Source organism: Nocardioides pakistanensis (assembly GCF_054781215.1).
This window is the reverse complement of the sequence record NZ_BAAGUV010000060.1, coordinates 56,883-169,690: the sequence shown is the minus strand read 5'-3', so window position 1 is coordinate 169,690 and position 112,808 is coordinate 56,883. Positions and strand designations below refer to the sequence as shown.

Sequence of the window (112,808 nt, the reverse complement as noted above, 5' to 3'; positions counted from 1 at the left end):
GATCAGGTACGCGACCTCGACCGAGGGGAAGAACACCGTGCGCAGGAACAGCGTGTACTTCTCCGCGGCGTAGGAGCCGGCGATGTCGTCGTCGATCCGCCGGAGCCGCTGCCGGCCCAGCCCCAGCGCCTCGACGGTGCGCGCACCCTCGACGGTCTCGGTCAGCGAGGCGTTGATCGCGGCGTACGACGCGTTCTCGCGCAGGTAACCGTCCTTGGCCCGGCGCAGGTACCACCGCAGGCCGACGACCAGCGGCGGGATGCCCAGTGCACACGGGATCGCCACCCACCAGCCGACCGCGAGCGCCCCGCCGAACGTCATCACCGCGGTGAGCACGGCGATGCTCCACTCCGGCAGCGCCCAGCGCACCGACCAGCCGAGCTGCTCCACGTCGCGCGAGGTGCGGGTGAGCAGGTCGCCGCTGCCGGCGCTCTCCACGACCCCGACCGGCAGGGCGAGGCTGTTCTCGACGAAGTCCTCGCGCAGCTCGGCGAGGATCTTCTCGCCGAGCACGTAGGAGAGGTAGCGGGCATAGCGGGTCAGCACCGTCTGCAGGACCAGGAACCCGGCCAGCAGCAGGACCGTGTCGTCGACGTGCGCGAGCGTGGTGCCCTGCTCGACCGCCTCGACGAGGTTGCCGAGCAGCCGTGGCGCGGCGAGCGCCGCCAGCGCGGCCGCCACGTTGAGGGCCACGGCGCCCGCGACCGGCCGGCGTTGCCGGCGCAGCAGGGCAACGGCGTAGCTGGCCACCTGGCGGGTGGTCGCGACGGGCAGGGTCTGCGTGCTCACCGGTCCACCATCTCGGCGTCGACGCTCTCCTCGTCACGGGTGACGACCGCTCGGTACTCCGGCACGGTGTCGAGCAGCTCCCGGTGCCGGCCCCAGGCCACGACCTTGCCGTTGTGCAGGAACGCCACGTTGTCCACCCGGTCGAGCAGCAGCGGGCTCGACGTGGTCACGACCGTCGTACGCCCCCCGCGGTGGGCGCGGATCCGCTCGGCGACCCGGGCCTCGGTGTGCGCGTCGACCGCCGACGTGGGCTCGACGAGGACCAGGATCTCGGGGTCGGCGGCGAGCGCCCGGGCGAGCACCAGCCGCTGCCGCTGACCACCGGAGAACGAGCGGCCGCGCTCGGTCACGACGGTGTCCAGCCCGTCGGGGAGCGCCTCCAGCACGTCCTCGGCCGAGGCTGTGTGCAGCGCGGCAACCACGTCCGCGCGCCCCGACCCGCGTACGTCGATCTGCTCCTCGAGCCGTCCGGAGAACAGCGTGCTGCCGCTGTCGGAGACGACGATCCTGCGCCGGACCACCTCCCGGGCAACGCCGTCGAGGGGCACGTCGCCCCAGTGCACCTCGCCCTCGGCGTAGCGGCCCAGCCGGTCTGCCAGCGCGGCGGCGTCCTCGGGCGGGTCCGAGACGATCGCGGTGACCTGGTCCGCCGGGACGCGCAGTCCGCTTCCGACGTCGACCAGCTCGGCACCGACGGGCGGCTCGTCGTACCTGCCCTGCCCGGTCGGCACCTCCGGCTCGAGCGCGAGGACGCGGACCACCCGGCGCGCGGCGACGAACGCGCGGATCCACTTGTTGGCCAGCTCGGTCGCAGTGCGCAGCGGGATCATCAGGAACGCCGCGTAGCCGTAGAACGCGACCAGCTCACCGGGGCTGATCCGGCCCTGGACCGCGAACCGTGCGCCGAGCCACACCACGACGACGACGAAGACCCCCGGCAGCAGGATCTGCAGCGCGTCGAGCACCGACTGCAGCCGACCGACCCGGACCCCGGCGGCGCGGACCCGCTGCGACTCCCGCGCATAGCGGTCGTGGAACACCCGCTCCCCGCCGATGCCGCGGAGCACGCGCAGGCCGCTGACGATGTCGGTGGCGAGGTTGGACAGCTGTCCCATCATCTCCCGCTGAGCCAGCGTGCGGCGCTGCAGCGGCTTGAGCAGCGGGCCGACCGCGACCAGCAGCAGCGGCACGCCGAGGAGCACCACGAGCCCCAGCGTGACCGAGGTGCGGAGCAGGATCACGGCGACGACGAGGAAGGACACCAGCGCCCCCGCGGCGCGCGCGGTGATGTCCATCGCGTTGCCCAGGTGGGACAGGTCGCTGGTGCCGATCGCGACCACCTCGCCCGTGGCGACCTTCTTCGGCAGCGTCGCACCCAGGTCCACCGCCTGCCGGGCGACGAGCTGGACGGTGCGGTAGGCCGTGGTCAGCCAGTTGGTGACGGCGAACCGGTGTCGCATGATCCCGGCGGCAGCCTGCACCAGCCCGATACCGAGCATGGTGCCGGTCCACAGCACCAGGGCGCCGGTGTCCTTCGCAGCAATGCCCTCGTCGATCGCCCGGCCGATCACCGCAGGCATCACCGCCTGGGCGACCATCCAGACGATCCCGAAGAACATCGCCAGCAGCATCGTGTGCCACTGGCCGAGCACCAGCCACCACAGGAACCGCAGCGGGCTGCGGTGATCGGCGGTGCCGGGGTGGTCGAGGGGAAGGTGTCGCACCGGACAACGGTACGGATCGGACATCCGTTGCAGCGAATGGTTTTCGCCTGCGCCTGCACGCCGTTCACCTTCTCGTCACCGCGGCGACAGACCCTCCCGGTTTGCTCGGGCCATGACCACTCTCGGGACGTCCCGGCTCTCCAGGGGAGCACTCGCCATGGCCCTCACCACGATCGTGACCTCCACCACCGCCGCTGTGGCACTCGGCGCACCAGCGCCCGAGCGCCCAGAGGAGCGGGGCCACGACCTCGACACTCCGCTGGTGATCGGCCACCGCGGCGCCAGCGGCTACCGGCCCGAGCACACGCTGGCCTCCTACCGCCTTGCGATCGCGATGGGCGCCGACTACATCGAGCCGGACCTGGTGTCGACCAAGGACGGCGTGCTCGTCGCCCGCCACGAGAACGAGATCTCCGGCACCACCGACGTGGCCGACCACCCCGAGTTCGCCGACCGGCGCGCCACCAAGACCGTCGACGGTCGCCGCGTCACGGGCTGGTTCACCGAGGACTTCACCCTCGCCGAGCTCAAGACGCTGCGGGCGGTCGAGCGGCTGCCCGAGACCCGTCCGGCCAACACCCGGTACGACGGCCGCTACGAGATCCCGACCTTCGAGGAGGTGCTCGCGCTGGTGGCGAAGGAGAGCCGGCGTCGTGGCGAGGTGATCGGGGTGTACCCGGAGACCAAGCACCCGACGTACTTCCGCCAGATCGGCCTGGCGCTCGAGGAGCCGCTCGTGCGGGCGCTGAGGGCGCACCACCTCGACCGGCCCAACGCCCAGGTGTTCATCCAGTCCTTCGAGACCGGCAACCTCCGCGAGCTCGCCAGGTCGGTGCGGGTGCCGCTCGTGCAGCTCGTCGACGCGACCGGTGCGCCGTACGACCTCGAGGCCTCCGGCGACGGCCGCACCTACGCCGACCTGGTCACCCCGGCCGGGCTGCGCGAGATCGCGACCTACGCCGACGCCGTGGGTGCCAACAAGGACCTCGTGCTGCCCCGCAACGCCGCGGGTGAGACCACGACGCCGAGCGAGCTCGTGGACGACGCCCACGCCGCCGGGCTCGACGTCCACGTGTGGACCATGCGGGACGAGAACCGGTTCATGGCCACCAACTACTGGAACGGCACCGACCCCGACGCCAAGGGCGACGCGTTGGCGGAGTACGCCGACATGTACGCAGCCGGGGTGGACGGAGTCTTCTCCGACCACCCCGACACCGCTGTCGCTGCCCGCGAGGAGCTGGCTGCTCACTCCTCCGGCATGAGGATCCAGGCGACCAGGTAGGCGATCGCGAAGCTGCCGAACCCGAGCAGCGTGCCCAGCACGACGACCAGCCGGACCAGGTTCGCGTCGACGCCGAGGTAGGCCGCGATGCCGCCGCAGACGCCGGCGATCCACCGGTCGTCGCGGCTGCGGACGAGCCGCTTGGGCCGCGGTGCGGCCGGAGGCGGGGTGGTGTGCTCGCTCATCGCAGTTCTCCTTCGTCGTAGTCGGTCGGTGCGTCGTAGCCGGTCTCGTGGTCGGTGTCCTGGGCCTGCTGTGCGCGGCTGCGGGACAGGCTCTTGGCAGCCATCGCGACCACGCCGACCAGGCCGGCGACGACCAGGGTCAGGGGAAGGAGCCAGCGGACCTCGGCGAGATCCACGACCCCGGCCTCACGGAGGGCCCAGGAGCCGGACAGGCCGAGGAAGACCAGGCCGACCACCAGGTAGCTGACGTTGAGCGGGTGGGTGCCACGCGGGCTGTTGGGAGTGCTCATCACTGCCTCACTTCGATGCTGCCGACCACGAGGTCGAGGTTGAGGTCCATCTCGGGGGCGTCCTCGCCACCGTCGACGCTGCGCTGGACGGAGAACCCGCCGGCGCCTCCGCGCCGCTCGTCGAGGACGGTGATCTCTCCGGCCAGGCCGATGTCGGCGTCGACGTCCACGTCGACGTCCTCGGGGAGGATCACGACCAGCTCGCCGGCGTTCGCCTCGACCTCCACCGAGCGCCCGTCGAGGGCCTCGATGTCCCGGATCCCGGACAGGTCCAGGGTCACGGTGCCGGCGGGGACGAAGTAGCGGTCCTCGAGCTGGGTCGCGCTCGTCGGCGTGTGGACCATCCGGCGGTCCCCGTCGAACCGGGGCTCGGCCGCCGAGGTCGCGAGCAGGGCGAGCAGAGCGACCAGACCGAGCGCGATCAACCCGCCGGGGCGGCCGAACCAGGCACCGACCACGAGCATCAGGCCGATCACCGCGAGCGCGAGTGCCGGGTAGGCGCCGTCGGCGACCCCGCCTTGGGCCACGTCGTAGAGCCCGAGGGTGCCGAGCGTGACCGCCAGCAGCGCAAGGGTGAAGGCGAACAGCTTCGGGCCGCGGTAGGGCTTCGGGGCCGGTGGCGGCTGCGGGGGCAGGTACTGGTAGGCCGGGTAGTCCGGCGGTGGCGGCGTGGTGAACGACGCGGTCTGCTCGGTCCCGGCAGCAGTCGGCGTCGTGAACGTTGCAGTCTGCTCGGCGCCGGCGGGTGGCGGCGGAGGAGGTGCCGTGGGCGGGCCCGCGGGCGTCCCTGGCTGGTTCGGAGTGCTGGTGCTGCTCATGGGCTTGTCTCGATTCATCAGGAAGATGGCCACGACCAGGCCGAGGATCGCCAGCGGCCACGGGAACCCGACCCCTCCGCCCCAGCTGTCCCCGATCAGCAGCAGCGCCGCGATGACCGCAGCGACCGTGAGGATCGCGTTGCGGGTGGTGGCGTTGGTCGCGATCGGCGCCTCGTCGGAGCCCTCCTCAGGCACGAACAGCCACAGCGCGCCGTAGAGGATGAACCCGGCGCCGCCGAAGAAGGCCAGCACGACGAAGGCCACCCGGAGGATCGTGGGGTCGATGTTGAGGTGCCGGCCGAGACCGCCTGCGACACCGGCCACCTTGCGGTCGGAGACGCTGCGGCGCAGCTGGCTGTAGTCACGCAGGTGCTCGGTGTTCACGCGGTCCTGCTGCGGAGTTTCGGTCATGCCTCGATCCTTCTCCCTCCCGGACGCATCCACCATCGGGGGAAGCCCTGATCCTGCTGCGCCGAAGGTCCCGGACGGTCAGGGTCGGCCGAGGGTGCACGCCAGGGTCCGGCCAGGGGTGAAACTCATGGTTCGGCCCCGTCGGCTGTGTGACGATGGGCGGCGATGACCAGCAACGCCGTGCACCGCGAGCCCGTGAGCCCAGCTCGCCGGGCTGCCCGTCGTACCGACGGCCGGGTGCTGGGCGGCGTCGCCGCCGGGCTCGCCGACCACCTCGGCGTCGACGTGACCCTGGTGCGCGTGGCCTTCCTCGCCACCGCCCTGCTCGGCGGCTTCGGGCTGGCGATGTACGCCGGGCTCTGGATGATCCTGCCCAGCGACGCACGCTTCGAGAACGCCGCACCAGGACTGGAGGCGGCCACCCGGCAGGGGAAACGCCCCGGCCGGACCTCGCGGCTCGAGGACGGCGGCTGGCTGGTCGCGCTGAGTGCCGTCGCCCTCGGCGTGGTCGTGCTCGTGCAGACCTTCCTGGGCAACGGCTTGGTGTTCTGGCCGGTGCTGCTCGGCGTGGTCGGTCTGGCCGTGCTCTGGCGGCAGGCCGACGAGGCACAGCGCGAGCGGTGGGTGGACTCCACGGGCCGGATCGACCCGGTCCGCGCGGTCCTCGGCCGGGGCGGTCCGGCGTCCTATGCCCGGCTGCTGGCGGGGGTCTCGCTGCTGGTGGCCGCGCTGATGCTCTTCGCGGCGCAGTCGGGCCAGGCGGCCGTCGCGCGCGACGTGCTGGTCGCAGGGGTGCTCGGCATGCTGGGTCTGGCGCTGACGGTCGGGCCGTGGCTGTTCCGGCTGGCCGGCGACCTCTCGGAGGAGCGTGCGGCGCGGGTACGCTCGCAGGAGCGAGCCGACGTCGCAGCGCACCTGCACGACTCGGTGCTGCAGACCCTCGCGTTGATCCAGAAGCACGCCGAGGACGGCAAGACGGTCTCCCGTCTTGCGCGCGCCCAGGAGCGGGACCTGCGGGCCTGGCTGTACGGCGACGAGGCGGCCGCCGGAACGTCGGTGGCGGGGGCGCTGCGCTCGGCGGCCGCCGAGGTCGAGGACGCCCACGGGGTGCCGGTGGAGGTCGTGACCGTCGGCGACACCGAGCTCGGGCCCGACGTCACCCCGGTGGTGCTCGCCGCGCGGGAGGCGATGGTGAACGCCGCCAAGCACGCCGGGGCTGACAAGATCTACGTCTACGCCGAGTCGGGCGCCGCCCGGGTGGAGGTGTTCGTCCGCGACCGCGGCCGCGGGTTCGACACCGAGCAGGTGCCCGAGGACCGCCTCGGCGTGCGGCGCAGCATCATCGACCGCATGGAGCGTCACGGGGGGACGGCCACGGTCCGCTCGACGCCGGGCGACGGCACCGAGGTACGACTGGCCATGCCGCTGTCGCGGCGCAGCACGGAGGAGGACCGATGAGCAGCAGACGTGTCGTGATCGTCGACGACCACGCGATGTTCCGCACGGGGGTGAGGGCGGAGATCGCCTCCTCCGTCGACGTCGTGGGGGAGGCCGCCGACGTGGACGAGGCGGTCGCCGTGATCGCGGCGTCGCGGCCGGACGTGGTGCTGCTCGACGTACACCTGCCCGGGGGTGGCGGCGTGGAGGTGATGCGCCGGGTCGGCAACCGCGTGCCCGAGACGCGCTTCCTCGCGCTGAGCGTCTCCGACGCTGCCGAGGACGTGATCGGCACGATCCGCGGCGGGGCGCGGGGGTACGTCACCAAGTCGATCACGGGACCGGAGCTCCTCGCCGCGATCGACCGGGTTGCTGACGGCGACGCGGTGTTCTCGCCGCGACTGGCCGGCTTCGTCCTCGACGCGTTCGCCGGGTCGATCGAGGTGGCGCAGGTCGACGAGGACCTCGACCGCCTCACCGAGCGCGAGCGTGAGGTGATGCGGCTGATCGCTCGCGGGTACGCCTACAAGGAGGTCGCCTCCGAGCTGTTCATCTCGGTCAAGACCGTGGAGACGCACGTCTCCAGCGTGCTGCGCAAGCTGCAGCTGTCCTCACGTCATGAGCTCACCCGCTGGGCGAGCGACAGGCGGCTTCTGTGAGGATGTGACGCATGGAGATCCTGCGTGACGTCCTCGTCTTCTTCCACTTCATCGGTCTGGCCGCCCTGTTCGGCGGTCTCTTCGTGCAGATCAAGGCCGACCCGCGGGTGATCAACAACGCGGTTATCCACGGCGCGCTCACCCAGGTCGTCACCGGGCTGCTGCTGGTGGGCGTGCTCGAGGCCGACGATGCCGAGGTCAACAACGCCAAGATCGGCGTCAAGCTCGCCGTGGCCCTCGTGATCACCGTGCTCGCCTTCGCGAACCGCAAGAAGTCCGCGATCCCCGGTGGCCTCTACTTCGGGCTGATGGGTCTCACCGCGCTCAACATCGCGGTCGCCGTCTTCTGGTGACCCGACTCCCACGCAAGGCCTGACCCGGCGGGGTCCGGGAGTGTCGGGGGTCGGACGTAGGCTTGGCAGGACATGAGCGCGCTGTTCCCGATCCCTCAGGCCCCCGCCCCCTCCGGCGTCCGCGACACGTCCCCTGACGGGCGGCGGACGGTCGACGACGCGACCGACGGTCACGGCGCCGGCACGGCACGACGAGGCCGTCGCCTCGACCCCGAGGAGCTGCTCGAGGGGCTCAACGAGCCGCAGCGCCAGGCCGTCGTGCACGCAGGCGCCCCGCTGCTGGTGGTGGCCGGTGCTGGGTCCGGCAAGACCCGGGTGCTGACCCGCCGGATCGCCTGGCTGATCGCCGAGCGCGACGCCCACCCCGGGTCGATCCTGGCGATCACCTTCACCAACAAGGCCGCGGCCGAGATGCGCGAGCGGGTCGAGGAGCTCGTCGGCCGACGGGCCCGGCTGATGTGGGTCTCCACCTTCCACTCCGCCTGCGTGCGCATCCTGCGCAAGGAGATCCAGCGGTTCGGCTACAAGTCGTCGTTCTCCATCTACGACGCCGCGGACTCCAAGCGGCTGATGACCCTGGTGCTGCGCGACCTGGACCTGGACCCGAAGCGCTACCAGCCGCGCGCGGTGCTCAACTGGGTCTCCAACGCCAAGAACGAGCTGCTCGACGAGGAGCAGGCGGCGAAGGATGCCAAGAACCACCTCGAGGAGACCTACGCCGAGGCCTACGCGATCTACCAGCGTCGGCTGCGCGAGGCCAACGCCTTGGACTTCGACGACCTGATCATGACCACGGTGCACCTGTTCCAGGCGTTCCCGGAGGTCCGCGAGACCTACCGCCGCCGGTTCCGGCACGTGCTCGTCGACGAGTACCAGGACACCAACCACGCGCAGTACGCCCTGATCCGCGAGCTGTGCGGGCCGGTGGAGGCCCCCGAGGGCAGCGCCGCGGTCGAGCCGTCGGAGCTGATGGTGGTGGGTGACGCCGACCAGTCGATCTACGCCTTCCGGGGCGCCAACATCCGCAACATCCTGGCCTTCGAGGAGGACTTCCCCGACGCCCGGACGATCCTGCTCGAGCAGAACTACCGGTCGACCCAGACCATCCTCACCGCGGCCAACTCCGTGATCAGCAAGAACGCCGGTCGGAAGCCGAAGAACCTCTGGTCCGACGCGGGCGAGGGTGAACCGATCGTCGGTTACGTCGCCGACGACGAGCACGACGAGGCCCGGTTCGTCGCCGAGGAGGTCGACCGCCTCACCGACTCCGGGGCGGCACGGCCAGGAGACGTCGCGGTGTTCTACCGCACCAACGCCCAGTCGCGTGTGTTCGAGGAGGTGTTCATCCGGGTCGGCCTTCCCTACAAGGTGGTCGGCGGGGTTCGCTTCTACGAGCGCAAGGAGGTCAAGGACGCCCTGGCCTACCTGCGGATGCTGGTCAACCCGGCCGACGAGATCTCGCTGCGCCGGATCCTGAACGTGCCCAAGCGCGGGATCGGGGACCGTGCCGAAGCGTGCGTCGAGGCGCTCGCGCAGCGTGACCGGATCGGCTTCTGGGAGGCGCTGCGCCGGGCTGAGGACGCGCCGGGGATCGCCAGCCGCTCCCTCAACGCGATCCGCGGCTTCGTCGCGATGGTCGAGGAGCTGCAGTCGATGGTCGACGCCGGAGAGCGCGCCGACGTGGTCCTCGAGCAGGTGCTGGCACGCAGCGGCTACCTCAAGGAGCTCGAGGACTCCGACGACCCCCAGGACGAGACCCGGGTGGAGAACCTCGCCGAGCTCGTCGCGGTCGCGCGCGAGTTCGCCGACGCGCCGGACACCGAGGAGGGCGCCGCGACGCTGGGCGACTTCCTCGAGCGCGTGGCGCTGGTCGCCGACTCCGACCAGATCCCCGACCAGCCGCGGGAGGACGACGGCGGCGTGGTGACGCTGATGACCCTGCACACCGCGAAGGGGCTGGAGTTCCCGGTGGTGTTCCTGACCGGGCTCGAGGACGGGGTGTTCCCGCACATGCGCTCCCTCGGCGACCAGACCGAGCTGGAGGAGGAGCGGCGCCTGGCCTACGTCGGGCTGACTCGCGCCCGCGAGCGGCTCTACGTCTCTCGGGCCGTCGTCCGCTCCGCGTGGGGCGCGCCCTCGCACAACCCGGCGTCCCGGTTCGTCGACGAGCTGCCGGTGGACCTCGTGGACTGGCGTCGCACCGAGGCGGCGCAGACCTCGTGGAACCGTCCGGCCGCGCCGTCGCTGTCACAGCGTGCTGCGGGCGCCGTACGCCGGTTCGGCACGGCGGCCATCCGAGCGGACTCCTCGGCCAAGGCCAAGACCAGCCGGGAGATCCCCTCGCTCGCACCGGGTGACCGGGTGGTGCACGACAGCTTCGGCATGGGCACCGTGGTCTCCCTGGAGGGGGCGGGTGAGAGCTCGGTCGCCTCGATCGACTTCGGGTCCGGCGGGGTCAAGCGGCTGCTGCTGCGCTACGCCCCCGTCGAGAAGCTCTGACGCCGGGTCGCTCCTGGGCCTACCCGCCGACGCGGGTGCCGCCGACGCCGGTGCCGTCGGGGACCGGCTCGACGACGGAGCCCTCGTCGGGAAGAGAGGCCTCACGCAGCCGTGGCCCCCGCGCGCCACGGGGCCACTCCCGGAAGCGGTGGAACACCATCGGCACGCCGTCCGCGCCATAGGCGTCGGGACGGTCCATGACCTGCAGGTGCACGTGTGGCTGGGTGGAGTTGCCGGAGTTGCCGCACTCCGCGACCGGCTGGCCGACCACGACCTGCTGGCCGGCGTCGACGCGCAGCGACCCCGCGCGCAGGTGGGCCAGGACCACGAAGCGGGTCTCCCCGGCTGTCGCGATCACGACGTGGTTGCCGGCCATGGCGCCCGCGCCGGCGCGGAACCGGGCGCGCTGCCCGAGTGCGTAGGGCACCAGCGCCGGCTGGGAGCGCCGGCCGGCGTGGTCGACCTCGCCGTCGTGAACGTGCACGACGGTGCCGGTGGCCGGGGCCAGCACGGGGCGGCCGAAGGCGACGAACCGCTCCACCGGCTCCGAGGCGACCAGTGTCCGCCAGTCCCGGACCGTGGCGGTTCGCCGGTGGTCGTCGACCCCGACGAAGTCGATCGCGTAGCGCGCACCGAGCAGGTCGGTGCCGTGGCTGGGGACCCGCCGCGCCGGGCTGTTCTGCACCAGCCACCGGCCCGCGAACGGCAGGTCGAGCAACAACGGGGAGGAGTCATCGCGGGGGAGGGGCTTGCGCGGGACCACGGCCCTGAGCCTATGACCCGGCAGCGGATGCCTGTCGCGGCCGGACGGTCCGCGCCGCGCCCGGAGCGCCGGGGCGGCGGGTCAGAGCGTGAGGCCGTGCGCCAGCAGCGCGGCGTAGGGGTCGACCGCGTCACCCGCGCCGGGCCGGACCTCGAGGTGCAGGTGCGGTCCGGTGGAGTTGCCGGTGGACCCGACGGTGCCGAGCTGCTCGCCGGGGTTCACGGTCTCGCCGGGGCTGACCGTGAACGAGGAGAGGTGGGCGTACCAGATCTCGGTGCCGTCCTCGAGCACGACGATCACGCGGTTGCCGTAGGACCCGGCGTACTCCGTGGAGCGGACGGTGCCCTTGGCCACCGACAGGACCGGGGTGCCGGAGGGGGCGGCGAAGTCGAGCCCGGTGTGGGTGTTGGCCCACAGGCTCGAGGAGTAGCCGAACCGGGCGCTCAGGCTGTAGCTGAGCACCGGCAGGTGCCAGGCGTTGGCGGCGATCTGGCCGGCGTAGCGCTCGGCGCTGGCCGCGAGCTGAGCCAGCGCGGCGTTGCGCTCCTCGGCCTGTGCCTCCACGGCCGCCTGGAGCTCCTCCTCGGAGGCGTCGTCGAGGGCGGCTCGTTCGGAGTCGCGGCTGACCGCCTGCGTCCGGCTGTCCAGCTCGAGGCTGGACGTGGCCTGGGAGGTGCCGGTGAGCGCGCTGGCCGGCACGAAGGGCTTGCTGCTCGCGGCTGCGAGCTCCTCGGACGAGCCGGTGAGGGTGACCGCGCCGGTCGCGGCGATCATGAGTGCCGCGGCGCCCACGGCGGTCGGCGCCGACGGAAGCAGCGGGAAGAGCGCCTTGCGGCTGCCGGTGTGACTATTGGTGGCAGCGGCCGAGACCGAGGGGGTTTGAACCGCGCGGCCCAGGGTACGGCCAGCCCGCGAGGGCTTCACGGCCTTGCGCTTGCCGCCCACCGAGGCGGGCGCAGCGGGGGAGCTCACGCGCTGGAGGGTGCCGTCGGTGGAGCCGGTGGCCGAGGCAGATCGCCTCGGTGCGCGGTGGTTTGCCACGAAACGGTGTCCTTACGTCGATTGAGCAGCGACGCACAACCATAACGGATGTATTACGGCTTTGCGCCGGCAGTCACCTTACTTGTGGACGAGGTCACGTCGGCTCAGGGGTGGCGGCGTGTCCCGTACTGGCTGGTCCAACGGGCCAAGCGTTCCCGGGGTCACGTCTCGTCAACCGCCTGTCTAGTCGGCCCGCGCCGAGCGTCGGATACTCTGCGGCCAACAGGTTTCTCCCGACTTCCCAGAGTCCGGGGGCCGGCCCTTCGGTCCCCCCGGCACGTCCAAGGTGGTGGCAGTTCTGATGGTGGCTCCGATCCGGATCGTGGTGGCCAAGCCCGGGCTCGACGGGCACGACCGCGGCGCGAAGGTGGTCGCGCGGGCACTGCGGGACGCCGGCTACGAGGTGATCTACACCGGCCTGCACCAGACCCCGGAGCAGATCGTGGAGACCGCGATCCAGGAGGACGCCGACGTGATCGGCCTCTCGGTCCTCTCCGGCGCCCACATGACGCTGTTCCAGAAGGTCATCGAGCTGCTCGACGCGCGCGACGCCCGCGACATCGTCGTCTTCGGCGGCGGGATCATCCCCGAGGCCGACATCCCGCTGCTCGAGGAGGCCGGGGTGGCGAAGGTGTTCACGCCCGGCGCGACCACCACCGAGATCGTCGGCTGGGTCCGCGACAACGTCACCGACGCCACCGCAGTCGACGCCTGAGCTGCTGGTCGCACACCCCCGAGGGGTGGTCGAGGCGCTCCCGGGCGCGGTAGAAACGCCGCCATGAGAGTTCTGGTCACCGGTGGCACCGGGTACGTCGGCGCGCGGATCGTCGCCGACCTCGTCGCGGCCGGGCACGCCTTGCGGCTGCTCGTCCGCCGGCCCGAGCAGGTCCCCGTCTCGCTGGCACCCTACGAGGTGGAGCCGGACGAGGTGGTGGTCGGCGACGTGACCGACGAAGCCGCCGTCGCTGCCGCGGTGGACGGCTGCGACGCCGTCGTGCATGCCGCCGCGGTCTTCGCCCTCGACATCTCCCGTGCTGCGGAGATGGAGCGCACCAACGCCCGGGCGGCCGAGCTCGTCCTCGGTCATGCCGTGCGAGCAGGGCTGGACCCGGTCGTGCACATCTCCAGCACGGTGGCGCTGACCCGCGCCGGTGAGTGCGGTCCCGATCTGCCGCTCGGCGACGTGTCCTCGCCGTACAGCCGCTCCAAGATCGCCTCGGAGGTCGTCGCCCGACGGCTGCAGGCCGAGGGTGCGCCGGTGGTGACGGTCTACCCCGGTGGCGTCTACGGGCCGCACGACCCGTACCGCGGGGTGAACAGCGAGCTGCTCCGCTGGATCCTGCTCGGGCTGTTCCCGATGTTCCCCGCGGGCTCGACGCACGCGGTCGACGTACGCACGGTCTCCGAGACCGTGCTGGCTGTGCTCGAGCCCGGCGCCGGACCACGGCGCTTCGTGGTGCCGGGGGTGCGGCTCGACGCGGAGCTGATGTTCTCGACCGTGCGCGCCGTCACCGGCCGCCGGTTGCCGCACGTGGTGGTCCCCAGGTCGCTCGCGGTGCCGCTGGCCCGGGTCACCGCAGCCGTGCAACGTCCGCTGCCGTCGCGGTGGCACTACCCGGCCGACGTCGAGGGCGCCGAGCTCGCCATCCGCGACACCCGGTTCGACGACAGCCCGGCGCGCGTCGAGCTCGGGGTGGTGCCGGTGCCGTTCGAACAGAGCATCCGGGACACCACCCGTTGGCTCGTCGAGTCAGGCCGGCTGCCGCGCCGGTTCGCCGGAAGGGCGCTCGAACCTCAGCGGTGAGCCTCGACGTGCTCGCGGACCAGGTCGGCCATCAGGTCGGGGTGGCTGCGCGGTAGCCAGTGCCCGGTGTCGGGCCGCACCACGGTCACGTCCGAGCACAGGTGGTCGAGGTCCTCGACCGTGACCGAGCGCAGGTAGGGGTCGTGCCTGGGCGCCACCACCAGCACCGGTACGGCGGTGTGCCGCTCGCGGGGCCTCCGCATCCGCCCGATGTTCGCGCGGTAGAGGTTCACGCCGTTGGTGGCGTCACGGGCGACCTCGGGGCCCCAGTGGCTGTGCTCGAGCCCGGGCTCCATGCGTGCGGCGAGGGCCCCGATCGGCCGGTGCGCGGCGCGCCACACCAGCTCGGGCAGGAACGGCAGCTGGAAGAAGTAGACGTACCACGAGCTCCCGGCCTGCTGGAGCAGCCGGAGCCGCCGACCGTGGGTGTGCCGGGCGAGGTAGGCCATGTGATCCAGGGCGGGCCCGCTCGCCGAGACGAAGGACGCGATCCGGCCTCGCAGCCGCGGGTCGTCGGCCGCCGACAGCACCGCCTCCCACAGCTGGACCGAGCCCCAGTCGTGCCCCACCAGGTGCACCGGGTCGCCCTCCGGCACGGTGGCGTCGACGACGGCGACGAGGTCGTCGACGAGCCGGTCGGTGCGGTACCCCGACACGTCCGGCGGAGCGTCGGAGGCGCCGGCGCCTCGGACGTCATAGGTGATCACGTGCATGCCGGCGCCGCGGAGCCGCTCGGCGACCGGTTCCCACATCCGTTGGTTGTCCGGGAAGCCGTGCACCAGCACGACGTGCGGCGCCCCGGGCCGACCGCCCGGGACGTCGTACTCACGGACCGCGAGGCTCAGATCCCCGGAGGCGACGTAGTCCATGTGACGCACCCTACGTGGTGGTGACCTGGCTAACAGGTCTACCCTCGGGCCCTGGACAATCCACCCCTGCGCCCTCCGGCGGGCCGGTCGTGCCGCGGGGGAGACCGTGGTAACCGAACAGGACGGGCCTATAACCGTGGACTTGATGGAGTACCAAGCGAAGGAGCTCTTCGCGAAGCATGACGTGCCGGTGACCCTCGGCAGCGTCGTGGAGAAGGCCGAGGACGCAGCTGCGGCGGCGGAGAAGCTCGGCGGCCGGGTCGTCGTCAAGGCGCAGGTGAAGACCGGCGGCCGCGGCAAGGCCGGCGGCGTGAAGCTGGCGGAGAACCCCGACGAGGCGGTCGCCCGCGCGCGCGACATCCTCGGCATGGACATCAAGGGCCACACGGTCCACCGGGTGCTCGTCGCACCGACCGCCGACATCGCGGAGGAGTACTACTTCTCCTTCCTCGTCGACCGCGCGAACCGCGACTACCTGTGCATCGCGAGCATCGAGGGTGGTGTCGAGATCGAGGAGGTCGCGCGCACCAACCCCGACGCCGTGGCGAAGATCTCGATCGACCCGGGCACCGGTGTCGACGACGCGAAGGCGGCCGAGATCGTGGCCGCGACCCGGTTCCCGGCCGAGGTCGCCGACCAGGCCAAGGACGTCATCAAGAAGCTGTGGGACGTCTTCATCAAGGAGGACGCGACGCTGGTCGAGGTGAACCCGCTGGTCCGTCTCGGCGACGGCAACCTCGAGGCGCTCGACGGCAAGGTCACGCTCGACGAGAACGCCGACTTCCGCCACGAGGACCACGCGCAGTTCGAGGACAAGGCCTCGGCCGACCCGCTCGAGGCGGAGGCCAAGGAGAAGGGCCTGAACTACGTCAAGCTCGACGGCGAGGTCGGGATCATCGGCAACGGTGCCGGCCTGGTCATGTCGACCCTCGACGTGGTCGCCTACGCCGGTGAGAAGCACAAGGGCGTCAAGCCCGCGAACTTCCTCGACATCGGTGGCGGTGCGTCCGCGCAGGTGATGGCCAACGGCCTGCACATCATCCTGGGCGACCCGCAGGTCAAGAGCGTCTTCGTCAACGTCTTCGGCGGCATCACGGCCTGTGACGCGGTCGCCGACGGCATCGTGCACGCGCTGGAGATGCTCGGCGACGAGGCCAACAAGCCGCTCGTCGTCCGGCTCGACGGCAACAACGTCGAGGAGGGCCGGCGGATCCTCAACGAGGCGAACCACCCGCTGGTGACCATGGTCGACACGATGGACGGAGCGGCCGACCGCGCCGCCGAGCTGGCTTCGAAGTAAGGGCTGAGGACATGGCTATTTTTCTGAACGAGAACAGCAAGGTCGTCGTCCAGGGCATGACCGGCTCGGAGGGCCAGAAGCACACCCGCCGGATGATCGCCTCGGGCACCACGATCGTCGGCGGCGTGAACCCCCGCAAGGCAGGGGAGAGCGTCGACTTCGACGGCACCTCGGTCCCGGTGTTCGGCAGCGTCAAGGAGTCCATGGACGCCACCGGCGCCGATGTCTCGGTGGTCTTCGTGCCGCCGGCGTTCACCAAGGCCGCGGTCATCGAGGCCGTCGACGCGGGCATGCCGCTGGTGGTCGTGATCACCGAGGGCGTGCCCGTGCACGACACTGCGGAGTTCTTCGCCTACGCCCAGGCCAAGGGCACCACCCGGATCATCGGCCCCAACTGCCCCGGACTGATCAGCCCCGGCAAGTCCAACGCCGGCATCATCCCCGCCGACATCTCCAAGGGCGGCCGCGTGGGCCTCGTGTCGAAGTCCGGCACGCTGACCTACCAGATGATGTACGAGCTGCGGGACTTCGGCTTCTCCTCCGCGGTCGGCATCGGCGGTGACCCGATCATCGGTACGACGCACATCGACTGTCTCAAGGCCTTCCAGGAGGACCCGGAGACCGACGCGATCGTGATGATCGGCGAGATCGGCGGCGACGCCGAGGAGCGTGCGGCGGCCTACATCAAGGACCACGTGACCAAGCCGGTCGTCGGCTACGTCGCCGGGTTCACTGCGCCCGAGGGCAAGACGATGGGCCACGCCGGCGCGATCGTCTCCGGCTCGTCGGGCACTGCGCAGGCCAAGAAGGAGGCCCTCGAGGCGGTCGGCGTCAAGGTCGGCAAGACCCCGTCGGAGACCGCGCAGCTGATGCGCGAGGTCCTCGAGAAGCTCTGACCACCCCGCTTCACAGCGACGAGGCCGCCGTACCCCTTCGGGTGCGGCGGCCTCCGTCTGTCCGGCAGCGGCGCCCGGCGCAACAAGCGGTCATCTGAACGGTTCTGACGGCAGAAGCCGGGGAGGCGCTGTCACAACCGTTCAGATGAACGACTTGGGCAGCGGCACGGGTGTCCCGCGTGCCGGAGGAGCGCTCAGGTGACCGCGTGTCGCACGGCGTACTCGGGACGCTCGAACTCGCTCTCCGCCATCACCGCGACGAGCTGCTCGACGGCGTCGTACACGTCGGTGTGGGTGACGTGCAGCGGCGCGAAGCCGAACCTGGCCACGTCGGGGGTGCGGAAGTCGCCGACCACCCCGCGCGCGATCAGCGCCTGCACGATGCCGTAGGCGGAGGGGTGCCGGAGCGAGACCTGGCTGCCGCGGCGGTCGTGGTCGCGCGGGGTGAGCAGCTCGAACACCCCGGGCAGGCGTACGTCGACCAGCTCGATGAACCAGTCGGTCAAGGACAGCGACGTGGCGCGCAGGTCGGCAGGATCCACGCCGTCGAACACGTCCAGCGCCGCATCGAGGGCCGACAGCGCGATCACCGGCGGGGTGCCGGACGCCATCGAGGCCACCCCCGGCGCGGGCTCGTAGCCGGGCTCCATCGCGAACGGCCGGGCGTGGCCCATCCAGCCGGTCAGCGGCTGGTCGACCGAGTCCAGGTGCCGCGGCGCGACGTAGGTGAACGCGGGCGCTCCGGGGCCGGCGTTGAGGTACTTGTAGCTGCAGCCGACCGCGAAGTCGGCGTCCGCGGCGACCAGGTCGACCGGCACCGCTCCGGCGGTGTGGCACAGGTCCCAGAGCATCAGCGCGCCGGCGTCGTGCGCGGCCGCGGTGACCGTGGCGGCGTCGAACATCTCGCCGGTGCGGAAGTCGACGTGGGTCAACGCGACCACGGCGACGTCCTCGTCGAACGAGGCGGTAACGGTCGCGGAGTCGGCCCACCGCAGCTCGAGGCCGAGCATCCGGGCGACGCTGGCGGCGATGTAGCCGTCGGTGGGGAAGGTGCCCCTCTCGACCACCAGCACGCGGCGGTCGGGCCGCAGCCGGCAGGCCGCCACCAGGGTCTTGAACAGGCTCACGCTCGTGCTGTCGCCGACCATCACCGTGCCCGCGGGCAGGCCGAGCAGCGCCGCGATCCGGTCACCGACGCGACGCGGGAGGTCGATCCAGCCGGCGGTGTTCCACGAGGCGATCAGGTCCTGTCCCCACTCCTGGCGCACCACGCTCGCGACCCGCTCGGGGACCGTCCTCGGCAGCGCCCCCAGCGAGTTGCCGTCGAGGTAGACGACGCCGTCGGGCAGCGCGAACAGCGAACGTCGGTCGCGCAGCGGGCCGGCCTCGTCACGGGCGAGCGCAGCGGCACGGGAGAGCCGCTCGGGCACGGAGGTCATGGCAGCAGACGATAGTCCGCCGGGCTCACTCGACCTCGCGGAGCCGCTCCCCGGCTCGGATCACCAGGGCGCGGAAGTCGCCTGGCCGCAGGTCGGCCCGCCCGGCCGGCACGAACAGCAGCTGGGCGACGTGCCTGCCGCGGCGGACGAAGCCGACGTCGAAGACCACGTCGCGGTTCTCGGAGACCTCGGTGCGCAGCCGCCACGTCGACCCGTCCAGCAGGCCCTCCCGCAGCGAACGCGGGGCCTCGACCTCGGTGGCCAGGTCGCGCTCCTCGCAGGACGCCATCCGCTCGCGCACGGCGCGCAGGAACGCCTTGGCCGCCTTGGGGTCACGGAACTCACCGGTGGTCTCGGTCAGCCCGAACTGGTCGGGCAGCCGTGCCTCAGGCGGGGCGAAGAACGTGCGGGTCCGGCTGCGGACCGCCCCGGCCCGCCGGAACGCCGCCTTGTCGCAGCGGGTCGCGGCCGGGTTGGTCCGCGTGGACTCGGTCTGCGTGGCGACCCAGGGCAGGCTCACGCCGGCCATCGGTGGCATGTCGAGGGTGGCGAGGATGCCGGGCGCCTGGCCCGACGGGTCCGGAGGCACCGGCCGGACCTCGGGCCTGCCGCCGCAGTCGCTCCGGCCGGCTCGCTCGCAGATCATCCGGCTCGAGGCCGCCAGGGTGCGTGCGGCGAGATGTCGCTTGGGCGGCCGACCGTTGACCGTGTCGACGACGGTGGTGGTGACCACCTGGCCGACCTCGGCCACGCCGACGGTGTACGACGAGCGGGGGGTGTCCCACGACTCGAGCTCGAACAGCATCGCCCGCTCGGCGATCCCGTCCACGGCGTAGGCCTGCTTCAGCTGGAGCTCACCGTCCTCGCACCCGGCGAACCAGGACGCGATGGTGTCGTAGGTGGCCGACGCAGCCGCGGCGGACTCGGAGATCTCCACGACCTGGACCACCGACCGCGTGGCCCCGCGGGAGCTCTCCAGGGTGCGGACCAGGGTGGCGAGCCCTTCGGGGTCGGCGAACCGCTGTTGCTGGCACACGTAGTTGATGCCCTCGCCCGAGGTGTTGTCGTGGGTGGCGGTGACCGACCACTTGCCCTTCGGGGTCAGCCGCTTCGCGTCGTCGACGTCGAGCAGGTCGTCGGCCGACGGGAGGGTGGACTCGGGCGTGGGGGAGGTGGAGGGCCGGTCCGCCGGGCTCCCGTCCGGGGCGGTCGGCGTGATCGCCAGGGTGCCCGCATCCTGGTCGGCCACGGGCTGGTGGGCGAAGGCACCCGAGCCGACGGCCAGGAAGGTCGCCGCCGCCGCGCCGACGAGCGCGTGCGTGCGGCGCCGGCGGCGACCCTCACGGCGCACCGCCGCGGGGCGGGGGAGGACGGCCCGCGAGGCCGCCTCGCCCAGCGCGAGCAGGGGTGCCCGCACCGTGGAGGAGTCCTGGTCGAGCTGGACGGCCATCCCGGCGGTCGCGGACTGCAGTTGCTGCTCGAGAGCGGCCTGGGTGACGTTCAGCTCACGCGCCGCCACGTCGAGCGGCACGCCGGCGAGCTGCACCAGCAGCAGGGCCCGGCGCTCCGCGGACGGGAGCTTGTGCAGGGCGTCGAGGACCGCCCTGTCCTCGGGCGACAGGTCCCGGGTGCGCTGCCACAGGCGGGCGGTGTGGCGGCGCTGCGCCAACGCCCAGGCCCGGGGCCGGACCCAGTCGCGAGGGTCCTCGACGGCCTGAACCTTGCGCCAGTGGTGCCAGGCCAGCACGTAGGCGTCCCGGACCGCTCGCTGGGCAGCCGCGAGGTCCCCGGTCAGCGCGAACGTCTGGTGCACGAGGGCGCGCCGGGTCTTGAGGTAGAAGGAGTCGAACTGCTCCTCCGCGCGCATGTGCTGCACCCCTCCTCGCTGGCCGGCCGGCTTTGAACGGTACCGGGCGGCGTGTCGCGCCGCGAACCAGCGGGGTGTGACGTGTGCTGCGGCGCCGGAGCACCGGCCCGCGGCGTGGGAGCGTGATCCTCCTCGGGCAGTCGAGGAAGATCGACCTGATGTCCGATCTGCAGACCCGCCCCGCCCGTCGTACCTCCGCGACGGCCGAGGCGCGCTCCGCGTCCCGCCCGCTGCTCCCGAGCGCGTTCCTGGCCGGGCTCGTGGCGGCGTCGACGACGCTGGCGCTCAGCGCCGCGGTGGCGCTCGCCGGCTGGTTCGCCGCCGACGCCGGCAGGTGGGGCGACACCCGCGACGCGGTGCGGGTCGGTGCCGACGCGTGGCTGCTCGCGCACGGTGCCGGCCTCCAGCTCGAAGGGGCGACGGTCACCGTCGTCCCGCTGGCGCTGACGTTCTTGTGCGGCTACGTGACGTACCGGGTCGGCCGTCGCGTCGTGCTCGCCACGCGGCTGGCCGGCTCCGTCGCGGACCTGCGTGCCCTGACGACGGCGATCGTCGTCCAGGCGGCCGGCTACGCGGTCACCGCGCTGGTGGTCGCCGTGCTCGCCGGCGGGCCCGCGGCGGAGTCCGACCTGGGTCGGGCGTTGCTCGGCGGCTTCGCCCTCGCGATCGTGGCCGGCGGGGCCGGGTTCGCGGTCGGGTCCGGGCACGGTCCGGAGCTGATGATGCTGCTGCCGGCCGGGGTGCGGTCGGTGCTGCTCGGGGCCACCGCGGTCGTGCTCCTGATGTTCGGGACCGGGAGCATCCTGGTCGGTGCCGCGCTGGCCGCCGACTTCGGTACGGCGGCCACGATGCTGTCCCGGCTCGACGTCGACGCCGCCGGCGGCCTGATGTTCACGCTGGTCAACGTCGCGTTCGCGCCGAACGCCGCCCTGCTCGCAGGGAGCTACCTGCTCGGGCCGGGGTTCGCCGTGGGGGCCGGGACGGTCGTGTCCCCGGCGACGGTGGTGCTCGGGCCACTTCCTGCCTTCCCGTTGCTGGCCGCGCTCCCCGGTGACGGCGCGACCCCGGCGTGGGCACCGTGGCTGGTCGCCGTGCCGGTGCTGGCCGCTGCGGTCGCCGCGGCGCTGACCGCCCGCGTGGTGCCGGCCGAGCGGCTGGACCTGGCCGGTCTGCGTGGGCTCGGCGCCGGCCTCCTCGGTGCGGTCGTCCTGGCTGTGCTCCTGGCCGTTGCCGGAGGCTCGGCCGGTCCCGGCCGGATGGCTGACGTGGGCGCGCCGTTCATGGACACGCTGCAGGCGGCCGCGGTCGCCTGCGGCGGCGGTGGGCTGCTCGGCGGGCTGGTCGGCGGCTGGTGGTCCCGCCGCCGGGTGTCCGGGGCCGGGACCGCGGACGGCTGAGCCCGTCGGGATCGGTAGCCTGATCCCGTGCCCCCCACCTCTGCATCGCACCGACCTGCGCGCCTGCCCGCCCGGGTCGTCGTGTTCGTGTCGGGTGCCGGGACGAACCTGCAGGCGCTGCTCGACGCCAGCGGCGACCCGGCGTACGGCGTCGCGGTGGTCGCGGTGGGCGCGGACCGCGACGGCATCGAAGGGCTCGCCCGCGCCGAGCGTGCCGGGATCCCCACGTTCGTGCGGCGGGTCAAGGACTACGAGACCCGTGCGGACTGGGACCGCGCCCTGACCGAGGCGTGCCGGGAGCACGATCCCGACCTGGTGGTGCTCGCCGGGTTCATGAAGCTGACCGGGCCGGCGTTCCTCGAGGCCTTCGGCGGCAGGTGCGTGAACACCCACCCGGCGCTCTCCCCGTCGTTCCCCGGGATGCACGGTCCGGCCGACGCGCTGGCCTACGGGGTCAAGGTCACCGGGGCCACGTTGTTCGTCGTCGACGCGGGTGTCGACACCGGGCCGATCGTGGACCAGACCGTGGTCCGGGTCCAGGACGACGACGACGTCGAGTCGCTCCACGAGCGCATCAAGGTCGCCGAGCGGGAGATGCTCGTGACCTGCGTGGGCCGGATGGCCCGAGAAGGTTTCACCATCACCGACAGGAAGGTCCGGTTCGGCCAGTGACGACCCAGGGGACTCAGACCACCCAGCAGGCCGGCGACGGCCGGCGGCAGATCAGGCGCGCGCTCGTGTCGGTCTACGACAAGAGCGGGCTGGAGGAGCTCGTGACCGGGCTGCACCGGGCCGGCGTCGCGATCGTCTCCACCGGCTCCACGGCCGCCCGGATCGCCGAGGCCGGGGTCCCGGTCACCAAGGTCGAGGAGCTCACCGGCTTCCCCGAGTGCCTCGACGGCCGGGTCAAGACGTTGCACCCGAAGGTGCACGCGGGGATCCTGGCCGACCTCCGGCTCGAGTCGCACCGGGCCCAGCTCGAGGAGCTCGGCGTGGAGCCCTTCGACCTGGTCGTGTGCAACCTCTACCCGTTCACCCAGACGGTCGCCTCGGGTGCCGCTCCCGACGAGTGCGTCGAGCAGATCGACATCGGCGGGCCGTCGATGGTGCGGGCCGCGGCGAAGAACCACCCGAGCGTCGCGATCGTCACCTCACCGGAGCGGTACGCCGACGTGGTGGGCGCGGTGGAGCGGGGCGGCTTCACGCTGGCCGAACGGCAGTCGCTGGCCGCCGAGGCGTTCGTGCACACGGCGACGTACGACGTCGCGGTCGCCTCGTGGATGGGCAACGTGCTGACCGACACCTCCGACGGCACCGGCTTCCCGGCGTGGATGGGTGCCACCTGGGACAAGAGCGCCGTGCTGCGCTACGGCGAGAACCCGCACCAGCGGGCCGCGCTGTACACCAACGGCTACACCCCCGAGCCGGGGCTGGCCCAGGCCACGCAGCTGCACGGCAAGGAGATGTCCTACAACAACTACGTCGACGCCGACGCGGCCCGCCGCGCCGCCTACGACTTCGACGAGCCGGCGGTGGCGATCATCAAGCACGCCAACCCGTGCGGCATCGCGGTCGGCGGAGACGTCGCCGAAGCCCACCGCAAGGCGCACGCCTGCGACCCGCTCTCGGCGTTCGGCGGCGTGATCGCCACCAACGTGCCGGTGAGCCGGGAGATGGCCGAGCAGGTTGCCGAGATCTTCACCGAGGTCGTCGTCGCGCCCGGCTACGAGGACGGCGCGGTCGAGGTGCTCAGCGCCAAGAAGAACATCCGGCTGCTGGAGTGCGCACCGCTGAGCCGCGGCGGCGTCGAGATGCGGCCGATCTCCGGCGGTCTGCTGCTGCAGGCCCGGGACAACGTCGACGCCTCCGTCGAGGGCGGGGGAGACGACCCGTCGCAGTGGACGCTGGCCGCCGGCGAGCCCGCCACCGAGGCCGACCTCGCCGACCTCGCCTTCGCGTGGAAGGCGTGCCGGGCGGTGAAGTCCAACGCGATCCTGCTCGCCTCGGGCGGCGCCTCGGTCGGCGTCGGCATGGGCCAGGTCAACCGGGTCGACTCGGCGCGGCTGGCGGTCTCGCGGGCGGGCGACCGGGCCGCCGGCTCGGTGGCCGCCTCGGACGCCTTCTTCCCCTTCCCCGACGGGCTGCAGATCCTCATCGACGGTGGCGTGAAGGCCGTCGTCCAGCCCGGCGGCTCGGTGCGGGACGAGGAGGTCATCGAGGCTGCGCGCGCGGCCGGCATCACGATGTACCTCACCGGCACCCGGCACTTCTTCCACTGACCAGCCGGCTGCCGGACGCCCCGGCGGCCAGTGGTCCGGACAGGTGGCAGCGAAAAGCCAGTGACAGGATGGACGGCGTGACGGCACAGACTCTCGACGGCAAGGCGACCGCGGCGGCGATCAAGGCGGAGCTCACCGAGCGCGTGGCGAAGCTGCGCGACCAGGGCGTGGTTCCCGGTCTCGCGACGATCCTGGTCGGTGACGACCCCGGCAGCCGGTGGTACGTCGCCGGCAAGCACCGCGACTGCGCCGAGGTCGGCATCGAGTCGATCCGGGTGGACCTGCCCGAGGACGCCGACCAGTCCGAGGTCGAGGACGCGATCGCGCGGCTCAACGAGGATCCCGCCTGCACCGGCTACATCGTGCAGCTGCCGCTGCCCAAGCACATGGACGAGAACCACATCCTCGGGCTGATCGACCCGGCCAAGGACGCCGACGGCCTGCACCCGACGAACCTCGGCTGGCTGGTGCTGGGCAAGGAGGCGCCGCTGCCGTGCACCCCGGCCGGCATCGTCGAGCTGCTCCGCCGCCACGGCGTGCCGATCGCCGGCGCCGAGGTGTGCATCGTCGGCCGTGGCGTCACCGTCGGCCGGCCGCTCGGCCTGCTGCTCACCCGGCGCAGCGAGAACGCCACGGTCACCCTGTGCCACACCGGCACCCGGGACCTGGCCAAGCACGTGCGCGAGGCCGACATCGTGGTCGCCGCGGCGGGGGTCACCGGCATCATCACCGGCGACATGGTCAAGCCCGGCGCCGCGGTGCTCGACGTCGGCGTCTCCCGCGACGCCGACGGCAAGATCGCCGGCGACGTCGCCCGGGACGTGTACGACGTGGCGGGCTGGGTCTCGCCCAACCCCGGCGGGGTGGGCCCGATGACCCGGGCGATGCTGCTGGCCAACATCGTCCACGCCGCCGAGCAGTCGCTCGGTGCCTGACCTGCGCGCGGCCGCGTGATCCCCGAGCCCCCTCCGGACCTCGGTCCCGACCGCCGACCCCAGACGGTCGGCGGTGCGGTGTACCTGATGGTGCTCGTCGCGGCCCTGGTGGGCGTGGCGATCAGCGTCACCGGCGCCTGGCGGGTCGGCGTCGGCTGGGTCGGGGGCAGCGTGATCGTCGCCGGGCTGGTCCGGCTGGTGCTCCCCGAGCGGAAGGCCGGGATGCTCCGGGTGCGACGCCGGGCCTCCGACGTGGTGATGCTGCTCGGCGCCGGGGCCGCGCTGGTGGTGCTGGCGATCGTCGTACCCAACCAGCCGGGCTGAGGCACCCACGGCCGCCCGAGGGCACACCGCCGCCCGAGGGCACACCGCCGGCCGAGGGCACACCGCGGGTCGCGCCCGGCGAGACCAAGAACGCCGCCGCCCGCCCGGCCGGGCGAGCAGCGGCGTTCGTGAGTGCCGGTTCGAAGGCTCAGATCAGGCCGAGCTCCTTGACCGCGTCGCGCTCCTCGGTGAGCTCGGCGGCGGTCGCGTCCATCATCCGGCGGGAGAAGTCGTCGATCTCCAGGCCCTGGACGATCTCCCAGTCGCCGTTGCGGGTCGTGACGGGGAAGGAGTAGACAAGGCCCTCGGGGACGCCGTACGAGCCGTCGGAGTAGACCGACATCGACGTCCAGTCGCCCTCGGCGGTGCCGTGCAGCCAGTCGCGGGCGCAGTCGATCGTCGCCGAGGCCGCGCTCGCCGCGGAGGAGGAGCCGCGCGCCTCGATGATCGCCGCGCCGCGCTTGGCGACGGTGGGGATGAAGTCGTTCTCCAGCCAGGCCTGGTCGTTGACGAGCTCGGCGGCGTTCTGGCCGTTGACCTCGGCGTGGAACAGGTCGGGGTACTGGGTGGCGGAGTGGTTGCCCCAGATCGACATCTTCTTGATGTCGGTGACCTTCGCGCCGGTCTTGGCCGCGAGCTGCGAGATCGCGCGGTTGTGGTCGAGCCGGGTGAGCGCGGTGATGCGCTCCTTCGGGATGTCGGGGGCGTTGCTCAGCGTGATCAGCGCGTTGGTGTTGGCCGGGTTGCCGGTGACCAGGATCCGGATGTCGTCGGCGGCGTTGTCGTTGAGCGCCTTGCCCTGCGCGGTGAAGATCGCGCCGTTGGCCTCGAGCAGGTCGCCACGCTCCATGCCCTTGGTGCGGGGGCGGGCGCCGACGAGCAGCGCGAGGTTCGCGCCGGAGAAGATCGTGTTCGGGTCGTCGCCGATCTCGACACCCGCCAGCGTCGGGAACGCGCAGTCGTCGAGCTCCATGACCACGCCCTCCAGCGCCTTCAGGGCCGGGGTGATCTCCAGCAGGCGCAGCTCGACGGGGGTGTCAGGGCCGAAGATGGCACCGCTGGCGATACGGAAGAGCAGGCTGTAGCCGATCTGGCCGGCGGCTCCGGTCACGGCGACCTTGACGGGGGTGTTGCTCACGACGACTCCTTGGTGTGGGTCTCGAGGGGCACGGGGTCTCGACAAGCTCGACCGGCGGCCCGGGTGGTCGGGGCGCACTCGTGGCGGTCAGCACACGAAGGACGCGTCCGACGCTAGCAGCGATCGGCCGCGCGGCTCGCCGCGGGTGCGGCCGTGAACGCCTACCCTTCGGTGGCGGCCTCGAGCGGTGCGGCCGGTGCTGCCTTGCCGAGGAGGATGCCGTAGCCGAACCCCGCCACCAGGGCCCCCGCGACCGGCGCCACGACGAAGAGCCAGAGCTGGCCGAGCGCCTCACCGCCGGCGAAGAGGGCGGGGCCGAGTGAGCGGGTGGGGTTCACCGAGGTGTTGGTCACGGGGATGCTCACCAGGTGGATGAGGGTCAGCGCGAGGCCGATGGCCAGCGGCGCGAAGCCCTTGGGCGCCCGGGTGTCGGTGACCCCGAGGATCACCAGCAGGAAGACCGCGGTGAGGACGAGCTCGATGACCAGCGCGGCCAGGAGGCCGTAACCACCGGGGGAGCGGTCGCCGTAGCCGTTCGTGGCGAACCCCGACTCGGAGGCCGAGAACCCGTCGCGGCCGGAGGCCACCACGAACAGCACCCCAGCCGCCGCCGCCGCACCGACGAGCTGGGTCGCGATGTAGCCGACGGTGTCACGCCACGGGAACCGGCCGGCCGCAGCGACCCCGAGCGTGACCGCGGGGTTGAAGTGGCCGCCGGACACGTGGCCCACCGCGTAGGCCATGGTCAGCACGGTCAGGCCGAACGCGAGCGCGACCCCGAGGAAGCCGATCCCGAGCTGCACCCCGTCCTCGACGAGGAACTGGGCGGCCAGGACGGCGGAGCCGCAACCGCCGAGCACGAGGACGAAGGTGCCGAGGAACTCTGCGGCGAGACGTTCGGCTGTGGTCGGCGCGGACTCGGTCACGGCTTGCTCCTTCCGTGGGTCGTCATCCCCGACGCTAGGCCCGGCCGCCGTGCCCCGCTGGGCTTCGGCGCCTTCTCCGGATCTGCCCCGGTCGGCCGACTGCGGGCGGTTCGAAGGCCCTCGCCTCGGTGTGGGGTTGGCGGCAGGATGGGGTACCGCGGTCGTCGTACCCCTGCTCGATGAGATATCTTGACGTCAAGAAATATTCTCGAAGTCGGAACGGAGCCCCCGGTGACGGACTCGAAGATCATCTACACCCACACGGACGAAGCGCCCCTGCTTGCGACGTACTCCTTCCTCCCGGTGGTCCAGGCCTACGCCGGCACCGCCGGTGTGAAGGTGGAGACCCGCGACATCTCCTTGGCCGGCCGCATCATCGCCCAGTTCCCCGAGCGGCTGACCGCCGAGCAGCGGCTCGACGACGCGCTCGCCGAGCTCGGTGCCCTGGCGAAGACGCCCGAGGCCAACATCATCAAGCTGCCGAACATCAGCGCCTCGATCCCGCAGCTGAAGGCCGCGGTCAAGGAGCTGCAGGACCAGGGCTACGACCTCCCCGACTACCCCGACGACCCGAAGACCGACGAGGAGCGCGAGGTCCGCGCGCGCTACGACAAGGTCAAGGGCAGTGCGGTGAACCCCGTGCTGCGCGAGGGCAACTCCGACCGACGCGCTCCTGCGTCGGTGAAGAACTACGCCAAGGCTCACCCGCACCGGATGGGTGCCTGGTCGGCCGACTCCAAGACCAACGTGGCGACGATGGGCCACGACGACTTCTTCTCCAACGAGAAGTCGGTCGTCCTCGAGGCCGACGACACGCTGCGCATCGAGCACGTCGCCGCCGACGGCACGGTCACCGTGCTCCGCGAGTCGGTGCCGGTGCTGGCCGGTGAGGTCGTCGACGGCACGTTCATGAACGTCGCCGCGCTGCGCCGGTTCCTCACCGAGCAGATCGCCCGCGCCAAGGCCGAGGACGTCCTGTTCTCGGTGCACCTGAAGGCGACGATGATGAAGGTCTCGGACCCGATCATCTTCGGCCACGTCGTGCAGTCGTTCTTCCCGAGCCTGTTCGAGCAGTACGGCGAGCAGCTCGCTGCCGCGGGCATCTCGCCCAACGACGGTCTGGGCGCCCTGCTCAACGCGGTGGACAAGCTGACCGACGGCGCGGCGATCAAGGCCGCCGTGGAGGCCGGCCTCGCCGACGGCCCGACGATGGCGATGGTCGACTCCGACCGCGGCATCACCAACCTGCACGTGCCCTCCGACGTGATCATCGACGCCTCGATGCCGGCGATGATCCGCACCTCGGGCCACATGTGGGGACCGGACGGCGAGGAGCACGACACCCTCGCGGTGATCCCTGACTCCAGCTACGCCGGCGTCTACCAGACCGTGATCGACGACTGCCGCGCCAACGGCGCCTTCGACCCGTCGACGATGGGCTCGGTGCCCAACGTCGGCCTGATGGCGCAGGCGGCCGAGGAGTACGGCAGCCACGACAAGACCTTCGAGGTCCCCGCTGCCGGCACCGTCCGGGTCGTGAATGCCGCGGGCGAGGCCCTGATCGAGCACGAGGTCCAGCCCGGCGACATCTGGCGGGCCTGCCAGACCAAGGACGCCCCGATCCGGGACTGGGTGAAGCTCGCGGTCACCCGGGCCCGCGCCACCGGCGTCCCGGCGGTGTTCTGGCTCGACGAGAACCGCGCCCACGACCGCAACCTGATCGCGAAGGTCAAGCAGTACCTCACCGAGCACGACACCGAGGGGCTGACCATCGAGATCATGGCGCCGGCCGAGGCCACGGCGTACTCCCTGGAGCGGATCCGCCGCGGCGAGGACACCATCTCGGTGACCGGCAACGTGCTGCGTGACTACAACACCGACCTGTTCCCGATCCTCGAGCTCGGCACCTCGGCCAAGATGCTCTCGGTCGTGCCGCTGATGAACGGCGGCGGCCTGTTCGAGACCGGGGCCGGTGGCTCGGCGCCCAAGCACGTGCAGCAGCTGGTCAAGGAGAACTACCTGCGCTGGGACAGCCTGGGTGAGTTCTTCGCGCTGGTGCCGTCGCTGGAGCTGTACGCCGAGCAGGCCGGCAAGCCTGGCGCGAAGGTGCTCGCCGGCGCGCTGGACCGGGCGACCGAGACGTTCCTCAACGAGGACAAGTCCCCGACCCGCCGGGTGGGCGGCATCGACAACCGCGGCTCGCACTTCTACCTCGCCCTCTACTGGGCCCAGGAGATGGCCAACCAGACCGAGGACGCGGCGCTCGCCGAGGCCTTCAAGCCGCTCGCGGCCGCGCTGGCCGAGAACGAGCAGAAGATCGTCGAGGAGCTGAACGCGGTCCAGGGCCAGCCGGCCGACATCGGCGGCTACTACCGTCCCGACGACGAGAAGGCGGCCGCGGTGATGCGTCCGTCGAAGACGTTCAACGAGGCGCTGGCCCTGCTCGGCTGAGCGGCAACCGCGCGCGGAGTGGGCACCACACGCAACCCCGCTGTTCGTGCCCACGCTCGCGTCCGCCCGGCAGTCGGAGGCCCGGATCGTGACGAACGCGTCACACCGCGGAATACCTGATCTCTGCAACTACTTGGGGCTGACGTGACCTCGACCCTCCCGGCCCCGGCTGCGGCGCCGCCGCGCACCCGGCACGTGGTGCTCGCCGGGCTGGCCCTGGCCACCGGCGGCTTCGCGATCGGGTTGACGGAGTTCGTCACGATGGGTCTGCTGCCCCAGATCGCCGAGGGCGTGCAGGTCTCGATCCCCCGCGCCGGCCACGTGATCTCGGCGTACGCGCTCGGTGTCGTCGTCGGCGCCCCGCTGATCGCCGTGCTCGGCGCACGGCTGCCGCGGCGGGCCCTGCTGGTCTGGCTGATGGCCGCCTTCGCCGCGGGCAACGCGGCCACGGCACTGGCCACCAGCTACTCGGCGCTCACCGTCGCGCGGTTCGTCTCCGGGCTGCCGCACGGGGCGTTCCTGGGACTGGCCGCGCTGGTCATCGCCTCGGTCGTCGACCCGGCCCGACGCGGTCGGGCGATCGGCCTGGTCATGCTCGGCCTTCCGGTCGCCAACGTGTTCGGCGTCCCGGCCGCGACGTGGATGGGGCAGAACCTCGGCTGGCGCTCGGCGTACTGGACGGTGACCGCGCTCGGCGTGCTCACCTTGATGATGGTCGCGGCGTTCGTGCCCGCGACCCCGGGGGACAGGCACGCGACCGGCCGCCGCGAGCTGAAGGCGTTCGGCAACGCGCAGGTGTGGCTGACGCTGATGGTCGGCGCCGTCGGCTTCGGCGGGATGTTCGCGATGTACTCCTACATCGCTCCCACCGTCACCGAGGTGGCCGGTCTCGACCAGAGCCTGGTGCCGCTCTACCTGCTGGCCTTCGGCGTCGGCGGTGTCACCGGTACGGCGGTCGGCGGCCGGCTGGCCGACTGGTCGGTGTTCCGCTCGATGCTGCTCTCCGCGGCTGCCATGGGTCTCTCCCTGGCGGTGTTCACCGTGGCCGCACGGTCGCTCGTGCCCGGCGTGCTGATGGTGTTCGCCGTCGCGATGGTCGGGTCGGTGCTCGTGGTGAACCTGCAGGTCCGGCTGATGGAGGTCGCCGGGGACGCCCAGACCCTCGGCGCTGCACTCAACCATGCCTCGTTGAACGCCGCGAACGCCCTGGGTGCCTGGCTCGGGGGCGTGGTGATCGGTGCGGGTCTCGGGTACACCGCGCCGAGCTGGGTCGGTGCCGGTCTCTCGCTGGCGGGCCTGCTGGTCCTGCTGGTCTCAGCTGTGCTGCACCGGCGGGACGGCCGGGTCTAACCGCCGGGGGCGGCGTACTCGTTCCGGAGCAGGTCGAAGGTGACGGTGTCGGAGAACGTGCCGTCCCGGTGCGGGTTCTCCTGGCGCAGTATCCCGGTTCGCACGAAGCCGTTGGCCTCCAGCACGTGCTGGGAGGCGGGGTTGTCCGCCGAGGCGATCGCGTGCAGGCGGCGCAGCCCGAGTCCGCCGTCCTCCTCGTCGATGAAGCAGTGCCGCACCACGAGCCGGCAGGCCTCGGTCATCACGCCCTTGCCGCGGGCGGACGGGTGCGTCCAGTAGCCGACCTCCGCGTCTCCGTGCTCGTCGAGGTCGAACACGGAGATCTGGCCCACCAGGTCGTCGGTGTCGGGGTCGGCGACCGCCCAGGAGACACCCTTGCCCGAAGCGCGCTGCTCCCGCCGCGACTCGAGGAACTCGTAGGCGTCGTTCAGCGTGTACGGCGAGGGCAGGTGGGGGAGCCAGTACGACGTCCGCTCGTCCGAGCAGGCCGCCACGATCCGGGCGGCGTCGGCGTCGCGGTACCCCCGCAGGACCACCCGGCTGCCGGTGACCCGTGGCGCGTCGAACCACCGGTTGCGGGGGCGGCGTTCGTCGCCGGAGGTCAGCACCCCGACCCAGCCGTCCTTGAGGTCACCGCGCTGCGGCAGCCACTCCCGGACCGTCCCGTCGAAGGAGAACCCCAGCCGCCAGGCGACCTTGCGCGAGGCCCAGTTGCCCTTGTTGGCCCACCAGATCACGGTCCGGACATCGCGCTCCCGGAAGCCCCAGTCCAGGAGCAGCTCGAGCGCGCGGGCGACGTACCCGCGGCCGCGCGCCCACGGGTGCGCCCCGTAGGCGATCTCGGCGCGCCCGTGCCGCTCGTTGCGCAGCGACACCGTGCCCACGAAGCGCGCGGCGCCGTCCTCGTCGGGGGCTTCCACCGCGAACGCCCACTCACGGTCCTCGCGCCACCCGTCGGGGATGATCTCGCAGGCGAACTCGCGGGCGGTCTCGCGCGTCGAGGGGTCCGGCACGGTCGTCCAGCGCAGCATCACCGCGTCGACCGCCTGCTCGTAGAGCGCCTGGACGTCGGCCTCGGCGTGTGCGCGCAGGGTGACGACGCCGTCGGTGAGCGTGGGCACGTCCTCGGGGAACCTCATGGCCGCACCCTGCCGTCTGCCGCGCCTTCGGGCAAACGCATATCCTTCGCACATGAGCGAAGGTCAAAGACGGTGAGCGGCACGCTCGCCAACATCGGGCTGGTCTTCGTCTTCGTGCTCGTCGGCGGGGTGTTCGCCGCGGCCGAGATCGCGCTCGTCTCACTGCGCGACGGCCAGGTCCGGGCGCTCGCCGGGCAGAGCAAGCGAGGCCGCACGGTCGCCGAGCTCAACGAGGACCCGAACCGCTTCCTGTCGGCCGTGCAGGTCGGCGTCACGCTGATGGGCTTCCTGTCCGCAGCCTTCGGCGGTGCCACGCTGGCCGACGACCTAGCTCCGGTGCTGACCTCGTGGGGTCTGCCCGAGGGCGCCTCGGCCGCCGCAGCCCTGGTGCTCGTGACGGTCGCGATCTCCTACCTCTCCCTGGTCTTCGGCGAGCTGGTGCCCAAGCGGCTCGCGCTCCAGCGCTCGGAGGCGTTCGCGCTCGCGCTGGGCCCGATGATCGACCGGATCAGCCAGATCTCGCGGCCGGTGATCTGGCTGTTGTCGAAGTCGACCAACGCCGTGGTCCGGATGCTCGGCGGTGACCCCACCGCGCAGAAGGAGCAGATGACCGACGAGGAGCTGCGCGACCTCGTCAACCAGCACGAGACGCTGGGGGAGGAGGAGCGCCGGATCGTCGAGGACGTCTTCGAGGCCGGTGACCGGCAGATCCGCGAGGTGATGATCCCGCGCACGGAGGTCGACTTCCTCGACGCCGGCGAACCGGTCTACAAGGCGGCGAAGTACGCCCTGACCCAGCCGCACTCCCGCTACCCGGTCACCCGAGGCTCGGCCGACGACGTGATCGGGTTCGTCCACGTCCGCGACCTGCTCGACCCGGAGATGTCCGGCCGGTCGGTCCGGGTCGGCGAGCTGGTGCGCAACACCCTGGTGCTGCCCTGGACCCGGCCGATCCTGGCCGCCCTGGCCGACATGCGCCGCGAGGGCACCCACCTCGCGATCGTGGCCGACGAGTACGGCGGCACCGCGGGCATCGTCACGATGGAGGACCTCGTCGAGGAGCTCGTCGGTGACATCAGGGACGAGTACGACGTCGTCGAGCCCGAGACGACCCGCCATCGCAGCGGCGACGTCGAGGTCGACGGCCTGCTGAACCTCGACGACTTCGAGGACGAGACGGGCATCGAGCTGCCCGAGGGGCCCTACGAGACCGTTGCGGGGTTCATCGTCGCGCGGATCGGGCGGCTCCCCGAAATCGGCGATGAGGTCGAGGTCGAGCAGACCCGGCTGGTCGTGAAGGACGTCGACGGCCGGCGCGTGTCGCGGGTGCTGGTGACCGTCGTACCCGAGGAGGGCGAGGCTGAGCCGGCGCCGGACGGGGCAGCGGCGACCGGGGCCGGCGGCGACCAGGCGGTCTGAGTCCGCGGGCCCAGGTTGATTTCTTGACCATCTCGCGCGAGTGACACAATGGCCCGCATGTCAGAGGCCGCCACGACCAAGCCGACCGCCCGCCCCCGGGTCCTCTCCGGGATCCAGCCGACCGCGGACTCGTTCCACTTCGGCAACTACCTGGGCGCGCTGCGGCAGTGGGTGACCCTGCAGGACGACTTCGAGCCGTTCTTCTTCATCGCTGACATGCACGCGATCACCGTCGAGCAGGACCCCAAGCAGCTGCGCGAGCGCTCGCTGCGGGCGGCCGCCCAGCTGATCGCCACCGGAGTGGACCCCGAGCGTTCGGCGATCTTCATGCAGTCCCACATCCCCGCGCACGCCCAGCTCGGCTGGGTGCTGCAGTGCCTGACCGGCTTCGGTGAGGCCCGCCGGATGACGCAGTTCAAGGACAAGTCCGCCAAGGGCGGTGAGGGCGCGGCGTCGGTGGGCCTGTTCACCTACCCGATGCTGATGGCTGCCGACATCCTGCTCTACCGGCCGCAGTACGTCCCCGTCGGCGAGGACCAGCGCCAGCACCTCGAGCTGACCCGCGACCTGGCCCAGCGGTTCAACCACCGCTACAAGAAGACCTTCCGCCTCCCCGAGCCGTTCATCCTCAAGGAGACCGCGAAGATCCTGGACCTGCAGGAGCCGCGGTCGAAGATGTCGAAGTCGGCATCCTCGCCCAGCGGCATCATCGAGATGCTGGACGACCCGAAGGTGTCGGCGAAGAAGATCCGGTCCGCGGTCACCGACTCCGGCAGCGAGATCCGCTACGACGAGGAGGAGAAGCCCGGCATCTCCAACCTGCTCACGATCTACTCCGCGCTGACCGGTCGGAGTGTCGAGCAGCTGGAGAAGGAGTACGACGGCCGCGGCTACGGCGACTTCAAGAAGGACCTCGCCGACGTGGTGGTCGACTTCGTCACGCCGTTCCGCGACCGCACGCTGGAGCTGCTCGACGACCGCGCCGAGCTCGACGCCGTGATCCGCCGCGGCGCGGAGAAGGCACGTGCGGTGGCCGAGCGCACCCTGGTGGACGTCTACGACCGAGTCGGCTTCGTGGCCGACGGTCGGTAGGGTTCAGCACGTGACGACGATCGGCGTGGCCATCGCGGTGCCGGAGCCCTGGGGCGCGCAGCTCCAGGAGTACCGGACCTCGCTGGGCGACCCGACCGCGCACGGGATCCCCACCCACATCACGCTGATGCCGCCGTTCGAGGTCGACGACGCCGACCTCCCCGCTGTCGAGAAGCATCTCAGCGAGGCCGCGGCGAGCCGGCCGCCGTTCCGGATCCACCTGCGCGGGACGGGCACCTTCCGCCCCGTGTCGCCGGTGGTGTTCGTGACCGTCGTACGCGGGATCTCGTCGTGCGAGCAGCTGGCGATGGCGGTGCGCCGGGGACCGCTCGCCACCGACCTCGCCTTCCCCTACCACCCGCACGTGACCGTCGCGCACGACATCGACGACGAGCTGCTCGACCGGGCCTTCGACGAGCTGTCCGGTTTCGAGGCGGAGTTCGACGCCGACCACTTCCTGCTCTACGCCCACGACGAGGAGAACGGCTGGCGGCCGACCCGGGAGTTCCCGCTGACCGGCTCCGGCGACAGCCGCCCGCCCAGCAGGGGCTGATGGCCTCGCTCAAGGAGCGGCTGACCGCACGGCTGGCCCGGCTCCGCGACCGGCACCCGTCGGTGGACCACGCGATCCGGACGGTGCTGCACTACGGCGACGTCAGGGGGAACGACCAGGCGGGTGCGGTCACGTTCTTCGGCTTCTTGTCCTTCTTCCCGATCATGGCCCTGGCCTTCTTCGTGGTGGGCTACCTGAGTGCGGTCTATCCCGAGCTGCGACTCGAGGTCGTCCGGACCGTTGAGAAGGCGCTGCCCGGGCTGATCGGCACCGACGAGGGCAAGATCCCGCTGGAGACCTTCGAGGAGAACGCCGGCCGGGCGGCCGGGATCGGCGCGGTGGGCCTGCTCTACTCGGGCCTCGGCTGGATCTCCGGGATGCGGCGCGCCCTCGCCGCGATGTTCAAGCTGCCCGCGACCGAGCATCCGAACTTCGTGGTCGGCAAGCTGCGCGACCTGAGGACGCTGCTGCTGCTCGGCGTGATCATGCTCGTCTCGCTGAGCCTGTCCGCAGGGGTGTCCTGGTTCTCGGAGCTGATCCTCGGCTGGTTGGATCTCGACGGGAGCTGGCTGGCCGCGGTGGTGCTCTGGGTGGTCACCCACGCCCTCGCGATCGGTGCCACGACGCTGCTGTTCCTGGCGATGTTCCGGTTCCTCGCCCAGCCGCACATCGCCTCCCGGGCGCTGTGGCAGGGCGCCTTCGCCGGCGCGGTCGGGTTCGAGGTGCTCAAGGGCGTCGCCGCCTGGCTGATCGCCCTCAGCACCGGGGGTGCCGCTGCCCAGACGTTCGGCGTGGCACTGATCCTGCTGGTCTGGATCAACTACTTCTCCCGCCTGGTGATGGCCAGCGCCGCCTGGGCCTACACCGCCCCGGTGGCCGAGGAGGTCCGCGAGCTCGAGGAGCAGCCGCTGTTCACCGAGGAGGACGCCGAGGTGTTCGCGCCGGCTCCCGCAGCGGTGGTCCGGGAGGACCCGGAGGACGCGCCGCTGCCCGTCGTACGCCGCCGACGCCGGCGGCTCGAGCAGGCCGGGGTGGCCTCCGCGGTCGGCGCGGCCGCTGTGGGCGTGCTCACGTGGGTCACCCGGCGGAACCGGCACTGAGGCGGGGCAGGATGGGACGATGAGGCTCGAACGCAAGCACGCCGTGATGTTCCTGCTGATCGCGGCCTGGAACGTCCTCAGCTACGCCAACTTCGCGCGGAACCTGGCCGAGACGGCAGCGAGCGGCGAGGACCGTTCTGCCGGCTACTACGCCGCCCACCTCGTGCTGATCGTGGTGAACCTGGCGGTCGCGGCGTACCTCGCCGTCCTCGGCCGCCGGGCCTGGCGGGCCACTCGGGTCTGATCGAGCGTCGCTGTGATCGACGCCCGCGAGAGCAGGCGCGTTCCCCGGATGCGTCGAGCTCAGCGTGTCCGCAGACAGCTGGGTCACCCGACAAGAGCTCCTCGGCATAAGCTGCGTGCGCGTCCGCTCGGAGGATGTGGCCGAGCTGGTCCGCATGGGCGAACGGGTGGAGGTAAGCGGCCGACGCAGCATCACCCGCCGCGTGCGCTGCGTGCTTCGCCGCTTCGCTGGAAGCTGCCTTGGCTGCGCGGTGAGCGTCGAGGGCGGTGACGCGCTGGAGCTTCGTCCGTCGGGCACCGTTTGCGAAGACGGAGGCTGCCTGGATCGCGGCTCTCGGACGCGGGTCGCCCGGCTCGGCGTCCTCGTAGACGGCAAGGACGGCCTGTGCACCTTGGACCGCGAAGCGCGCGACCTCGCGCAGCTCGTCCATGGTGAGCTCGAAGTAGGGATCGGGATCGATCGCCATGGGTGCAGTGTCGTGCATCGTCGTCCGCACGTGTCGATAAGGGGTCCACACCCGTCGGCATCCGGCCGTGACGTCGAGGAGCGGGCTGCTCGTCACCTGAACAGGCACGTTTGCCGCGGGCGTCGAGGGTTCAGCCTGGCGGCGCGTCATCGGCGTCGAACCTGCCTGTTGGGCTGACCGGCGACATAGCAGGTTCGGCCGCTCCTGAACAGGTTCCACTTTGACGCGGGCTCCATTACGTTGCGGCAGCAACGGGGCGAAAGGTAAAGAAGCGACAAGCCCCGCGGTAGCTCTCGGACAAAGGCGTTCACGTGGTCCAGCTCGCGCCACAGCGCAACGGTCAGCGCACCGAGATGATGGCCTCCAAGGGGTGGCTCCAGGGCGTCGCCCTGGTGATGCTCTTCGGGTTCTTCGTGATGGGCCTGTTGGCCTTCCGGACCTACACCGACGCGATGCCGCTGCCCGAGCGCGTCGTCGACTCCGCGGGAGAGGTCGTCTACACCCAGGAGAACGTCACCTCGGGACAGCAGATCTTCCTGCGACGGGGCCTGCAGCAGTACGGCTCGATCGTCGGCCACGGCGGCTACCTCGGCCCGGACTACACCGCCGACTACCTGCGACGCTCCTCGGAGGAGATCCTCGACTCGCTCGAGGGCAGCGGGACCCAGGACCCGCGCGGCGAGCTGGTGACGATGATGCGGGCCAACCGGTACGACGAGGAGACCGGTGACCTGGTGTTCACCGACGAGCAGGTCGCCGCCTTCGAGACGCTCCAGGGCCACTACGGCGACTTCTTCGGCTCGCCCACGACGCAGTACGGCCTGATCCCCGATGCGATCACCGACCCCGACGACATCCGCGACCTGACCGCGTTCTTCTCCTGGACGGCCTGGGCCGCCGCTGCGGAGCGGCCGGGTCACGAGTACTCCTACACGAACAACTGGCCGCCGGAGTCGCTGGTCGACAACGGTCCGACCGCGGACATCATCGTGTGGAGCGGTCTCTCGCTGGTCGCGCTGCTGGCCGGCACCGGCGTGCTGTTCGCGGTGTACGGGCGGTGGAGCCAGCGGATCGGCTGGCACAGCGCCGAGGCGCCCGCGCCGGCGTTCAAGCAGCCGGGGGAGGTGCAGGTCACCCCGGCACAGCGTGCCACGGCCTGGTTCTTCTTCGTCGTCGCGGTGCTGTTCCTCGGCCAGGCGCTGCTCGGCGCCGCGGTGGAGCACTACCGCGCCGAGACGTCGAGCTTCTTCGGCCTGGACCTCGCACAGCTGCTGCCCTACAACCTCGCCCGCACCTGGCACGTGCAGCTGTCGCTGTTCTGGACCGCGGCCTCCTTCCTCGCGGCAGGCATCTTCCTCGCGCCGTACATCTCCGGCCGCGAGCCGAAGAACCAGCACTGGCTGGCCTACGGTCTGCTCGGCGCCGTGGCGCTCGTCGTCGCCGGCTCGCTGACAGGTGAGGCGCTGAGCATCTTCGGCGTCGACTGGGCCAAGGGCTCGCTGCTGTGGGACCAGCAGTGGGAGTACCTCGACCTGCCCAAGGTCTGGCAGGGGCTGCTCACCGTCGGCATGTTCTTGTGGATCGCGATCATCTACCGAGGCATCCGCGCCCGGCTGAAGACCGAGCACCGCGCGAACCTGCCGTGGATCTTCTTCTACGCAGGCCTGGCCATCCCCGGCTTCTACGCGGTCGGCATGCTCGCCGGCACCGAGACCCATCTGACCGTCGCCGACTTCTGGCGGTTCTGGGTGGTGCACCTGTGGGTGGAGGACTTCCTGGAGCTGTTCACCACGGTGATGGTGGCCTACATCTTCGTGATGCTCGGCGTGGTCCGGCGTCAGATCGCGCTGGGGATCATCTTCCTCGACGTGATCCTCTACTCCGCTGGCGGCGTGATCGGCACCATGCACCATTTGTACTTCTCCGGGACCCCGGTCGAGCACATGGCGCTCGGTGCGTTCTTCTCCGCGCTCGAGGTGATCCCGCTGACCTTCCTCACCGTCGAGGCCTGGAGCTTCCTGCAGCTCGGTTCGAGACAGGAGTCGCGCAGCTCGGCGCCGTTCCCGCACCGCTGGGCGGTGACGTTCCTGGTGGCGGTGGGCTTCTGGAACTTCCTCGGCGCCGGTGTGTTCGGGTTCCTGATCAACCTGCCGATCGTCTCCTACTACCAGATCGGTACGGCGCTCACCGCGAACCACGCTCACGGGGCGATGATGGGCGTCTACGGGATGATGGGCGTCGGGCTGGCCCTGTTCGCGCTGCGCTACCTGATCCCGCCCGCCCGCTGGCCCGACAAGCTCGCGCGCCTGTCGTTCTGGTCGCTGAACCTCGGCCTGGCCTGGATGGTGTTCGCGACGCTGCTGCCGCTCGGTGTCATCCAGCTGTGGCACTCGGTCAACGACGGCTACTACGAGGCCCGGTCGCTGAACTTCATCACCACCCCGGGCAACGCGCTGCTGGAGTGGCTGCGGATGCCGGGAGACGTGGTGTTCATCGTCGGCGGCGTGCTGCCGTTCCTCTGGATCACCTGGCTGGGCGTCCGGCACCGGATTGCGTCCACCACGCACGAGCTGCCCGAGGAGTCGCTGTTCGTGGAGGAGGTCCCGGCCGGCGCGGGCGGCGGGGGGACGAGGTACGCCTCCGACCGCCGTGAGCCCGGCGCCGACGGGCCCGGCCCGGACGGCGGGGGAGGGCAGCCGAGATGATCGCCACGGTCGGCGAGGAGGTGTGGCTGGCCGCGGTCTACGCCCCGTTCCTGCTGCTGGTCGCCTTCGGCCTCGACCTGGCGGCCCGGCGTACGGCGAGTCGCAGCGGCGCGTGGCGCTCGGGGTCGTTCACCTACCACGAGGACCACGATGCCTGGGTGTGCCCCGAGGACCAGTGGCTGTGGCCGCAGTCCTTCGACCCGGACCACCGCGTGATGCGCTACCGGGCCAGCCCCACGGTGTGCAACGCCTGCCCGGTCAAGGACACCTGCACGACCTCCGAGCACGGCCGGGAGATCACCCGCAACGTCGACCCGTGGCCGAGCTCGGAGGCCGAGCGGTTCCACCGAGGTGTCGCCTGCACGGTCGCGGTGCTTGCGGTGCTGAGCATGCTCGGCGACCGCACCACCACCGAGCTGCTGCTGCTCGCCGCGGTCGCCGCGCTGGTCGCAGTCGGCAGCTGGCCGTTGTGGTCGCACCTGCGCCGGTCGCCGGCCGGCTTCCCCGAGCACGTGAAGGTCCAGTCCTTGGACGACGCGGCCGGTGCGGCTCCGGCCGGGACGCCGGTTGCCCCCGCCCGTCGTACGGGGTATGCCAGTGACCGTAGGACGGATGCCCCCGCAGATCAGGATCGGCGCGACGGCGTCGGCTGGAGCAGGTTGGGAAGGTCATGACTGCAGTTCAGCTCGTGCTCGTGCTCGTCGCCCTTGCAGTGCTCGGCGGCCTGGTGTCGTCGGTCAAGGTGCTGCGGGAGTACGAACGGGGAGTCGCGTTCCGGCTCGGCCGGCTGCGCGAACCGCTGCAGCCCGGCGTGCGTCTGATCCTTCCCGGGCTGGAGAAGCTGGTGCGCGTGGACCTCCGGGTCGTGACGCTGACCATCCCGCCGCGGGAGGTGATCACCAAGGACAACGTCCCGGCCCGGGTGAACGCGGTGGTGATGTTCAAGGTGGTGGACCCGGTGCGGTCCGTGATGGCCGTCGAGAACCACGCGGTCGCCACCTCGCAGATCGCGCAGACCACCCTTCGTTCGGTCGTGGGCCGCGCCGACCTGGACACGCTGCTCGCGCACCGGGCCGACCTCAACGAGGACCTGGCCCAGACCATCGACGCCCAGACGGGGCCGTGGGGCGTGGAGGTGCAGGTGGTCGAGATCAAGGACGTGGAGATCCCCGAGGCGATGCAGCGGGCGATGGCGCGCGAGGCCGAGGCGGAGCGGGAGCGGCGGGCCAAGGTGGTCAACGCCCGCGGCGAGCTGCAGGCCTCCGACGAGCTCCGCCAGGCCGCGGAGACGCTGAGCCGCAGCCCCGCCTCGCTGCAGCTGCGCTATCTCCAGACGCTGCTCGAACTCGGCGCGGACCAGAACTCCACCGTGGTCTTCCCGCTGCCGATCGACATCGTCGGCGCCTTCCTCGACCGGCTGCCCGGCACGCCGGCGGCGAACGGCGAGCACCGGCCCGAGGGGACCGCCCCGCCGGCCGTGGCGCAGCAGACACCGACCAGCTCGAGCAACGGAAGGGGTCCGGCATGACCCAGCAGCAGGAGCCGTCCGCGGTCCCGGCGGAGCACGCCTCCAGCGCTCCCGACCGCGTCCGCGGGGTGCAGATGATGGTGCCGGTGTGGTGATCGCCGTGCTGGCGCCGCTGGGCGGATTCCTCGGCGGCAGCATGGTCGGCCCAGCGCGCCAGATCGGTGACCTCGACGCCATGTTCGTCTGGATGTTCGTGGGGCTGCTCGTCGGCAGCGTCGGCGCGGTGCTGGTCCTGCTCGGGATGGTCCGCTGGAACCGCGCGGTCCGCACCGAGCCCGCTCCCGGTACGACGGTCACCGGCTCCTGACGGGCCCGGGCGGGCGGCCCGGCTAGCCGGCAGCACGCCGGTGGTAGTCCGGCTCCCGGCCCAGGTCACCGCGGTAGATCCCCTCGCGCAGCTCGAGCTCGTAGGCGTCGAGGTCGGGCATGCCCACCTCGCGGGCGAAGGCGAGCTCGGCCTCGACGTCGTAGGGCACCCGCACGAACTGGATCGAGAACGGCGCGGGCTCGGCGCTGTCGAGGACGCCCTCGAGGACGACGTACACCGGGGTCGGGTCGCCCATGCTGTTGCCGACGCTGCCGGTGTTGAACAGCGTGCGGCGCTCCCGGTCCACCTCGTAGAAGGCGTCGTGGGTGTCGCCGTACCCGACCACGTCGGGGAGCGGGCCGTCGCCGGTGGCCTCGGTGTTGGCGAACATCCCGAGGAACTCCGCCTCGTCGTGGTCGAACCGGACCCGCCGGTGCACCGACGTGGCCGAGGCGTGGAACAGCCGGACCCGGCGGCCGGAGATCGCGAAGTCGTGGCAGAACGGCAGCGCCCGCAGCCAGCCCTCCTGGTCGCGGTCGAGCTGTCCGAGCCACCACTTCAGGGCCGGGTTGTCGTACTCCCGCGCCGGGTCCGGGAGGAAGTCGTCCCAGTTGCCGAGGATGTTGACCTCGCAGCGTCGGCGGCACAGGTCGACCACCTCGCGGCCACGGGGTCCCTTGCCGACGTAGTCGCCGAGGTTGAAGATCCGGGTGATCCCGCGCGCGTCGATGTCGGCGAGCACCGCCTCGAGCGCGGTCAGGTTCCCGTGCACGTCCGAGATCAGCGCGATCCGGTCGAGAGAGGTCATGGCGCACATTCAAGCACCCGAGAGGAACGCCGGCCGAGCACGCACACGGGGCACGCAGAAGGGGCACGCCGGACGGCGTACCCCTTCTGTCTCCGAGCCCGACGGCCGGGTGGTCACTTGCGGAAGATCAGCGCCCGCTTCACTTCCTGGATCGCCTTGGTCACCTCGATGCCGCGGGGGCAGGCCTCGGTGCAGTTGAAGGTGGTGCGGCAGCGCCACACGCCCTCCTTGTCGTTGAGGATCTCCAGACGCTGCTCGGTGCCCTCGTCGCGGCTGTCGAAGATGAACCGGTGGGCGCCCACGATCGCCTGGGGCCCGAAGTACTGCCCGTCGGTCCAGTACACCGGGCACGACGTGGTGCACGCCGCGCAGAGGATGCACTTGGTGGTGTCGTCGAAGCGCTCGCGGTCCTCCTGGGACTGCAGCCGCTCACGCGTCGGCTCGTTGCCGCTGGTGACCAGGAACGGCATCACCGAGCGGTAGGCGTCGAAGAACGGCTCCATGTCGACCACGAGGTCCTTGAGCACCGGCAGGCCCTTGATCGGCTCGACGGTGATCGGCTTGGACGGGTTGACGTCCTTGATCAGCGTCTTGCAGGCCAGCCGGTTCTTGCCGTTGATGCGCATCGCGTCGGAGCCGCAGATGCCGTGAGCGCAGGAGCGGCGGAAGGTCAGCGACCCGTCGAGGTCCCACTTGACCTTGTGGAGCGCGTCGAGCACCCGGTCGGTCGGCTCGGCGGTGACCTGGTAGCTCTCCCACTTCGCCTCCTCCGACACCTCGGGGTTGTAGCGGAGGATCTTGATCGTGACGTCCATCAGTACTTGCGCTCCATAGGCTCGTAACGGGTCTGCACGACCGGCTTGTAGTCCAGGCGGATGCTGCCGTCGTCCTGGCGGTAGGCCATCGTGTGACGCATGAAGTTCACGTCGTCGCGGTTGGGGTAGTCCTCGCGGTAGTGACCGCCGCGCGACTCGTTGCGGGCCAGGGCGGAGACGACGAGGACCTCGGCCAGGTCGAGCAGGAAGCCGAGCTCGATCGCCTCGAGCAGGTCGGTGTTGAACCGCTTGCCCTTGTCCTGCACCGAGATGTTGACGTAGCGCGCCTTGAGTCCCTCGATGTCGGAGAGCGCCTGCTTCAGGGAGGTCTCGTCGCGGTAGACCTGCGCGTTGATGTCCATCGTGGCCTGCAGCTCGGCGCGGATGGCGGCCACCCGTTCCGAGCCGCCGGCGTCGCGGAGCATCTCGATCTGGCTGACGACCAGCTGCTCGGGGTTCTCCGGCAGCTCGTCGTACTCGACGGTCTGGGCGTACTCCGAGGCGTAGATGCCCGCCCGGCGGCCGAAGACGTTGATGTCGAGCAGCGAGTTGGTGCCGAGCCGGTTCGCGCCGTGCACGGACACGCAGGCGACCTCGCCGGCGGCGTAGAGGCCGGGCACGACGGTCTCGTTGTCGCTGAGCACCTCACCCTTGATGTTGGTGGGGATGCCACCCATGGCGTAGTGCGCGGTCGGGAAGACCGGGATCATCTCGGTGTAGGGCTCCACGCCGAGGTAGGTCCGGGCGAACTCCGTGATGTCGGGGAGCTTCGCGTCGATCTGCTCCTTGGGCAGGTGGGTCAGGTCGAGGTAGACGTAAGCCTTGTCGGGCCCGGCGCCGCGGCCCTCGCGCACCTCGTTGGCCATCGCCCGGGCGACCATGTCGCGCGGCGCGAGGTCCTTGATGGTCGGGGCGTAGCGCTCCATGAAGCGCTCGTTCTCGCTGTTGCGCAGGATGCCGCCCTCGCCGCGGGCAGCCTCCGACAGCAGCACGCCGAGGCCGGCGAGGCCGGTCGGGTGGAACTGGAAGAACTCCATGTCCTCCAGCGGCAGGCCCTTGCGCCACACGATGCCCATGCCGTCGCCGGTGAGGGTGTGCGCGTTGGAGGTGGTGCGGAAGACCTTCCCGAAACCACCGGTGGCGAAGATGATCGCCTTGGCGTTGAAGACGTGGATCTCGCCGGTGGCCAGCTCGTAGGCGACGACGCCGGTCGCCTTCACCCCGCCGTCGGTCTCCTTGGTGATGATGTCGAGCACGTAGAACTCGTTATAGAACTCCACGTTGTGCTTGATGCACTGCTGGTAGAGCGTCTGCAGGATCATGTGGCCGGTGCGGTCCGCGGCGAAGCAGGAGCGGCGTACGGCGGCCTCGCCGTGGTTGCGGGTGTGGCCACCGAACCGGCGCTGGTCGATGCGACCCTGCTCGGTGCGGTTGAAGGGCAGGCCCATCTTCTCCAGGTCGAGGACGGCGTCGATGGCCTCCTTGGCCATGATCTCCGCGGCGTCCTGGTCGACGAGGTAGTCACCGCCCTTGACGGTGTCGAAGGTGTGCCACTCCCAGTTGTCCTCCTCGACGTTGGCGAGGGCGGCGCACATGCCGCCCTGGGCCGCGCCGGTGTGGGAGCGGGTCGGGTAGAGCTTGGTGAGCACCGCGGTGCGGGTGCGCTGGCCGGATTCGAGGGCCGCACGCATGCCGGCGCCACCGGCACCGACGATGACGACGTCGTACTTGTGGGTCTGGACCATGTTGATCAGCGCCTTACCGGTTGGTGCAGACCTCGAGCGTCGACGCGGGGTCGATGCACGGGTCGAACGTGAAGATGACGAGGGTGCCGAGGACGACGGTCACGAAGGTGGCGAAGTACAGCAGCGTCTTGAGCGTGAACTTCGTGCCGGTCCGCGTGGCGTAGTCGTTGATGATCGTGCGCAGACCGTTCATGCCGTGCAGCATCGCCAGCCACAGCATCGCGAGGTCCCAGATCTGCCAGAACGGGTTGGCCCACTTGCCGGCGACGAAGGCGAAGTCGATCTGCTGGATGCCCTCACCGAGCCAGAGGTTGACGAACAGGTGGCCGATGACCAGCACGACCAGCAGGGCGCCGGAACCGCGCATGAACAGCCACGAGTTCATCTCGAAGTTGTTGGTCTTGGCCGCCTTGTAGGGGGAGCGCGGCTTGGGGATCGAGGTCAGGCTCATCGCTATCAGTGTCCAAACACGTTCGAGAGGTGGCGGATCACGAAGGGCACCATGAGGACCAGGAACAGCCCGACCACGGCGTAGGTCATCTGTCGCTGGTAGCGGGTGCCGGGCCACCAGAAGTCGACCAGGATGATCCGGATGCCGTTGAAGGCGTGGAACAGCACCGCCGCGACCAGGCCGACCTCCATGATCCCGACGACGGGGTTCTTGTAGGTCTCCACCGCGGCGTTGTAGGCCTCGGGGGAGACCCGGACCATCGCGGTGTCGATGACGTGGGCGAAGAGGAAGAAGAAGAGCGTGACGCCGGTGATGCGGTGCGCGACCCACGACCACATCCCCTCACGGCCTCGGTAGAGCGTTCCCGCCGGTGAGCTGGCCAAGGGGAGTCCTTTCGAAACGCAGGTGTCCGTGCTGGAGCGCGCTGGTGTCCAGCGCAACCCTGGCACCTTATCGCCGCTGGATTTGTTACTGACCGGTCACTGTTGTGAAATGAATTACCGCACTCGGTCGTTGGCTATTGATCTGTCCAGGGCCGTTCGGCCCGGACCGGCTCAGACGTTAGCCATCTCACGGTGCGAGGCGCACCACGCCCGCCGTACCCTTCCTCGCATGGCAGAGGACACCACCCCCCGCTCGCACGCGGAGCTGGCCGCAGACCCCAAGACCCACACCGAGTCGGGTCTGCCCTTCCGGCCGGTCTACGGCCCCGAGGCGCTGGAGGGCTTCGACCCCGCGGCGCAGCTCGGTGAGCCGGGGGCGTTCCCGTTCACCAGGGGTGTGTACCCGACCATGTACACCGGCCGGCCGTGGACGATGCGCCAGTACGCCGGCTTCGGCACCGCCAAGGAGTCCAACGAGCGCTACAAGCAGCTCGTCGCGCACGGCACCGGCGGGCTCTCGGTGGCCTTCGACCTGCCCACCCAGATGGGTCACGACTCCGACTCCGCGATCGCACACGGCGAGGTCGGCAAGGTGGGTGTCGCGATCGACTCGATCGATGACATGAAGGTGCTCTTCGACGGCATCCCGCTCGACGAGGTGTCGACGTCGATGACGATCAACGCGCCGGCGGCGCTGCTGCTGCTGATGTACCAGATCGTCGCCGAGGACGCCGGGATCCCCGCGGACAAGCTGACCGGCACCATCCAGAACGACGTGCTCAAGGAGTACATCGCCCGCGGCACCTACATCTTCCCGCCGGCCGAGTCCCTGCGGCTGATCACCGACATCTTCAGCTACTGCCGCACCGAGGTCCCGCGGTGGAACACGATCTCGATCTCGGGCTACCACATGGCCGAGGCGGGGGCGACGCCCGCGCAGGAGATCGCGTTCACCCTGGCCGACGGCATCGAGTACGTCCGGGCGGCCGTGGCCTCGGGCCAGGACGTCGACGAGTTCGCTCCCCGGCTGGCCTTCTTCTTCGTCTCGCGCACCACGATCCTCGAGGAGGTCGCCAAGTTCCGCGCCGCCCGCCGGATCTGGGCGAAGGTGATGCGCGACGAGTTCGGCGCCAAGAACCCCAAGTCGCTGATGCTGCGCTTCCACACCCAGACCGCGGGCGTGCAGCTGACCGCACAGCAGCCCGAGGTGAACCTGGTCCGGGTCGCCGTGCAGGCACTGGCGGCGGTGCTCGGCGGCACCCAGTCGCTGCACACGAACTCCTACGACGAGGCGATCGCGCTGCCGACCGAGAAGGCTGCGCGGCTGGCGCTGCGCACCCAGCAGGTGCTCGCCTACGAGACCGACGTGACCAAGACCGTCGACCCGTTCGCCGGCTCCTACGCCATCGAGTCGCTCACCGACGAGCTCGAGGAGGAGGCCCTGGCGCTGATGGCCAAGGTCGAGGACCTCGGCGGTGCGGTGAAGGCGATCGAGCGCGGGTTCCAGAAGAACGAGATCGAGAAGGCCGCCTACCAGATCGCCAAGGACATCGACGCCGGCACGCGCACCGTCGTCGGGCTCAACAAGTACGCCTCCGAAGAGGAGGAGCCCTACGAGCCGCTGCGCGTCGACCCGGCGATCGAGGCCCAGCAGGCCGAGCGGCTTGCGAAGCTGCGCGCCGAGCGTGACAACGACGCCGTCCAGCGCCACCTCGAGGAGCTGAAGAAGGCCGCGCAGGGCTCGGAGAACGTCCTCTTCCCGATGAAGGAGGCGCTGCGGGCCCGGGCGACGGTCGGCGAGGTCTGCAACGCGCTGCGCGACGTCTGGGGCGTCTACTCACCGCCCGACGCCTTCTGACCACGGCCGCGGACGGTCTGGCGCGGCCGGGTAGCCTGTCTGGTCGTGTCCTCCCTGGTGCCTGCCCTCCTCGAAGCCGTCGACGAGCTCGCCGGTGAGCTCGTCGCGATCCGGCGGGACATCCATGCCCACCCCGAGGTGGCCTGGCAGGAGGAGCGCACCACGACCCTGGTCGCCAAGCGCCTCGAGGAGACCGGTGTGCAGCTGCAGCGGCTCCCGCGCAGCGGCCTCGTCGCCGAGGTGGGTTCCGCGGGCGGGCCCGTGGTCGCGCTTCGCGCCGACCTCGACGCGCTGGCCGTCGACGACCTGACCGAGGACCCCTGGCGAAGCACGTACGACGGTCTCGCGCACGCCTGTGGGCACGACGTCCACACGACAGCCCTTCTCGGCGCGGCGCTCGCGCTCGCGAAGGTGCACGAGAGCATCCCGCTGCCCGGACGGGTCCGGCTGCTGTTCCAGCCGGCCGAGGAGGTCATGCCGGGGGGCGCCCTGGAGATGATCTCCACCGGCGCGCTCGACGGGGTCGGCTACGCGTTCGGGCTGCACTGCGACCCGGCGCTCGACGTGGGCCAGATCGGGCTGCGCGAGGGACCGCTCACCGGCGCGGCGGACTCGATGCAGGTCCGGCTGAGCGGTCGTGGCGGCCACACCTCCCGCCCGCACCTGACCCAGGACCTCACCTACGCGCTCGGCAAGCTCGTCACCGAGCTCCCTGCGGCGCTCTCCCGGCGGCTCGACCCGCGCGCGGGCGCCAGCCTGGTGTGGGGGATCGTCCGGTCCGGCTCGGCCAAGAACGTGATCCCCTCCAGCGGCTTGGCGGCGGGCACCCTGCGGATGCTCGACGCGGTCGCCTGGGCCGAGGCGGAGAGCCTGGTCCGCGAGCTGATCGACCAGATCGTGGCGCCCTACGGGGTGCACGCCGAGGTGGACTACGTCCGCGGGGTGCCGCCGGTCGTCAACGAGGCATCGGCCACCCAGATGCTGGGCCGTGCGGCCGAGCTCGTGGTCGGTGAGGACTGCCACGTGCCCACGCCGCAGAGCCTCGGCGGCGAGGACTTCGCGTGGTACCTCGAGTCCGTCCCCGGGGCGATGGCCCGGCTCGGCACCCGGACGCCGGGCGGTCCGACGTACGACCTCCACCAGGGCGACCTCCGGGTCGACGAGGCGGCGACCGGGATCGGGGCCAAGGTGCTCGGCGTCGCCGCGTTGCAGGCGCTCAAGGCGTCCTGAGCGTCGGGCCCACACGCTCGCGGTCGCGGCCGGTCCGCGACGGGCCCGGGCCGCCGCGGTCCGCGCCAGGACGAACCGCGGCTGCCGGGATCACCCCTTGACGTAGGCCGTGCCGTCCGCGGCTGGTGCGCGGGACCGGCCGACGAGCCCGGCCACCGCGAAGATGGTCACCAGGTAGGGCAGCATCAGCATGAACTGGCTGGGCACCGGCGAGCCGATCACCGACAGCACGCCCTGCAGGGTCGAGGCGAAGCCGAAGAGCAGCGCCGCCAGCGTGGCGCGGATCGGGTCCCACTTGCCGAAGATCACCGCGGCCAGGGCGATGTAGCCGGCGCCGCCGGTCATCTCCCGGTTGAACTGCGGCACCGACACCAGGGTGTAGAAGGCGCCGCCCATCCCGGCGATGGCGCCGGCGAGCAGGATGGCGCGGTAACGGGTGCGCAGGACGTTGATGCCCACGGTGTCGGCGGCCTTCGGGTGCTCACCGACCGAGCGCAGGCGCAGTCCCCACCGGGAGCGGTAGAGCGCCCAGGCGATGACCGCGACGACGACGTACATCAGGTAGACGATCAGGGTCTGCCGGAACAGCACCGGACCGATCAGCGGGATGTCACCGAGCAGCGGGATGTCGAACGACTGAAACCGCGGCGGTGAGTTGAGGGACTCCGCGTTGGGGGCCAGCACCTGGCTGAACAGGAAGCTGGTCAGGCCGATCACCAGGACGTTGAGCACGACGCCGACGATGATCTGGTCGACGAGGTAGGTGATCGCGAAGACGCCGAGCAGGAGGGCCACCAGGAGACCGGCGACGCCGGCCGCCACCAGCCCGGCCCACACGGACCCGGTCATCGAGCCGACCAGGGCGGCCGCGAACGCGCCGGCGAGGAGCTGACCGTCGATGGCGATGTTGACCACGCCGGCGCGCTCGCCGATCACGCCGGACATGGCGCCGAACACCAGCGGCACCGCCAGCGCCACCGCGCCGCCGAACAGGCCGACCACCGGCATCGTGGCGCCGGTGGCCGCCCAGGTGAGGAAGGCCGTCATCGCAGCGACCGCGAAGAGGATCACCAACCACATGGGTGTCGGCCGACGCCTGCTGAACAGCACCCAGGACCATGCCGTGAGCGCGGCCATGACCGCGACGAACACCCACGCGGTCGCGGTGGCGGGGACCGTGAGCGACGGCAGCTCGAAGAAGTCGCGGCGGGTGCCGAACCGGAACGTGGTGTCGCCGGTCCGGGCAGCGAACAGCAGCACCAGGGCCATGCCGAGGGTGAGGACGCTGAGGATCACCGGCGCCTTGCGGTCGACGACGGTGACGACGGTGGGGCCGCCGGGGGGCGTCGTCTCCGGGGTGATCGTCGGGGCCTGGGTCATGCCTCCTCCTTCGCAGGAAGCCGGAAGATCGCCCGCACCAGCGGGGGAGCGGCGATGAAGAGAACGATCAGCGACTGCACGACCAGCACGAGGTCGATCGGGATGCCCTCGGAGGCCTGCATCGAGAACCCGCCGGCCTTGAACGCGCCGAAGAGCAGGCCGGCTGCGAGGATGCCGAGCGGCCGCGACCTGCCCAGCAGGGCCACCGTGATGGCGTCGAAGCCGATGCCGGCGTCGAGGTCGACCGCGACCCCGCTGGTCACGGTGCCCAGGACCTGGTTGGCGCCGGCGAGCCCGACCAGGGAGCCCGCGACCAGCATCACCAGGACGTAGGTGCGTCCGACGTTGATGCCCGCGACCCGGGCCGCGTCGGGGTTCTCGCCGACGGCACGGACCCGGAAGCCGAACGCGGAGCGGTTCAGCAGCCACCACACCACGGCGACCGCGACCAGGGCCAGCACGAAGCCCAGGTGCAGGTTGAACCGCTCACCCAGCAGGGCGGGCATCGTCGCGGTGTCCTTGACCGGCAGGGACTTGGGGTTGTTGGAGCCGGGCGCCTGGAGGATGCTCTGCTCCGAGAGCGCGAAGAACACCAGGTAGAAGCCGATGTAGTTGAGCATGATCGTCACGATCACCTCGTGCGCACCGGTGCGTGCCTTCAGGTAGCCGGCCACGCCCGCCCAGAGGGCGCCGACGACCATGGCGACGAGCACGGCGAGGACGAGGTGGACGACGACAGGCAGGTCGAGCTTGACGCCGACCCAGCCGGCGGCAGCGCCACCGAGGAGCATCTGCCCGCGGCCGCCGATGTTGAACATGCCGGCGCGGAACCCGAAGCCGACACCGAGGCCGGCCAGGATCAGCGGTCCGGCGAACTTCAGCGACTCGGTGAGCGGCCGGATCGCGGCCTCGAACGAGTCCGCCCGGGTGTTGTAGAAGGCACCGCGCGACAGCGCGGTGTAGGCACCCCAGACCGCGTCCCAGAGCGCCCCGAGCATGTCCGTGGGCCGGGAGAAGAAGTACCCCGAGGTCTCGCGGACCTCCTCGTTGGTCAGCGCGATGAGCAGCGAGCCGAACAGGACGGCGAGCACCAGCGCGAGGAAGCCGGGAAGCAGGTTGCCGGTGGTGATCTCCCTCGCTGCCACCCGCCACCTCGGGTCCTGCTGCTTGCGGGGAGGCGCTTCGGGAGGTGCCTCGGTCACGCGACTACTCCTTCCGGACGTTCGCCGGTCATCATCAGGCCGAGCACTTCGCGCGGGGTGTCGCCCGGCACGATGCCGACGATCCGCCCGCGGTAGAGAACCATGATCCGGTCGGCCAGGGCGGCCACCTCGTCGAGCTCGGTGGAGACCACCAGCACGGGGATACCGGCGTCGCGCGCCGCGACGATCTGCTTGTGGATGAACTCGATGGAGCCCACGTCGACGCCGCGCGTGGGCTGAGCAGCGACGAGCAGCCGCAGGTCACGGGAGAGCTCGCGAGCGACGACGACCTTCTGCTGGTTGCCGCCGGACAGCTTCCCGACGAGCGTGTCGATGCCGGGCGCGCGGACGTCGTACTCCTCCAGCGTCCTCTGCGCGAACTCGTCGCGCTCGCCGATCTGGAGCGTCGCTGCCCGGACGAAGGGCTCGCCGTGGCTGCGGTCGAGCATCAGGTTCTCGGCGATGGTCATGTTGGCGACCAGGCCGTCGACCTGACGGTCCTCGGGGATGAACCCGACCCCGGCGTCGAGGATGTGGCGCACCGAGCGACCCGTGAGCTCCTGGCCGTCGAGGGTGATCGAACCGCGGACGTGCGACTGGAGACCCATCAGCGCCTCGGTGAGCTCGGTCTGGCCGTTGCCCTGTACGCCGGCCACGCTGAGGATCTCGCCGGAGCGGATGGTGAAGGAGACGTCGTCGACGTGGACGTGGCCGGTGTCGTCGTGCACGGTGAGGTTGCGTACGACGAAGGCCTCGTCGCCCAGTTGGGCCGGGCCCTTGTCGACCGTGAGCATCACCGGGCGGCCCACCATCATGGCGGCCAGCTCGGCGTTGCTCGCCGACGGCTCGGCCTCCCCGACGACCTTGCCCAGCCTGATCACGGTGATCCGGTCGGCGACCTCGCGGACCTCGCGCAGCTTGTGGGTGATGAAGACGATCGCCTTCCCGGCCTCCCGGAGCTGGCGCATGATCTGCATGAGCTCGTCGGTCTCCGCGGGGGTGAGCACCGCGGTGGGCTCGTCGAACACGAGGACCTCGGCGTCGCGGGAGAGCGCCTTGATGATCTCGACGCGCTGCTGCACGCCCACCGGCAGGTCCTCGACGAGGGCGTCGGGGTCGACGTGGAAGCCGAACCGGTCGGCGATCTCACGGACCCGCGCACGTGCGGCGTCGAGGTCGAGGCGGCCGAGAGCGCCGGTCGGCTCGTTGCCGAGCATGACGTTCTCGGCGACCGTGAAGACGGGGATCAGCATGAAGTGCTGGTGGACCATGCCGATGCCGGCGGCCATCGCGTCACCGGGACCGGAGAAGTGCTGGACCTCGCCGTCGAGCACGATCTCACCCTCGTCGGCGGTGTAGAGGCCGTAGAGGACGTTCATCAGCGTGGACTTCCCTGCGCCGTTCTCCCCGAGGAGGCAGTGGATCTCGCCCGGCTCGACGGTGAGCGAGATGTCGTCGTTGGCGACGAGGGAGCCGAAGCGCTTGGTGATGTGGCGCAGGGCGAGTTTCATCCTGTGATCCTAAGGCGGGTCCGAGCGCGGCCGTGGGAGGCCCTGGTGGACCTCCCACGGTCACGTCACTGCTGGTCTCTTCGGTCGATCACTGCAGGTAGGACTGGACCTCGATCGAGCCGTCGATGATGCCGGCCTTGATCTCCTCGAGCTCGCCGGCGATCGTGTCCGACACCTTGTCCTCGAAGTTGTGGAACGGCGCCAGGCCCACGCCCTCGTTCTCGAGGGTGCCGATGTACGGCGTGAAGTCCAAGGACCCCTCACCGGAGGCGGTGACGGCCTCGTAGGTCGAGACCTTCATGTTCTTCAGGATCGAGGTGAGCACGACGTCCTGGGTGTTCGGGTCGGTCTCGTAGAAGTCCGCGTCGACGCCGATCAGGGCGACGTCACGGCCCGCGTCCGCGATGGCGGTGAGCGCACCCTGGTAGATCGGGCCACCGACCGGCAGGATCACGTCGACGTCCTGGTCGAGGAGACGAGTCGCGGTCTGGGTGGCGACGTTGTTGGCCTCGAACCCGCCGGTGAAGGCGCCGTCCTTGCCGTTCCAGCCGACGACCTTGACCTTGGTGCCCTTCTCCTGGTTGTAGTAGTCGACGCCCTGCTTGAAGCCGTCCATGAAGATGGTGACGGTCGGGAAGGGCTGGCCGCCGTAGGTGCCCACGACGCCGGTCTCGGTGTAGTCGGCGGCGAGGTAGCCGGCGAGGAACGCCGCCTCGGCGGTGTTGTAGAGCAGCGGCTTGATGTTGTCCTCGTCGGGCTTGCCGTCGAAGGTCTGGCCGTCGTCGCCGCCGTCCGCGGCGTCGTCGACGAGGATGTAGTCGATCTCCGGGTTGGCCGCGGCCGACTCCTTCGTCGCCGAGGCGAGCGCGAAGCCGACCGTGACGATCGCGTCGCAGCCCTCGGCCACGAGGCTCTCGAGGTTCGGGGCGTAGTCGTTCTCGCTGTTGGACTCGACCTCGGTCACCTCGGTGCCCAGCTCCTCGGCGGCCTGCTGGACGCCCTCGTAGCTGAGCTGGTTGAACGACTTGTCGTCGAAGCCGCCGGCATCCGACACGATGCAGGGCAGGAAGTCGCTTGCCTCGCTGCCGTTGCCGTTGCCGTTGCCGTTGCTGCTCTCCTCCGGGGCCTCGCCGCACGCGGCCAGGGTCGCGGCGGCGAGCGCCGTCGCCAGAGCCCCGGCGACGACCTTCTTCTTGTACTTCACAATGCCTCCTGTACTCGCCCCGTGAAATACAGGGCTTGCGGTCGGGCTCGATGCTGCCCGGTGCGTGGTGCTACCGGAAGCCTCCCACTCGAAGGGTTATCAGGTTGGGACTTTTCGGCACTGTCGCCGTGTGACGCGAGCGACTCCCGGCCGTTCACCGAGTGTCGCCCCGCCGACTGGGAGTGTCGGGCATAGTTGCCGTGATGAACTGGGACGAGCTCAAGAACACCGCCGCCGAGGCGATGCGGCATGCCTATGCCCCCTACTCCGGCTACCGGGTCGGCGCTGCAGCGGTCGTCGACGACGGCCGGGTGGTCACCGGGTGCAACGTGGAGAACGCCGCCTACGGCGTGACGCTGTGCGCCGAGTGCGGGCTGGTGTCCTCGCTGCACGCCACCGGGGGTGGGCGGTTGACCCACTTCGTGTGCGTGAACGGCGAGGGCGAGGTGATCATGCCCTGCGGCCGTTGCCGCCAGCTGCTGTGGGAGCACGGCGGCAAGGACCTGCAGATGATGACCGTGGTCGGCGTACGCCCGATGAGCGACGTGCTCCCGCACGCCTTCGGGCCCGAGGACCTCGGCCGCTGAGGCCACCACGCGACCCCGCGCCCCCCAAGATCCCGGCGACCCAGAGAGGCCCGCACATGTCCGAACGTCACGACGCCGTCGAGGTGATCGTCGCCAAGCGCGACGGCGGCGAGCTCACCGACTCCCAGATCGACTGGGTCGTCGACGCCTACACCCGTGGGGTGGTGGCCGACGAGCAGATGTCGGCGCTGGCCATGGCGATCCTCCTCAACGGGATGACCCGACGGGAGATCGGGCGCTGGACCGCGGCGATGATCGCCTCGGGGGAGCGGATGGACTTCTCGAGCCTGTCCCGGCCCACCGCCGACAAGCACTCCACCGGCGGGGTGGGCGACAAGATCACGCTCCCGCTCGCGCCGCTGGTCGCGTCCTACGGGGTCGCCGTGCCGCAGCTCTCGGGTCGCGGCCTGGGGCACACCGGCGGCACCCTCGACAAGCTCGAGTCGATCCCGGGCTGGCGCGCCGACCTCACGAACGACGAGATGATGCGCCAGCTGGCGGACGTCGGCGCGGTGATCTGCGCGGCCGGCGCCGGCCTGGCCCCGGCGGACAAGAAGCTCTACGCGCTGCGTGACGTGACCGGCACGGTGGAGGCGATCCCGCTGATCGCCAGCTCGATCATGAGCAAGAAGATCGCCGAGGGCACCGGGGCGCTCGTGCTCGACGTCAAGGTCGGCACCGGCGCGTTCATGAAGGACCTCGACCGGGCCCGCGAGCTCGCCGAGACCATGGTCGCGCTCGGCACCGACGCAGGCGTGCGCACCGTCGCGCTGCTCACCGACATGTCGACTCCTCTCGGCCTGACCGCGGGCAACGCGCTCGAGGTGCGCGAGTCGGTGGAGGTGCTCGCCGGTGGCGGACCCGCGGACGTCGTCGAGCTCACCGTCGCGCTGGCCCGGGAGATGCTGACCGCGGCCGGGAAGGGCGACGTCGACCCCGCCGAGCGGCTCGCCGACGGCTCGGCCATGGACACCTGGAAGGCGATGGTCCGGGCGCAGGGTGGGGACCCCGACGCCGAGCTGCCCACCGCTCGGGAGACCCACGTCGTGGCCGCACCCGCGAGCGGGGTGCTCACGCGCCTCGACGCGATGGCCGTCGGACTGGCCGCGTGGCGGCTGGGTGCCGGACGGGCTCGCAAGGAGGATCCGGTGCAGGCCGGGGCCGGGGTCGAGCTGCACGCCAAGCCCGGCGACCTGGTGTCGGAGGGGCAGCCGCTGATGACGCTGCACACCGAAGAGCCGGAGCGGTTCGAGCGTGCGCTCGACGGTGTCCTCGACGGCGTCGAGATCGTCGCCGACGCGGCGAGCTACACCCCGCGTCCGCTGGTCATCGACCGGGTCAGCTGAGCAGGAGGACGACCGTCTCCGCGACGCAGGCCGGCTTGTCCTCGCCCTCGATCTCGACCACGTAGCGGATCAGCACCTGCTTGCCGGCGGGCAGGTCGGTGACCTCGCCGAACGACGCCGTGGCGCGCACCCGCGCGCCGACCTTCACCGGGTTGGGGAACCGGACCTTGTTGACCCCGTAGTTCAGCTTGGCGCCCGGGGTCTCGAGGCTGAAGATCTGGGCGCCGAAGAACGGCACCATCGACAGCGTCAGGTAGCCGTGCGCGATCGTGCCACCGAACGGCCCCTGCTTCGCCCGCTCGACGTCGACGTGGATCCACTGGTGGTCCCCGGTGGCGTCGGCGAAGGCGTCCACCCGCTCCTGGGTGATCTCGGTCCAGTCGCTGGTGCCGAGCTCCTCGCCGGCCGCGGCCGCCACCTCGTCGAGGGACTTGAAAACGCGCATGGTTGCTCCTGTCGTGCGGGATGCAAGGATGTTCGTCATGGCTGAACTTATCCCTGCCCCGACACGCATCCCCGTCCCGGGTGGCAAGGTGATCGACGAGTACGTCGGTCGGGTCACCACCGGCACCGCGTCGGTCTCGGTGGCCCACATGATCGCCCCGGGCGGTTGGAGCGAGCCGGCCCAGCAGCCGGAGTTCGACGAGGTGACCGTCGTACTCCGTGGCGTGGTGCTGGTCGAGGTGACCGACGCCGACGGCACCAGCCGGACGCTGGAGGTCCCGGCGGGGCAGGCCGTGGTCACCAGGGCGGGGGAGCGGGTGCGCTACTCCACCGGCACCGAGGAGGCCGAGTACGTCGCCGTGTGCCTGCCGGCGTTCTCGCCCGACCTCGTCCACCGCGACGAGGAGGGCCAGGCGTGAGCGAGGACGCGCAGCGGAGGCTCCCGCCCCGGGACCAGGTGCACCGCGCCCCGAAGGTGCTGCTGCACGACCACCTCGACGGCGGCCTGCGGCCCCGGACGATCCTCGACCTCGCTCCCGGCGCCGGCCACCGGCTGCCCGCCGACGACGCGGAGTCGCTGCGCACCTGGTTCGAGGAGTCGGCGAACTCGGGCTCGCTGGAGCGCTACCTGGAGACCTTCGACCACACGGTGGCGGTGATGCAGTCCGCGGAGAACCTCCGCCGCGTCGCCCGCGAGTGCGTCGAGGACCTCTCCCAGGACGGCGTGGTCTACGCCGAGGTGCGCTACGCCCCCGAGCAGCACCTGCTCGGGGGACTGTCGTTGGAGCAGGTCGTGGAGGCCGTCAAGGCGGGCTTCGAGGAGGGCGAGGAGCAGGCTCGTGCCGACGGGCGACCGATCGTCGTACGCCAGCTGCTGACCGCGATGCGCCATCAGGCCCGGTCACGCGAGATCGCCGAGCTGGTGGTGCGCTACCGCGACGAGGGGGTGCTCGGCTTCGACATCGCCGGTGCCGAGGCCGGCTTCCCACCCACCCGGCACCTCGACGCCTTCGAGTACCTCCAGCGCGAGAACGCCCACTTCACCATCCACGCCGGCGAGGCGTTCGGGCTGCCCTCGATCTGGGAGGCGATCCAGTGGTGCGGCGCGGACCGGCTCGGCCACGGGGTGCGGATCATCGACGACATCACGCAAGGCCCTGACGGCCGCTACGTCCTCGGCCGGCTGGCGTCCTACGTCCGGGACAAGCGGATCCCGCTGGAGATGTGCCCGCGGTCCAACGTGCAGACCGGCGCCGCCACGTCGGTCGCCGAGCACCCGATCGGGCTGTTGAAGGAGCTCGGCTTCCGGGTGACGGTGAACACCGACAACCGGCTGATGAGCGGCACGTCGATGACCGAGGAGATGTTCGGCCTCGTCGAGGCGTTCGGCTACACCCTCGACGACCTGCGCTGGTTCACGATCAACGCGATGAAGTCGGCGTTCCTGCCGTTCGACGAGCGGCTGGAGATCATCAACAACGAGATCAAGCCGGCCTACACCGTGCTCGCCGCGATGAGCTAGGCGCTATCCTCCCGTTCGAGGGAGGGAGTACCCCGAGATGGTGGGACGTCACACAGCGTCCGCGCACGCCCGTGCCCGTGCACTACCGCTGCTCCTGGGGGTCGGAGCAGTCGCGGCTGTCGGCGTCGGCGGCTTCGCCGTGGTCTCCGCGATGTCCGGCGACGACGGTGGCGGGTGCCAGGGCTCGGTGGACGTGCGCATCGCCGCGGCCCCGGAGATCGCCCCGCTGGTGACCGACGCGGTGACCTCGCTGGAGGGCGAGGGCGTCGAGGTCGGCGGGTCCTGCCTGGAGTACGACGTCTCCGCCGTCGCGCCCGCGAAGGTCGTCGAGGTGCTGAGCGCGGCCTCCGAGAACAGCCCGCACCTGTGGGTGCCGGACTTCTCGGTGTGGCTGGCCCGGGTGCAGGCCGCGGGCGCCGACGTCGAGGTCCTCGACGCCTCGCTGGCCAGGACCCCCGTCGTCGTGGTCGGCCGTGACCTCGAGCCTCCGGGCTCGTGGCGTGAGGTCGGCTCGACCACGGTGGCCTTCCTCGACCCGCTGACCAGTGCCCCGAGCACCGCTGCGCTCCTGTCGGCGTTCGGCGAGATGCAGGTGACCGGAGCGTCGCGGACCGAGATGGGCGCGATGATGGTGCCGTTGGCCCAGCGGTACGGCGGCCAGGCCGACAAGCCACGGACGGCCGAGGACGTCGCCGCCGCCGCGGCCGGGGGCACGCTCGGCGTGATGAGCGAGCAACAGCTGGTCGCCCTCCAGGACGGCGGTGCCGCCGAGGGCCTGTCCGCGGCCGTGCCACGGTCCGGGACGATGATGCTGGAGTACCCCCTGGTCTCACTCTCCACCGACGCCGGGGTCGAACAGGCCGGCCGGCTCGTCCTCGACGCGCTCTCGGCGACCGACCTCGCCGAGCACGGCTTCCGGGACGCCGAGGGTGCCCCGCTCGGTCCCGACGTGGGCCTGGGTGAGGCGAGGTTCAACGTGCTGGCCGCACCGGAGGGCGAGGCCGTCGTGGACGCGCTGCGGCAGTGGGCGGTGCTGACGGTACCGTCCCGCAGCCTGGCGGTCGTGGACGTGTCCGGCTCGATGGACTTCACCGACGACGAGGGGCGCTCCCGGATCGCGTTGGCCGTGACCGCCGCGGAGAGCGCGCTCGACCTCTTCCCCGACTCCGCCCAGATCGGGCTGTGGGCGTTCTCCGTCGAGCTCGGCGGAGGCGGTCGGGACTACCGGTCGCTGGCCCCGGTACGTCGGTTGGGAGCCTCCACCGACGGCGGCTCGCACCGCAAGGACCTGGCGAAGGCACTGCGGCAGCTGCCGGAGCTGACCGGCGAGGGGACCGGCCTCCACGACACCACGCTGGCCGCGGTCCGCACCCTGCAGGAGGGGTACGACGCCCGCGCGGTCAACACCGTCATCCTGCTCACCGACGGGGAGAACGACGACCCGGGCAGCCTCTCCCTCCAGGAGCTGGTCAACACCCTCGAGCGCGAGCGGGACCCCGCCCGTCCCGTCGCCGTGATCGCGATCGGCATGGGCCCCGAGGCCGACGCACAGGCGCTGCGGAGGATCGCTGCGGCAACCGGCGGCCGCAGCTATGTCGCCCGGGAGCCCGCCGACATCGGTCAGGTCTTCGTCGACGCGATGCTGAGCCGCTGACCGCGGATCACCCGGTGCCGGCCTGACCGCCGCCGGCCAGCAGCCGCCGGACGTGGCGGTAGGCCTCCTCCGACGTCATCGGGGTGCAGCCGAGCGCCACGGCGTGGGCGATCACGACCGGCTCGGCCCTGAGCAGCATCAGACCCCGGCGCACCAGCACCAGCGGGTGCTTGCGGCGCTCGCGCAGGTCCCGGGTGAGCCGTCGCCAGAACGTGAGCCAGCGGTGGTTGCGCACACAGATCGCCTCGGCGAGCAGGCCCCGGTCCTGGCACTCCCGCACGACCTCCTGGGCGAAGATCCCCTCGGCGAGGAAGTACGACGACCCGTCGAGGTCGAGCACCCGGTGGCCGACCCGCCCGTCGTGGGCGATGTCGTAGATCGGCACGTCCGCCTTGCCGTCGCGGCACAGCGGCTCGATCGCGGCCAGCGCGTCCTCGTGGTGCCACGACGCCGGGTCGTCCCAGTCGACGATCGAGTCGTGCCCCATCCCGATCCGCGGCAGCGAGGGGTCGGAGCCGTCCTTGTAGAAGTCGTCGAGGTTGAGCACCGGCAGGCCGATCCGCCGCGACAGCCGGGACTTGCCGGATCCCGAGGGGCCGGCCAGGACGATGACGCGGGCGTTCGCCGAGGCGTCGGGGTGGTCGTCGTACACGGTCGTGGCCGGGTGGTGTGGCGGCTCCGGCTCAGATGCCGATCGGGTGCCAGACGGTCTTGGTCTCGAGGAACGCCTTCATCCGCTCGAGGCCGGGCTGCTGGGCCCAGTCGGTCGCCGGCGCCGGACGCAGCACCCGCTTGAGGTTCTCCGCGGCGGCCTCCTCGAGGCTGCGGCCGACCTCGCGGTCCTCGACGCCGGTCAGGTCGATCGCGTTGACGTCCATGTGCGAGGCCAGCCAGGGGCCGATCTCGGCGGCGTCGCCGGTCAGCACGTTGACCACGCCTCCGGGGACGTCGGAGGTCGCGAGCACCTCCGAGAACGTGATCGCCGGCAGCGGCCGGCGGTACGACGAGACGACCACGGCCGTGTTGCCGGTGACGATCACCGGTGCCACCACGCTGACCAGGCCGAGCAGCGAGGAGTCCTGCGGCGCGAGCACCGCCACGACTCCGGTGGGGTCGGGCAGCGAGAAGTTGAAGTACGGCCCCGACACCGGGTTGGCGCCACCCACCACCTGGGCGAGCTTGTCGGCCCAGCCGGCGTACCAGACCAGCCGGTCCACCGCGGCGTCGACGACGGCCTCGGCCTGGCGGCTCGAGAGCCCCTCGCCGGCACCGATCTCCTCGACGAACTGGCCGCGGCGGCCCTCGAGGACCTCGGCGACGCGGTACAGCACCTGGCCGCGGTTGTACGGCGTGCGGGTCGACCAGCCGCCGAACGCCTTGCGTGCCGCGGAGACGGCGTCGCGGCCGTCCTTCCGGGAGGCCAGGGAGGCGTTGGCCAGGAACCTGCCCTTGGTGTCGCTCACCTCGTAGGTGCGGCCGGACTCCGAGCGCGGGAAGGCGCCGCCGACGTAGAGTTTGTAGGTCTTGCGCACGTCGAGACGGTTGTCGCTGCGGGGGGTCATCTGACGTATGCCTCCAAGCCGTGGCGGCCGCCCTCGCGGCCGTATCCGGACTCCTTGTAGCCGCCGAACGGGCTCGCGGGGTCGAACCGGTTGAACGTGTTGGCCCACACCACGCCGGCGCGCAGCTGGTCGGCCATCCAGAGGATGCGCGAGCCCTTGTCGGTCCACACCCCGGCGGACAGGCCGTAGGGCGTGTTGTTGGCCTTCTCGACCGCCTCCGCGGGCGTGCGGAAGGTCAGCACCGACAGGACCGGACCGAAGATCTCCTCGCGGGCGATCCGGTGCGCCTGGGTGACGCCGGTGAAGATCGTCGGCGGGAACCAGAAGCCCTTCGTGGGCAGGTCGCAGGCCGCGGTCCAGCGCTCGGCGCCCTCGGCGTCGCCGACCTCGGAGAGCTCGCGGATGCGCGTGAGCTGCTCGAGGGAGTTGATCGCGCCGACGTCGGTGTTCTTGTCGAGCGGGTCACCGACGCGCAGCGTGCCCATCCGCCGCTTGAGGCGGTCGAGGACCTCCTCGGCCACCGACTCCTGCACGAGCAGGCGCGAGCCTGCGCAGCACACGTGGCCCTGGTTGAAGAAGATGCCGTCGACGATGCCCTCGACGGCCTGGTCGACCGGGGCGTCGTCGAAGACGATGTTGGCGGCCTTGCCGCCCAGCTCCAGGGTGACCCGCTTGTCGGTGCCGGCCACCGCCCGCGCGATCTGCCGGCCGACCTCGGTCGAGCCGGTGAACGCGACCTTGTCGACCCCGTCGTGCGCGACCAGCGCCTTGCCGGTCGCCCCGGCCCCGGTGACGATGTTGACCACGCCCGGCGGCAGGTCGGCCTGCTGGCAGATCTCGGCGAACAGCAGCGCGGTCAGCGGGGTGGTCTCCGCGGGCTTGAGCACGACGGTGTTGCCGGCCGCAAGTGCCGGGGCCACCTTCCAGGCCAGCATCATCAGCGGGAAGTTCCACGGGATCACCTGCGCCGCGACGCCCAGCGGCCGAGTCGAGCTGAGCCCGGCGTACTCGAGCTTGTCGGCCCAGCCGGCGTAGTAGAAGAACCACGACGCCACGAGCGGGACGTCGACGTCCCGGGACTCCCGGATCGGCTTGCCGTTGTCGAGCGACTCGAGCACCGCAAGCTCGCGCGAGCGCTCCTGGATGATCCGGGCGATCCGGAAGAGGTACTTCGCGCGCTCGCGGCCCGGCATCGCCGACCACACCTTGTCGTAGGCGCGGCGGGCGGCCTTCACGGCACGGTCGACGTCCTCGGCCGACCCCTCGGCGACCTCGGCGAGAACCTCCTCGGTCGCCGGGCTGACGGTCTTGAACGTCTGACCCTGGGTGGGTGCGGTGAACTCGCCGTCGACGAACAGGCCGTAGGAGGACTTGATGTCCACGATCGCCCGGGACTCCGGAGCGGGGGCGTACTCGAACGCCGAGCGCGCGTCCAGTGCGTGGGTGCCCGGACCGCTGGTCGAGCCCGGACCGCTGGTCGAGCCCGGACCGCTGGTCGAGCCCGGACCGCTGGTCGAGCCCGGACCGCTGGTCGAGCCCGGACCGCTGGTCGAGCTTGTCGAGACCTCGTTGTCTTGTGTCATCGCAGGATCAGTCCAGGGTGAAGTAGTCGGGGCCGGAGTAGCGGCCGGTCTTCATCTTCGTGCGCTGCATCAGCAGGTCGTTGAGCAGCGTCGAGGCGCCGAAGCGGAACCACTCCGGGTCCAGCCAGTCGGCCCCGGCGACCTCGTTGACCATCACGAGGTACTTGATCGCGTCCTTGCTGGTGCGGATCCCGCCCGCGGGCTTCACCCCGACCATCTGCCCGGTCGCCGCGCGGAAGTCGCGCACCGCCTCGAGCATCACGAGGGTGACCGGCAGCGTCGCCGCGGGCTGGACCTTGCCGGTCGAGGTCTTGATGAAGTCGGCGCCGGCCATCATCGCCAGCCAGGAGACCCGGCGGACGTTGTCGTAGGTCTGCAGCTCACCGGTCTCGAAGATCACCTTCAGGTGCGCGGCGGTGCCGTCGGGTCGCTTGCACGCCTCCCGGACGGCCACGATCTCGTCGTACACCTCGAGGTAGCGCCCGGAGAGGAACGCGCCCCGGTCGATGACCATGTCGATCTCGTCGGCGCCGGCCTCGACCGCGTCGCGGGTGTCGGCGAGCTTCACCGCCATCGACGCGCGCCCCGAGGGGAACGCGGTGGCCACCGACGCGACGTGCACGCCGCTGTCGCCGAGGGTCTCCTTCGCGACCGCGACCATGTCGGGGTAGACGCACACCGCCGCGACCTGCGGGCACGAGCCGTCGGCCGGGTCCGGCCGCATCGCCTTCGCCGACAGCGCCCGGACCTTGCCGGGGGTGTCCTGCCCTTCGAGGGTGGTGAGGTCGACCATGCGGATCGCGAGGTCGATCGCGAACTCCTTGGCCGTGGTCTTGATGGAGCGCGTCCCCAGCATGGCGGCCCGGGCCTCGGCCCCAACCTGGTCCACGCCGGGGAGGCCGTGGAGGAAGCGGCGGAGCGAGGAGTCCGAGGACGTCGCCTCCGCCAGGTCTCCGCTGCCGGCTCCGTTGCCTGGGCTTACGACGGTGGTCACCGGGTCAGCATATGGCGGGTGGTGCGGATGTGGAGAATCGTCGGCCCGCAGGCAGAATCGGTGCTATGGCAGCAGCGCAGGACCGTCCCGGCAGGGCTGAACCCGTCGAGAGGTTCCGCCCGACCAGTGGGCGTGTGCTCGGTTACACCGGCCTGGTCGTGATCGCCGGGTTGGTGGTCTTCATCGCTGTCGACGTGCACACGATCACCGGGCTCCGGATCGCGACCGGCCTGCTCTTCGCCGGCGTCGCGGTCTGGGTCACCCAGCTGCGCCCCCGCGCCACCGCCTACCCCGACGTGCTGCACCTGCAGAACTCCCTGCGGGACAGCACCGTCCCCCTCGCGGCGATCGACGAGGTGAGCGTGCGGCGGATGCTGAGTGTGTGGGTCGGCGAGCAGCAGTACGTGTGCATCGGGATCGGCACCCCGCTGCGCCGGCTGGTCAAGGGCGGCAGCCGCGGGCCCTCGTCGCTGCTCGGCTTCGACCGGCTCGAGGACTACACCGAGCGGTCCACGCCGCTCGGGCCCGACCAGAGCGCGATGACCTACCCGGAGTTCGTCGAGCTCAAGATCACCGATCTGGTGCGTGACGCCAAGCGGTCGGCCGGCCCGGACGCTCCGGCGGCGTCGCGCCCCCGGCACAGCTGGGCGTGGCCGGAGATCATCGCCCTCGCCGGGACCGGTCTCGCCTTCGTGCTCACGCTCGTGCTCTGACGTGCCGGTCCGGCACGGCGCCGGGCCTCCCGCCGGCGCCCGCCGGCGTCAGATCCCCAGTGCTGCCGAGAGGTCGCCACGGATCGCGTCGAGCCGACCGGTGGCGGCGATGCGTGCCGCGTCGACCCCGCCGTCGTCCTCGACCGGCATGACCACCTCGAGGTAGCACTTGAGCTTCGGCTCGGTCCCGGAGGGACGTACGACGACCCGCGCCCCCTCGGCGAGCCGGAACCGGAGCCCCTCGGTCGGGGGCAGGTCCGGACCGCCGACGGTCAGGTCGTCGACCTGCTCGACGGCCAGGCCGCCCAGCGAGGTGGGCGGAGTGGCGCGGAGCCGTGCCATCGCGTCGGCGATCAGGGTCAGGTCGGTGACCCGCACCGACAGCTGGTCGGTGGCGTGCAGGCCGTAGGTGCGCGCGATCTCGTCGAGCTGGTCGTCGAGGGTGCGCCCCTCGCTGCGCAGGATCGCGGCGAGCTCCGCCACGCGCAGCAGCGCCGAGACGCCGTCCTTGTCGCGCACCAGCTCAGGGGCCGCGCAGTAGCCGAGCGCCTCCTCGTAGCCGAACGCCAGCCCCTCGACGCGGCCCAGCCACTTGAAACCGGTCAGCGTCTCGCGGTACTCCTGGCCGTGCGCGGCGGCCATCTTGCCCAGCAGCGAGGAGGACACGATCGTCGTGGCGTAGACACCCTGGACGCCCAGCCTGAGCAGGAAGTCGGCGAGCAGCGCGCCGACCTCGTCGCCGCGCAGCATCCGCCAGCCGGCCGGCCCGGGCACACCCACCGCACACCGGTCCGCATCGGGGTCGTTGGCGATCACGAGGTCGGCACCAACCTCGGCGGCCAGCTCCATCGCGAGATCCATCGCGCCGGGCTCCTCGGGGTTCGGGAACGCGACGGTGGGGAAGTCCGGGTCGGGCTCGGCCTGGGCGGTGGTCACGTGCAGCGGCGGGAACCCGGCCCGCTCCATCACCTCGGCCACGATCTCGCCGCCGACGCCGTGCAGCGGCGTGTAGACCGCGGTCAGCTCGCGCGGCGAGCTGGGACCGACCAGCGCCGCGACCTTGGCAGCGTAGGTGTCTGCGATCTGCGCGTCGAGCCACTCCCAGCCGTCTGAGCGTGGCACGTCGGCGAGCGCGCCGACCGCAGCGATCCGCGTGGAGATCTCGGCGTCGGCCGGCGGCACGATCTGGCTGCCGTCCCCGAGGTAGACCTTGTAGCCGTTGTCCTGCGGCGGGTTGTGCGAGGCGGTGACCATCACGCCGGCCACGCAGCCGAGCTCGCGGATCGCGAACGCCAGCACCGGCGTGGGCAGTGGCCTGGGCAGCACCAGCGCCCGCAGGCCGGCCCCGGCCATCACCTCGGCGGTGTCCCGGGCGAAGACGTCGGAGTTGTGCCGCGCGTCGTACCCGATCACGACCGCGTCGCCCCCGGCCGCCCCCGTGTCGCGCAGGTACGCCGCCAGGCCGGCCGCCGCGCGGGTGACCACGACCCGGTTCATCCGGTTCGGGCCGGCCCCCAAGGCACCGCGCAGTCCCGCCGTACCGAACTCCAGGGGGCCGGCGAAGCGGTGCGCGAGCTCCTCGGCGTCGCTGCCGGACGGGTCCTTCTCGACGCGGGCGAGGAGCGCCTCGAGCTCGGCGCGGGTCTGCTCGTCGGGATCCTCGGCCGCCCAGGCGCGGGCAGCTGCGAGGAGGCCCTCCGGGCCGGTCGGGTGCGTCGTTGCGGTCATGCCGGAAGGCTAACGTTGCCCGCGTGAGCACGCCGTCGACTCCCGGTGCCCCGCAGCGTTCGGTGCGTCACGTCGTGGAGGGGCTCGCGGCAGAGCTGGGTGAGCCGGCGGTCGTGGAGGTGTGCTGCGCGCTGCTGGGCGGGGCCGCGCCTGAGGACCACGCGCCGGCGTCAGCCGTCCTGAGCGGCCACGAGGCAGGCGTGGAGCAGCTCCGCGCCGAAGGCTGGCGGGACTACTGGTGGCGGACCTGGGGTGCACGCGGGCTGCTGTACGTCTGGTCCCCGGAAGCCACCGGGGCGGTCGTCCGCGGCGTCGCCGACCGGCACTGGCGGCCGACCGAGATGTGCCTCAAGGTGGCCGCCCTGCGCGAGCTCGCGGAGGCGGCCGACGGTGCCGTCCGGCGCGCAGGCCACGACCTGCCGCGGGTGCGCGCCACGGCACTGCGGATGCTCGGGCGGGCCGGCGACACCGAGCACGTCGCGGTCGTCCGCGCCGGGCTGGAGGACCGCGACGAGGCGGTACGACGGGCGGCGGCCCTCGCCCTGGAGCGGATGGTCGAGCGGCTCGACCTACCGGGGGAGCAGCTGCTGTGAGCCGGGAGTACCGCTTCGACCACCGCTGGACGCTGCCGTTGCCGGCCGACCGTCTCTTCGACGTGCTCGTCGACGTGGCCGGCTACCCGGCGTGGTGGCCGCAGGTGCGCGCGGTCGCCCGCGTCGACGAGGACACCGCCCACGTGGTCGCGCGGTCCCGGCTGCCCTACGCCCTGGACCTGCAGCTGACGCGGGTGGTCGAGGACCGGGCCTCGGGCGTGCTCGAGGCGAGGCTCGGCGGCCGGCTCGAGGGGTGGGCCCGGTGGACGCTGACCCCGGTCGGCACGGCGACGACGGTCCGCTACGAGCAGGAGGTCGTCGTGCACGGACTCCTGATGAGCCTCGGCTCACGGCTGGCGAGGCCGCTGCTCGAGGCGAACCACGACGCGATGATGCGCGGGGCCCGCGACGGGCTGCTCAGCCGCGGTCGAGAGCCGGGCGGTAGTAGCGCTCGGTAGCGAACGGCCCGCCGACGTGAGCGGCCTCGGTCTCGTCGTCGGCCGTCGCCGGTGAGGCCTCGATCGCCTCGGCGAACGACTCGGCGTCGTCGCGCGGCTCGTAGCCCAGCGCCCGCCCCGGCGCGAGGTCCCACCAGGCGCGTGTGTTGGCGGAGATGCCGTAGAGCACCGCGAAGCCGGGGTCGGGGGCGGTGAGCCCCGCTTCGACCATCCGGACCGCGTCGTCGTGGGAGAGCCACGTCGACAGGTGCCGCCGAGACGACGGCTGGGCCAGGAAGCTGCCGATCCGGCACGCGACCGCGTCGACGGGGTAGCGGTCGGCGTAGAGCCGCAGCACCGCCTCGGCGGCGACCTTCCCCACGCCGTAGAAGGTGTCCGGTCGCGGTGCAGCGTCCACGCCGAGCAGGTCGGTGCGCGGGGTCCGGCCGACCGCGTGGTTGCTGCTGGCGTAGACGATCCGGCTCACGCCGTGCGTGACCATCACGTCGAGCAGCGCGGCCGTGGTGACCACGTGCGACTCGAGGATGACCGGCAACGACGCCTCGTCGGGGATGCTCGCCAGGTGCACGACGGCGTCGAGCGGCCCGGCCTGCTCCAGCGCGTCGAACGTGGCCATCACCGCGTCGGGATCGGCGCAGTCGGCGGTGTACCACGGGCCGCTGAACCCGCTCGGCTCCGCCGCCATGTCGAGCCCGGCGACGTCGTGGCCCCGCTCGCGCAGGCCGGCACACACGACCGTGCCGATGCTGCCGGCCGCGCCGGTGACCAGGACTCGCATCAGATCTTCGGCACGATCGCGCCGAGCAGTGCACCCATCCGGGTGGCTGCGGCGTTGCCGGCGGCGAGGACCTCCTCGTGGTTCAGCGGCTCGCCGGTGATCCCGGCGGCCAGGTTGGTGACCAGCGAGATGCCCAGCACCTCCATCCCCGCCTCGCGCGCGGCGATCGCCTCGAGCGTGGTCGACATGCCCACCAGGTTGCCGCCGATGGCGCGGACCATCCCGATCTCGGCCGGCGTCTCGTAGTGCGGCCCGCGGAACTGCACGTAGACACCCTCGTCGAGGTCGGGCTCGACGTCCTTGCACAGCTGCCGGAGACGGGGGCTGTACAGGTCGGTGAGGTCGACGAAGTGCGCGCCCTCGATCGGCGAGGTCGCGGTCAGGTTGATGTGGTCGCGGATCAGCACCGGCGTGCCGGGCTGCCAGGACTCGTCGAGCCCGCCGCAGCCGTTGGTGAGCACGGCGACCGTGCACCCGGCCGCGGCGGCGGTGCGGACGCCATGGACGACCGCCCGCACGCCGAGGTCTTCGTAGAGGTGGGTGCGGCCGAGGAAGACCAGCAGGTTCTTGTCGCCGGAGCGGACCGACCGGATCTTGCCGGCGTGGCCCGCGACCGCCGGCGGTGCGAAGCCCGGCAGATCGGTGGTGCTGACCTCGGCGGTCGCCTCGCCGAGGGCGTCGACGGCCGGCAGCCAGCCGGAGCCCATGACGAGGGCGACGTCATGGCGGTCGACCCCGGTGAGGTCGCGGAGCGCGGCGGCGGCTTCGGCGGCGGCGTCCTGAGCGGTGCGAGAGGTGTTGGTCACCGCGGCAGCGTAACGCCGAGGTGCCCGTCGTACGCCTAGAGGCCGGTGGACTGGCAGGGTCGCGCCCGCAGCGCGGCGACGTAGTCGTCCGGTGCACCGGCGGCCTCGGCGGCGTCGGCGATGATCCCGACCGTGCCCGCCGAGGGCAGCCCGCCCTCGTAGGCGTCGAGGACGTAGGCCCAGGCCAGGTGGTTGCCGGTCATCGTCGCGACGCGCACCTTGGTCTTGCGGTACAGCCCGGACGTGGCGCTCTCCACCTCGTCGAGGACCTTCATGTCCTCGTCGGTGACGTCGTAGAGCGCCACGAACACCTGCTCGAAGTGGTCCTGGACGATCGTGACCAGGGCGCCGTCCCAGCCGTGCTCCTCGCCGCCGAAGGTCAGTCGCCAGCCGGTCAGCCAGCCCGTGCTGCGCAACGGGGAGTGCGGACAGCGCTCGCTCATGCGGGAGGGGTCGAGGTTCGACCCGTAGGCGGCGTAGAGAGGCACGGCACAGGAGGCTATCGCGCGGATGGAACAATGGGGGCCGTGAATCGCGTAGTGATCGTCGGCGGAGGACCTGGTGGCTACGAGTCGGCGCTGGTGGCAGCGCAGCTCGGGGCCGAGGTCACCGTCGTCGACTCCGACGGGATCGGTGGCTCGGCGGTCCTCACCGACTGCGTGCCCAGCAAGACCCTGATCGCGACCGCCGAGCTGATGGCCGACATGGAGGAGGCCGCCGAGCTCGGGATCAACCTCGGTGACCCCCGCGCGGCGGTCTCGGTCGACCTGCTCCGCGTCAACGAGCGGGTCAAGGCGCTGGCCCTCGCGCAGTCCGCGGACATCGAGCGCCGGCTGACCCGCGAGAACGTCAGGATCGTCCGCGGGCGTGGCCGTCTCGCGGGTCCGCAGCGGGTCGAGGTGGACCTCAACGACGGGGGCAGCGAGACCATCGACGCGGGTGCGGTGCTGATCGCGACCGGGGCGAGTCCCCGCACCCTCGAGACCGCCCAGCCGGACGGCGAGCGGATCCTCAGCTGGGACCAGGTGTACGACCTGCGCGAGGTGCCCGAGCGGCTGATCGTCGTCGGCTCCGGTGTCACCGGGGCCGAGTTCGCCGGCGCCTACAACGCCCTGGGCATCGACGTGGTCCTGGTCTCCAGCCGCGACCACGTGCTGCCCGGGGAGGACCCCGACGCGGCGGAGGTGCTCGAGCAGGTCTTCGCCCGGCGCGGGATGACCGTGCTCTCGCGCTCCCGGATGGAGTCGGTCGTGCGCGACGGCGACACCGTGAAGGTCACCCTGACCGACGGCCGCACCGTCGAGGGCTCACACTGCCTCCTCGCGCTCGGCTCGATCCCGAACACCTCCGGGATCGGTCTCGAGGAGGCCGGGGTCAACCTGAAAGACGGCGGTTTCGTCAACGTCGACAGGGTCTCGCGTACGTCGGCTCGCGGCATCTACTCCGCTGGTGACTGCACCGGCGTGCTGATGCTCGCCTCGGTCGCTGCCATGCAGGGCCGGATCGCGATGTGGCACTACCTCGGTGACAAGGTCACCCCGTTGGACCTGCGGACCGTGTCCGCCAACGTGTTCACCGCCCCCGAGATCGCCACGGTCGGCTGGACCCAGAACGCCGTCGACGCGGGCGAGATCCAGGTCGAGACCGTGCGGCTGCCGCTGTCGGGCAACGCCCGGGCCAAGATGCAGGGCGTGCGCGACGGCTTCGTGAAGCTGTTCTGCCGTCCGGGCACCGGCATCGTCGTGGGCGGGGTGGTCGTCGGTCCGCGGGCCAGCGAGCTGATCCACCCGGTCTCGATCGCGGTGTCGGAGAACCTGACCGCCGACCAGCTCGCGCAGGCGTTCACGGTGTACCCGTCGATGAGCGGCTCGGTGGCCGAGGCCGCGCGCCGGCTGCACCGCTACCCGCAGTGACCCCGGTGGTCGAGGAGCGAGCGCAGCGAGCGTCTCGAGACCTCGGCTCCTCGCCGGGTCCGGCGGCCTAGAACCCGCCGAAGTCCCCGCCGCCGAAGTCGCCGAAACCGCCGCCGAAGTCGCCGCCGCCCCAGCCCCCTGCGTCACCGCCGCCGCCGTAGTCGCCGCCCCAGTCGCCGCCCGCGTCACCACCGCCTGCGTCACCACCGGCATCGCCGCCGCCGTCACCGCCCCAGTCGCCGCCCGCGTCGCCGGCGGCGTCGGACGCCTCACCCGCACCGAAGTCGGTGTCGGCTCCCTCGACTGCGCCGCCGTCCCAGGTCGGTGAGAGCAGGGTCAGCAACAGGAACGTCGGAAGCAGGTTCGAGGCGGCGTAGGCGCCGAAGTACCCGCTGGCCCAGGGGGAGTAGGCCGGCCCCGCCTGCCAGTAGGGGACCCGCTGGTAGCCCGACTGCACCGTGCGGATGTCGGGCTCCGCGCCCTGCGCGACCCGGTCGGCGTCGGCGGCGCACACGGGCACCTGTCGCGGGATGCCCGCCGGCGGCGCCCACTCGATGTCGGTGGTCGACGGGCCGTGCGCGGGGTTGAAGAAGCACGGTGGACGTCGTACCGGCAGCGGCCGGCCGTCCCGGCGGGCCAGGACGCACGCGACGGCGTACCGCCCGTCCTCGAGCGCCTCGGTGACGTGCTTGATGTGGTCGGGCTCGGTGGCGGTCCTCAGCGTCTCCTTCGCCGACTCGTAGGAGTCCAGCGCGCGCTGGTAGTCCTGGCGCATCGGCTCGTCGAGCGGGGTCACCAGCATCTCGGTGTCGAGGCGCTGCAGCTCCTCGCCGAAGCGGGTGACGTCCTCGTCGGCGACGCGGCGCACCGCGGAGAGGTCGGCGGCTCGCTTCTGCTCGAGCTGGTTGTGCTGCTGCCGGCGCGAGACCACGGTGGCGATCGCGATCGCGCCGAGCACGACGAGGAGCACGAGGAACAGGTCCATGACCCGAGCCTAGCCGCGGCTCCCAGGACCGCGGTCGGAGCGAAATCCGAGGGCAGCGGAATTACGCCGGTGTAATTACGCCAGAGTATTTTATCCGCATTTCCGAGAATGTGCCCGATTGCTCCGCAGAGTGCATAATCTGGCGTTGTTTTCACACACGCCTCAGAGTTCACACCGCTCACGTGAGCTCGCCGGAGCGCAGGGGAGAGTGCGGCGAATGGGTGCAGGCAGGCGCGGTGTCGCGCTGACGCTGGCGGCGATGGTCCTCGGCATGGCCGGGGGACCGCTCTCGAGCGCCCCCGCCTCCGCCGTCTCGACCGACCAGTCCTACTGGGTACCGGTCGGCAAGAAGATCACCGTCAGCGGTCGCGGTTACGGCCACGGGCACGGCATGTCGCAGTACGGCGCCCAGGGTGCTGCGCTGAAAGGCCTTGGCTACAAGGAGATCGTGGACTTCTACTACCCCGGCACGGAGTGGGGGGCGGTCCGCGGCAAGGTGCGCGTCCTGATCAGCGCCGACACGACCGACGACGTCGTCGTCAGTCCGACGGCGGGGCTGAGCGTGCGCGACCTCGCCGGGCGGTCGGTGCACGAGCTGCCGGTGGCGGCCAAGGTCTCACGCTGGCGCCTGGTGCCCGTCGCGGGCGGCACAGCGGTGGAGTTCTTCACCAACTCCTGGCGGCGGCTGAAAGCGCCGTGGGCGCGCAATATCACCGGCGACGCGGAATTCTTCGCAAAGGGCCCGATCAAGCTGTGGACCCCCTCCGGCTCGACCACCTATCGGGGAATTCTCCGCTCTGCCTCCCCGAGCCGGTCGTCGTCGTCTCGCGACACGGTCAACATCGTCACGATGGACCAGTACGTGATGGGCGTGGTGCCACGCGAGATGCCGGCGGCCTGGCACCCGGAGGCGGTGAAGGCGCAGTCGGTCGCAGCGCGCACGTACGCCACCTGGTCGCGCGCACAGAACGCCCGTGGCCACTACCAGATCTGTGACACCACGGCCTGCCAGGTCTACGGCGGCGTCGACGGGGAGGACGCCCGCGCCAACGCGGCCGTACGGGCCACCGCCCGGCAGATCCTCACGCACGAGGGCCGCCCCGCCTTCACGCAGTTCTCCGCCAGCAGTGGCGGCTGGACCTCGGCCGGCAGCGTGCCCTACCTGCCCGCGCAGGAGGACCCGTACGACGGCTGGGAAGGCAACACCGTCCACGCCTGGCGGACGACGGTGGACGCCTCCGCCCTCGAACGTCGCCACCCCTCGATCGGCAACCTGGAGCGGGTCTGGGTGACCACCCGTGACGGCAACGGCGAGTGGCAGGGCCGGGTGACCTCGCTCGTGCTCGACGGGACGCGTGGTGCGGTGACCATAACCGGCGACGACTTCCGCTGGGCCTTCGGCCTGCGCTCCAACTGGTTCTCGATCGAGCCGACGCCGATCATGAACCGCTGGCAGCGCATCGGCGGGACGTCCTCGCGGCTCGGTGCGGTGCGCAGCGGTGAGTACGCCGTCGCCACGGGCGCTGCCCAGCGGTTCGAGGGCGGCCGCATCTTCTTCCACCCGCGGACCGGGCCGAAGGAGCTCTACGGGCGGATCCTGAAGGTCTACCAGCGCCTCGGCGCTGCGGACTCCGACCTCGGCTTCCCCCGCACCGTCGCCCGCCAGCGCGGCGCTTTGAGCTTCACCCGCTTCCAGGGAGGCGCGATCTACGTGCGACCGCGGCTGGCGCCGATCATCGTCCCCGCCGCCATCGAGCAGCGGTTCCTCGCCGAGCGCGGGTTCCGCAGCGGGCTGGGCTGGCCGGTCCGCTCCGGCGACGTGCCCGGCGGCAAGCGGGTGGACTACGCCAACGGGTCGATCGTCTGGCACCGGGCGTCCGGCAGGACCCAGGTCCTGCGGGGCTGACCACGTCGCGGCCGGATCCATGACGCGGCCGAACCGACGTGCAGTTGCGGGTGCGCAGCGTCGACCCACAGGGGTGAGCGACGCCGAGCCCGCGTCCGAGTGCACGTCCATCTGGCCCGGGTCGCCACGGGCCCGGGTCGAAGGTCAGCCGGTCGGCCGGCAGTCGACAGCGACGACCTGACGCCAGGTGAGCACGCCCTCTGCCTGGATGTGCATGGACGCGAACCGGATCGGCACCTCCAGCGGCACCTGCGTGGCCGGTCCTGGTGGGTTGGGTGACAGGCACGTCGGCCACCCGCCCTCGTGCACGCCGGCTGCGTCGATCCAGTACGGCAGGCTCTCGTCGATGGCGTAGGTCCAGCCGTCGACTTCGACGCTGACCAACGGATGTGCCGACCCGCCGACCACCTCCACCGTCGCGGCGTGCCAGTCAGCCTTCCCGGCCGCATCTGCGCCTGCGACGAAGCCCCCGATGCCGGCCGCCACGGCGACAGCACCGACGAGGAGAACGGCTGATCGGAGAGTGGTCATTGCGACAGGCCGAGTCAGTCGGCGATGACGAGGACCAGGTCGCCACCCTCGACGGGCTGAGTGCCCGAGATCGCGACCCGCTCGACCTTGCCGGCCTTCGGCGCGGTGATCGAGGCCTCCATCTTCATCGCCTCGATCGTGGCGACCGTGTCCCCGGCCTCGACCGTCGCGCCCTCCTCGACCGTCACGGTCACCGCACCCTGGAACGGCGCGGCCACGTGGCCCGGCTTCGACGGGTCGGCCTTCTCCTGCGACGGCACGTCGGCGGCCACCGAGCGGTCACGCACGTTGACCGGCCGCAGCTGGCCGTTGAGCGTGCACATCACGGTGCGGTAGCCACGCTCGTCGGGCTCGCTGACGGCCTGCACGCCGAGGAGCAGGCGCTTGCCCTCCTCGATGTCGACCTCGTACTCCGGGCCGGTCTCCATGCCGTAGAGGTACAGCCGGGTGGGGAGCACCGAGAGGTCGCTGTACTTCTCCCGGGACTCCTCGAACTCGCGGGTGGGGCCGGGGAAGAGCAGCCGGTTGAGCGTCGTACGCCGGTCCTCGGCCAGGCCCTTGCGGTCCTCCTCGCTCAGCTCGGCCACCGGAGGCTTGGTCTTGCGGCCGGACAGCGCCTTGGTGCGGAACGGCTCGGGCCAGCCGCCCGGCGGGTCGCCGAGCTCGCCGGAGAGGAAGCCGATCACCGAGTCCGGCACGTCGAACCTGCCGGGTTCCTCCGCGAACTCCTTCGGGTCCGCGCCGACGGCGACCAGGTGCAGGGCGAGGTCCCCGACCACCTTGCTCGACGGGGTGACCTTGACGATGTTGCCGAGGATGTCGTTCGCCGCGGCGTACATGTCCTCGATCTGCTCGAACTTCTCGCCGAGCCCCAGCGCGATCGCCTGCTGGCGCAGGTTGGAGAGCTGGCCGCCGGGGATCTCGTGCCGGTAGACCCGGCCGGTCGGCGACGGCAGGCCCGACTCGAACGGCGCGTAGACCCGGCGGGTGGCCTCCCAATAGGGCTCGAGGGCGTTGACCGCGGCCAGGTCGAGCCCGGTCTCGCGCTCGGAGTGGTCGGTGGTGGCGACCAGGGCCGACAGCGGCGGCTGGCTCGTGGTGCCCGCCATGGAGGCAGTGGCGGCGTCGACGGCGTCCACCCCGGCGTCGATGGCGGCCAGCAGGGTGGCGAGCTGGCCACCGGGGGTGTCGTGCGTGTGCAGGTGCACCGGCAGGTCGAACCGCTCGCGCAGCGCCGTGACCAGGGTCCGCGCAGCCGGCGCGCGCAGCAGGCCGGCCATGTCCTTGATCGCGATCACGTGGGCGCCGGCGTCGACGATCTGCTCGGCCAGGCGCAGGTAGTAGTCGAGCGTGTAGAGCCTCTCGTCGGGCGAGGAGAGGTCGCCGGTGTAGCACAACGCGACCTCGGCGACCGTCGTACCGGTCTCGCGGACGGCCTCGATCGCCGGCCGCATCTGCTCGACGTCGTTGAGCGCGTCGAAGATCCGGAACACGTCGATCCCGGTCGTCGCGGCCTCCTCGACGAACGCCCGGGTCACGTCGGTGGGGTACGGCGTGTAGCCGACCGTGTTGCGGCCGCGCAGCAGCATCTGCAGGCAGATGTTGGGCACCGCCTGGCGCAGGTCCGCCAGCCGCTCCCACGGGTCCTCGGAGAGGAAGCGCAGCGCCACGTCGTACGTCGCTCCGCCCCAGGCCTCGAGGCTCCACAGGTTGGGTGTCATCCGGGCCACGTGGCCGGCGACGTTGATCATGTCGCGGGTGCGCACCCGGGTCGCGAGCAGCGACTGGTGGGCGTCGCGGAAGGTGGTGTCGGTCACCGCGACCGTCTTCTGCTCCCGCAGCGCGCGGGCGAACCCCTCGGGGCCGAGGGAGAGCAGCTGCTGACGCGTGCCGTCGGGGGCCGGCACCGTGAGGTCGAGCTCGGGCAGCTTGCTGACCGGGTCGACGCTGACCGGGGCCTTGCCGTGCGGCTGGTTGACGGTGACGTCGGCGAGGAAGGTCAGCAGCTTCGTGCCGCGGTCGGCCGAGGACCGCGCGGTGAGCAGGTGCGGGTGGCTCTCGATGAACGAGGTGGTGACCCGGCCCGCGCGGAAGTCGGGGTCGTCGAGCACGGCCTGCAGGAAGGGGATGTTCGTCGCCACGCCGCGGATCCGGAACTCCGCCACCGCCCGGCGGGCCCGCTCCACGGCCACCTCGAACGTGCGGCCGCGGCAGGTGAGCTTGGTCAGCATCGAGTCGAAGTGCGCGCTGACCTCGGCACCGGTGTAGGTGGTGCCGCCGTCGAGACGGATCCCGGCGCCGCCGGGGGAGCGGTAGGTGGTGATCTTGCCGGTGTCGGGGCGGAACCCGTTGGCGGGGTCCTCGGTGGTGATCCGGCACTGCAGCGCGGCGCCGCGCAGCACGACGCCCTCCTGGCTCAGGCCGAGGTCCGCGAGGTTCTCACCCGCGGCGATCCGCATCTGCGAGCGGACCAGGTCGACGTCGGTGACCTCCTCGGTCACGGTGTGCTCGACCTGGATCCGGGGGTTCATCTCGATGAACACATACGGTCGGGGGGCTCCGCCCCCCGACTGCCCCCCGATGTTCTTGCCGGAGGTGTCGAGCAGGAACTCGACGGTGCCGGCGTTGCGGTAGCCGATCTCCTTGGCGAACCGCACCGCGTCGGCGCAGATCCGCTCGCGCAGCTCGGGGTCGAGGTTCGGCGCGGGCGCGATCTCCACGACCTTCTGGTGGCGGCGCTGCACCGAGCAGTCCCGCTCGAACAGGTGGATCGTGTTGCCATCGCCGTCGGCGAGGATCTGCACCTCGATGTGCCGCGGGTCCACCACGGCCTGCTCGATGAACACGGTCGGGTCCCCGAACGCGCTCTCGGCCTCGCGCATGCAGACCTCGATCGCCTCGCGCAGGTCCTCGGGGCGGTCGACCCGCCGCATGCCGCGGCCACCGCCGCCGGCGACCGCCTTGACGAAGAGCGGGTAGGGGATACCCTCGGTCGCGGCGATCAGCTCGTCGGGGTCGGTGCCGGGTGGCACCGAGGCCAGCGTCGGCACGCCGGCCTTCTTGGCGGCGGCGATCGCGCGGGCCTTGTTGCCGGTGAGGGTGAGCACGTCGGCGGTGGGGCCGATGAAGGTGATCCCGGCGTTCGCGCAGGCCTCGGCGAGGCGCGGGTTCTCCGAGAGGAAGCCGTAGCCGGGGTAGATCGCGTCGGCGCCCGCCTTGACCGCGGTGGCGACGATCACCTCGGGGTCGAGGTAGGCCCGGACCGGGTGTCCGCGCTCGCCGATCTCGTAGGCCTCGTCGGCCTTGAGACGGTGCTCGGAGTTGCGGTCCTCGTAGGGGAACACCGCCACCGTCTGGGCACCCAGCTCGTAGGCAGCGCGGAAGGCACGGATCGCGATCTCGCCACGGTTGGCAACAAGCACCTTGGAGAACATGCGCCGAACGTTACCCAGGTGCCGGCATCCGGCGGCACCTCGTCCAGGAACCGAACGGGCGCCGGCGGTCTCCGCCGGCGCCCGTGGGACGGGTCGAGCCCGTCGTCAGCCCTTGAGCTCGCAGATCACCGCGCCGCTGGTGACGGTCGCCCCGACCTCGGCGTCCAGGCCGGTGACGGTGCCGGCCTTGTGGGCCTTCAGCGGCTGCTCCATCTTCATCGCCTCGAGCACCACGACGACGTCGCCCTCGGCGACCTCCTGGCCCTCCTCGACGGCGACCTTCACGATCGTGCCCTGCATCGGCGAGGTCAGCGAGTCGCCGGAGGCGGCGGCTCCGGCCTTCTTCTTCTCACGCTTGGGCTTCTTCGCGCCGGCAGTCGCCGCGCCGGCACCGGCCGCGGCGGCGAACCCGGCAGGCAGGACCACCTCGAGGCGCCGGCCGCCGACCTCGACGGTGACGCTCTGCCGCTCCTCGGGCTCCGGGCCCTCCTCGCCGCCGGAGTAGGGCTCGATCTGGTTGTCGAAGTCGGTCTCGATCCAGGTGGTGTAGACGGCGAACTCGCCCTCGCCGGTGGGCGTCGACGCACCGACGTAGGCCGGGTCCTCGACGACGGCCCGGTGGAAGGGGATCACCGTCGGCATGCCCTCGACGACGAACTCGTCGAGCGCGCGGCGGGACCGCTCCAGGGCCTGCAGGCGGTCGCGACCGGTGACGATCAGCTTGGCGACCAACGAGTCGAACGAGCCGGGCACGGTCTCGCCCTGGTCGTAGCCGCCGTCGAGCCGGATGCCCGGGCCGGACGGGGCGTGCCAGCGGGTCAGCGTGCCGGGGGCCGGCATGAAGTTGCGGCCGCCGTCCTCGGCGTTGATCCGGAACTCGATGGAGTGACCCTGCACCTTCGGGTCGTCGTACCCGAGCTCCTCGCCGGCGGCGATCCGGAACATCTCGCGCACGAGGTCGATCCCGGTCACCTCTTCAGAGACACAGTGCTCGACCTGGAGCCGCGTGTTGACCTCCAGGAAGGAGATCGTGCCGTCGCGGGCGACGAGGAACTCGCACGTCCCGGCGCCGACGTACCCGGCCTCGCGGAGGATCGCCTTGGAGGACTCGTAGAGCCTGGCGACCTGCTCCTCGGAGAGGAACGGCGCCGGTGCCTCCTCCACCAGCTTCTGGTGGCGGCGCTGCAGCGAGCAGTCGCGCGTGGAGACCACCACCACGTTGCCGTGCTGGTCGGCCAGACACTGGGTCTCCACGTGGCGGGGGCGGTCGAGGAACTTCTCGACGAAGCACTCCCCGCGGCCGAAGGCGGTCACGGCCTCGCGCACCGCGGACTCGTACAGGTCGGCGACCTCGCCCATCTCGCGGGCGACCTTCAGGCCGCGGCCACCACCGCCGAAGGCGGCCTTGATCGCGATCGGCAGGCCGTGCTCCTCGGCGAACTTCACGACCTCGTCGGCGCTCTCGACCGGGTCCTTGGTGCCCGGTGCGAGCGGCGCGCCGACCTTCTCGGCGATGTGGCGGGCCTTGACCTTGTCGCCGAGTGCGTCGATCGCGGCCGGCGGCGGGCCGATCCAGACCAGCCCGGCGTCGATCACCGCCTGGGCGAAGTCGGCGTTCTCGGCGAGGAAGCCGTAGCCGGGGTGGACCGAGTCGGCGCCGGCCTTCTTGGCCACGTCGATGATCTTCTCGATCGAGAGGTAGGACTCCGCCGGCGTCGCGCCCCCGAGGCTGTAGGCCTCGTCGGCGAGCCGGACGAAGAGCGCATCCCGGTCGGGCTCGGCGTAGACCGCCACGCTGCCGATGCCGGCGTCCTTGCAGGCGCGGATGACCCGCACCGCGATCTCGCCACGGTTGGCGATCAGGACTCGGCGCAGGGGCTTGATCTCGTTGCTCTCGGGGCTGCCGGACACACGGGCTCCTGGGTCTCTCGGTCGTCAGGTAGTAGCGGAGTCTAGGGCCTTCCAGGCTCCCTGCGGTCGGGCGCCCATGTGACGGTCACCATGGTGCGGGCTGGCTACGGTGGGGCGATGTCACCCACTCCGGTCCGGCCGACCGCACGACCCTTCCCGGCTCTGGCCGTCTACGCCGCGGCGGTGGTCGTGGTCTCCTCGGCGCCTCTCCCGACGCCGGGGGGAGGGAGCCGACGAGGCCGCGCCACTGCTGCGGCTGTGGTGGGTGCAGCTGGCGGTGAACTTCCTGTGGACGCCGGTGTTCTTCGCCGCGGGGTGGCTGTGGGCCGGTCTCGCCGTGGTCGTGCTGCTCGACGCGCTGGTGGCGGTGCTGGTCGTCCGCGCGTGACGGGTCGACCGGGTCGCGAGCGGGCTGCTGGCGCCGTATCTCCTCTGGATCCTGTTCGCGACCGCGCTCAACGCCGCGATTGCCGCGTTGAACTAGGAGCCGCGTCCGCCCGGCCGTCACCGCCCAGGCGCCGCAGGTCCTCGCGGCAGCGGCGTTCGACCTCGTCGAGCTCGGCGAGGGTCTCCTCGATGTCGCGCCGGCGCTGCTCGAGGTCGCGGCGACGCCCGGCGATCTGGTCGAGGAGGTACTCCAGCTGACCCGCCTCGCCGGGCTGCTCGTCGTACATGTTGACGATGGTGGCGATCTCGTCGAGGGAGAACCCGAGCCGCCGCCCGCGCAGGATCAGGGCGAGCCGGATCCGGTCCCGGTTGCGGAACACCCGGACGGTGCCGCGACGCTCGGGGGAGAGCAGGCCGCGGTCCTCGTAGTGGCGGATCGCGCGGAGGGTCACGGCGTACTCCGCCGCCAGGTCCGCGATCGTCCAGGTCGGCTCTTGCGTCACAGGGTCCACGTCCCTAGAGTGCCTTACGCTTACGTAAGCGTAAAGGAGTAGGTGCCATGTCGTTCGAGCTCTCCCGCGAGCACGAGGAGTTCCGCCGCAGCGTCCGTGACTTCGCGGAGGCCGAGATCGCGCCGCACGCCGCGAGGTGGGACCGCGAGCACCACTTCCCGACCGACGTGGTGCACAAGATGGGCGACCTCGGGCTGATGGGGCTGACTGCCCCGGAGGAGTTCGGCGGCGCCGGCGAGCACGGCGACTTCACGAGCCTGTGCGTGGCGATCGAGGAGATCGGCCGGGTCGACCAGTCGATGGGCATCACCCTCGAGGCGGCCGTGGGCCTGGGTATCAACCCGATCCTCACCTTCGGCACCGAGGAGCAGAAGCAGACCTGGCTGCCCGACCTGGTCGCCGGCCGCACGCTGGCCGGTTTCGGCCTCACCGAGCCGGCCGCCGGCTCCGATGCCGGCGCGACCCAGACCAGGGCCGAGCTCGACGGCGGCGAATGGGTGATCAACGGCTCGAAGCAGTTCATCACCAACTCCGGGTCGTCGATCACCTCGCTGGTGACCGTCACCGCACGCACCGGCGTCTCGACGAACCCGGCGACCGGCCAGGAGCGCGCCGAGATCAGCACGATCATCGTGCCGTCCGGCACGCCCGGCTTCACCGCCGAGAAGGCCTACGACAAGCTCGGCTGGCACGCCTCGGACACCCACCCGCTCACCTTCGAGGACGTCCGGGTGCCCGAGTCCCACCTGCTCGGCGAGCGCGGCCGTGGCTTCGCGCAGTTCCTGGCCACTCTCGACGACGGCCGGGTCGCGATCGCTGCACTGGCGGTCGGTGCGATCCAGGCCTGCCTGGACCTGTCGGTGGAGTACGCCGGGGAGCGGACCAGCTTCGGCCGGCCGATCGGTGCCAAGCAGGGCGTGGCCTTCCAGGTCGCCGACCTGCAGGTGATGCTGGAGGCGTCGCGGATGCTGACCTACAAGGCGGCGGCGATGAAGGACGCGGGCCGGCCGATGTCGGAGTTCAAGCACGCCGCGGCGGTCGCCAAGCTCTACGCCACCGAGTCGGCGGTCTCGGCCACCCGGATCGCCACCCAGATCTTCGGCGGCTACGGCTTCATGGAGGAGTACCCCGTGGCCCGGCTCTACCGCGACGCCAAGGTGCTCGAGATCGGTGAGGGCACCTCCGAGGTCCAGCGCATGCTCATCGCCCGAGGGCTCGGACTGCCTGTCGAGTGACAAATTTCGGGTGACACCCGCCTTAGGGTGTTGCCCATGGGTCGTCGCCTCCAGCGCATCGCCGCCGAGGCCGCCAAGTTCCTGGCGGTCGGCGGCGTCGCATCGTTGGTGGCGCTGGTGCTGTTCAACCTGCTCGTGCACGGGTTCTGGGGTTACCAGCCCGGACCGATGAACGGCCGGCCGCTGACCGCCTTCGTCGTGGCGAACCTCGTCGGCATGGTGGTCAGCTACCGCGGCACCCGGTCCTGGGCCTTCCGGCACCGGCAGGTCGTGGGGGCCGCCGGAGGGAGGCTGTCGTTCCTGGGCATCAACCTGGTGACGATGCTGATCCCGCTGCTCTGCCTGGCGGTGAGCCGCTACCTGCTGCACCTGGACAGCGCCCTGGCCGACAACCTCTCGGCGAACGTGATCGGGCTCGGCCTCGGGGCCGCCGCCCGCTTCTGGGCGTTCCGTGAGTTCGTCTTCCTGCACCCGCACGAGGCCGCCGCACGCGGCGGTGTCGTGGCGCGCGCCAAGCGCAGCTTGTCGTAGTCGTATACCCTGGGGGGTATGCGCAAGCCTGTTTCCGCCGCACTCGCCGGCGCCGCCGCCGTCCTGCTCCTGACGACCTCTGCCTGCTCCTCCGGCTCCGACGCCGTCGAGAAGGTCGACGCCACCGAGGCCGTCGACCTGATCGAGGCGGGCGAGCACACGGTGATCGACGTGCGTACGCCGGGGGAGTACGCCGCCGCCCACGTCGACGGGGCCGAGAACATCGACGTCACCGCACCGACCTTCGAGGACATCGTCGCCGAGCTCGACAAGGACGAGGAGTACGTCGTCTACTGCCAGAGCGGCAACCGCTCCGCGCAGGCGGCCGACAAGATGGCCGACCTCGGGTTCACCGAGATCGTCGACGCCGGCGGCATCGGTGAGCTGCAGGGCGCCGGCGCCCCGCTCGTCTCCGGCAACTGACGCAGGGGCGGGCCGCTACCCGGCGCCGGAGTCGGCAGCGGGTGCCGGGAACTGCTGCCACAGGTCGGTCCAGCGCACCCCGAGCTCGGCGAACATCTCCCGCAGCAGCGGGAGGCCGATCCCGACCACGGTGTGCGGGTCGCCCTCGATGCCCCGGACGAACGCGCCGCCCAGGCCGTCGAGCGTGAACGCGCCGGCGACCTTCAGCGGCTCACCCGTCCCCACGTAGGCGGCCAGCTCCGCGTCGGTCGGCTCGGCGAAGTGCACCAGCGTGTCCGCGGAGCGGGCCACCTCGCCCGACGTCGCGGTGTCGACCAGGCAGTGACCGGTGTGCAGCACCCCCGACCGGCCGCGCATCCTCTGCCACCGGGAGAGTGCCTCGGCCGCGTCGGCCGGCTTGCCGTGCACGTCGCCGTCGATCTCGAGGACCGAGTCGCAGCCGATCACCCAGGCCTGCTCCCCGGCGGCGGCCAGCGGACCGGCCACCGCTCGCGCCTTCAGCCGAGCCAGCTCGAGGGCCAGCCGCGCCGGGTCGCTGTGGTCGACGCTCGACTCGTCGACGCCGGAGACCACCACCTCCGGACCGACACCGGCGCTGCGCAGGGTGGCCAGCCGCGCCGGGGACGCGGAGGCCAGCACCAGCCGCCGGCTCATCCCAGCCTGGCCAGCGCGGCGCGCAGCGGGTCGAGGCCGATCGAGCCGAGGTCGAGTGCGGCGCGGTGGAAGGCCTTGAGGTCGAAGCCCTCGCCCTGGCGCGCCTTCGCGTCCTCGCGTGCCTGCAGCCAGATCCGCTCGCCCACCTTGTACGACGGCGCCTGACCCGGCCAGCCGAGGTAGCGGTTCACCTCGAACACGATCACCGGGTCCTCCATCCGGCAGTGCTGCCGCATGAACTCCAGGCCCAGCTCGGGGGTCCACCGCTCACCGGGGTGGAACCCGAACGGGTTGTCGGCCGGGATCTCCAGCTCCAGGTGCATCCCGATGTCCACGACCACCCGTGCGGCTCGCATCGCCTGCGCGTCGAGCATGCCCATCCGGTCACCCGGGTCGTCGAGGTAGCCCAGCTCGTCCATCAGCCGCTCGGCGTACAACGCCCAGCCCTCGCCGTGCCCGGAGACCCAGCACATCAGGCGCTGCCAGCGGTTCAGCACCTCGGTGCGGTAGACGGTCTGCCCGATCTGCAGGTGGTGTCCCGGCACTCCCTCGTGGAAGACCGTGGTCACCTCACGCCAGGTCGAGAAGCTGTCGATGCCCTCCGGCACCGCCCACCACATCCGGCCCGGGCGGCTGAAGTCCTCGCTCGGGCCGGTGTAGTAGATGCCGCCGTCGTTGGTGGGCGCCAGGCAGCACTCGATCCGGCGCACCGGGGTCGGGATGTCGAAGTGCGTGTCCGCGAGGTCGGCGACGGTGCGGTCGGCCAGCCCCTGCATCCACTGTCGGAACGCCTCCTTGCCCTCGATGGTGCGGGCCGGGTCGGCGTCGAGCACGGTGATCGCGTCGTCGAGGGTGCCGCCCGGGGCGATCTGCTCGGCCACCCGCGCCATCTCGGTCTCGATGCGGTGCAGCTCGGCCCAGCCCCAGGCGTAGGTCTCGTCGAGGTCGATCGTCGCGCCGAGGAAGTGGCGGGAGTGCAGCGCGTAGAGCTCCCGGCCGACGGCCTCGTTGGTCCGGCCGAGCGGGGCGAGCTCGTCGTCGAGGAACCGGCCGAAGGCGGTCACGGCCTCGGTGGCGGTGCGGGCGTGCTCGTCGAGCTGCGCGCGCAGTGCGTCGCCGGCTCCGTTGCCCTGGGCCTGTGCCACCAGCCGGCCGAGGACGCCGCCGTCGTCGCCACCGGTCCAGGACCGGACCTGGGCGGCGACCTCGCGGATCTGCCGCTGCGCCGCGACGTTGCCGCGGCGGGCCTCGGTGAGCAGGGTGGTGCGGTAGCCGTCGAGCGCCTCGGGCACCGCGGCAAGGCGCGCGTCGATGTTCGCCCACGCCTCCTCGCCGTCGGTCGGCATCAGGTCGAAGACCATCCGGAGCTCGTGCAGGCCGCTGACGAGCACCGAGAGCTGCGAGGCGACCGCCCCGGCGTCGTACAGCTCCACCTCGAGGCCGAGCCGCTCGAGGAAGGCGTCCTTGGCCACCTGCTCGCGCTCGTCGGTCGGCGTCGCGGCGCGGGCGGCCTCGAGTGCGCGCACGGTGAGCTGGTGGCGGGCGGCGAACCCCTCCGGGGAGAGGTCGGTGAGCCGGTCGTCGTGGCCGGCGACACCCATCCCGGTCGCGGCGACCGGGTCGAGGGCGCAGTAGTCCTCGAGGTACTGCTCGGCGATGGCGTCGACGGGACGGATGGCTGCGTTCGAGTCGGTCACGGTCAGCACCCTAGACGCAGCACCCCACCGACTTCCCACGGGTTGTGGACGCATCCCCGGCGGTACGCCGCGGGTTCAGCGTCCATAACCCCGCGTTACATGGCGTCAGCGGGGGAGGGCGCTGGCGCGCCAGCCGCCAGGCCCGGCGGGGTACGACGCGCGCAGCTTCCTGTGGTGCGCCGACCACTCGGAGACCGCCTGCGGCTCCTCGGCCGGCGCACTTGCCGCGGCGATGCCCTGGAGGACCACCGTCAGCGCGGCGACCTCCTCGGGCGTCGCGTCACCCTTGACCAGGAACAGCGGGGCCTTCTCGGGCGTCGGGGCGTTCTCCTCGCTCACAGCGGGATGTTCCCGTGCTTCTTCGGCGGCAGCGTCTCGCGCTTGGACCGCAGCAGGCGCAGCGCCCGGACGACCTCGGCGCGGGTCTCGTGCGGCTGGATCACCGCGTCGACATAGCCCCGCTCGGCGGCGAGGTAGGGGTTGGCCAGGTGGTCGTCGTACTCCTGCATCAGCTCGGCGCGCTTGGCCTCCTCGTTGCCGGCCTCGGCCGCCTCGGCGATCTCCTTGCGGTAGAGGATGTTCACCGCGCCCTGGGACCCCATCACCGCGATCTGCGCGGTCGGCCAGGCCAGGTTGATGTCGGCGCCGAGGTGCTTGGAGCCCATCACGTCGTAGGCACCGCCGTAGGCCTTGCGGGTGATCACGGTGATCAGCGGCACGGTCGCCTCGGCGTAGGCGTAGATCAGCTTGGCCCCGCGGCGGATGATGCCGTTCCACTCCTGGTCGGTGCCGGGCAGGAACCCGGGCACGTCGACGAACGTGAGCACCGGGATGTTGAAGGCGTCGCAGGTGCGCACGAAGCGGGCGGCCTTCTCGGAGGCGTCGATGTCGAGGGTGCCGGCGAACTGCATCGGCTGGTTGGCCACGACGCCGACCGGGCGGCCCTCGACGCGGCCGTAGCCCACGATCATGTTCGGCGCGAACATCGCCTGCACCTCGAGGAACTCGCCGTCGTCGACGACCGACTCGATCACGGTGTGCATGTCGTAGGGCTGGTTCGGCGAGTCGGGGATCAGGGTGTCGAGGGCGCGGTCCTCGTCGGAGACCTCGAGATCTGCCTGCTCGGGGTAGGCCGGCGGCTCGTCGAGGTTGTTCTGCGGCAGGTAGGACAGCAGCGCCTTGACGTAGTCGATCGCGTCGGACTCGTCGGTGCCCATGTAGTGGGCGTTGCCGGACTTGGTGTTGTGCGACCGAGCGCCACCGAGGTCCTCCATCGAGACGTCCTCGCCGGTGACGGTCTTGATCACGTCGGGGCCGGTGATGAACATGTGCGAGGTCTGGTCGACCATGACCGTGAAGTCGGTGACCGCGGGGGAGTACACCGCGCCGCCGGCGCAGGGGCCCATGATCAGCGAGATCTGCGGGATCACCCCGCTGGCGTGCACGTTGCGGCGGAAGATCTCGCCGTAGAGGCCGAGCGAGACCACGCCCTCCTGGATCCGGGCGCCGCCGGAGTCGTTGATGCCGATCACCGGGCAGCCGGTCTTCATCGCCAGGTCCATGACCTTGACGATCTTCTCGCCGAACACCTGGCCGAGGCTGCCGCCGAAGACGGTGAAGTCCTGTGCGAACACGCAGACCTGGCGGCCGTCGATGGTGCCGTAGCCGGTGACGACGCCGTCGCCGTACGGCCGGTTCTTCTCCAGTCCGAACGCGGTCGACCGGTGCCGGGCAAGCTCGTCGAGCTCGACGAACGAGCCCTCGTCGAGCAGCTCCTCGATGCGCTCGCGTGCGGTCTTCTTGCCCTTCGCGTGCTGCTTCTCGATCGCGCGCTCCGAGCCGGCGTGGACTGCGTCCTGCAGCTTCTGGTCGAGGTCGGCGAGCTTGCCGGCGGTGGTGTGGATGTCCACGCCCTCGGTGATCTCGACGCCCTCGCCGGGCTGGGTCATGGCTGCTTCGCTCACGGGTGAATGGCCTCTCTCGATTGCGTGGGTGTCAATGTAGTGCCTGTGACGTACGACGATCTCCGACGCCCACCCCTCGATCCGGTGGCCCTGTCCGCGGCACTCACCAGGCCGGGCTCGCTGTGGACCTCGGTGGACGTCGTCGCGTCGTCGCCGTCCACCAACGCCGAGCTGGCCGAACGGGCACGGGCAGGCGCCCCCGCCGGTGCGGTCCTCGTCGCCGATCACCAGACCGCGGGGCGGGGCCGGCTGGACCGCTCGTGGGTGACTCCGCCCGGCTCCGCACTGACCTTCTCCGTGCTGCTCGCGCCGGACCGGGTGCCGGCCGCGCGTTGGCCGTGGCTCCCGCTGCTCGCCGGGATCGCGGTGTCGGAGGCGGTACGCCGGGTCGCGCACGTGGACTGCTGGCTGAAGTGGCCCAACGACGTACTCGTCGGTGACGAGGGGCGGAAGCTGGCCGGCATCCTGGTCGAACGGGTGGAGCGGCCCTCGGGAGCGGTGGCGGTCGTGGGGGTGGGGCTCAACATCTCGCAGAGCGCCGAGGACCTGCCGGTCCCCACGGCGACCTCGCTGCTGCTCGAGGGCGCCGCGACCACCGACCGGACCGTCATCCTGCGGGAGGTGCTGCGCTCGCTCGAGGCGCTGTTCGTCCAGTGGCAGGCCGACCTCGGCGACCCCCGGCTGGGGCTGGTCGAGTCCTACGTCCGTCGCTGCGGGACCCTGGGCAGCGAGGTCCGGGTCTCGTTGCCGTCGGGCGAGCAGGTCGTCGGCACCGCGGCCGGGATCGACACCGACGGACGGCTCGAGGTGCTCACCGCGTCCGGACCCCGGATCCTCGGTGCCGGCGATGTGGTCCACGTCCGGCCGGCCACGTGACCTCCGCCACGTCCGCACAGCCTCGCGTGAGAGGATCGGAGCCGTGGCCATCTCCCGCAAGCTGCTCAACGACGACGAGTCCGTGGTGGTCTCCACGCGCACCCACGTCAAGGCGCTGATCGTCCCTGCGGTCGTGCTGATCGTGCTCGCCGGAGGTGCCGGGTTCGCCAGCACCTTCGCGCCCGCGGAGGGTGCGGCGAGGCTCGTGGTGCTCGGCCTGATCTGGGGCGTCGCCGCCCTGCTGGCCCTGCTCTGGGTCGTGCGACCGTTCCTGGCCTGGCTGACGACGACGTACACCGTGACCGACCAGCGGCTGATCACCCGCAGCGGCATCCTGACCCGGCGCGGCCACGACATCCCGATCACGCGGATCAGCGACGTGGCCTACGAGCGCGGTCTGCTGGACCGGATGCTCGGCTGCGGAACCCTGCTCGTCGCCGTGGCCAGCGAGCAGCGGGTGGAGCTGCACGACATCCCGCAGGTCGAGCAGGTGCACCTGCGGATCCAGGACCTGCTGAGCGACGCACCTGCCCCCCGGCAGAACGACCTGCAGGACGACCCCGGAGCGCGCCGCACCGATGGCTGACGTAGAACCTCCCCGGCCCCGTCCCGCCCACTTCACCCGCGAGGAGCTCGAGCGGGTGATCCTGGGCGACCAGCCCGGGCTGACCAGCACCGACGTCGCGTCCGCGGCGGGCGTGACCGTGGAGCAGGCCCGCCGGCTCTGGCGCGCCCTCGGCTTCCCCGACGCCGGTGAGCAGGCCGCGTTCAACGACGCCGACCTGATCGCGCTGAGCACCGTGATCGGCGCGGTGGAGAGCGGCGCGATCGACTTCGACACCGCCGTGCGGATGACCCGGGCGCTCGGCCAGACGATGGCGCGGCTCGCCGACTGGCAGGTCGCCACGCTGGCGCCGCGGGTCGAGGAGCTCGAGTCCGGAGCGGAGGCGACCGGCTCCCGGATCGGCAGCGCGCTGCGTCTCGCCGAGGAGGTCGGGGTGCCGTTCGAGCGGCTGCTGATCTACTCCTGGCGCCGGCACCTCGCCGCGGCGGTCGGCCGGGTCGAGGCCCTCGGTGCCGCCGACGAGGACCTGCACACCACGCAGACCACGATCGGCTTCGCCGACCTGGTGGCGTTCACGGCGCTGTCCAACGAGATCGACGAGGCCCGGCTCGGCGACATGGTGGAGGTCTTCGAGTCCCGTTGTGCCGACGTGGTCGCCGGTCACCACGGCCGGGTGATCAAGACGCTCGGTGACTCCGTGCTGTTCGTGTCCGAGGACCCGGTGCAGGCCCTCGAGATCGCCTTCGACATCGTCGGGGTCATCGGGCACGACCCCCGGCTGCCCGACGTACGCCTCGGCCTGGCCAGCGGCTCGGTGATCACGCGCCTCGGCGACGTGTTCGGGCCGCCGGTCAACCTCGCCGCGCGGCTGACCGCCGTCGCGCGCCGCAACCGCGTGATCATCGACCACGCCACCGCCGACCGGCTGCCCCCCGAGGAGTACGAGACCCGTCCGCTGCCGGCCCGGCCGGTGCGCGGCTTCGGCCTCGTCGAGCCGGTCGCTGCCCGCCGTCGCTGAGCACGGCGCGCCAGTGGCCCGAACGGTCTAGACATCGAGTGGTCCGAACGGACCAATGTTGTCGATTTGTCCGATCGTGGGTTCGCGCTCTTTTTACCCTGAGGTCATGTTCAGTGTGCAGGGGGTGGACCTCGACGCCGAGTCGCGTCGAGTGTGGCGCGACGGCGTGGAGATCAAGATGTCGAACAAGGAGTTCGACCTCGTTCATGCTCTCATCAGCCGTGCGGGGGAGATCGTCACGCGTGAGGAGCTCATGCGTGACGTGTGGCAGACGACGTTCTGGACGTCGGCGAAGACGATCGACGTGCACCTTGGCTGGGTACGTCGCAAGCTCGGCGACGACACGCGCCGGCCGACGTTGATCACCACGATCCGCGGCCGTGGCCTGCGTTTCGAGAAGGTCCCGCCGATCTACGTGACCAAGCCCGCGCCCACGGCGGAGGCCGCGCTCTCCTGAGCGACCCCCGAGCCGCGGGGCGTCGGCGGCCCGGCCGTCGTTAGGCTCTGCTCCGTGACCTCGCCTGCGCCCGCACCCGGTTCGACACCCGTCCTCGCCGTGATCGGCGGCGGGCAGCTGGCCCGGATGATGGCCCAGTACGCCGTGCCGCTCGGCGTACCGCTGCGCCTGCTCGCCGAGGGTGAAGGCGTGTCCGCCGCCCAGGTCATCCCCGACTCGACGGTCGGCGACTACCGCGACCTGGACACGCTGCGCGAGGTCACCCGGGGCTGCTCGGTTGTGACCTTCGACCACGAGCACGTGCCTACCGAGCACCTGCACGCCCTCGCCGAGGCCGGGGTGGCCTGCCGTCCGGGTCCCGGGGCGCTGGTGCACGCCCAGGACAAGGGCGTGATGCGGGCCCGGCTGCACCACCTGGGTGTGCCCTGCCCGCGCAACGAGATCGTTGCCGAGGCCGCGGACGTGACCGCGTTCGCCGAGCGGATCGGCGGGTTCCCGGTGGTGCTGAAGACCACCCGCGGCGGCTACGACGGCAAGGGCGTCTGGGTGGTCGACTCCGAGGCCGACTGCGCGGCGGCCTTCGAGGTCGCCCGGCGTGCCGGTGTCGAGATCCTCGCCGAGGAGAAGGTCGACTTCCGCCGCGAGCTGTCCGCGCTCGTGGCCCGCTCGCCCTCCGGTCAGGTCGCGGCCTACCCGGTCGTGGAGTCGGTCCAGGTCGACGGGATCTGCTCGGAGGTGATCGCGCCGGCACCCGGGCTCGACCCGGAGCTGTCGGTGCGGGCCCAGCAGATCGCCATGCAGGTGGCCGGCGAGCTCGGCGTCACCGGCATCCTGGCCGTCGAGCTGTTCGAGACCGGCGACGGCCGCGTGCTGGTCAACGAGCTCGCGATGCGCCCGCACAACACGGGCCACTGGAGCATGGACGGCGCGGTGACCAGCCAGTTCGAGAACCATCTCCGCGCGGTGCTCGACCTGCCGCTCGGGGCACCCGACGCGCGAGCGCCGTGGACGGTGATGGTGAACATCCTCGGCGGCGACCACGGCGCGGTGTCGGAGGACCTGTACGCCGGCTACCCGCACGTGTTCGCCCGCGACCCGCGGCTGAAGGTGCACCTCTACGGCAAGTCCGTGAAGCCGGGGCGCAAGGTCGGCCACGTGACCGCCTACGGAGACGACCTCGACGAGGTCCTCGAACGGGCCCGTCATGCCGCGGCGTGGTTCCGCGGCGACCTGGGGATGGAGAGCGAGTGAGCATGAGCGAGCAGAGCCCGCGCGTCGGGATCGTGATGGGGTCGGACTCCGACTGGCCGACGATGAAGGCCGCGGCCGAGGCCCTGGAGGAGTTCTCGGTGCCCTACGAGGCCGACGTGGTCTCCGCGCACCGGATGCCCGAGGAGATGCTGGCCTACGGCAAGGAGGCCGCCGGACGTGGCCTCTCGGTGATCATCGCCGGCGCCGGGGGAGCCGCACACCTGCCGGGGATGCTGGCCGCGGTCACCCCGCTGCCGGTGATCGGCGTGCCGGTGGCGCTGAAGCACCTCGACGGCATGGACTCCCTGCTGTCGATCGTGCAGATGCCCTCGGGCGTTCCCGTCGCCACGGTCGCGATCGGCAACGCGCGCAACGCGGGCCTGCTCGCCGTACGCATCCTGGCCGCCGCCGACGCGGGCCTGCGTGAGCAGATGGAGCAGTTCCAGGAGTCGCTGGCCGAGGCCGCCCGCGCGAAGGGGGCCGTGGTGCGCGGCGAGCGGACCCGCACCGTCGGTTTCGGCTGAGTCAGCGGCCGACCACGCGCGGCCACTCGATGACCGGGCAGGTGTCCATCACCATCGGCACGTCGGCCGCCGACGTGCGCTCGAAGGCCTCCTGGTCGACCACCCCGAGCTGGAACCACACCGCCTTGGCCCCGATCGCGACCGCCTGGTCGGCGAACTCCCCGGCCGCCTCGGACCGCCGGAACACGTCGACGACGTCGACCGGGAACGGGATCTCGGCCAGTGAGGCGTAACCGTCCTCGCCGAGCACGTGGTTGGCCTCCGGATGCACCGGCACGATCCGCTTGCCGCGCTCCTGGAGGAACCGCGCGACGCTGTAGGCGGTCCGGCTCGGGTCGCCGCTGAGCCCGACCACCGCCCAGGTGTCGCACTCCTCGAGCATGAACCGGATGTTCTTCTCGTCCAGCCAGGGTGCGTGTGAGGTCGTCATGACCTCACAGTGTCCACGACGGAGTCCCCCAAACGCGGGAGTCGTCGCAGGCGGAGCGAACCTAGTCTGGCGGTCATGAGGACGCCGGTGCGGGGGAGGGCGGTGGAGCTGGTCACCGGCCTGGTGCTGGCCCTGGTGGTGGCGGTGGCCGCCGTACTGCCCGGGGACCCCGGCCCCGCGGGGCGGGAAGCGTGGGTGACCGCCGCCGCGCCCGGGCTGTGGCTGTTGCTGGCGCTGTGGTCGTGCGGTGCGGTCCTGCGCCCGCGCACCGGATCGACCCCTGCTCGTGCCGCCGCCCGGCTGTGGGCGCGGTTGCTGCTGCTCGTCGTCGTGGGCCTGGCGTGGCCGTTGGTGCTCGCCCTCGCCCTGGCCGTGCCGGCGTCGGAGGCGGCGGGTTCCGGCCGGGAGGCCGTCGTACCGGTCGCGGTGGCCGTGGGCGCGTGGAGCGGATGGCGGCTTCGGGAGGCCCGGGGCGGCGGGTCGCTCGTGGCCTACGCCGTCGGCCGGATCGTCGCGAGCCCCGTCGCCGGGCCGGTGGTCACCGCCGGGCGGCTCAGCCTGCCGCTCTACCTCGGCAGCCAGCTCGGGATGCTCCTCCTGATGACCCGGGGCGAGCCCGCCTGGGGATACCGGATCGGTGAGTGGCTCGAGCCGTACGTCCTGGGCCACAACCGGGCCGGAGTGCTGCTGGTCGTGGTCGGCCTCTGGGCGATGGTGGTGGCGCTGCTCCCACATCGAGCTCCTGCCGACGCCGCCGCCCGGTCTACCCGCAAGTAGAATCCGGGCCATGAGCGCTGAGTACCCGATGTTCGCCCTGTCCGAGGAGCACCAGGCCATCCGGGAGGCCGTTCGGGCGGTCTGCGACGCCAAGGTCGCCCCGGCAGCCGCCGAGGTCGACGAGACCGGGGAGTTCCCGCAGGCCGCCTACGACGCGCTGGCCGGCGCCGACTTCGCCGCACCCCACATCTCCGAGGAGTACGGCGGGGCAGGGGCCGACGCGCTCGCCACCTGCATCGTGATCGAGGAGGTCGCCCGGGCCGACGCGTCGGCCTCGCTGATCCCCGGCGTCAACAAGCTCGGCACGCTGCCGCTGATCCTGGCCGGTTCGGAGGAGCTCAAGCGCAAGTACCTCACCCCGGTGGCCTCCGGCGAGGCGATGTTCTCCTACTGCCTGTCCGAGCCCGAGGCCGGCTCCGACGCCGCGTCGATGAAGACCCGCGCGGTCCGTGACGGCGACTCCTGGGTGCTCAACGGGGTCAAGCGCTGGATCACCAACGCCGGGGTCTCGAAGTACTACACGGTGTTCGCCGTCACCGACCCCGAGAAGCGGTCGCGCGGCATCTCGGCGTTCGTGGTGGAGAAGGACGACGAGGGTGTCTCCTTCGGTGCTCCGGAGAAGAAGCTCGGCATCAAGGGCTCCCCGACGCGCGAGGTCTACTTCGACAACGTCCGCATCCCCGCCGACCGGATGATCGGCGAGGAGGGCACCGGCTTCGCGACCGCGATGCGCGTGCTCGACCACACCCGGGTGACGATCGCCGCGCAGGCGGTCGGCATCGCGCAGGGCGCACTCGACTACGCGCTCGGCTACGCCAAGGAGCGTCAGCAGTTCGGCAAGCCGATCGCCGACTTCCAGGGCCTGCAGTTCATGCTCGCCGACATGGGCATGAAGGTGGAGGCCGCGCGTCAGCTGACGTACGCCGCTGCCGGCCGCTCGGAGCGTAACGACAAGGACCTGACCTTCTTCGGCGCCGCGGCGAAGGCGTTCGCCTCCGACACGGCGATGCAGGTCACCGTCGACGCGGTACAGGTGCTCGGCGGCTACGGCTACACCCGCGAGTACCCGGTCGAGCGGATGATGCGCGACGCGAAGATCACCCAGATCTACGAGGGCACCAACCAGGTGCAGCGGATCGTGATGGCCCGCCAGCTCCTCGCCGGGGTGCAGTCGGAGCTCTGACCTCGACCCGGCGCGCACCGCGCCAGGGCGAAATCGGACTGATGTGACCCAGTCCACGTCATCTGCAGAGCCGCAGGTGAGCGGGGGGTTCCGGCGTCCTTCCGCGGGCTGAGTCACCAAGCAGGGTTGCACTTCTGGCTCAGGTCGTTACGTTGCCGGGGATGCTTCCGACGACAGCAGACCAGCCCGCCGCCCAGCAGATCCCTGACCGAGTCGACCTCCGTCCGCCCACCGTGCAGGACGGCGCCGCCCTGTGGCGGATTGCCCGCGACTCGAGGACGCTCGACCTCAACGCCTCCTACGCCTACCTGCTCTGGTGCCGTGACTTCGCGCGTACGTCGATCGTGGCCGAGGTCGCGGGGCAGCCAGCGGGCTTCGTCTCGGGGTACCTCCGCCCGGACGCGCCCGACACGTTGATGGTCTGGCAGGTCGCCGTCGACAAGGCCCACCGCGGCCGGGGTCTCGGCCGCCGGATGCTCGACGAGCTCGTCGACCGGCAGGAGCGGCCGGTCGGGGTCCTGGAGACCACGATCACCGCCGACAACGAGGCGTCGATCAACCTCTTCGGGTCGTTCGCCGCCGGCCGCGGCGCCGACGTGCGCCGCGAGCCGCTGTTCGAGCCCGGGCACTTCCCCGACGGTCACGACGCCGAGCTGCTGTTTCGCATCGGCCCTCTTGCCTGACCCGTCACACCCCCTGACCGCCGTACCGCTCTCCACCGTCCCCCTGTGCCTGCACGAGGAAGGAACCAGATGTCAGTAGACGTGTTCGAGTCGCTCGAGTCGGAGGTCCGCAGCTACTGCCGGGACTGGCCGGCGGTGTTCGCCAGAGCCGAGGGCAGCCGCGTGTACGACGAGCACGGCCGCGGCTACCTCGACTTCTTCTCGGGGGCCGGTGCCCTCAACTACGGGCACAACCACCCCGACCTGCTCGAGCCGCTCCTGGCCTACCTGCGCAGTGGGGCGATCGTGCACTCGCTGGACATGCACACCGTCGCCAAGCGGACCTTCCTGGAGCGCTTCCGTGACGTGGTGCTCGAGCCGCGCGGGCTGGACTACAAGGTGATGTTCCCCGGCCCGACCGGCACCAACAGCGTCGAGGCGGCGCTGAAGCTGGCCCGCAAGGCGACCGGCCGCCAGCACGTGCTGTCGTTCACCAACGCCTTCCACGGCATGACCCTGGGCTCGCTGTCGGTCACCGGCAACTCCATGAAGCGGCAGGGTGCGGGCATCCCGCTGACCAACAGCTCCAAGATCCCCTACGACGACTACTTCTCCGGCGCGACCGAGGACTTCCTCTGGCTCGAGCGGGTGCTGGAGGACAGCGGGTCGGGCGTGGACAAGCCGGCGGCGGTGATCGTCGAGACCGTGCAGGGCGAGGGCGGGCTGAACGCCGCGCGCGCCGAGTGGCTCAGGGCGCTGGCCGACCTGTGCCATCGGCACGAGATCCTGCTGATCGTCGACGACGTGCAGGCCGGGTGCGGACGCACCGGCACGTTCCTCAGCTTCGAGGAGGCCGGCATCGTCCCCGACATCGTCTGCCTCTCCAAGTCGATCTCCGGCTTCGGGCTGCCGATGGCGCTCACGCTGTTCCGTCCCGAGCTCGACATCTGGGCGCCGGGGGAGCACAACGGGACCTTCCGCGGACACAACCTCGCCTTCGTGACCGGCGCTGCGGCCCTGGACCGGTTCTGGACCGACGACGTGTTCACCAAGAGCCTGGTTGACCGGATCGCGCAGCTCCACGAGGGTCTGCAGCACATCGCCGACCAGCACGAGGGCGCGGCCCTCCGCGGGAGGGGGATGCTCGCCGGCGTCGTCTTCCCCGACGTGACCGCGGCCGAGCGGATCGCCGCTGCCGCCTACGAGCACGGGCTGCTGGTGGAGACCTCCGGCCCCGACTCGGAGGTCGTCAAGGTGATGCCCGCCCTGACCATCGACGGCGACGACCTCGCCGAAGGCCTGACCATCCTCACGCGCGCGGCCGCCGAGGCCGTGGCCGCCTGACAGACACCGGGAGCACACCATGATCGTCCGCAACCTCACCGACCTCGACGGCACCGAGCGTGACGTCCGGGCCGACACGTGGCGCAGCCGCCGCTTCGTCCTCGCCCGCGAGGGCGTGGGCTTCTCCTTCCACGACACCGTCCTGTACGCCGGCACCGAGACCTCGATGTGGTACGCCAACCACATCGAGGCGGTGTACTGCGTCGGCGGTGAGGGAGAGCTCGTCAACGACGAGACCGGGGAGGTGCACCCGCTCGCCGACGGGACCCTGTACCTCCTCGACGGCCATGAGCGCCACCGGGTGCGCGCCACCACCGACCTGCGCATGGCCTGCGTCTTCAACCCGCCGGTGACCGGCCGTGAGGTCCACGACGAGCGCGGGGTCTACCCACTCCTGACCGACGAACCGACCGAGCACGAGACCGAGGAGGTTTCCGCATGACCGAGACCGTCGACCGTATCCAGGACGTCTACCCGACCCGGCTGAGCACCCCGGCACCCCCGATCGCTCGCCAGGACCCGGTCGTGTGGGGCAGCGCCGCGAGCGGCCCGATGGACGAGGGCACCCTCGAGGGCTTCGACGCCAGGGGCTACCTGACCGTCGAGGACCTGATCACCCCCGACGAGGTGGAGGAGTTCCGGGCCGAGCTGCGCCGGCTCTCCGAGGACCCCTCGGTCCGCGCAGACGAGCGCACCATCGTCGAGCGGTCCTCGCAGGAGGTGCGCTCGATCTTCGAGGTGCACAAGGTCAGCCAGGTGTTCGCGAAGATCGCGAACGACCCTCGCGTCGTCGACCGGGCCCGCCAGCTCCTCGGCTCCGACGTCTACATCCACCAGAGCCGGGTGAACTTCAAGCCCGGGTTCGACGGCAAGGAGTTCTACTGGCACTCCGACTTCGAGACCTGGCACGCCGAGGACGGGATGCCCCGGATGCGGGCGGTGAGCTGCTCGATCTCGCTCACCGACAACTACTCGTTCAACGGGCCGCTGATGATCATGCCGGGCTCGCACAAGACCTTTGTCTCCTGCGTCGGTGAGACACCCGACGACAACTACAAGTCCTCGCTGGTCCAGCAGGAGGCCGGCACCCCGGACCACCAGGCCCTGCACGACCTCGCGCAGCGGCACGGGATCGACGTGCTCGAGGGCAAGGCCGGTGGGGCGACGTTCTTCGACTGCAACTGCATGCACGGCTCGAACGGCAACATCACGCCGTTCGCGCGGTCGAACGTGTTCCTGGTCTTCAACAGCGTCGAGAACACGTGCGGTGAGCCGTTCGCGGCGAGCCGGCCGCGGCCGGACTTCATCGGCGCGCGCGACTTCACACCGGTGGGCTGAGCCACCGCCGCGAGGGCGTCCGGCGGGGCTCGTCGCTCAGGCGACGCGCGTCGTACGGACGTCCTCGCGCGCCCGGGCGGCGGCGCCGAGGCCGGCGCTCGTGCGCCCCTGGGCGGCGTGGGCCGCCCGAGCCTCGAGGAAGAACTCGCGCCACGACGTGACGTCGGGGTGGCGCAGCAGCACGGCCCGGCGTTCGCGCTCGGTCATCCCACCCCACACGCCCCACTCGATGCGGTTGTCGAGGGCCTCGGTGAGGCACTCGGTCTTCACCGGGCAGCCCAGGCACTGGCGCTTGGCCTGGTTCTGCGCGGCGCCGCGCACGTACATCGCGTCGAGGGGCGCCTGGCGGCACTGCCCCTTACGAGCCCACTGCTCGTCCCACATCTGATCTCCCGAGAGCTCAACGACCTTCCCTCTCTTCTTCGGCACCCCGGCGGGGCCGCTTGAGGGCAGGTCGCGATTGAGGTGCCCTCCGGCGGGGAACGAGTGCTCCGGGCCGCCCGGCCCGTCTCCAGGAGGAGTGGTGGTTCTCGCTGCCCGGCCTGGGTGACCGGGCTGGCTGAGCCTCGCCGTGGCCCCGCTGCCGATCGCGGGCATCAACCTCTTCCTGCGGAGCGGTCGTCGTACCCGACTCTGTCGAGGAAGCCGCCGACGACGCGGGTTGCTAGCCTGCCCCGGGTGAGCAGCGAACACGTCGACGTCCTCATCGTGGGAGCCGGCCTGTCCGGCATCGGTGCGGCCGCCCACCTGCAGGACGAGTGCCCCGGCAAGAGCTTCGCGATCCTCGAGGCCCGGGACGCGATCGGCGGCACCTGGGACCTGTTCCGCTACCCGGGGGTCCGCTCAGACTCCGACATGTTCACCCTCGGCTACGCGTTCCGGCCGTGGACGCAGGCCAAGGCGATCGCCGACGGCCCGTCGATCCGCGACTACGTCCGCGACACCGCCCGCGAGCGGGGGATCGACCGGCGGATCCGGTTCGGGCACCGGGTCACCGCCGCCGAGTGGTCCAGCACAGACGCCCGCTGGACGGTGACTGCCGAGCGCGACGGCGGCGAGCCGGTCACGCTCACCTGCTCGTTCCTGTCGGTGTGCTCGGGCTACTACCGCTACGACGAGGGCTACACCCCGGACCTCCCCGGCGTCGAGCGGTTCACCGGCCAGGTGGTGCACCCCCAGCACTGGCCCGAGGACCTCGACCACGCCGGTCGGCGGGTGGTCGTGATCGGCAGCGGCGCGACCGCGGTGACCCTGGTGCCGGCGATGGCGGGAACCGCTGCCCACGTCACGATGCTCCAGCGGTCGCCGAGCTACGTCGCCTCCCTGCCGGCGAAGGACCCACTGGCCGACGCGCTGCGCGGCCGACTGCCGGCGAGCTGGGTCTACCCCCTCGTGCGGTGGAAGAACGTGCTCGTCTCGATGGCGAGCTTCCAGCTGAGCCGGCGACGGCCGGCGTTGATGAAGTCCCTGCTGCGCAAGGCGGCTCTGCGGATGCTGCCGGAGGGGTACGACGTCGACACCCACTTCGGCCCGTCGTACGACCCCTGGGACCAGCGGCTGTGCCTGGTGCCCGACGGCGACCTGTTCCGGGCGATCCGCAGCGGCCGGGCCGAGATCGTGACCGACCGGATCGAGACCTTCACCGAGCGCGGCATCCGGCTGGCGTCGGGCGCCGAGCTGGAGGCCGACCTGGTGGTCACCGCGACGGGGCTGAACCTGCTACCGATCGGCGGGATGAGCCTGTCCGTCGACGGACGCGAGATCGCGCTCGCCGACACCTACTCCTACAAGGGGATGATGCTCTCCGGCGTGCCCAACTTCGCGCTGACCATCGGCTACACCAACGCGTCGTGGACCCTGAAGGCCGACCTCGTCGCCCACTATGTGTGCCGGCTGCTGAACCACATGGACACCCACGGCCACCAGGTGGTCACGCCGGTGACGCCGGCGGACTCAGCGTCCTGGGACCCGGTCCCGTTGATCGACCTGAAGTCCGGCTACGTGCTGCGCAGCGTCCACCGGCTGCCCAAGCAGGGCCCGGCCGCGCCGTGGCGGTTGCACCAGAACTATCCCCGCGACGTGCGCCTGATGCGCCGCGGACCGGTCGAGGACGACGGCGTGGTCTTCTCCCGGGCCGGCGTGCCAGTGGGCTGACGGTGGCACGGCCACGGGTCCTGCTCGTCACCGACCCCCACTACGTCGCCCGGGGCCGGGAGTATGCCGGCGAGGACGTCTACCTCGGCGGCCGGCTCGCGGAGTCCTTCGACGTCGAGCGCTGCCTGCCGACCGAGGCGGCGGACGCGATGGCCGGGTTCGACGTGGTGCTGGTGCGCAACAGCGGCCCGGTCGCGGGCTACCCGGCGGCGTACGCGCACTTCCGCCACCGTGCGTGGGCGACGGGACAACGGGTCTACAACGAGCTGACCGGCAAGGGCGACATGCTCGGCAAGCAGCACCTGCTCGACCTCTACCGGGACGGCTTCCCGGTGATCCCGTCGGTCGGCTCCGCCGGGGAGCTCGACCGGCTGCCGCCGAGTGACAGGTACGTCGTCAAGCCGCTGCTCGGCGCCGACTCGGCCGGCCTGACGATGGGCACGGCGGAGGAGGTCCGGGCCGCCGACCCGGCCGGCGTCGTCGTCCAGCCGATGGTCGAGATCGTCCACGAGGTGTCGTTCTACGTCGTGGACCGGACGCTGGTCTACGCGCTGCACACCCCCGACCCGCGGCAACGCTGGGAGCTCGAGCCCTACGAGCCGAGCGACGAGGACGAGTCGTTCGTCCGCAGGTTCGTGGAGTGGAACGACATCGAGCACGGCTTGCAGCGGGTCGACGCGGCGCGTACGGCGGACGGCCGGCTGCTGCTCGTCGAGCTCGAGGATCTCAACCCCTACCTGTCGCTGGACCGGGCCACCCCGCAGGGTCGTGAGGCGCTGGTGCGCGAGCTCACCGAGGCACTGTGGCGCCTGGTGGAGACCTGGCCTCAGTCCTGCCAGGGGTAGAACGGCGGCATGTCCGTCGTACGCCCGGTGAACTCGGGGTCGCGCTTGTCGAGGAAGGCCGCGACGCCCTCCTTGCCGTCGCCGATGCTGGTGTAGAACATCGCCAGCGAGTCGACCTTGTGCGCCTCGAGCGGGTGCGGCTGGGCGGCGTTGCGCCACATCATCTGCCGGGCCAGGGCTGTGGCGACGGGGGAGCGGTGGCGGGTGAACCGCCGGGCGAGGTCGTGGGCGGCGTCGAGCAGCTCGTCCTCGGGGTGCACCGAGCGCACCAGACCGCCGTCGAGGGCCTCCTCGGCGGTGAGGATGTCGGCGGTGTAGACCCACTCCAGCGCCCGGCTGATCCCGACGATCCGCGGCAGGAACCAGGACGAGGCGGCCTCGGGCACGATCCCGAGCTTGCCGAACACGAAGCCGATCCGGGCCCGCTCCGAGGCCAGCCGGACGTCCATCGGCAGGGTCATGGTCGCGCCGATGCCCACGGCGGGACCGTTGATCGCACCGATCACCGGCTTGGGGCAGCGGTAGACCGCCAGCGACACGCGGCCGCCGGTGTCCCGGACGCCGGCGACGATCGCGGGGTCCTCGAGGCGCTCCTCGAGATCTGCCAGCGACGGCTCCAGGGACTCGTCGAGGCCGAACACGTTGCCGCCGACGGACAGGTCCATCCCGGCACAGAACGCGCGGCCCCGTCCGGTCACCACGATCGCGGCGACGGCATCGTCGCGGCCGGCCCGGTCGTAGGCGTCGACGAGCTCCTCGGCCATGGTCACCGTGAACGCGTTGAGCTGGTCGGGCCGGTCGAGGGTGAGCGTGAGGATGCCGTCGTCGACGGTGTAGTCGAGCGTCTCGTAGGTCATCGCGGGAACCCCGACGGTGTGCACAGGCTCTTCGGCATCTCGTCCACGCGGTCCTCCTGGATCAGCTGGAACATCCGCGGTGCCCGCTCGGAGTCCCAGTTCACGGCGAAGTCGACGATCGGGACGCCGCAGGTCAGCCCGTTCTCACCGCTGACCCTGGTCATCGCCCACGCGAAGCGGAGCGTGTCGAACGGGCCGGTGTCCTCGCCGAGGACCACCGACTCCGAGCCGGCCGAGGCCAGCCGGACGTAGCGGACCGGGTTGAGCACCGACCACGGGGAGGCGGCCTTGTCGCCGACCGCGCTGACCACCTCTCGCTGGTTGCGGGCCCGGTCGATGTCACCGAGCTTCGTGGCGTGGCGCGAGCGCGCGTAGCCGAGCGCGGTCGGGCCGTCGACGTCCTGGCAGCCCTTCTCGATCTTGAGCTTGGCCAGCGGGTCGTTCATCGCCCGCTCGGGGCAGATCTCGATGCCGCCGACGGCGTCGACGACGTTGACGAAGCCGCCGAAGCCGATCTCGACGTAGCTGTCGATCCGGATCCCGGTCTCGTTCTCGAGCGTCTCCACGAGCAGCTCGGGGCCACCGTAGGCGTAGGCGGCGTTGACCTTGGTCGTGCCGTAGCCGGGCACCTCCACCTGGGAGTCCCGCGGGATCGACATCAGCAGGTTCGGGCCCGCACCGGTGTGCAGCAGCATGATCGTGTCGGTGCGCCGGCCCTCGGCGCCGCCGGTGCCGAGTCGACGTCGTTCGGCCTTGGTCAGGCCCTCGCGGCTGTCGCTGCCGACGAGCAGATAGGTGTGGCCGGGCTGGGAGCCGGGCCGTTCGCCGTCCGGTGCCGCGTCGACCTTCTCGATGTTGCTCCACGCCCACACGGGTACGGCGACCAGGAACACCAGCCACAGCAGCAGGACCAGCTTGACCCAGCCGAAGCCGCGGCGGGACCTGCGAGCCGAGGTCGGCGGCGGAGGCGTCGACCCGCGACGGCCGGCAGCGGCGGGTGGCGGCGGAGGTGTGACCGGGCCGCCGGAGCCGGAGCGGGGACGGCTCGCCCTCGAGCCGGCGTCGCTGGCGCCCGGGCGCCCCATCGTCGGGAGCACCCGGGTCGGCTCGGGGTCGCCGGGTGCGCCGGAACGGCCGCCTCCGTAGAGCCAGTCGTACTCGGGCGTGCCCTCCGGCGGTTCTCCGTCTCCGCGGCGTCGGTCTGCCATGGGAGCAGACGGTACCGTGCGGGCCCCCGCACTCCGTCGGCGCGGCGTTCCCGGCTGTTGCAGGTGTGACTGGTGATACTGGGAGCGACTTCCCCACCCGCAGCACCGAAAGGCAACCCGATGCCACCGGTCTCTTCCCCCCGCGCGACCGGCCGGCTGGACGACACCCTGGCCCGCGTCCGGTTCCGGCGTGCGGTGACCCTCATGCTGATGACCCTGGTCATCCCCGGCTCCGCCCAGCTCGTCGCCGGCCGCCGCCAGGTCGGCCGCATCGCGTTGCGGATCTGGCTGCTGCTGCTCGGCAGCACCGTGCTCGTCGTACTCCTCGGCCTGATCTGGCACGGCTTCGTCTTCTGGCTGATGAGCAACACCCTCCTGCTCGGCCTGGTCCGGTTCACCCTGCTCGCGCTCGCCGTCGGCTGGGCGGTGCTGTTCCTCGACGCCTGGCGCCTCGGTCAGCCGCTCGAGCTGCGCCAGAAGCAGCGGCTGGCGATGGTCGGCCTCAACGGCTTCCTGTGCTTCTCGGTGGCCGGGAGCCTGCTCTTCGCCTCGCACGTGGTCGGGGTCCAGCGCGACCTGCTCGCGATGTTCAGCGACGGCGAGGCCAGTGCGGCCACGGACGGCCGCTACAACGTGCTGCTCCTCGGCGGTGACTCCGGAGCCGACCGGTGGGGACTGCGCCCCGACAGCATGACCGTGGCCAGCATCGACGCCGAGACCGGTCGCACGGTCCTGATCGGCCTGCCGCGCAACATGCAGAACTTCCCGTTCGCCGAGGGCTCCGTGATGCACGAGCAGTTCCCCGACGGCTACGACTGCGAGGAGTGCTACCTCAACTCGCTGAGCACCTTCGCCCTCGACAACCCCGAGCTGTTCGGCAGGTCCGAGAACCCCGGTGTGGACGCCACGATCTCGGCGGTGGAGGGCATCACCGGCCTGGACGTGAACTACTGGGTGATGGTCAACATGCGCGGCTTCGCCAAGCTGGTCGACGCCTTCGGCGGCGTGCGGCTCAACGTCCGCGACCGGATCCCGGTCGGCGGCCTCGGCGACGACGTCACCGGCTACATCGAGCCCGGGGTCCGGGTGCTCGACGGACACGACACGCTGTGGTTCGCCAGGGCGCGGGAGGGCTCCGACGACTACTCGAGGATGGCCCGCCAGAAGTGCGTGATGCAGGCGATGGTCAGCCAGGTCAGCCCGCAGACGGCGCTGCGCAACTTCGAGAAGATCGCCGAGGCGGGCTCGGAGATGGTCTCGACGAACCTGCCGACCGGTGAGGTCGACCGGTTCATCGACCTCGCGCTGAAGGCCCGCTCGCAGCCGATGTCCACGCTGTCGCTGGTGCCGCCGATGATCAACACCGCCGAGCCCGACATCGACCTGGTCCGGAGCAAGGTCGAGGCGGCGATCGACCGGGCCGAGGGCACGAAGGTGGAGGCCGCGCCGCGAGCGAAGGGTGGGGCAGGGGCCGGAGCGGGCAATCCGCCCGCCCAGGTCACGGGCGGCTCGGTCGGCTCGCTCGGCGAGGGCTACGTGGCCAACCAGACCGACGATCTCGCCTCCGCCTGCTGAGGTCGGTCCCAGGCGCCACCCGTAGGGTGTGCACCGTGATCGAGCAGCAGGTGGTGGCCGTCGTCGTCACCTACAACCGGCTGGCCCTGGTCCGCCGGCTGGTGGAGTCACTGCAGCAGGTCGACGCGCTCGCCGCGGTGCTCGTGGTCGACAACGCCTCCACCGACGGCACCCGCGCATGGCTGGACGAGGTCGCCGCCGGCACCCCGGCCACCGGACCCCGGGTCGCGGCCCGGACGCTGGCCCACAACAAGGGCGGGGCCGGCGGCTTCCACGACGGACTGGCCTGGGCGATCGACGAGGGCGCGGACCTGGTCTGGCTCATGGACGACGACGGGCTGCCGGACCCCGACTGCCTCGACCGGCTGCTGCAGCACCGGGGCCGGCTGGAGTTCTGGGGGCCGCTGGTCGTCGACGAGGCCCGGCCGGACCGGCTGGTCTTCCCGATCCGGCTGCCCGGAGGAGCCCGGGTCGTGCACGCCCTGGACGACGTCCGGGCTGCCGCGCGCGACGGCCGAATCGACGGCATCGTCATCCCGTTCAACGGGGTGCTGGTGACGCGCGCGCTGGTCGACCGGATCGGGCTGCCGCGGGAGGAGTTCTTCATCTGGGGCGACGACCACGAGTACCGCCTCCGCGCCGAGGAGGCCGGTGCCCGGGTGGCAACCGTCGTCGACGCGGTGGTGCGCCACCCGAGCGTGGGCAACCTCGGCACCCCGATGATGTTCGGGATCACCACCTACAACGACTCCCCGAGCGACCTGAAGCACTACTGCATGGCTCGCAACAACCTGGTCAACCTGCTCAGCTACCGCGGCCGGCTCCACGCGCTGGCGTTCGTGGTGAAGACCGCGTGGTTCTACAGCTTCACCCGGCCCAGCCTGGGCCGGTTGCGGCTGAGCGCCCAGGCGATGCGTGCGGGCCTGCGCGGCGACTTCACCGGCCACCGGAGGTTCCTGTCGTGACCGAGACCGTCGCCGTGGTCATCGTCACCTACAACCGGGCCGACCTGCTCGGCCGGACGCTCGACGGGCTCGCCGCGCAGACCCGGCCGGTCGACGCCGTCTACGTGGTCGACAACGACAGCTCCGACCACACGCAGCAGGTGCTCGAGGCGCACGCCTCCGCGCTCCCGCTGCAGGTCACCCGCAGCGGGGAGAACCTCGGTGGCGCGGGCGGCTTCCACCTCGGCGTGAGCCAGGCCCACGCAGCCGGCCACGACCGGATCTGGCTCATGGACGACGACGTGGTGCCGGCGCCGGACTGTCTCGAGGCCCTGCTCCGGTACGACGGCCCGTGCCTGGCCGCCGTGCGCGAGGACCGCCACGGCAGCCTGGTGGAGAAGGCGGCGACCCGCTTCGACCTGCGCAACCCGCTTGCGGTGAGGCCGAAGCTCGGCACCGTCGACTCCGCCTACACCCGCCGCGCGGACATGCCCGAGCAGGTCGGGATCGAGAACGCGGCGTTCGAGGGCTTCATGGTGCACCGGCGTGTGATCGACGCGATCGGGCTGCCCGACCCGTCCTACTTCATCTTCTACGACGACGCCGACTTCACCATCCGGGCCCGGCGGGCCGGGTTCCCGGTCACCGCCGTCCGTGACGCGGTGATCGTGCGCCAGCTCGACTTCGACCAGCAGCACGCGCTCGACACGTGGAAGGGGTTCTACATGTACCGCAACCTCTTCGTCGTGCACTTCCGCTACGGCGAGAACGTGCTCGTGCGGCTCAAGCCCTACCTGATCGTGCTGGCCGTCGTACTGCTCAGCCCCTTGCGTGGGGGACGCGCCGAGGCGCGCAACGTGACGCGCGCCATCCGGTCCGCACGGACCATGCGTCAGGCCCCCGCGCGCCCGACGGGAGGCCGACCCCCCGTTGCTAGACTCTGACGGCCGTGCGCCCGATCCCGGAGGAGCCCTTCCCTTGTCTGACACCGCCTCTGCCCAGCCCGACCTCGTCGTCGTCGGGTCCGGATTCTTCGGGCTGACGATCGCGGAGCGCTGTGCCAACGAGCTCGGGCTGCGGGTCCTGGTGCTGGAGCGCCGGCACCACCTCGGCGGGAACGCCTACTCCGAGCGCGACCCGGAGACCAACGTCGAGGTGCACAAGTACGGCGCGCACCTGTTCCACACCTCCAACGAAAAGGTGTGGGAGTACGTCAACCGGTTCACCAGCTTCACCGACTACAAGCACCGGGTCTTCGGCAAGTACCAGGGCCAGGTCTACTCCCTGCCGATGAACCTCGGCCTGATCAACCAGTTCTTCGGCCGCAGCCACACGCCGGACGAGGCACGGGCGCTGATCGCCGAGCAGGCCAGCGAGATCGCGACCGAGGACGCCACGAACCTCGAGGAGAAGGCGATCAGCCTGATCGGGCGTCCGCTCTACGAGGCGTTCATCAAGGGCTACACCGCCAAGCAGTGGCAGACCGACCCCACCAAGCTGAGCGCGGACATCATCACCCGCCTCCCGGTCCGCTACACCTTCGACAACCGCTGGTTCAACGACAAGTACGAAGGCCTCCCGGTCGACGGCTACACCGCCTGGCTGCAGAAGATGGCCGACCACCCGAACATCGAGGTCCGGCTCGAGACGGACTTCTTCGAGGTCGCCGACGACTACAAGGGCAAGATCCCGATCGTCTACACCGGCCCCGTCGACGAGTACTTCGGCAACGCCGAGGGCAAGCTCTCCTGGCGCACCGTCGACCTCGAGGAGAGCGTCGTCGACGTCGACGACTTCCAGGGCACCGGCGTGATCAACTACAACGACCAGGACGTGCCCTACACGCGGATCATCGAGTTCAAGCACTTCCACCCGGAGCGGGAGAAGACCCACCTGCCGGGCAAGAGCGTCATCGTGCACGAGTACTCCCGCTTCGCCGAGGAGGGTGACGAGCCGTACTACCCGGTCAACACGGCCGAGGACCGCGAGAAGCTGCTGCGCTACCGCGAGCTCGCCAAGAAGGAGCCGATGGTGCTCTTCGGCGGCCGGCTGGGCACCTACAAGTACCTCGACATGCACATGGCGATCGGGTCGGCGCTGTCGATGTTCGAGAACAAGCTCAAGCCGCACTTCACCGAGGGCACGCCACTCGAGAGCGGTGGCGTGGACGCGTGAGCACTCCTGTGGAGGAACCGCTCGAGCCTCCGCTGGTGTCGCCGAGTGACCGCGGCGGCCTCCAGCACGTGTTCCGGGAGCGGTACCTGCTCAAGCTGTTGGTCCGCAAGGAGCTCGCGGCCCGCTACCAGGGCTCGGTGCTGGGACTGTTCTGGTCCTACGTGCAGCCGGCGGTCCGGTTCTCGGCGTACTTCTTCGTGATCGGCTACGTTTTCGCGCTGCACAAGAACATGACCAACTTCGCGATCCACATCTTCGCGGGGATGGTGATGGTGCACTACTTCACCGAGACCTTCACCTCGGGCACGCGCTCGATCGTGCGCAACAAGCGGATCATCCAGAAGCTCCCGCTGCCCCGCGAGCTCTTCCCGGTCTCCTCGATGCTGGTCTCGGCCTACCACACGCTGCCGCAGATGGTGATCCTGCTCGTCGGCGTGCTGATCGCGGGCTGGAACCCCGGCCTGTACGACGTGGCGGCCGGCCTCGTGGGCTTCTCGATCATCGCCGTGTTCGGGATGGCCCTGGCATTGATCTTCAGCGCGGCCAACGTGTTCTTCCGCGACTTCCAGAACATCGTCCAGACCTTCACGATCTTCGTGACCTGGTCGGTGCCGATGATCTACCCCTACGACCGCATCAAGAACCTGTTCGGCGGCACCTGGGCGGAGGAGGTCTACCTCGCGAACCCGATCGCCGAGGGCGTGATGCTCTTCCAGCACCTGTTCTGGGTGCCGACCGTCGGGCCCGACGCGGAGTACCCGGTCGTGCTCCCCGACCACCTGATGACGCGTGGGCTGATCACGCTCGCCGCCTGTCTGGTCGCGCTCGCGATCGCGCAGAAGGTGTTCACCCGGCTCGAGGGCAAGTTCGCGGAGCGGCTGTAGATGAGTACCTCGATCGTGGTCGACCACGTCTCCAAGCGCTTCACCATGCAGTACGCCCGGTCGATCAAGCAGATGACCATCGCCAAGCTTCGCGGACAGAAGGTCAGCGACTCCTTCCTCGCGATCAACGACGTCTCCTTCACCGTGGAGCAGGGCGAGTCGATCGGCCTGATGGGGCTCAACGGCTCGGGCAAGAGCACCCTGCTCAAGCTGATCTCGGGCGTGATGACCCCCGACGAGGGCAAGGTCCGCACGCGGGGCCGGATCGCCGGCCTGATCGCCGCCGGCGCCGGCTTCCACCCGCAGCTCACCGGCCGGGAGAACCTGTACCTCAACGCCGCCATCCTCGGGATGAGCGACGCGGAGACCCGGCGCAAGTTCGACCAGATCGTCGACTTCGCCGACATCGGCAAGTTCCTCGAGACCCCGGTCGGCCACTACTCGTCGGGGATGAGCGCCCGGCTCGGGTTCGCGGTCGCGGCGCACGCCGACTCCGACATCTTCCTCGCCGACGAGGTACTTGCCGTCGGCGACCGCCCCTTCAAGCGCAAGTGCATCGCGCGCATGGAGGAGATCAAGAAGGAGGGGCGCACGCTGTTCTACGTCAGCCACGCCCCTGGGTCGGTGCGCAAGATGTGTGACCGGGCGCTGGTGCTCGTAGACGGCAAGCTCGGTTTCGACGGTCCCGTCGACGAGGGCATCCACTTCCTGCGCTACGACGACAGCGACGGGCCGGACCAGAACGAGGACGACCTCGGCGCCGACATCTGACCTGGGGGCCGTCCCCGTCGGTCGGTGGCGGTGCACGGCCGGAGCCGTCGACAGGCCGGTGTTCCGGCCTGTCGAGGGGTCGGGACCCGTGTCCGAATTACACGTTTGTAGTTAATTCGAAGCGATGGCGCGCCCCTGTAACCGGTGTGAAGATTGGTACTCCTGTGACTGTCTGACCCGGGGGAGCGACCAGCCGATGGCCGAGAACAAGAGCCGCTTCGTCCTCGTCTGCCAGCAGCTGCTGGCGGTGGGGACGGTGGCCGCGCTGGCGGCCCCCGCGCTCGGGGTGGCCACCCTCGACATCGTCGGCCCCGCGCCCCGGCAGGAGGGCGCCGCGGCCCAGGCCGTGCCCGCCGTGGCACTCGTGGCCTCGGCCCCGGTCGAGCCGACCGTCACCGCGGTCCCGCTGGAGGGCGTCGAGCGGGCCGGCCTGACCGCCCTTGCCCGCCGCCCCGCGACCCGGCGCGAGGCCGCCTCCGAGCTCGCGGCACTCAGCGCGCCGGAGGCCGTCGAGGGCTACGCCACCGTGGGTGTGACCTGGGACCACGCCGAACGGCTCGAGGAGGACCAGGTCTCTGTGTCGGTCCGCAGCCGGGACGGTGACGGGTGGGGGCCCTGGCAGGAGATCGAGTACCACGACGACCACGGCCCCGACCCCGACAGCGCCGAAGCACGCATGGCCCGTCAGGGCACCGACCCGATCGTCGTCGGTGACGTCGACCAGGTGCAGGTCAAGGTCGAGACCGACGACGGTGAGGTCCCGGCCGGCGCGGAGCTCGTCGTCGTGGACCCCCAGGAGACCCCGGGCGCTCGCGTCGAGACCCCGGCGATCGACACCGCGGACCTGCCCGAGGGCGGCGCGATCACGCTGTCGTCCTCGACCACGGGTGCCTGGGACGGCACCGAGGGCGGGACCGGCGACCCGGAGCCCACCACCGACCCGACCGCGGAGACCCCCGTCCCCGACGGCACCGTCCCCGACGGCACCGATCCCGACGGGCTGCTCACCGGGGCGGTCGGCATCACGCCGAAGCCGCAGATCTTCTCCCGGGCACAGTGGGGCGCCGACGAGCGGCTGCGCAACAAGCGGGCGCTGAGCTACTACGAGGTGCACGCGGGCTACGTCCACCACACGGTGAACGCCAACAACTACACCCGCGCCCAGGTACCCGCCCTGCTGCGCGGCATCTACGCCTACCACACCAAGGCCAAGGGCTGGAGCGACATCGGCTACAACTTCATCGTCGACCGCTTCGGCCGGATCTGGGAGGGCCGCTACGGCGGGGTGGACCGCCCCGTCGTCGGCGCCCACACGCTCGGGTACAACGAGTACTCCTTCGCGATGTCGGCCCTCGGCAACTTCGACAAGGCCCGGCCCTCGGCGGCGATGCTCGACGCGTACGGCCGGTTGTTCGCCTGGAAGCTCTCGCTGCACGGCGTCTCCGCGGCGTCGAGCCAGCAGTGGGTCGGCAAGAAGTACTTCCCGGCCATCAACGGCCACCGCGACGCGGGGCGGACCGCCTGCCCCGGCAAGTACCTCTACGCACAGCTCCCCCAGATCAAGGGCCTCGCCGCCTCCTACCAGGCCCCGTTCACCTCGCGGACCCGCTCGGTGGACATCGCCGGCTCGCCGTGGCCGGACCTGGTCGTGCGCGACAGCGAGACCAAGGCGATCAAGGTGCTGCGCACCGGCGGTCAGACGAACTTCCAGCAGCCGACCTTCGCGGTCAAGGGCTGGAAGGGGATGGACCTGATCGCCGCGTCTCGCGACCTCACCGGCGACCAGATCCCCGACCTGCTCGCGCGCAACCGCGCCACCGGCAGCACGGGTCTCTACCCCGGCACCGCGCAAGGCACGTTCGGAGCGGCGGTGATGGAGACCGACCGGTTCGCCGAGGTCGACCAGCTCGTCGCCGCCGGAGACCTCACCGGCGACGGCGAGGCAGACGTCGTGGCTCGAACCCGGAACACGACCGAGCTCTGGGTGTACCCGGGCACCGGTCGCGGAGCGTTCCGGCAGCGACAGCTGCTCTCCCGGGACTGGGACTACGACCTGACCGCGGGCGTGGCCGATCTCGACGGTGACGGACGCGACGACCTGGTGGCGCGCAGGTCCACCCGGCTCTACCTGGTCCCGGGCACCGGACGGGGCCTCGGCGCAGCCACCGTGATGCCCGGGCGCTGGGCGGCGTTCACGTTGATCTCCGGTGCCGGTGACCTCGATCTCGACGGGGAGAACGACCTCCTCGTGAAGACCCGCCGTTCCCGGCAGGTGTTCATCATCCCCGGCGACGGAGCCGGTGGTCTCAGCACCCGACTGGGCCCCTTCCTGCAGTTCCGCGGGATGAACATGCTCGCCGCGGCCGGCCAGCTTGCCGGGGACGGTGCAGCGGACCTCGTCGGCCGCGACGCGATGGGCCGGATCCGGGTCTACCCGCACAACGGCGCGAAGAACGTCGAGGCGCTTCAGGACACCGGTCTGGCCATCCCCGACGCGAACCTGATCCTCAACGTCGGCGACTGGAACAACGACGGCTACGCCGACCTGATGAGCCGTGGCGCCGGTGGTGCGATGTCGCTGTGGCCCGGCACGGGTCAGGGCCGGTTCACCGGACCGCTGCCGGCGGGCCGGGGCTGGGCACGGGTCCAGCTGGTCGCCGCGGTCGGAGACATCACCGGGGACGGCTACCCGGACCTGATGGGCCAGCCCCGCGGGCGGGCGATGCGGATCTACCCCGGCAACGGCGCGACCGGGTTCCTGCCCAGCTACGTCGCCCACTCCGCGATCAGCTCCAACGGGCACGCGGGGCTGGGCCTCTGGGACGCAGACGGCTCACCGGACAGCCTGCTCCGCCGCACCGACGGCACCTTGGTGCTCTACCGCGGCAACGGCCCCGGCGGGCTCTTCGGGCCGAGCACGGTCGGCAAGGGCGCCGGCCGCTTCGACTGGCTCCAGGCCGTCGGTGACGCCACCGGTGACAGCCGCCCCGACGTGGTCGCGCGTGACCGCAGGACCGGCACCCTCTACCTGCTCGCGGGCACCCCGAAGGGCTTCACGGCGCCGCGCCTGCTTGCCGAGGGCTTCGCGACCTACGACCTGAGCAGCTGAGCTCTCACGCGGAGCGGTCACCGCGCAGCTGCGCGGTGGCTCGCTCCTCGGCGTAGCGCCGCTCCCACCGCTCCTCGTCCGGGTGCGCCACCCAGACGCAGCCACCACCACGCAACAGCGGCGACAGCAGCGTGCCGAGACCCTGCGCGGAGACCGGGTTCACGTCGGTCAACAGCCGACCGCCCGGCTCCAGCAGCGGTGCGGCCGCGGCCTCGCCGAGCAGCTCCTCCTGCGTCCGGGCCGCCGCGGGCTGCTGCCAGGCGACGTCCTCCGGCATCACGGGGTCCATCGGCACGAACACGTCCGGCTGACCGAGCACCACCGCGCCGTAGTCGACGACCCCGTCCGGCAGCGGCTCGGCGAACCGGGCGCCGAGCGGGCGCAGCGACAGCGCCAGCACCGGTACGGCGGCCGCGTGCTCGGCGTACTCACCGACCCCCTCCGGGCCGCAGACGACCAGATCCGCCTGGCCGGCAAGCGAGCGGTCGGTGGTGACGACCAGCCCGACCGACCACGCCGCGCCGAGCCAGACCGCACCGAGCCAGTGGGTCGGCAGGTCGATCAGCACGAGGCCGCCGCGCTCGACGTCGAGCTCGTCCTGCACCAGGCCGGCGGTCTTGGCGACCCAGTTGGCGTAGGTG

Annotated in this window: 106 protein-coding genes and 2 pseudogenes (2 of these 108 cut by a window edge); 62 read left to right on the top strand and 46 right to left on the bottom strand. The window is 71.3% G+C overall.

All coding sequences use genetic code 11. The features are described from left to right. Together ACYVIH_RS18780 and ACYVIH_RS18775 are read right to left on the bottom strand one after the other, a co-directional pair. Positions 1-789, bottom strand: the beginning of a protein-coding gene (locus ACYVIH_RS18780; RefSeq protein WP_460871054.1) for an ABC transporter ATP-binding protein. 957 nt of this gene lie to the left of the window's left edge; the window shows 789 of its 1,746 coding nt (coding positions 1-789); its start codon is at positions 787-789; its stop codon lies beyond the left edge, outside the window. Next, entirely contained in the window at positions 786-2,513 is a 1,728-nt protein-coding gene (locus ACYVIH_RS18775) for an ABC transporter ATP-binding protein (protein ID WP_460871052.1), read from the bottom strand. Before ACYVIH_RS18775 ends, ACYVIH_RS18780 begins: the two co-directional genes overlap by 4 nt. Before the next feature lie 112 nt (positions 2,514-2,625). On the opposite strand from ACYVIH_RS18775, the gene ACYVIH_RS18770 reads away from it, so the two are divergent. Next, the gene (locus ACYVIH_RS18770) at positions 2,626-3,798 is read left to right on the top strand and encodes a glycerophosphodiester phosphodiesterase (RefSeq protein ID WP_460871051.1); all 1,173 of its coding nucleotides are present in this window, start codon (positions 2,626-2,628) and stop codon (positions 3,796-3,798) included. Here the strand turns inward: ACYVIH_RS18770 and ACYVIH_RS18765 are convergent. Genes ACYVIH_RS18765 through ACYVIH_RS18755 form a run of 3 tightly spaced genes read right to left on the bottom strand, consistent with a single transcriptional unit; the run spans position 3,762 to position 5,502 of the window. Further along, complete coding sequence (locus ACYVIH_RS18765) at positions 3,762-3,983, bottom strand: PspC domain-containing protein (protein ID WP_460871050.1); 222 nt, start codon at positions 3,981-3,983, stop codon at positions 3,762-3,764. The genes ACYVIH_RS18770 and ACYVIH_RS18765 overlap by 37 nt on opposite strands. Next, positions 3,980-4,273: a hypothetical protein gene (locus tag ACYVIH_RS18760; protein WP_460871049.1), complete on the bottom strand. Its 294-nt coding sequence runs from the start codon at positions 4,271-4,273 to the stop codon at positions 3,980-3,982. Before ACYVIH_RS18760 ends, ACYVIH_RS18765 begins: the two co-directional genes overlap by 4 nt. Beyond that, a complete protein-coding gene (locus ACYVIH_RS18755) occupies positions 4,273-5,502 on the bottom strand; it encodes a PspC domain-containing protein (protein ID WP_460871048.1) in 1,230 nt (409 codons plus the stop codon). Before ACYVIH_RS18755 ends, ACYVIH_RS18760 begins: the two co-directional genes overlap by 1 nt. Positions 5,503-5,667: 165 nt before the next feature. Here ACYVIH_RS18755 and ACYVIH_RS18750 point away from each other — a divergent pair, with 165 nt between their 5' ends. The 4 genes from ACYVIH_RS18750 (at position 5,668) to pcrA (ending at position 10,450) form a co-directional block, all read left to right on the top strand. Next, positions 5,668-6,960: an ATP-binding protein gene (locus ACYVIH_RS18750; protein ID WP_460871047.1), complete on the top strand. Its 1,293-nt coding sequence runs from the start codon at positions 5,668-5,670 to the stop codon at positions 6,958-6,960. Then, entirely contained in the window at positions 6,957-7,598 is a 642-nt protein-coding gene (locus ACYVIH_RS18745) for a response regulator (RefSeq protein WP_460871046.1), read from the top strand. Before ACYVIH_RS18750 ends, ACYVIH_RS18745 begins: the two co-directional genes overlap by 4 nt. 11 nt (positions 7,599-7,609) lie before the next feature. Beyond that, complete coding sequence (locus tag ACYVIH_RS18740; RefSeq protein ID WP_460871045.1) at positions 7,610-7,951, top strand: hypothetical protein; 342 nt, start codon at positions 7,610-7,612, stop codon at positions 7,949-7,951. 72 nt (positions 7,952-8,023) lie between these two features. Beyond that, on the top strand, positions 8,024-10,450 hold the full coding sequence (gene pcrA / locus ACYVIH_RS18735; protein ID WP_460871044.1) for a DNA helicase PcrA: 2,427 nt from the start codon (positions 8,024-8,026) through the stop codon (positions 10,448-10,450). Positions 10,451-10,469: 19 nt separating this feature from the next. On the opposite strand, the gene ACYVIH_RS18730 is transcribed toward pcrA, so the two are convergent. Together ACYVIH_RS18730 and ACYVIH_RS18725 are read right to left on the bottom strand one after the other, a co-directional pair. Continuing rightward, complete coding sequence (locus tag ACYVIH_RS18730) at positions 10,470-11,213, bottom strand: M23 family metallopeptidase (protein WP_460871043.1); 744 nt, start codon at positions 11,211-11,213, stop codon at positions 10,470-10,472. Positions 11,214-11,294: 81 nt separating this feature from the next. After that, positions 11,295-12,185 (bottom strand): M23 family metallopeptidase, encoded by an 891-nt coding sequence (locus ACYVIH_RS18725; protein WP_460871042.1) that lies wholly within the window; start codon positions 12,183-12,185, stop codon positions 11,295-11,297. Between the two features lie 358 nt (positions 12,186-12,543). Between ACYVIH_RS18725 and ACYVIH_RS18720 the strand changes: the two genes are divergently transcribed. Continuing rightward, on the top strand, positions 12,544-12,969 hold the full coding sequence (locus tag ACYVIH_RS18720; protein ID WP_460871041.1) for a cobalamin B12-binding domain-containing protein: 426 nt from the start codon (positions 12,544-12,546) through the stop codon (positions 12,967-12,969). A 63-nt stretch (positions 12,970-13,032) separates the two neighbouring features. Then, complete coding sequence (locus ACYVIH_RS18715; protein WP_460871040.1) at positions 13,033-14,058, top strand: NAD-dependent epimerase/dehydratase family protein; 1,026 nt, start codon at positions 13,033-13,035, stop codon at positions 14,056-14,058. Here the strand turns inward: ACYVIH_RS18715 and ACYVIH_RS18710 are convergent. Next, positions 14,049-14,927, bottom strand: a complete 879-nt coding sequence (locus tag ACYVIH_RS18710; protein WP_460871039.1) for an alpha/beta fold hydrolase — start codon at positions 14,925-14,927, stop codon at positions 14,049-14,051. The two genes, ACYVIH_RS18715 and ACYVIH_RS18710, sit on opposite strands and share 10 nt — an antisense overlap. Positions 14,928-15,063: 136 nt before the next feature. Here ACYVIH_RS18710 and sucC point away from each other — a divergent pair, with 136 nt between their 5' ends. Beyond that, positions 15,064-16,227: an ADP-forming succinate--CoA ligase subunit beta gene (sucC, locus tag ACYVIH_RS18705; RefSeq protein WP_460871037.1), complete on the top strand. Its 1,164-nt coding sequence runs from the start codon at positions 15,064-15,066 to the stop codon at positions 16,225-16,227. 11 nt (positions 16,228-16,238) lie between these two features. After that, a complete protein-coding gene (sucD, locus tag ACYVIH_RS18700) occupies positions 16,239-17,123 on the top strand; it encodes a succinate--CoA ligase subunit alpha (protein ID WP_460871036.1) in 885 nt (294 codons plus the stop codon). A gap of 194 nt (positions 17,124-17,317) precedes the next feature. Here sucD and kynU read toward each other — a convergent pair whose 3' ends face one another. Together kynU and ACYVIH_RS18690 are read right to left on the bottom strand one after the other, a co-directional pair. Continuing rightward, a complete protein-coding gene (gene kynU, locus ACYVIH_RS18695; RefSeq protein ID WP_460871035.1) occupies positions 17,318-18,562 on the bottom strand; it encodes a kynureninase in 1,245 nt (414 codons plus the stop codon). Between the two features lie 25 nt (positions 18,563-18,587). Then, on the bottom strand, positions 18,588-20,429 hold the full coding sequence (locus tag ACYVIH_RS18690; protein WP_460871034.1) for a sigma-70 family RNA polymerase sigma factor: 1,842 nt from the start codon (positions 20,427-20,429) through the stop codon (positions 18,588-18,590). Positions 20,430-20,587: 158 nt separating this feature from the next. Between ACYVIH_RS18690 and ACYVIH_RS18685 the strand changes: the two genes are divergently transcribed. The 5 genes from ACYVIH_RS18685 to ACYVIH_RS18665 all read left to right on the top strand — a co-directional run bounded on the left by ACYVIH_RS18685 (position 20,588) and on the right by ACYVIH_RS18665 (position 25,364). Beyond that, positions 20,588-21,826 (top strand): cell division protein PerM, encoded by a 1,239-nt coding sequence (locus ACYVIH_RS18685; protein ID WP_460871033.1) that lies wholly within the window; start codon positions 20,588-20,590, stop codon positions 21,824-21,826. Between the two features lie 63 nt (positions 21,827-21,889). Then, the gene (gene purN, locus ACYVIH_RS18680; protein WP_460871073.1) at positions 21,890-22,498 is read left to right on the top strand and encodes a phosphoribosylglycinamide formyltransferase; all 609 of its coding nucleotides are present in this window, start codon (positions 21,890-21,892) and stop codon (positions 22,496-22,498) included. Beyond that, on the top strand, positions 22,495-24,105 hold the full coding sequence (gene purH, locus ACYVIH_RS18675; protein ID WP_460871032.1) for a bifunctional phosphoribosylaminoimidazolecarboxamide formyltransferase/IMP cyclohydrolase: 1,611 nt from the start codon (positions 22,495-22,497) through the stop codon (positions 24,103-24,105). The genes purN and purH overlap by 4 nt, the downstream gene beginning before the upstream one ends. A 77-nt stretch (positions 24,106-24,182) precedes the next feature. Beyond that, positions 24,183-25,040, top strand: coding sequence for a bifunctional methylenetetrahydrofolate dehydrogenase/methenyltetrahydrofolate cyclohydrolase (locus ACYVIH_RS18670; RefSeq protein ID WP_460871031.1), 858 nt, complete (start codon positions 24,183-24,185; stop codon positions 25,038-25,040). A 15-nt stretch (positions 25,041-25,055) separates the two neighbouring features. Further along, positions 25,056-25,364, top strand: a complete 309-nt coding sequence (locus tag ACYVIH_RS18665) for a DUF3017 domain-containing protein (RefSeq protein ID WP_460871030.1) — start codon at positions 25,056-25,058, stop codon at positions 25,362-25,364. 148 nt (positions 25,365-25,512) lie between these two features. On the opposite strand, the gene ACYVIH_RS18660 is transcribed toward ACYVIH_RS18665, so the two are convergent. Beyond that, positions 25,513-26,502, bottom strand: a complete 990-nt coding sequence (locus tag ACYVIH_RS18660) for a malate dehydrogenase (protein ID WP_460871029.1) — start codon at positions 26,500-26,502, stop codon at positions 25,513-25,515. Between the two features lie 161 nt (positions 26,503-26,663). Further along, positions 26,664-27,428 (bottom strand): aquaporin Z, encoded by a 765-nt coding sequence (gene aqpZ / locus ACYVIH_RS18655; RefSeq protein WP_460871028.1) that lies wholly within the window; start codon positions 27,426-27,428, stop codon positions 26,664-26,666. 231 nt (positions 27,429-27,659) lie between these two features. Here aqpZ and ACYVIH_RS18650 point away from each other — a divergent pair, with 231 nt between their 5' ends. Further along, positions 27,660-29,879, top strand: a complete 2,220-nt coding sequence (locus ACYVIH_RS18650; RefSeq protein ID WP_460871027.1) for an NADP-dependent isocitrate dehydrogenase — start codon at positions 27,660-27,662, stop codon at positions 29,877-29,879. A gap of 144 nt (positions 29,880-30,023) precedes the next feature. Further along, entirely contained in the window at positions 30,024-31,229 is a 1,206-nt protein-coding gene (locus tag ACYVIH_RS18645; protein WP_460871026.1) for an MFS transporter, read from the top strand. On the opposite strand, the gene ACYVIH_RS18640 is transcribed toward ACYVIH_RS18645, so the two are convergent. Beyond that, positions 31,226-32,368, bottom strand: a complete 1,143-nt coding sequence (locus tag ACYVIH_RS18640) for a GNAT family N-acetyltransferase (protein ID WP_460871025.1) — start codon at positions 32,366-32,368, stop codon at positions 31,226-31,228. The two genes, ACYVIH_RS18645 and ACYVIH_RS18640, sit on opposite strands and share 4 nt — an antisense overlap. Before the next feature lie 72 nt (positions 32,369-32,440). On the opposite strand from ACYVIH_RS18640, the gene ACYVIH_RS18635 reads away from it, so the two are divergent. From ACYVIH_RS18635 to ACYVIH_RS18615, 5 genes are read left to right on the top strand one after another with little or no spacing between them, the layout of a single operon-like run. Next, positions 32,441-33,787 (top strand): hemolysin family protein, encoded by a 1,347-nt coding sequence (locus ACYVIH_RS18635; RefSeq protein ID WP_460871024.1) that lies wholly within the window; start codon positions 32,441-32,443, stop codon positions 33,785-33,787. A gap of 48 nt (positions 33,788-33,835) precedes the next feature. Then, entirely contained in the window at positions 33,836-34,879 is a 1,044-nt protein-coding gene (trpS, locus tag ACYVIH_RS18630; RefSeq protein ID WP_460871022.1) for a tryptophan--tRNA ligase, read from the top strand. Between the two features lie 10 nt (positions 34,880-34,889). Continuing rightward, entirely contained in the window at positions 34,890-35,432 is a 543-nt protein-coding gene (locus ACYVIH_RS18625) for a 2'-5' RNA ligase family protein (RefSeq protein WP_460871021.1), read from the top strand. Next, positions 35,432-36,532, top strand: a complete 1,101-nt coding sequence (locus ACYVIH_RS18620) for a YihY/virulence factor BrkB family protein (RefSeq protein WP_460871020.1) — start codon at positions 35,432-35,434, stop codon at positions 36,530-36,532. Before ACYVIH_RS18625 ends, ACYVIH_RS18620 begins: the two co-directional genes overlap by 1 nt. 19 nt (positions 36,533-36,551) lie before the next feature. Then, a complete protein-coding gene (locus ACYVIH_RS18615) occupies positions 36,552-36,776 on the top strand; it encodes an SCO4848 family membrane protein (protein ID WP_460871019.1) in 225 nt (74 codons plus the stop codon). 232 nt (positions 36,777-37,008) lie between these two features. On the opposite strand, the pseudogene ACYVIH_RS18610 reads toward ACYVIH_RS18615, so the two are convergent. Beyond that, positions 37,009-37,206: pseudogene (locus ACYVIH_RS18610) on the bottom strand (putative immunity protein); the annotation flags it as partial. Positions 37,207-37,595: 389 nt separating this feature from the next. Here ACYVIH_RS18610 and ACYVIH_RS18605 point away from each other — a divergent pair. The 4 genes from ACYVIH_RS18605 (at position 37,596) to ACYVIH_RS18590 (ending at position 41,782) form a co-directional block, all read left to right on the top strand. Then, on the top strand, positions 37,596-39,947 hold the full coding sequence (locus tag ACYVIH_RS18605; protein WP_460871072.1) for a nitric-oxide reductase large subunit: 2,352 nt from the start codon (positions 37,596-37,598) through the stop codon (positions 39,945-39,947). Further along, the gene (locus tag ACYVIH_RS18600; RefSeq protein WP_460871018.1) at positions 39,944-40,621 is read left to right on the top strand and encodes a hypothetical protein; all 678 of its coding nucleotides are present in this window, start codon (positions 39,944-39,946) and stop codon (positions 40,619-40,621) included. The genes ACYVIH_RS18605 and ACYVIH_RS18600 overlap by 4 nt, the downstream gene beginning before the upstream one ends. Next, positions 40,618-41,475 carry a slipin family protein gene (locus ACYVIH_RS18595; RefSeq protein WP_460871017.1) on the top strand — a complete coding sequence of 286 codons (858 nt, stop codon included), beginning with the start codon at positions 40,618-40,620 and terminating at the stop codon, positions 41,473-41,475. The genes ACYVIH_RS18600 and ACYVIH_RS18595 overlap by 4 nt, the downstream gene beginning before the upstream one ends. An 88-nt stretch (positions 41,476-41,563) precedes the next feature. Continuing rightward, on the top strand, positions 41,564-41,782 hold the full coding sequence (locus ACYVIH_RS18590) for a hypothetical protein (RefSeq protein ID WP_460871016.1): 219 nt from the start codon (positions 41,564-41,566) through the stop codon (positions 41,780-41,782). A 22-nt stretch (positions 41,783-41,804) separates the two neighbouring features. Here the strand turns inward: ACYVIH_RS18590 and ACYVIH_RS18585 are convergent, their stop codons facing one another. The 5 genes from ACYVIH_RS18585 to sdhC form a co-directional block, all read right to left on the bottom strand. Then, positions 41,805-42,590: a metallophosphoesterase family protein gene (locus ACYVIH_RS18585; RefSeq protein ID WP_460871015.1), complete on the bottom strand. Its 786-nt coding sequence runs from the start codon at positions 42,588-42,590 to the stop codon at positions 41,805-41,807. Between the two features lie 113 nt (positions 42,591-42,703). After that, positions 42,704-43,405, bottom strand: coding sequence for a succinate dehydrogenase iron-sulfur subunit (locus ACYVIH_RS18580; RefSeq protein WP_460871014.1), 702 nt, complete (start codon positions 43,403-43,405; stop codon positions 42,704-42,706). Continuing rightward, positions 43,405-45,150, bottom strand: coding sequence for a succinate dehydrogenase flavoprotein subunit (gene sdhA / locus ACYVIH_RS18575; RefSeq protein WP_460871013.1), 1,746 nt, complete (start codon positions 45,148-45,150; stop codon positions 43,405-43,407). The genes ACYVIH_RS18580 and sdhA overlap by 1 nt, the downstream gene beginning before the upstream one ends. Positions 45,151-45,163: 13 nt before the next feature. Next, entirely contained in the window at positions 45,164-45,601 is a 438-nt protein-coding gene (locus tag ACYVIH_RS18570; protein ID WP_460871012.1) for a succinate dehydrogenase hydrophobic membrane anchor subunit, read from the bottom strand. Positions 45,602-45,606: 5 nt separating this feature from the next. Next, positions 45,607-45,984, bottom strand: coding sequence for a succinate dehydrogenase, cytochrome b556 subunit (sdhC, locus tag ACYVIH_RS18565; protein ID WP_460871011.1), 378 nt, complete (start codon positions 45,982-45,984; stop codon positions 45,607-45,609). 229 nt (positions 45,985-46,213) lie between these two features. Here sdhC and ACYVIH_RS18560 point away from each other — a divergent pair, with 229 nt between their 5' ends. Continuing rightward, positions 46,214-47,842, top strand: a complete 1,629-nt coding sequence (locus ACYVIH_RS18560) for an acyl-CoA mutase large subunit family protein (RefSeq protein WP_460871010.1) — start codon at positions 46,214-46,216, stop codon at positions 47,840-47,842. A gap of 45 nt (positions 47,843-47,887) precedes the next feature. Next, positions 47,888-49,072, top strand: coding sequence for an amidohydrolase (locus ACYVIH_RS18555; protein WP_460871009.1), 1,185 nt, complete (start codon positions 47,888-47,890; stop codon positions 49,070-49,072). A gap of 90 nt (positions 49,073-49,162) precedes the next feature. Here the strand turns inward: ACYVIH_RS18555 and ACYVIH_RS18550 are convergent, their stop codons facing one another. The 4 genes from ACYVIH_RS18550 to ACYVIH_RS18535 form a co-directional block, all read right to left on the bottom strand. Continuing rightward, the gene (locus ACYVIH_RS18550) at positions 49,163-50,452 is read right to left on the bottom strand and encodes an ABC transporter permease (RefSeq protein WP_460871008.1); all 1,290 of its coding nucleotides are present in this window, start codon (positions 50,450-50,452) and stop codon (positions 49,163-49,165) included. Further along, positions 50,449-51,654 (bottom strand): ABC transporter permease, encoded by a 1,206-nt coding sequence (locus tag ACYVIH_RS18545; protein WP_460871007.1) that lies wholly within the window; start codon positions 51,652-51,654, stop codon positions 50,449-50,451. The genes ACYVIH_RS18550 and ACYVIH_RS18545 overlap by 4 nt, the downstream gene beginning before the upstream one ends. Then, positions 51,651-53,165 carry an ABC transporter ATP-binding protein gene (locus ACYVIH_RS18540; RefSeq protein WP_460871006.1) on the bottom strand — a complete coding sequence of 505 codons (1,515 nt, stop codon included), beginning with the start codon at positions 53,163-53,165 and terminating at the stop codon, positions 51,651-51,653. Before ACYVIH_RS18540 ends, ACYVIH_RS18545 begins: the two co-directional genes overlap by 4 nt. Before the next feature lie 88 nt (positions 53,166-53,253). After that, positions 53,254-54,369 carry a BMP family lipoprotein gene (locus tag ACYVIH_RS18535; protein WP_460871005.1) on the bottom strand — a complete coding sequence of 372 codons (1,116 nt, stop codon included), beginning with the start codon at positions 54,367-54,369 and terminating at the stop codon, positions 53,254-53,256. Positions 54,370-54,572: 203 nt separating this feature from the next. Between ACYVIH_RS18535 and ACYVIH_RS18530 the strand changes: the two genes are divergently transcribed. Both ACYVIH_RS18530 and ACYVIH_RS18525 read left to right on the top strand, forming a co-directional pair. Further along, the gene (locus tag ACYVIH_RS18530) at positions 54,573-54,956 is read left to right on the top strand and encodes a cytidine deaminase (RefSeq protein WP_460871004.1); all 384 of its coding nucleotides are present in this window, start codon (positions 54,573-54,575) and stop codon (positions 54,954-54,956) included. A 56-nt stretch (positions 54,957-55,012) separates the two neighbouring features. Next, positions 55,013-56,302, top strand: a complete 1,290-nt coding sequence (locus ACYVIH_RS18525) for a thymidine phosphorylase (RefSeq protein ID WP_460871003.1) — start codon at positions 55,013-55,015, stop codon at positions 56,300-56,302. Here ACYVIH_RS18525 and ACYVIH_RS18520 read toward each other — a convergent pair. Next, the gene (locus ACYVIH_RS18520; RefSeq protein WP_460871002.1) at positions 56,295-56,747 is read right to left on the bottom strand and encodes a MaoC family dehydratase; all 453 of its coding nucleotides are present in this window, start codon (positions 56,745-56,747) and stop codon (positions 56,295-56,297) included. The two genes, ACYVIH_RS18525 and ACYVIH_RS18520, sit on opposite strands and share 8 nt — an antisense overlap. A gap of 37 nt (positions 56,748-56,784) precedes the next feature. Here ACYVIH_RS18520 and ACYVIH_RS18515 point away from each other — a divergent pair, with 37 nt between their 5' ends. The 3 genes from ACYVIH_RS18515 to ACYVIH_RS18505 are packed head-to-tail and all read left to right on the top strand — an operon-like array spanning position 56,785 to position 59,922. After that, positions 56,785-57,165, top strand: coding sequence for a cupin domain-containing protein (locus ACYVIH_RS18515; protein ID WP_460871001.1), 381 nt, complete (start codon positions 56,785-56,787; stop codon positions 57,163-57,165). Beyond that, positions 57,162-58,268 (top strand): adenosine deaminase, encoded by a 1,107-nt coding sequence (locus tag ACYVIH_RS18510; RefSeq protein ID WP_460871000.1) that lies wholly within the window; start codon positions 57,162-57,164, stop codon positions 58,266-58,268. Before ACYVIH_RS18515 ends, ACYVIH_RS18510 begins: the two co-directional genes overlap by 4 nt. 37 nt (positions 58,269-58,305) lie before the next feature. Next, positions 58,306-59,922 (top strand): VWA domain-containing protein, encoded by a 1,617-nt coding sequence (locus ACYVIH_RS18505; RefSeq protein WP_460870999.1) that lies wholly within the window; start codon positions 58,306-58,308, stop codon positions 59,920-59,922. 7 nt (positions 59,923-59,929) lie between these two features. Here the strand turns inward: ACYVIH_RS18505 and ACYVIH_RS18500 are convergent, their stop codons facing one another. The 4 genes from ACYVIH_RS18500 to deoC are packed head-to-tail and all read right to left on the bottom strand — an operon-like array spanning position 59,930 to position 64,061. Beyond that, complete coding sequence (locus ACYVIH_RS18500; RefSeq protein ID WP_460870998.1) at positions 59,930-60,574, bottom strand: uridine kinase family protein; 645 nt, start codon at positions 60,572-60,574, stop codon at positions 59,930-59,932. Positions 60,575-60,605: 31 nt separating this feature from the next. Further along, a complete protein-coding gene (locus ACYVIH_RS18495) occupies positions 60,606-61,484 on the bottom strand; it encodes an aldehyde dehydrogenase family protein (protein ID WP_460870997.1) in 879 nt (292 codons plus the stop codon). Continuing rightward, a complete protein-coding gene (locus ACYVIH_RS18490; RefSeq protein ID WP_460870996.1) occupies positions 61,481-63,067 on the bottom strand; it encodes an aldehyde dehydrogenase family protein in 1,587 nt (528 codons plus the stop codon). The genes ACYVIH_RS18495 and ACYVIH_RS18490 overlap by 4 nt, the downstream gene beginning before the upstream one ends. A gap of 7 nt (positions 63,068-63,074) precedes the next feature. Beyond that, the gene (gene deoC / locus ACYVIH_RS18485) at positions 63,075-64,061 is read right to left on the bottom strand and encodes a deoxyribose-phosphate aldolase (RefSeq protein WP_460870995.1); all 987 of its coding nucleotides are present in this window, start codon (positions 64,059-64,061) and stop codon (positions 63,075-63,077) included. Positions 64,062-64,126: 65 nt separating this feature from the next. Here deoC and ACYVIH_RS18480 point away from each other — a divergent pair, with 65 nt between their 5' ends. Then, on the top strand, positions 64,127-64,774 hold the full coding sequence (locus ACYVIH_RS18480) for a hypothetical protein (protein WP_460870994.1): 648 nt from the start codon (positions 64,127-64,129) through the stop codon (positions 64,772-64,774). A gap of 48 nt (positions 64,775-64,822) precedes the next feature. Here ACYVIH_RS18480 and ACYVIH_RS18475 read toward each other — a convergent pair whose 3' ends face one another. After that, entirely contained in the window at positions 64,823-66,502 is a 1,680-nt protein-coding gene (locus tag ACYVIH_RS18475) for a phospho-sugar mutase (RefSeq protein ID WP_460870993.1), read from the bottom strand. Between the two features lie 23 nt (positions 66,503-66,525). Here ACYVIH_RS18475 and ACYVIH_RS18470 point away from each other — a divergent pair, with 23 nt between their 5' ends. Continuing rightward, positions 66,526-67,095, top strand: coding sequence for a HEAT repeat domain-containing protein (locus ACYVIH_RS18470; protein WP_460870992.1), 570 nt, complete (start codon positions 66,526-66,528; stop codon positions 67,093-67,095). Then, the gene (locus ACYVIH_RS18465) at positions 67,092-67,553 is read left to right on the top strand and encodes an SRPBCC family protein (protein ID WP_460870991.1); all 462 of its coding nucleotides are present in this window, start codon (positions 67,092-67,094) and stop codon (positions 67,551-67,553) included. The genes ACYVIH_RS18470 and ACYVIH_RS18465 overlap by 4 nt, the downstream gene beginning before the upstream one ends. On the opposite strand, the gene ACYVIH_RS18460 is transcribed toward ACYVIH_RS18465, so the two are convergent. From ACYVIH_RS18460 to ACYVIH_RS18450, 3 genes are read right to left on the bottom strand one after another with little or no spacing between them, the layout of a single operon-like run. After that, entirely contained in the window at positions 67,513-68,331 is an 819-nt protein-coding gene (locus tag ACYVIH_RS18460) for an NAD-dependent epimerase/dehydratase family protein (protein ID WP_460870990.1), read from the bottom strand. The genes ACYVIH_RS18465 and ACYVIH_RS18460 overlap by 41 nt on opposite strands. Then, entirely contained in the window at positions 68,331-69,137 is an 807-nt protein-coding gene (locus ACYVIH_RS18455) for a purine-nucleoside phosphorylase (RefSeq protein WP_460870989.1), read from the bottom strand. The genes ACYVIH_RS18460 and ACYVIH_RS18455 overlap by 1 nt, the downstream gene beginning before the upstream one ends. Before the next feature lie 35 nt (positions 69,138-69,172). Beyond that, positions 69,173-69,625, bottom strand: coding sequence for a gamma-glutamylcyclotransferase family protein (locus ACYVIH_RS18450; protein ID WP_460870988.1), 453 nt, complete (start codon positions 69,623-69,625; stop codon positions 69,173-69,175). Between the two features lie 39 nt (positions 69,626-69,664). On the opposite strand from ACYVIH_RS18450, the gene ACYVIH_RS18445 reads away from it, so the two are divergent. Further along, on the top strand, positions 69,665-71,050 hold the full coding sequence (locus ACYVIH_RS18445) for an NAD(P)H-quinone dehydrogenase (protein WP_460870987.1): 1,386 nt from the start codon (positions 69,665-69,667) through the stop codon (positions 71,048-71,050). A 67-nt stretch (positions 71,051-71,117) separates the two neighbouring features. On the opposite strand, the gene ACYVIH_RS18440 is transcribed toward ACYVIH_RS18445, so the two are convergent. Further along, complete coding sequence (locus ACYVIH_RS18440; RefSeq protein ID WP_460870986.1) at positions 71,118-72,035, bottom strand: hypothetical protein; 918 nt, start codon at positions 72,033-72,035, stop codon at positions 71,118-71,120. Positions 72,036-72,252: 217 nt separating this feature from the next. On the opposite strand from ACYVIH_RS18440, the gene ACYVIH_RS18435 reads away from it, so the two are divergent. After that, complete coding sequence (locus ACYVIH_RS18435) at positions 72,253-73,941, top strand: SpoIID/LytB domain-containing protein (protein ID WP_460870985.1); 1,689 nt, start codon at positions 72,253-72,255, stop codon at positions 73,939-73,941. Positions 73,942-74,085: 144 nt separating this feature from the next. Here ACYVIH_RS18435 and ACYVIH_RS18430 read toward each other — a convergent pair whose 3' ends face one another. The 3 genes from ACYVIH_RS18430 to ACYVIH_RS18420 all read right to left on the bottom strand — a co-directional run bounded on the left by ACYVIH_RS18430 (position 74,086) and on the right by ACYVIH_RS18420 (position 79,817). Beyond that, the gene (locus ACYVIH_RS18430) at positions 74,086-74,472 is read right to left on the bottom strand and encodes a hypothetical protein (protein ID WP_460870984.1); all 387 of its coding nucleotides are present in this window, start codon (positions 74,470-74,472) and stop codon (positions 74,086-74,088) included. 14 nt (positions 74,473-74,486) lie between these two features. Then, positions 74,487-77,906, bottom strand: a complete 3,420-nt coding sequence (locus ACYVIH_RS18425; RefSeq protein WP_460870983.1) for a pyruvate carboxylase — start codon at positions 77,904-77,906, stop codon at positions 74,487-74,489. Positions 77,907-78,011: 105 nt separating this feature from the next. Then, entirely contained in the window at positions 78,012-79,817 is a 1,806-nt protein-coding gene (locus ACYVIH_RS18420) for an acetyl/propionyl/methylcrotonyl-CoA carboxylase subunit alpha (protein WP_460870981.1), read from the bottom strand. Between the two features lie 109 nt (positions 79,818-79,926). Between ACYVIH_RS18420 and ACYVIH_RS18415 the strand changes: the two are divergent. Then, positions 79,927-80,301 (top strand): annotated as a pseudogene (locus ACYVIH_RS18415) (TspO/MBR family protein). Here the strand turns inward: ACYVIH_RS18415 and ACYVIH_RS18410 are convergent. After that, entirely contained in the window at positions 80,273-80,716 is a 444-nt protein-coding gene (locus ACYVIH_RS18410) for a MerR family transcriptional regulator (protein ID WP_460870980.1), read from the bottom strand. The pseudogene ACYVIH_RS18415 and the gene ACYVIH_RS18410 overlap by 29 nt on opposite strands. Before the next feature lie 47 nt (positions 80,717-80,763). Here ACYVIH_RS18410 and ACYVIH_RS18405 point away from each other — a divergent pair, with 47 nt between their 5' ends. From ACYVIH_RS18405 to ACYVIH_RS18395, 3 genes are read left to right on the top strand one after another with little or no spacing between them, the layout of a single operon-like run. Further along, a complete protein-coding gene (locus ACYVIH_RS18405; protein ID WP_460870979.1) occupies positions 80,764-81,951 on the top strand; it encodes an acyl-CoA dehydrogenase family protein in 1,188 nt (395 codons plus the stop codon). Between the two features lie 36 nt (positions 81,952-81,987). After that, a complete protein-coding gene (locus ACYVIH_RS18400; RefSeq protein WP_460870978.1) occupies positions 81,988-82,482 on the top strand; it encodes a GtrA family protein in 495 nt (164 codons plus the stop codon). Positions 82,483-82,500: 18 nt separating this feature from the next. Continuing rightward, entirely contained in the window at positions 82,501-82,905 is a 405-nt protein-coding gene (locus tag ACYVIH_RS18395; RefSeq protein WP_460870977.1) for a rhodanese-like domain-containing protein, read from the top strand. 15 nt (positions 82,906-82,920) lie between these two features. On the opposite strand, the gene ACYVIH_RS18390 is transcribed toward ACYVIH_RS18395, so the two are convergent. The 4 genes from ACYVIH_RS18390 to ACYVIH_RS18375 form a co-directional block, all read right to left on the bottom strand. Beyond that, the gene (locus tag ACYVIH_RS18390; RefSeq protein ID WP_460870976.1) at positions 82,921-83,559 is read right to left on the bottom strand and encodes a Maf family protein; all 639 of its coding nucleotides are present in this window, start codon (positions 83,557-83,559) and stop codon (positions 82,921-82,923) included. After that, positions 83,556-85,256 carry a DUF885 domain-containing protein gene (locus ACYVIH_RS18385; protein WP_460870975.1) on the bottom strand — a complete coding sequence of 567 codons (1,701 nt, stop codon included), beginning with the start codon at positions 85,254-85,256 and terminating at the stop codon, positions 83,556-83,558. The genes ACYVIH_RS18390 and ACYVIH_RS18385 overlap by 4 nt, the downstream gene beginning before the upstream one ends. Positions 85,257-85,361: 105 nt before the next feature. After that, complete coding sequence (locus tag ACYVIH_RS18380) at positions 85,362-85,595, bottom strand: acyl-CoA carboxylase subunit epsilon (RefSeq protein WP_460870974.1); 234 nt, start codon at positions 85,593-85,595, stop codon at positions 85,362-85,364. Beyond that, on the bottom strand, positions 85,592-87,205 hold the full coding sequence (locus tag ACYVIH_RS18375) for an acyl-CoA carboxylase subunit beta (protein ID WP_460871071.1): 1,614 nt from the start codon (positions 87,203-87,205) through the stop codon (positions 85,592-85,594). Before ACYVIH_RS18375 ends, ACYVIH_RS18380 begins: the two co-directional genes overlap by 4 nt. Before the next feature lie 60 nt (positions 87,206-87,265). Here ACYVIH_RS18375 and ACYVIH_RS18370 point away from each other — a divergent pair, with 60 nt between their 5' ends. From ACYVIH_RS18370 to purE, 6 genes are all read left to right on the top strand, one after another. Further along, positions 87,266-88,096 carry a biotin--[acetyl-CoA-carboxylase] ligase gene (locus tag ACYVIH_RS18370; RefSeq protein ID WP_460870973.1) on the top strand — a complete coding sequence of 277 codons (831 nt, stop codon included), beginning with the start codon at positions 87,266-87,268 and terminating at the stop codon, positions 88,094-88,096. 43 nt (positions 88,097-88,139) lie between these two features. Then, positions 88,140-88,682 carry a PH domain-containing protein gene (locus ACYVIH_RS18365; RefSeq protein WP_460870971.1) on the top strand — a complete coding sequence of 181 codons (543 nt, stop codon included), beginning with the start codon at positions 88,140-88,142 and terminating at the stop codon, positions 88,680-88,682. Beyond that, positions 88,675-89,679, top strand: coding sequence for an adenylate/guanylate cyclase domain-containing protein (locus ACYVIH_RS18360; protein WP_460870970.1), 1,005 nt, complete (start codon positions 88,675-88,677; stop codon positions 89,677-89,679). Before ACYVIH_RS18365 ends, ACYVIH_RS18360 begins: the two co-directional genes overlap by 8 nt. A gap of 106 nt (positions 89,680-89,785) precedes the next feature. Then, the gene (locus ACYVIH_RS18355; RefSeq protein ID WP_460870969.1) at positions 89,786-90,136 is read left to right on the top strand and encodes a winged helix-turn-helix domain-containing protein; all 351 of its coding nucleotides are present in this window, start codon (positions 89,786-89,788) and stop codon (positions 90,134-90,136) included. A gap of 54 nt (positions 90,137-90,190) precedes the next feature. Beyond that, positions 90,191-91,387 (top strand): 5-(carboxyamino)imidazole ribonucleotide synthase, encoded by a 1,197-nt coding sequence (locus ACYVIH_RS18350; RefSeq protein WP_460870968.1) that lies wholly within the window; start codon positions 90,191-90,193, stop codon positions 91,385-91,387. Positions 91,388-91,389: 2 nt separating this feature from the next. Further along, positions 91,390-91,911 carry a 5-(carboxyamino)imidazole ribonucleotide mutase gene (purE, locus tag ACYVIH_RS18345; protein WP_460870967.1) on the top strand — a complete coding sequence of 174 codons (522 nt, stop codon included), beginning with the start codon at positions 91,390-91,392 and terminating at the stop codon, positions 91,909-91,911. Position 91,912: 1 nt separating this feature from the next. Here purE and ACYVIH_RS18340 read toward each other — a convergent pair whose 3' ends face one another. Then, the gene (locus ACYVIH_RS18340; RefSeq protein WP_460870966.1) at positions 91,913-92,341 is read right to left on the bottom strand and encodes a CoA-binding protein; all 429 of its coding nucleotides are present in this window, start codon (positions 92,339-92,341) and stop codon (positions 91,913-91,915) included. A gap of 75 nt (positions 92,342-92,416) precedes the next feature. Between ACYVIH_RS18340 and ACYVIH_RS18335 the strand changes: the two genes are divergently transcribed. The 6 genes from ACYVIH_RS18335 (at position 92,417) to thpD (ending at position 97,645) form a co-directional block, all read left to right on the top strand. Next, positions 92,417-93,118, top strand: coding sequence for a hypothetical protein (locus tag ACYVIH_RS18335; RefSeq protein ID WP_460870965.1), 702 nt, complete (start codon positions 92,417-92,419; stop codon positions 93,116-93,118). A gap of 10 nt (positions 93,119-93,128) precedes the next feature. Beyond that, on the top strand, positions 93,129-94,301 hold the full coding sequence (locus ACYVIH_RS18330; RefSeq protein WP_460870964.1) for an acyl-CoA dehydrogenase family protein: 1,173 nt from the start codon (positions 93,129-93,131) through the stop codon (positions 94,299-94,301). 161 nt (positions 94,302-94,462) lie between these two features. Further along, positions 94,463-94,984, top strand: coding sequence for a diaminobutyrate acetyltransferase (ectA, locus tag ACYVIH_RS18325; RefSeq protein WP_460870963.1), 522 nt, complete (start codon positions 94,463-94,465; stop codon positions 94,982-94,984). 69 nt (positions 94,985-95,053) lie between these two features. Continuing rightward, on the top strand, positions 95,054-96,307 hold the full coding sequence (gene ectB, locus ACYVIH_RS18320; protein ID WP_460870962.1) for a diaminobutyrate--2-oxoglutarate transaminase: 1,254 nt from the start codon (positions 95,054-95,056) through the stop codon (positions 96,305-96,307). Between the two features lie 19 nt (positions 96,308-96,326). Next, positions 96,327-96,749: an ectoine synthase gene (locus ACYVIH_RS18315; RefSeq protein WP_460870961.1), complete on the top strand. Its 423-nt coding sequence runs from the start codon at positions 96,327-96,329 to the stop codon at positions 96,747-96,749. Beyond that, on the top strand, positions 96,746-97,645 hold the full coding sequence (thpD, locus tag ACYVIH_RS18310) for an ectoine hydroxylase (RefSeq protein WP_460870960.1): 900 nt from the start codon (positions 96,746-96,748) through the stop codon (positions 97,643-97,645). The genes ACYVIH_RS18315 and thpD overlap by 4 nt, the downstream gene beginning before the upstream one ends. Positions 97,646-97,681: 36 nt before the next feature. On the opposite strand, the gene ACYVIH_RS18305 is transcribed toward thpD, so the two are convergent. Then, the gene (locus ACYVIH_RS18305) at positions 97,682-98,029 is read right to left on the bottom strand and encodes a WhiB family transcriptional regulator (protein WP_460870959.1); all 348 of its coding nucleotides are present in this window, start codon (positions 98,027-98,029) and stop codon (positions 97,682-97,684) included. A 294-nt stretch (positions 98,030-98,323) separates the two neighbouring features. Here ACYVIH_RS18305 and ACYVIH_RS18300 point away from each other — a divergent pair, with 294 nt between their 5' ends. After that, entirely contained in the window at positions 98,324-99,799 is a 1,476-nt protein-coding gene (locus tag ACYVIH_RS18300) for a flavin-containing monooxygenase (RefSeq protein ID WP_460870958.1), read from the top strand. A gap of 2 nt (positions 99,800-99,801) precedes the next feature. Continuing rightward, positions 99,802-100,644, top strand: a complete 843-nt coding sequence (locus ACYVIH_RS18295) for an ATP-grasp domain-containing protein (RefSeq protein ID WP_460870957.1) — start codon at positions 99,802-99,804, stop codon at positions 100,642-100,644. Here the strand turns inward: ACYVIH_RS18295 and ACYVIH_RS18290 are convergent. Beyond that, complete coding sequence (locus ACYVIH_RS18290) at positions 100,626-101,501, bottom strand: crotonase/enoyl-CoA hydratase family protein (RefSeq protein WP_460870955.1); 876 nt, start codon at positions 101,499-101,501, stop codon at positions 100,626-100,628. The two genes, ACYVIH_RS18295 and ACYVIH_RS18290, sit on opposite strands and share 19 nt — an antisense overlap. Continuing rightward, entirely contained in the window at positions 101,498-102,709 is a 1,212-nt protein-coding gene (locus ACYVIH_RS18285; RefSeq protein WP_460870954.1) for an LCP family protein, read from the bottom strand. The genes ACYVIH_RS18290 and ACYVIH_RS18285 overlap by 4 nt, the downstream gene beginning before the upstream one ends. 120 nt (positions 102,710-102,829) lie before the next feature. Here ACYVIH_RS18285 and ACYVIH_RS18280 point away from each other — a divergent pair, with 120 nt between their 5' ends. The 7 genes from ACYVIH_RS18280 (at position 102,830) to ACYVIH_RS18250 (ending at position 112,167) form a co-directional block, all read left to right on the top strand. Next, entirely contained in the window at positions 102,830-104,284 is a 1,455-nt protein-coding gene (locus tag ACYVIH_RS18280) for an LCP family protein (protein ID WP_460870952.1), read from the top strand. Between the two features lie 35 nt (positions 104,285-104,319). Beyond that, complete coding sequence (locus tag ACYVIH_RS18275) at positions 104,320-105,249, top strand: glycosyltransferase family 2 protein (protein ID WP_460870951.1); 930 nt, start codon at positions 104,320-104,322, stop codon at positions 105,247-105,249. Next, the gene (locus ACYVIH_RS18270; protein ID WP_460870950.1) at positions 105,246-106,172 is read left to right on the top strand and encodes a glycosyltransferase family 2 protein; all 927 of its coding nucleotides are present in this window, start codon (positions 105,246-105,248) and stop codon (positions 106,170-106,172) included. Before ACYVIH_RS18275 ends, ACYVIH_RS18270 begins: the two co-directional genes overlap by 4 nt. A 34-nt stretch (positions 106,173-106,206) precedes the next feature. Then, positions 106,207-107,403, top strand: a complete 1,197-nt coding sequence (gene glf / locus ACYVIH_RS18265; RefSeq protein ID WP_460870949.1) for a UDP-galactopyranose mutase — start codon at positions 106,207-106,209, stop codon at positions 107,401-107,403. Beyond that, positions 107,400-108,287 carry an ABC transporter permease gene (locus ACYVIH_RS18260; RefSeq protein ID WP_460870948.1) on the top strand — a complete coding sequence of 296 codons (888 nt, stop codon included), beginning with the start codon at positions 107,400-107,402 and terminating at the stop codon, positions 108,285-108,287. The genes glf and ACYVIH_RS18260 overlap by 4 nt, the downstream gene beginning before the upstream one ends. Continuing rightward, entirely contained in the window at positions 108,288-109,058 is a 771-nt protein-coding gene (locus tag ACYVIH_RS18255; RefSeq protein ID WP_460870947.1) for an ABC transporter ATP-binding protein, read from the top strand. It abuts the gene before it with no gap. 196 nt (positions 109,059-109,254) lie between these two features. Next, positions 109,255-112,167, top strand: a complete 2,913-nt coding sequence (locus tag ACYVIH_RS18250) for an FG-GAP-like repeat-containing protein (RefSeq protein ID WP_460870946.1) — start codon at positions 109,255-109,257, stop codon at positions 112,165-112,167. A gap of 4 nt (positions 112,168-112,171) precedes the next feature. On the opposite strand, the gene ACYVIH_RS18245 is transcribed toward ACYVIH_RS18250, so the two are convergent. Further along, on the bottom strand, positions 112,172-112,808 hold the 3' portion of the coding sequence (locus tag ACYVIH_RS18245) for a TIGR03089 family protein (RefSeq protein ID WP_460870945.1). Its footprint extends 128 nt past the window's final position; the window shows 637 of its 765 coding nt (coding positions 129-765); the start codon falls outside the window, past its right edge — the gene reads right to left on this strand; its stop codon occupies positions 112,172-112,174.

What these genes read in the sequence shown, in the direction of transcription:
- ACYVIH_RS18770 (WP_460871051.1), top strand. Translation starts at nt 2,626, where the DNA reads ATGACCACTCTCGGGACGTCCCGGCTCTCCAGGGGAGCACTCGCCATG.
- ACYVIH_RS18765 (WP_460871050.1), bottom strand. Translation starts at nt 3,983, where the DNA reads ATGAGCGAGCACACCACCCCGCCTCCGGCCGCACCGCGGCCCAAGCGG.
- ACYVIH_RS18760 (WP_460871049.1), bottom strand. Translation starts at nt 4,273, where the DNA reads ATGAGCACTCCCAACAGCCCGCGTGGCACCCACCCGCTCAACGTCAGC.
- ACYVIH_RS18755 (WP_460871048.1), bottom strand. Translation starts at nt 5,502, where the DNA reads ATGACCGAAACTCCGCAGCAGGACCGCGTGAACACCGAGCACCTGCGT.
- ACYVIH_RS18750 (WP_460871047.1), top strand. Translation starts at nt 5,668, where the DNA reads ATGACCAGCAACGCCGTGCACCGCGAGCCCGTGAGCCCAGCTCGCCGG.
- ACYVIH_RS18745 (WP_460871046.1), top strand. Translation starts at nt 6,957, where the DNA reads ATGAGCAGCAGACGTGTCGTGATCGTCGACGACCACGCGATGTTCCGC.
- ACYVIH_RS18740 (WP_460871045.1), top strand. Translation starts at nt 7,610, where the DNA reads ATGGAGATCCTGCGTGACGTCCTCGTCTTCTTCCACTTCATCGGTCTG.
- pcrA (WP_460871044.1), top strand. Translation starts at nt 8,024, where the DNA reads ATGAGCGCGCTGTTCCCGATCCCTCAGGCCCCCGCCCCCTCCGGCGTC.
- ACYVIH_RS18715 (WP_460871040.1), top strand. Translation starts at nt 13,033, where the DNA reads ATGAGAGTTCTGGTCACCGGTGGCACCGGGTACGTCGGCGCGCGGATC.
- ACYVIH_RS18710 (WP_460871039.1), bottom strand. Translation starts at nt 14,927, where the DNA reads ATGGACTACGTCGCCTCCGGGGATCTGAGCCTCGCGGTCCGTGAGTAC.
- sucD (WP_460871036.1), top strand. Translation starts at nt 16,239, where the DNA reads ATGGCTATTTTTCTGAACGAGAACAGCAAGGTCGTCGTCCAGGGCATG.
- kynU (WP_460871035.1), bottom strand. Translation starts at nt 18,562, where the DNA reads ATGACCTCCGTGCCCGAGCGGCTCTCCCGTGCCGCTGCGCTCGCCCGT.
- ACYVIH_RS18690 (WP_460871034.1), bottom strand. Translation starts at nt 20,429, where the DNA reads ATGCGCGCGGAGGAGCAGTTCGACTCCTTCTACCTCAAGACCCGGCGC.
- ACYVIH_RS18685 (WP_460871033.1), top strand. Translation starts at nt 20,588, where the DNA reads ATGTCCGATCTGCAGACCCGCCCCGCCCGTCGTACCTCCGCGACGGCC.
- ACYVIH_RS18640 (WP_460871025.1), bottom strand. Translation starts at nt 32,368, where the DNA reads ATGAGGTTCCCCGAGGACGTGCCCACGCTCACCGACGGCGTCGTCACC.
- trpS (WP_460871022.1), top strand. Translation starts at nt 33,836, where the DNA reads ATGGCCCGCATGTCAGAGGCCGCCACGACCAAGCCGACCGCCCGCCCC.
- ACYVIH_RS18620 (WP_460871020.1), top strand. Translation starts at nt 35,432, where the DNA reads ATGGCCTCGCTCAAGGAGCGGCTGACCGCACGGCTGGCCCGGCTCCGC.
- ACYVIH_RS18615 (WP_460871019.1), top strand. Translation starts at nt 36,552, where the DNA reads ATGAGGCTCGAACGCAAGCACGCCGTGATGTTCCTGCTGATCGCGGCC.
- ACYVIH_RS18605 (WP_460871072.1), top strand. Translation starts at nt 37,596, where the DNA reads ATGATGGCCTCCAAGGGGTGGCTCCAGGGCGTCGCCCTGGTGATGCTC.
- ACYVIH_RS18600 (WP_460871018.1), top strand. Translation starts at nt 39,944, where the DNA reads ATGATCGCCACGGTCGGCGAGGAGGTGTGGCTGGCCGCGGTCTACGCC.
- ACYVIH_RS18595 (WP_460871017.1), top strand. Translation starts at nt 40,618, where the DNA reads ATGACTGCAGTTCAGCTCGTGCTCGTGCTCGTCGCCCTTGCAGTGCTC.
- ACYVIH_RS18585 (WP_460871015.1), bottom strand. Translation starts at nt 42,590, where the DNA reads ATGACCTCTCTCGACCGGATCGCGCTGATCTCGGACGTGCACGGGAAC.
- ACYVIH_RS18580 (WP_460871014.1), bottom strand. Translation starts at nt 43,405, where the DNA reads ATGGACGTCACGATCAAGATCCTCCGCTACAACCCCGAGGTGTCGGAG.
- sdhA (WP_460871013.1), bottom strand. Translation starts at nt 45,150, where the DNA reads ATGGTCCAGACCCACAAGTACGACGTCGTCATCGTCGGTGCCGGTGGC.
- ACYVIH_RS18570 (WP_460871012.1), bottom strand. Translation starts at nt 45,601, where the DNA reads ATGAGCCTGACCTCGATCCCCAAGCCGCGCTCCCCCTACAAGGCGGCC.
- ACYVIH_RS18560 (WP_460871010.1), top strand. Translation starts at nt 46,214, where the DNA reads ATGGCAGAGGACACCACCCCCCGCTCGCACGCGGAGCTGGCCGCAGAC.
- ACYVIH_RS18550 (WP_460871008.1), bottom strand. Translation starts at nt 50,452, where the DNA reads ATGACCCAGGCCCCGACGATCACCCCGGAGACGACGCCCCCCGGCGGC.
- ACYVIH_RS18540 (WP_460871006.1), bottom strand. Translation starts at nt 53,165, where the DNA reads ATGAAACTCGCCCTGCGCCACATCACCAAGCGCTTCGGCTCCCTCGTC.
- ACYVIH_RS18530 (WP_460871004.1), top strand. Translation starts at nt 54,573, where the DNA reads ATGAACTGGGACGAGCTCAAGAACACCGCCGCCGAGGCGATGCGGCAT.
- ACYVIH_RS18525 (WP_460871003.1), top strand. Translation starts at nt 55,013, where the DNA reads ATGTCCGAACGTCACGACGCCGTCGAGGTGATCGTCGCCAAGCGCGAC.
- ACYVIH_RS18520 (WP_460871002.1), bottom strand. Translation starts at nt 56,747, where the DNA reads ATGCGCGTTTTCAAGTCCCTCGACGAGGTGGCGGCCGCGGCCGGCGAG.
- ACYVIH_RS18515 (WP_460871001.1), top strand. Translation starts at nt 56,785, where the DNA reads ATGGCTGAACTTATCCCTGCCCCGACACGCATCCCCGTCCCGGGTGGC.
- ACYVIH_RS18505 (WP_460870999.1), top strand. Translation starts at nt 58,306, where the DNA reads ATGGTGGGACGTCACACAGCGTCCGCGCACGCCCGTGCCCGTGCACTA.
- ACYVIH_RS18495 (WP_460870997.1), bottom strand. Translation starts at nt 61,484, where the DNA reads ATGACCCCCCGCAGCGACAACCGTCTCGACGTGCGCAAGACCTACAAA.
- ACYVIH_RS18490 (WP_460870996.1), bottom strand. Translation starts at nt 63,067, where the DNA reads ATGACACAAGACAACGAGGTCTCGACAAGCTCGACCAGCGGTCCGGGC.
- ACYVIH_RS18480 (WP_460870994.1), top strand. Translation starts at nt 64,127, where the DNA reads ATGGCAGCAGCGCAGGACCGTCCCGGCAGGGCTGAACCCGTCGAGAGG.
- ACYVIH_RS18475 (WP_460870993.1), bottom strand. Translation starts at nt 66,502, where the DNA reads ATGACCGCAACGACGCACCCGACCGGCCCGGAGGGCCTCCTCGCAGCT.
- ACYVIH_RS18460 (WP_460870990.1), bottom strand. Translation starts at nt 68,331, where the DNA reads ATGCGAGTCCTGGTCACCGGCGCGGCCGGCAGCATCGGCACGGTCGTG.
- ACYVIH_RS18440 (WP_460870986.1), bottom strand. Translation starts at nt 72,035, where the DNA reads ATGGACCTGTTCCTCGTGCTCCTCGTCGTGCTCGGCGCGATCGCGATC.
- ACYVIH_RS18435 (WP_460870985.1), top strand. Translation starts at nt 72,253, where the DNA reads ATGGGTGCAGGCAGGCGCGGTGTCGCGCTGACGCTGGCGGCGATGGTC.
- ACYVIH_RS18430 (WP_460870984.1), bottom strand. Translation starts at nt 74,472, where the DNA reads ATGACCACTCTCCGATCAGCCGTTCTCCTCGTCGGTGCTGTCGCCGTG.
- ACYVIH_RS18425 (WP_460870983.1), bottom strand. Translation starts at nt 77,906, where the DNA reads ATGTTCTCCAAGGTGCTTGTTGCCAACCGTGGCGAGATCGCGATCCGT.
- ACYVIH_RS18405 (WP_460870979.1), top strand. Translation starts at nt 80,764, where the DNA reads ATGTCGTTCGAGCTCTCCCGCGAGCACGAGGAGTTCCGCCGCAGCGTC.
- ACYVIH_RS18400 (WP_460870978.1), top strand. Translation starts at nt 81,988, where the DNA reads ATGGGTCGTCGCCTCCAGCGCATCGCCGCCGAGGCCGCCAAGTTCCTG.
- ACYVIH_RS18395 (WP_460870977.1), top strand. Translation starts at nt 82,501, where the DNA reads ATGCGCAAGCCTGTTTCCGCCGCACTCGCCGGCGCCGCCGCCGTCCTG.
- ACYVIH_RS18390 (WP_460870976.1), bottom strand. Translation starts at nt 83,559, where the DNA reads ATGAGCCGGCGGCTGGTGCTGGCCTCCGCGTCCCCGGCGCGGCTGGCC.
- ACYVIH_RS18375 (WP_460871071.1), bottom strand. Translation starts at nt 87,205, where the DNA reads ATGACCCAGCCCGGCGAGGGCGTCGAGATCACCGAGGGCGTGGACATC.
- ACYVIH_RS18360 (WP_460870970.1), top strand. Translation starts at nt 88,675, where the DNA reads ATGGCTGACGTAGAACCTCCCCGGCCCCGTCCCGCCCACTTCACCCGC.
- ACYVIH_RS18355 (WP_460870969.1), top strand. Translation starts at nt 89,786, where the DNA reads ATGTTCAGTGTGCAGGGGGTGGACCTCGACGCCGAGTCGCGTCGAGTG.
- purE (WP_460870967.1), top strand. Translation starts at nt 91,390, where the DNA reads ATGAGCGAGCAGAGCCCGCGCGTCGGGATCGTGATGGGGTCGGACTCC.
- ACYVIH_RS18340 (WP_460870966.1), bottom strand. Translation starts at nt 92,341, where the DNA reads ATGACGACCTCACACGCACCCTGGCTGGACGAGAAGAACATCCGGTTC.
- ACYVIH_RS18335 (WP_460870965.1), top strand. Translation starts at nt 92,417, where the DNA reads ATGAGGACGCCGGTGCGGGGGAGGGCGGTGGAGCTGGTCACCGGCCTG.
- ACYVIH_RS18330 (WP_460870964.1), top strand. Translation starts at nt 93,129, where the DNA reads ATGAGCGCTGAGTACCCGATGTTCGCCCTGTCCGAGGAGCACCAGGCC.
- ectA (WP_460870963.1), top strand. Translation starts at nt 94,463, where the DNA reads ATGCTTCCGACGACAGCAGACCAGCCCGCCGCCCAGCAGATCCCTGAC.
- ectB (WP_460870962.1), top strand. Translation starts at nt 95,054, where the DNA reads ATGTCAGTAGACGTGTTCGAGTCGCTCGAGTCGGAGGTCCGCAGCTAC.
- ACYVIH_RS18315 (WP_460870961.1), top strand. Translation starts at nt 96,327, where the DNA reads ATGATCGTCCGCAACCTCACCGACCTCGACGGCACCGAGCGTGACGTC.
- thpD (WP_460870960.1), top strand. Translation starts at nt 96,746, where the DNA reads ATGACCGAGACCGTCGACCGTATCCAGGACGTCTACCCGACCCGGCTG.
- ACYVIH_RS18305 (WP_460870959.1), bottom strand. Translation starts at nt 98,029, where the DNA reads ATGTGGGACGAGCAGTGGGCTCGTAAGGGGCAGTGCCGCCAGGCGCCC.
- ACYVIH_RS18290 (WP_460870955.1), bottom strand. Translation starts at nt 101,501, where the DNA reads ATGACCTACGAGACGCTCGACTACACCGTCGACGACGGCATCCTCACG.
- ACYVIH_RS18285 (WP_460870954.1), bottom strand. Translation starts at nt 102,709, where the DNA reads ATGGCAGACCGACGCCGCGGAGACGGAGAACCGCCGGAGGGCACGCCC.
- ACYVIH_RS18280 (WP_460870952.1), top strand. Translation starts at nt 102,830, where the DNA reads ATGCCACCGGTCTCTTCCCCCCGCGCGACCGGCCGGCTGGACGACACC.
- ACYVIH_RS18255 (WP_460870947.1), top strand. Translation starts at nt 108,288, where the DNA reads ATGAGTACCTCGATCGTGGTCGACCACGTCTCCAAGCGCTTCACCATG.
- ACYVIH_RS18250 (WP_460870946.1), top strand. Translation starts at nt 109,255, where the DNA reads ATGGCCGAGAACAAGAGCCGCTTCGTCCTCGTCTGCCAGCAGCTGCTG.